Here is a 115,343-nt window from a genome sequence, read left to right on the forward strand (position 1 = left end):
GCAGCGTACGTAATTCTTGCACCGGATCCAATCCCCCTTGGTCGGCCGTGTGCCCATGTAGGCGAGCGAACGATCGCGAGCGCTCCAGCGCGCTGTTCACGGCGTCCGTCTCGACCGCGCGCTCACCGCTTCGACGGGCGCGCCGGCCGCGCCTCGACCGATGCGTCAGGGCTGCCGGGGGGCGCGGTACCTCGCCACGACGACCGTGATGTCGTCGTCGGGGCTCGGGCACCACCCCTCGACCTCGTTCAGGATCCTGTCACGAATGACCACGACGGATTCTGTCTGGACGGCCTCGATGGTGGTGCAGAGCCGATCGAGGCCGAACTGCTCATGGTGGGCGTCGCGCGCCTCGGTCACTCCATCGCTGTAGAGCACGAGGACGTCGCCGTCCTCCAGGACGAACTCGGCGTCTCGCGTCATGTCGTCGATGGCTGGCAGCGCGCCGATCCAGACCCCCGAGCTCGGGATGCACACGCAGCGGCGCGTCTTCGCGCGGCACACGAGGATGTCGTCGTGCGCCCCGGCGAACGTCACCCGCCCGCTCCGCTCGTACCGGAGCAGGAGCAGCGTCGCGTGCTCGTCCCGCATCAGGCGGCCGCGCACGTTCTCGTACAGCGCCGCGTTGATGGCCGAGATCACCCTGGCGGGGCTCGCCCTCGGGTCCCTGCGCGTCAGCGCCGAGACCATGCTCTGGATCATCAGCATCACGAGCCCCGCCGCGAGCCCGTGCCCCGCGACGTCGCCGATCCCGAGCCAGCCGCCGTCGGCGGTCGCGAGCACGTCGTAGTAGTCGCCGCCCACCTCGGCGGCCGGCTTCATGAGGGCGCAGAGCGAGAGCCCCGCGACCGACAGCCGCTCCGGGACCAGCGTCGTCTGGATGCGCGCCGCGACGACGCTCTCCTGGCGGACCCTCTCCTGCTCCAGCCGCTCGCGCGCCTCCACCTGACGGACCATCTCCCGGTGCAGCGCCGCGGCCTTGGTCGCGGAGCCGATCTGGAGGCGGAGCGCGTCGTAGATCAGCTCGTGCGCGCCGCTGCTGAACACCGCGACACCGAACTTCTCCTCGTCGCCGAACGCGACCGGGAGCGCGATCATGGTCGTGCGCTCCCGGCCTCCCAGGAACCCGTCGGGCGCGAGGCGGCGCGCCGGGAAGCTCGCCGCCGGCGGGTCCACCTCGCGGCCGTCCTCCATCAGGAAGAGCGACCTCATGACACCTCGTTGCGCCTCGGGAGCGTCGTCATACAGCGACACCGCGGCCCGCGATATCCCGAGGACCGGCAGCTCCGACGCGAGCACGCGCTTCAGGCTGGGCAGGCTCAGGCACGTCGAGAAGCTCCGCGCGCTCCAGCTGAGGTACGTCGCCGCGAGCTCCACGGTCAGCCGCCGCTCCCCCTCGACGCGCATCGACGCGCTCGAAATGACCATGCGCGACACGTGCCATAGCCGCTCGAGGGCGTCGTAGAGAGCGACGCCCCCGCCGCCCGACGGCGGCCGGCCGAGCCGCTCTCGGAGCACATCGATCATGGCCTGGAAGTGATCGAGGATGGCGCCCGCGCGCCCCGCCGCGTCGAGGAGCGCCTCGAGCGCGTACCGGAAGCGGCCCTCCCGCCCCGCGAGCTCGTCCTCCAGCGCCGACAGGAGCTCGCCAGGCCAGCCATCGAGCGAGCCAGTCGGGATGGCCACGCTCCTCCTGAGCGCGGTCTCCAGCGACTCCCGCCGCGCCGCGACCAGGGACGCCCCGTCGCGCGGCGTCGAGGCCGACGGCGCGAGCGAGGCGCTCGCCTGGACCCTGCAGCCGCACGACTCACGGCACGTGAGCTCGACGTCGAGGAGCGCCACGTCCTCCACGACCTCGCCGTCGAGCATGCGCATCATCGTGTCCATCGCCTGGGCCCCGAGCCGCTTCATGGGCTGGCGAACGGTGGTGAGCGACGGCTTGGAGAAGCGCGCGATGAAGGCGTCGTCGAAGCCGGACACGAGGATGTCCTGCGGGACGCGGAGCCCCCGCTCCGCGAGCAGCTCGATCACGCCGAGGGCCATCTTGTCGTTGGCGGCGACCACGGCGTCGACCTCTACCCCGCGGTCCAGGATGTCACGTATCGCCACGCGGCCGCTGTCGATCGTGAACGCGCCCGCCGCGAAGAGGCGCTCGTCGAGCGGGAGGCCGCGCGCCGCGAGCGCCCCCCAGTAGGCGTCTGCGCGCGCCTTGGCCTCCTCGTTGTTGGCCGGTCCGCCGACGTACGCGATGCTCCGGCGCCCGTGGACGTCGATCATGTGCCCGACCGAGAGCTCGATCCCGAGGCCGTTGTTCACGATGAGGCTCGGGAGACCGTCGATCGCCATCCCGATGCTGAAGACGGGCAGCGGCGCGTACGCCCGGAAGAACTCGCGCATCCCCTCGATGCCGATGTGATGGCAGAGGGTCGCCGACGCGACGATGATGCCGTCGACCGTCTCCGGGCCGATGAGCTGATAAACGCTGTTCTGGGCCTCCCCCCCCTCGCCGGGCAGCGCGAGCGTCTCTCCGAAGGCGATCACGAGATTGACGTCGTGGGCCTCCGCGGCGCGCTCGATGCCGAAGCGCACCTCGGACTGGTAGTCTCCCCCGACGTAGTCCATCAGGAAGGCGATCGTCCGGCGCTTCTCGCTCATCTCCCGCGGCTCTCGCGTCAGGTATCGGCGATGGAGACCAGCTCCGGAGACATGCGCTCGATGGCCGTCAGGCTCCGCCGCTGCCAGCCCAGCCTCGCGTCGGTGAGGAACTCCACCTTGCACTTCGGCCCCTGGCTCGCGATGCCGGCGATGAAGCTGATGAACGCCTTCAGGCAGCTCGAGTTCAGGAAGTAAAGGGCCCTCACGTCGAACTCGATGGCGCTCACGCGGAGGCGCGCCGCCTCGGCGTGCAGGTCCTTGAGCAGCAGACCGAGCGGCGCGACAGCCGCCATGTCGCCCGTGCCGGTGAGCTTGACGCTGAGGGTGTCCTCCCTCAGGGCCGGCTCGATCCCGAAGCTGTCCATGACGACGGGCTCAACCCTTAAGCTGCTCATCGACCCTCCACCTCCCCACCGGCGCGTGCGCGATGATCGTCAGCTCGTTGCCCTGGATCGTATAGTCCACGTCGAGCCCGCCCTCCGCGCGCACCCGCGCGAGGCCGAGCCCCGACACCCCTTCTACCATCGCCGTCTCACAGATGAGTTCGTCATAGTGCTTCACAGGATCGCTCGCCGCCTTCAGCTCGAAGAGCCGCCTCTCCACCTCGCGCAGCCGCTCCGGCGACGCCTCGTTCCGCGCGGAGATCTTCATCACGCAGGAGCTCTCGCGCTCCTCCAGCGCGAGCTCGAGGCTGACCTTGGGGCCCGAGGAATACTTGATGATGTTCTCGGCGAGCTCGTGCGCGGCCATGTAGAACCGCGAGCTCACGTTGGCGTCGTCCAGCACCATGCTGCAGAAGCTGGACACCAGCCGAAGCACGCTGTTGGCCATACGCTCGCTCGGGTGGAACGAGATACATAGAAACAGTGACCCGTTCGGACTCGGTTCGGACACTGACACGATTGGCGCAGCGTACGTGGTTCTCAACCCGGATCCAATCCCTTCTGCTGACACAGGCGATAGCGCTCATGTAGGAAAGCGGGCGGCCTCGGGCCACAGTTGCCACAGTTACAGTGTTCGAGGCGCGCTGTACCTCGCCACGACCACCGTGATGTCGTCATCGGGGCTCGGGCACCAGCCCTCGACCTCGCCGAGGATCCGGTCCCGGATCGCCTCGGCGGGCGCGCTCTGGGAGGACTCGATGGTGGAGCACAGCCGCTCGAGGCCGAACTGCTCATGGTGCGCGTTGCGCGCCTCCGTCACGCCGTCGCTGTAGAGCACGAGCACGTCCCCGTCCTCCAGGACGAACTCGGCGTCTCGCGTCATCGCGTCAATGGCGGGCAGCGCGCCGATCCAGACGCCCGAGCTCGGGATGCACACGCAGCGGCGGGTGCGCGCGCGGCACACGATGATGTCGTCGTGCGCCCCCGCGAACGTCACCCGCCCGCTCCGCTCGTACCGCAAGAGGAGCAGCGTCGCGTGCTCGTCCCGCTTCAGCCGACCGCGGACGTTCTCGTACACCGCCCCATTCACCGCAGAGAGGATGTCCCCGGGGCTGGCGCGCGGGTCGTTGCGCGTCAGGGCCGAGATCATGCTCTGGATCATCAGCATCACGAGCCCCGCCGCGAGCCCGTGCCCCGCCACGTCGCCGATCCCGAGCCAGCCGCCCTCGTCCGTCGCGAGCACGTCGTAGTAATCGCCGCCGACCTCCGCGGCCGGCTTCATGACGGCGGAGAGCTCGAGGCCCTCGACCGAGAGCTGCGCCGGCACCAGCGTCGTCTGGATGCGCGCCGCGACGACGCTCTCCTGGCGGACCTTCTCCTGCTCCAGCCGCTCGCGCAGCTCCACCTGCCGCACGACCTCCCAGTGCAGCGCCGCGGCCTTGACCGCCGAGCCGATCTGGAGGCGGAGGGCGTCATAGACCATCTCGTTCGCGCCGCTGTTGAGCACCGCGACACCGAACTTCTCCTCGTCGCCGAACGCGACGGGGAGCGCGATCATGCTCGTGCGCTCCCGGCCTCCCAGGAACCCTTCGGGCGCCAGGTGGCGCGCCGGGAAGCTCTCCGCCGGCGGCTCCAGCTCGCGCCCGTCCTCCATCAGGAAGAGCGCCCTCATGGTGGTGCGCTGCGGGTCGTGCGCTGTGTCATAGAGCGACACAGCGACCCGCGAGAACTGCATCCGCGGCAGCTCCGACGCCATCATGCGCCGCAGGATGGGCAGGCTCAGGCAGGTCGAGAAGCTCCGCGCGCTCCAGCTCAGGTAGAGCGACGCGAGCTCCACGTTGAGCCGCTGCTGCCCCTCGGCGCGCACGGACGCGCTCCCGATGACGATGCGCGAGGCGTGCCAGATCCGCTCGAGCGCCTCGTCGAGGACCGCGTCCCGGAGGGCCCCGTGGCCCCGGCGGAACTGCTCGCGCAGGAGCGTGATCATGCCCTGGAAGTGCTCGAGGATCGCGCCCTCGCGCCCCGCCGCGTCGAGGAGCGACTCGACAGCACGCAGGAAGCGGCCCTCGGTCCCCGAGAGCTCCTCCTCCAGCGCCGACAGGAGCAGGCCGGCCCAGCCGTCGAGCGATCCGGCGGGGATCGCGACGCTCTTCTCGAGCAGGCGCTCCAGATCGTCCCGCTGGCCAGCGGACGGGAGCGGCGCGCTCCACGCCTTGCTCTTGGGCGCGCCCGCGGGCTCCACCTGGTACCCGCAGCCGCAGGACTCGCGCAGCGTGAGCTCGACCGGGAACAGGTTGTACTCGGGGACCGGCTCGCCCTCGATCATGCGCACGATCATGTCCACGGCGCGCGCGCCGATGCGCTTGATGGGCTGGCGGATGGTGGACAGCGACGGCTTCGCGAAGCGCGCGATGACGGCGTCGTCGAAGCCGCACACGGGGAGGTCCCTCGGGACGCTCAGGCCGTGCGCCTTGAGCTCCTCGATGGCCCCGAGCGCCATGTTGTCGTTGGCGGCGACAACGGCGTCGAACGCGGCCCCGCGCCCGATGATCTCCCGCATCGCGGCGCGCCCGGTGTCGATCGTGAAGCTGCCGAACGCGACGAGGCGCTCGTCGAAGCGGAGCGAGCGGTCCGCGAGCGCCCGCCGGTAGGCGTCGGCGCGGACCTCCGCCTCCTCGTTGCTCGGCGGCCCGCCGATGTACGCGACGCGCTGGCACCCGTGGTCGTCGACGAGGTGTCCGACCGAGAGATCGAGCCCGAGGCCGTTGTCGACGACGAGGCTCGGGATGCCGTCGATCGCCATCCCGAGGCTGCAGATCGGCAGCGGCGCGTAGGACCGGCAGAACCGCTTCATCCCCTCGATGCCGACGTGGTGGCAGAGCGTCGTCGAGGCGACGATGATGCCGTCGACCGTCTCCGCGCCGATGAGGTGATACATGCTGTTCTGGGCCGTGCGGGCCGCCCCGGGGCAGGCGAGCGTCTCGCCGAAGGCGATGATGAGATTGACGTCGTGCGCCTCGGCGGCGCGCTCGACCCCGAAACGCACCTCGGACTGGTACTCGCCTCGTACGTAGTCCATCAGGAGGGCGATCGTCCGGCGCTTCTTCATCGTGTCCCGCCCTCCTCGCTTCAGGCGTCCGCGATGGAGACCAGCTCGGGGGACATGCGCTCGAGCGCCGTCAGGCTCCGCCGCTGCCACCCCAGCCTCGCGTCCGTGAGGAACTGCACCTTGCACTTCAGCCCCAGGCCCGCGAGCCCGCAGATGAAGCTGATGAACGCCTTCAGGCAGCTCGAGTTCAGAAAGTAAAGAGACCTTACGTCGAACTCCACGGCGCTCACGGAGAGGCGCACCACCTCCGCCTGGAGGGCCTTGCAATAGGAGCCGAGCGGCGCGGCCGCCGCCATGTCGCCCGTGCCGGTGAGCTTGACGCTGAGGGTGTCCTCCCTCAGGGTCGGCTCGATCCCGAAGCTGTCCGTGACGACGGACTCAACCCTCAAGCTGCTCATCTCCCCTCCATCTCCCAACCGGCGCGTGCGCGATGATCGTCAGCTCGTTGCCCTCGATCTTGTAGTCCACGTCGAGCCCGCCCTCCGCGCGCACCCGCGCGAGGCCGAGCCCCGACACCCCTTCTACCATCGCCGTCTCATGGATAAGCTCGTCGTAGTGCTTCACCGGATCGCTCGTCGTCTTCAGCTCGAGCAGCCGCCTCTCCACCTCGCGTAGGCGATCGGTGGAGGCCTCGTTCCGCGCGCGGATCTTCAGGATATAGGAGCTCTCGGCCTCCTCCAGCGCGAGCTCCAGGCTGACCTTGGGGCCCGTCGAATACTTGGTGATGTTCTCGGCGAGCTCGTGCGCGGCCATGTAGAACCGCGAGCTCACATTCGCGTCGTCCAGGATCATCCCGCAGAAACTGGACACGAGCCGCAGCACCGCGCTCGCCATGCGGTCGCTCGGGAAGAACGTGATGCACAGGAACAGCGATGCATTCAGGTTCGGTTCGGACGCGGGCACGATTGCCACCAGCCTACGTCGTTCCCGCAGCGGAGCCAACGCCTTCTGCTCTCGCGCGAGCGCGAGCGCGAGCGCGAGCGCGAGCGCGCGGGTGAGGGCAGACCCTACAATACCGCGCGACGGCGGGCTTTGGCTTTGACTTGCCGCGTCGACCGCGCCCTCACTGGCGCGCTCCTTCACTGGGCGCGCGGCCTCACGGCCGCGCTCCTTCACTGGCGCGCGGCCTCACGGCCGCGCTCCTTCACTGGCGCGCGGCCTCACGGCCGCGCTCCTTCACTGGCGCGCGGCCTCACGGCCGCGCTCCTTCACTGGCGCGCGGCCTCACGGCCGCGCGACGAGCCTCTTCCCCTGGGCCCTCAGGTTCGACACCGCCTCTCCCACGCGCTGGGCGAGCGGCAGGCCCCGGGGCACCACGAGGCCGGTCGCACCGCCCACGCGGCCGAAGGACCATGAGAGCACCGAGCCGTCGGCGTCCCACGGCGCGAGCCGCTCGCGGCCCTCGGACGGCATGGCGCCGACGATCTCGTGCCGCTCCAGGTCGAGCGCCGCGATCCGGTCCGCCGACGAGAGCAGCAACGTCTTGCCGTCGGGCGCGGCGGCGATGTCCTCCCACTCCGCCCCGCTCACGCCCTCGAGCACCCGCTCCGTGAGGCCGGCGCGGCGGATCACGACGACGCCCGTCGCGTCCGCGAAGGCCGCGTCCCCCGGCAGGGGGCCGTCCGCTATCGCGGTCGCGCGCGGCGTGGCGTACCCGAGGACCCGCACCTCGCCCCGCGCCTCGTCGATGCGCGCCAGCGCGCCCGAGCTGAACGCCAGCCACAGCCCGGGGCCGACGTCGCCGCGCGCGGCGCTCGGGCGCGCCTCGTAGACATAGCCGTCGGTCACCGCGATCGTGCGGGACGACAGGTCGCGCAGCGACGTCGCGACGAGGTTCCCGTCGAGCTCCTGCGTGAACAGCGTCCGACAGGCGGCGTCGACGCCTAGCACGAGCGCCGGCGCCCTCGGCACCACCTCCACCGTCGCGCCGGTCGTCGCGTCGAACAGCGTCCACACCCCCTCGTCCCGCCGGTACGCCATGAGCCGGCCGTCGTCGCAGGCGCGCAGCAGGTGGCCCCGCCGCACGGCCGTGCGGCGCCGCGAGCCCTCGTCGTACAGGCGCACCTCGCCGCCGATCTCGAAGGCGACGACGCCCCCGCGCCGCAGCGCGGCCGCGGCCGAGGCGGCCGCGCCGCGCACCTCGGGGCTCCCCTCCGGGTCGAGCCCCTCGAACCCGAGGAGGCGCTCCACGGCGGGCGCGCCCGGGCTGAACAGGACGAGGTCGCGCGTGAGCACGCGCCGGTCCGGCAGCCGCCACCCGCCGAGCAGCGCGTGCGGGCCGACGTCGCGCTCGGCGATGTCGGCCATCTCGCCGCGCGCGCGCAGCGGCCGCGGCGCGCCCTTGCCCGGGGACGCCTCGCACGGCGAGCCCTCGGGCGGCGGATCGCCCGCGGCGCGGCCGCCCTTCCGGAGGTAGTGCCAGACGCTGCCGCCGCTGCCGCACACGCCCAGATCGAGCCCGCCCGCGTCCCAGCGCGCCGACGCGGGCGCCGCATCCGTGTCGAGCTCGAAGAGCGGCGCCGCGGGCCGGTCGAGGGCGTAGATCGACGTCCTGCTCTGCTGCACGAGCGCGATCACGGGATCGCGCGGGCTGAAGCGGCCGAGCACGGCGGGCGCGCCCAGGGTGATCTCGGCGCCCGCGCCGCCGCCGGGCCCCCAGAGCAGCGCCCTGCGCCCGAGCACCGCCGCCACGTGCGCGCCGTCGGGCGAGACGCCGAGCACGTTGCCGCGGAACGGGTGCCGATCGACCGCCTCGGCGCCGCCGCCGCGCCGCATGTCCCAGCGCGCGATCCCGCCCTCGGTCGAGCAGGCGAGGACGGGCGCCGCCTCGGCCGCGTGGACGGCGCTGCTGCAGCGCACGGGCGCGACCGCGGCCAGCGCGACGGTGCCGCCCTCCCGCAGCCGGAAGACGCGGACCTCGCCGGTGACCGAGCGCGTCGCGAGCGCCGTGTCGAACGCGAACGGCACGCGCTCCACGTGCGGGGCGTCGTGCGGCCGCAGCGCGAGGACGCGCGGCGATTTGGCGCGCTCGATGCTCTCCGGGTCGGCGTCGAGCGCCACGTCGTCGATGACCTCCGGGTCGGGCGGGCGCAGGTCGGCGACGAGCAGCGAGCCCCCGGGGCCGCCGGCGATGACCCACCGATCGTCCCACGGCAGCGCCGGCCCCACCACGCCGTCCACGGTCAGGAAGCGCGCGCGCGGCAGGCCCACCGCGGCCGACGCGAGATCGAGCGGCAGCGCCGCGTCGTCCGCGCGCCGCGCGAGGGCCGCGGCGATCCACGCGGCGCGGTGGTACGGGTCCTCCGTGCGGCGCGCCTTGCCGATGAGCTCGGCGAGCTCGGCGCGCTCCTCGGCCTCGCGCGCCTTGGCCTCGGTCTGCGCCTGGCGCGCCGCGACCCACCGCTCGGCCACGAACCCCGAGGCGACGGTGAGCCCGAGCGCCAGCGCCGCGCCGATCTTCTTGGCGCGCTGGGCGCGGGCGCGCCGGAGGCTCTCCCGCACGAGCGCCTGCTCACGCCGCGGCAGCCGCGAAGCGAAGGCCGCGCGCTTGCTCACCTGCTCGAGCAGGTCGCGGCGCAGGAGGAGATCGGGGCTCTCGCCGGAGCGATCCCACACGTCGGCGGCCTCGCGGAGGCGCTCCAGCAGGATGAGCCGCTCCATGTGCAGCGCGCGGGTGGCGGCGGCGTGCGGCCAGCTCGAGACGAGCGACTCGTGGGCGAGCTCCACGGACCTGTCGCGGCGCACGAGGAGGCGCGCGCGCTCGAGGGCGCCGAGGACGCGGTCGACGTCGGCGGGCGGCGCGGCGACGGCCTCGGCGAGCTCTGCCTCGGCCCAGCGGACGCGCGACCCGTCCATCGCGCCGAGCCGGAGCAGCGCCTCGTCGGCGATCGCGCGGTCCTCCGGGGCGAGGGCGGCGAGGGCGGCGTCGGCGTGCCGCGCGAGGGCGCCGCGCACGCCGCCGAGCTCCTGCCAGGCCTCGCCGCTCAGCGCGCCGCGAAGGGCGCGGGCGCGCTCCCACCACTCCGCGAGGGCGAGCGCGATGAACGAGAGCGCCGCGCCGCCGCTCCGGAGCTCGCGCTGCGCCTCGGCCGCGACCTGGGCGAGCCCGCGCACCTCGGCGCCGGCGAGCTTCGCCGGGCCCGCGACGAGGTCCTTCACGGCGGCGGCGGCGGGCAGCCCCACGTAGCGCAGCGCGGCCCGGAGGCCCTCGCCGGCCGGGGTGGCGAGGAGGGCCGCGGTGCGGTCGTCGGCCTCGTCGAGCACGCCGATGAGCCGGAGGCCTCGCCGCGGCTCGCCGGTCGCGAGCGCGCCCACGAGGGCGGCGAGGCGCCCGCCGCCGAGGGGCGCGATCGGGTCGACGATCAGCGCGACGCCGACGGCGGACGCCATGCAGAACCTGGTGAGGGCGTCGAGGTCCGCGGCCTCGAGCTCCGGCGAGACGGCGGCGAGCGCGCGGGCGAGGGCGCCGTCCGGGTCGTCGCCCGGGGTGAGGCGCGCCTCGATCCAGTCGTCCTTCTGGTCGACGTGGCGGCGCGCGAGGTGGGGCACGAGCCCCGCGGAGGCGAGCGAGCTCTTGCCCGATCCGCGCGGCCCCTGGAGCACGACGCACGGCTCGAACTCGAGCTCGCGCCCGAGGCGCGCGGTGTCGTCGTCGCGCCCGAACAGGAGCCCCTCGTCGGTGGACGAGAGCGCCGCGAGGCCCCTGTAGGGCCGATCGGGGACGCCGTGGGGCCGCTCCCAGACCTCGTCGATCAGCTGCGTCAGCTTCCCGGGCGCGACGCGCCGGTGCGCTGGATCGACGGACAGGAGCCGCTGGAGGAGCGCGACGAGGCCGCGCGGCAGCCGCGCGGGGTCGCGCTCGAGGTCGCGCATGGTGCCGCGCAGGGTCGCGGCGCGCAGCTCGGTCCACCAGGCGGAGACGCTCGCGGGGTCGGAGCAGTCGTCCGGCTCGTCGGGCACGGCGTGCGGGAGGCGCCCTGTGGCGAGCTGCGCGATGCAGACGGCGAGCGCGTAGGCGTCGGTGGCGGCGGTCGGCTCGGCCATCTCGAGCACCTCCGGCGCCATGAAGCCCGGCGTTCCGATGACGTTGCGCGCGACGGCGGGGCTGTCCGCGCCGGCGAAGGCGCGGCGCGTGGAGGCGTAGACGTCGCGCTCGGCGAGGAAGGCCGCCGTGCCGAGGTCGCCGCCGCCGCTGTCATGGCCGCCGCCGACGGCGACGGCGGGGGCGCGGGAGACGGGGGCGCCCGCGCGCCGCGAGATGCCGAAGTCGAGGACCTTGAGGGCGCCGTCCTGGGTGAGGAACAGGTTGGCGGGCTTGAGGTCGAGGTGGACGACGCTGCGCGCGTGGATGACGTCGAGCGCGCCGGCGACGTCGCGGGCCCAGGCGACGACGCGGCGCCAGGGGATGCGGCGGCGGAAGCGGATCAGGTCGGCGAGGTTCCGGCCCTCGAGGAGCTCCATCGAGACGAACGGGGTCTTCGGCGCGCCGTGGAGGATGCCGGCGGCGTAGATGGTGACGAGCGACGGGTGGCGGAACGAGGCGAGGAGCTTGGCCTCGTCGGCCCAGTCGGCGGCGTCGGCGAAGTCGGAGACGAGGAGCTTGAGGGCGACCTCGCGGAACGGCGCGCCGTCGGGCAGGAGCTCCTCGGCGCGCCACACGTCGCCGAAGCCGCCGCGGCCGAGGCGGACGCGGAGCCGGTAGCGGCGGTCGAGCACGTCGCCGGGGGCGTGCGCGAGCCCGCCCGCGGGCATGGGCACCGGGCCCGGATCGCGGGAGGAGCTCCCCTCGTCGACGAGCGTGCGGTCCATCGCGGGACGACGGTATCACCGGCGCGGCGAGAGGTGGACGGTCCCGCTCACCGCGGTCCCCGGCGCCGCGGCGGTCCGCCCGGCGGCGCGTGGACATCGGAAGCCCGGCGCGCGACACTGCCGCACATGGGAGAAGCGGCGCCGCGACGGAAGCTCTCGCCGGCAGAGTACCTCGATCTCGAGCGCGCATCGGAGGCGAGGCACGAGTACGCCGGCGGCGAGCTCTTCGCGATGTCTGGCGGCACGTTCGAGCACAGCGCCATCGCCGCGAACATCGGCCGACTGCTCGGCAACGCGCTGGGCGAGCGCGGATGCGTGGCGCTCAACTCCGACATGCGCATCAAGATCCCCGCCGCGGATCGCTACGTGTACCCGGACGGCTCGGTCGTCTGCGGCCGCCCCGAGTTCGAGGACGAGCGGCGCGACACCCTCCTGAACCCAGTCCTCGTGATCGAGGTGCTCTCCGACTCTAGCGAGGCGTACGATCGCGGCGACAAGTTCGCGCATTACCAGACAGTGGCGTCGATCCGAGAGGTCGTCCTGGCGTCACAGAAGGCACCTCGCATCGAGGTGTTCGCGCGCCAGGCCGACGGGAGCTGGGTGCTCCGGGTCTATGGCCCCGGCGCCCGGGCTGCGCTGTCGTCGGTGGGGTGCGAGCTCGGCGTGGACGACGTGTACCGGGGCGTGCTCGCGGCCGCCAACGTCTGAATCCGCGGTTTCAGCGACACCGCATCGAACCGATCCACCAGCGCTGTAGCGGGAGTCGCCCCGAGGATGCCGCTCGAGGTCGCGAGAAGCGCTGAGCGTGCTGAGCGCCGCCAGGCTGGACATCCATGCCTTGCCGCGTATTCTGCCGGCGGGTGAGTCTCTGTCCGGCGGGGGGACGGCGGATGCTCGAGCTGATGTGTGGGGGGCGTCACGTTCCTTTGGATGCTGACGCGGAATACGGGGCCTTGCTGCCATGATCGATCTGTCAGGTCATACGCTGTTCGAGAGGGTATACGAAGGCTCCGAGACCGTGCTGTACCGCGGCCGCCGGAACGAGGACGGCGCGCCGGTCGCGGTCAAGATGCCTCGGTCCGAGTTCCCTACCGCCCGAGATCTCGCGCGGCTGCGGCGCGAGTTCGCCATCCTGCGGGACGCGGGTGAGGTGGCCGGCGTCGTCAAGGCACACGCCATCGAGAAGTGCGGCAGGGGCCTCGCGCTCATCATGGAGGACCTCGGCCCCTCCTCGCTGCACGCCGTCCTGAAGGCGCGCAGGCTCGACGTGGGCACGGCGCTCCGCACCGCCATCGCGCTCGCGGGCACCCTCGACACGCTCCACGGACTCCGGATCATTCACAAGGACATCAAGCCGCACAACATCCTGATCGACGAGAAGACGCAGAGCCCGCGGCTCGTCGACTTCGGCATCGCGGCGCGCCTCTCGAGGGAGACCCCCGAGACGGTCCCGCCGGACGCGCTCGAAGGCACCTTGTCGTATATCGCCCCTGAGCAGACTGGCCGCATGAACCGGAGCGTGGATCTGCGCGCCGATCTCTACTCGTTCGGCGTCACGCTCTACGAGATGCTGACAGGGGCCCTCCCGTTCCAGGAGGGCGATCCCACCGCGCTCATTCACAGCCACATGGCGCGCGTGCCGACGCCGCCGCACGAGCGCGCGCCGGGGGTGCCCCGCGCGCTGTCGGACGTGATCGTGAAGCTCCTGGCCAAGATGCCGGAGGACCGGTACCAGAGCGCCCGCGGGGTCAAGCTCGACCTGGAGGAGTGCCTCCGGCGGTGGGAGGCGACGGGCCGCGCCGATCCGTTCCCGCTCGGCCAGCACGACCGGCCGCTGGATCTGCGCGTTCCCCAGCGGCTCTATGGCCGGGATCACGAGGTGAACGTGCTCCTGTCCGCCTTTCAGCGGGCTCGCCGGGGCGCGGCCGGGCTGGTGCTCATCTCGGGCTACTCCGGCGTCGGCAAGACCACGCTGGTGAACGAGATCCACAAGCCCATCGCCCGTCATGGAGGGTATTTCGCGAAGGGGAAGTTCGATCCGATCAACCGGGACGTCTCGCTCGCGTCGGTGGCGCAGGCCTTCCGCGAGCTCATCCGGCAGGTGCTGACGGAGTCGGCGGCGGCCGTCGAGGAGTGGAGGCGCAAGCTGCTCGCCGCGGTCGGCGCGAACGGGCAGCTCCTCATCGAGCTGATCCCGGAGCTCGAGCTGATCCTCGGGCCTCAGCCGGCCGTGCCGGAGCTCGGGCCGACCGAGGCCCGGAACCGCTTCGATCTGCTGGTGCAGCGCTTCCTGCGGGTCTTCGCTGCGCCGACCCACCCGCTGACCCTCTTCCTCGACGATCTGCAGTGGGCCGATCCGGCCTCGCTCAGGATCCTGGAGCGCCTCCTCACGGACGTGGAGGGCAACCATCTCCTGATCATCGGCGCCTATCGGGACAACGAGGTGGACGCCGCCCACCCGCTGCACGCGACGCTGGGTGAGCTCCGCAAGTCCGGCGTGGCGATCGCCGAGCTCACGCTCAAGCCCCTCGACGTGCCCACGGTCACGCAGATCGTCGCCGACACGCTGAGCGCGCGGCCGCATGCGGTCGCGCCGCTCGCGACGCTGGTCTTCGAGAAGACCGAGGGCAACCCGTTCTTCCTGGGCCAGCTCCTCGGCGAGCTCCACGACGCGGGGGCGCTGTGGTTCGACGCGCCCTCGGAGGCCTGGGCATGGGACGTGGCGCGCGTCCGGGAGGCGGTCGCCGCGGACAACGTTGTCGACCTCATGCTCGACAGGCTGCACCGGCTCCCGCCGGCGACGCAGCGCGCGCTGAAGCTCGCCGCGTGCCTGGGCCACACGTTCGATCTCACCACGCTGGCGGCCGTCCACGAGAAATCGCCCGCCGCGACGGCCGCCGACCTGTGGGACGCGCTGCGCGGGGGCCTGATCGTGCCGCGTGACAGCGATTATCGCTTCTTCGACGAGAGCGCGGACACCGAGCCCTCGGCCCCCCAGGAGATCAAGGTATCGTACCGGTTCCTGCACGACCGGGTGCGCCACGCGGCCTACTCGCTGGTCGAGCCCTCGCGCAGGGAAGCGCTGCACCTGGCGATCGGCCGGCTGCTCTGGGCGCGGGCCGGCGAGACGCCGCCGGACGAGGACCTGATCGAGCTCGTCCGCCACCTGAACCTGGGCGCGCGGGGCATCGCCGACGAGGCCGAGCGGCTGGCCCTGGCCCGGCTCAACCAGCGGGCAGGCAGGGCGGCCAAGATCAGGACAGCCTATCAGGCGGCCGCAGACCACTTCAGCGCCGGGCTCGAGCTCCTCGGGGACGCGCGCTGGGAGCGCCACGAGGCGCTCTGCTTCACGCTCAGCCGCGAGAACGCGGAGTGCGTGTACCTGAGCGGCGCGCCCGAGCGGGCCGAGGAGCTCTTCACGTCCCTCATGCCCCAGGCGCGGTCGAACGTGGAGCGGGCGCACATCTACAGCCTCCGCGTGCTGCTCCACGTGACGCTGGGGAACCTCGCGGACGCGCTGCGCCTGGGCGGCGAGGGCACCGGCGTCCTCGGCTTCACGCTGCCGAGCAGCGAGGCGGAGCTGCAGGCGCGCGTCGGGGCCGAGCTTGCAGAGGTGGGCGCGAACCTGGCGGGCCGGCGCATAGAAGACCTGCTCGACGCGCCGGTGATGGACAACCCGGAGCAAAGGGCGCTCGTCCACCTCATCAGCGATATGATGGGGCCGGTCTTCTGCCTGAGGCCGGAGCTTTACCCGCTGTTCGTCCTCAAGCAGGTCAACATCTCCCTGCGGTACGGCCACGCGGACGTGTCCGCCCTCGCGTACACCTCGTACGGATTCCTGCTCGCGGTCTTGCAGGGGCGGCCCGCGGACGGCCACGCGTTCGGCCGCCTCGCCATCACCTTGAGCGACAAGTTCTCGAACGCCGCTCTGACCGCCAGGGTGAACTACGTCTTCGCCACGTATTCTCACCTGTTCCACGACGTGCGCGACGGGATTTCTCGCTTCCTGCAGGCGCGGCAAGGGCTGCTGGAATCGGGCGACTTCGCCCATCTCAGCAACGTATGGAACTGCGTGACCAGCAACATGTTCACCGCGGGCTATCCGCTCGAGGAGCTGCGCGAGGAGGTGGAGCGAGGCCTCGTCGTGTTACGGCGAACCGGGGACGTCAGCGGCACGGCCGTGATGACGCTCATGAGGCAGGCGATCGCGAGCCTGCAGGGGCGGACGCGGGCCCCCGACAGCCTGAGCGACGACCAGTTCGACGAGGACGAGTTCGTCGCGCGCCTCAAAGAGAGGGACTTGATCGCGGGCCTCTTCTTTTATGCGCTGCTCAAGCTGCAGCTTCCTTATCTGTACGGCGACTGCGAGAGGGCCGCGGCGAACGCCGCGGACGCCGAGGCCTACGGCGCGGGCATGCTCGGTTTGTATCAGCCGACGAAGCTGCATTTCTACGCTTGCATGGCGTTCCTCGGGCTGCCCGCCGCGGCGTCGCCCGAAGAGGCGGAGCGCCGCGCGCAGACCCTCACCCGCCACAAGGAGCGGATCGCGGGCCTCGCCGCGAGCGCCCCCATGAACTTCCAGCACCTGCTGCTGCTCATCCAGGCCGAGGAGGCGCGCGTCGCCGGCGACCAGCTCGAGGCCATGGGCCTTTACGACCGGGCGATCTCCCTGTCCCGGGAGAACGAGTTTCCTCACGACGAGGCGCTCGCGAACGAGCTGTGCGCGAAGCTGCACCTCCACGAGGGCAGGACGAAGGTGGCGCGCGCGTACATGGCGGACGCGTACCTCGGCTACCGGCACTGGGGAGCGACGGCCAAGGCGGACGCGCTCGCGCGCGATCACGCCGCGCTGCTGCCCTCTTCGAGCGACAGCGTGCCGATCTCGTCCATCCCCTCGGCGACGTCGGGCCCGGCGCACGCGGGGACCATCCTCGGCCGGACGACGGTCGGCAACCTGCGGGACGCCGCGCTGATCGTGCGCGCCGTGCAGGGCATCGCCGGCGAGACGGAGCTCGAGCGGGTGATCGAACGCCTTGTGACGCTCGTGCTCGGGAACTCCGGCGCGCAGCGGGGGGCGCTCGTCCTGGAGCGGGACGGGCGGCTCTTCGTCGAGGCGACCTTCGGGGTCGAGCCCGGGACGCTCGCGCTCGGGCCGAGCGAGCCGCTCGATGCGCGCCCCGACCTGCCGCACAAGGTGGCGCTGTTCGTCGCTCGCACCCGCGAGCCGCTGGTCCTCGACGACGCCAGCGCCGACGCCCGGTTCTCCGACGATCCCTGCGTCCTCGGGCAGGGCACGCGATCCGTCCTGTGCCTCCCGCTGCTCCACCAGGGCCGCATGAACGGCGTCCTTTACCTGGAGAACAACGCCGCGAGCAGGGCGTTCAACGCGAGCCGCGTAGAGCTGCTCGGCCTCCTGTCGTCCCAGGCCGCGATATCCATCGAGAACGCGCTGCTCCTCTCGGGCATGCGGGAGGTGAAGGAGCAGGTCCAGAACGCCAACCGGCGGCTCGAGGCCGAGGTCGCGCAGCGCACCGAGGAGCTCCAGCGCTCCAACGCGCAGCTCAGCGCGAGCAACGAGCGCCTGAAGATCGAGCTCACGCAGCGCGAGCAGGCGGAGCGGGAGCGGGCCGCGCTGCAGCGCCAGATGTTCGAGGCGCAGCAGACGAGGCTGGCGGAGCTCTCGACGCCGCTCATCCCGATCACGGACCAGATCATGGTGATGCCGCTCATCGGTACCATGGACGCCGCGCGGGCGGCCCAGGTGCTGGAGGTCGCGCTCGACGGCGCCCAGCGCAACCAGGCGCGCGTCGTGATCCTGGACATCACCGGGATGAGGCACATCGATACCCAGATCGCGCAGACGCTCGTGGGGACCGCCAATGCGCTGCGGCTGCTCGGCACCGAGGCCGTGCTCACCGGCACGCGCGCCGAGGTCGCCCAGGCGATGGTGGGCCTGGACATCGAGCTGAAGTCCATCGTCACCATGGGCACCCTTCAGAGCGGCATCGCCTATGCGCTCCGCCGCGCCGGGCAGTCGACCGGGATCGGCGCGCCGCTGTCCTCGGGGCCAGCCCGCGCGCGCCCGCTGGCGAGGTGAGGTCGGGCGGTCACGCTAAAACCGATCGTGGACGTCAGAGAGCGCCGACGGCGCTCTCGTGCACGCGCTGGCCCAGGCCTGCGGCGTACCTTCGGTCGCCTCACGCCTTGATGGCGTCGAGCTCCCCCGGCTTGCTGATGCCGGGCCCGTCGGTGACCTTGCCTGCGCCGTCGGTGGTGAACGACGGCCCGCTGCCGCCGAAGCCAACCGCGACAGCATCCGAGACGCCGAAGCGATCGACAGGAACCCACTCGGGCATCCCGGCGCCGAGCGCGTTGATCAACGTCGTGTAGAGCTTGTTCAGCGGGACGGTTCCGCCCGAAGAGCCGGTGTTGCCGCTGTTGTTCTCGCCCTCCGTGCCGCTCGAGCAGGTGGCTTCGCTGTTGCCTGCCTCGAGCTTCCCGCCCGCGACGTTCACCGAGACGCCCTGCTTGAGGTAACCGCCGGCGCTGCCGGCGATCACGATCGGCAGGTTGTTGTTGTTGTGCGCGTTGCCGTCGGCGAGCTCGGGCAGCCACATGACCGCGGAGTTGTCGAGCATGGTGCCGCCCCCCTCCTCGATGCTGTCGATGGTCTTGACCAGCTTGGCGAACCGACCCGCGTACCAGCGGTCGATCTCGTGGAGCTGCTCGATGACGCCGCTCACGCACTGGCCGCCGACGGCGGCGCTCCCGTTCCGGTGCGAGAGCCCGTGATGATCGTGGGTGTGCGCGATGCCGTCCCACTTGAACGTCACGAAGCCCGGCCACTGGAGCACGATGGATCGGTTGTTGTCACACATCATCGTGAGGGCGATGAGGCGGATCATCATCTCGCTGCCCAGGGTGTACACCTTCTCGTTGTTGGGGAAGCCGCCGCCGCGAGCGGGGTATCCCGCCTCGGTGAGGGCAGCGTCCGTGACGCCGAGGGCGGTCGCCGACTCCGCGGTGCAAGCAGAGGGGATGACGCGCTGCTCCGTCTCGCGGAGCAGGGAGAGCCAGTCGTCGATCTTCTTCCGATCGGCGCCGCTCATCTTGCGGGCCTTGTAGGCGTTCAGGTCACGGCTCACCAGATCGATGATGCTCTCGCCGCGAGCCACGCGATAATCCGCTTCGGTCGCCGGGCCGCTCACGAAGAGCCCGGTCAGGCTGCTGTACACCGTGCGCGCGTTGGTCACCGGCGCGTACGGCGTCTTCGGCGCCGAGTACGACACGATGCCCTTGACGTTCGTGAAGGCATTGCCGACGGAGAGCACGAGCGGGACCTTGTTGGTGCCCGGGTTGAAGCGCTGCGCGATCTCGTGATCGAGCGAGTGCGACAGCGCCCAGTGATCTCCGGCGGGATCGAGGGGCGCGCAGGTCAGCTTGCTGCCCATGCCCTGATCGTGGGGATCGAAATACTCCGTGCCGTCCACCTTGTTGTTGAAGCCGTTCAGCGGCATCGCGAGCCCGCGCGGGAAGAGCAGCTTCGCCGCGAAGGGCGCGAGCGGGGCGAGGGTCCGGGGCTTATCGTCCGCCTGCGTCGTCTCCAGCGACGCCGCGGTGACGCTCCCGGCCCCGTTCTCGATCCCCGTCGGGAACCACCGGTTCGTCAGGCAACCGTTGTTGGTGTAGAAGATCACCAGGCGGCGCGGCGACGGCGCCTCCTGCGCTCGCGCGGAGCGGCCGAGCGAATTCAAGAACGGGACGGCGAGCGCCGCGCCACCAATTCCACGCAGGAACAGTCTTCGGTTCACGGCTCCACCTCCGCCTGCAGGGCACGAACTCGGAACGATTGACTCTGTGTGAGGTCTGCGATGAGGTCGAGCACCGTGTAGCCGCCCTGCGTGAGCTTGGCGGTCAGCTCGTCCACGGTGCAGGAGTCCTCGTTGTTCAGCTCGCGCTGGTAGGCGAACGAGACCCACTTTCTCACGTAGCAGGTGTGCGCTGCCGGGGAGCTCGCGATGGCCTCGGAGAGCGCCACCGGGCCGTCGACCTCCACGACGTCCTCGCCGACGCCGACGTTCACCCGTGTGTCGATGGGCGCGCCCGAGAACGATTCGGTCTGCTGGTAGGCGCCGACGGCGTCGTACGCCTCGAACGCGAAGCCCGCAGGGTTGATGTACGTGTGATGGCAGAACGCGCAGGAGTCTCCCGACGTCTGCGCGTCGACCCGAGCACGGTTGGTCGTGAGGCTCGCGTCCGTGGGCAGCGGCGTGCCCTCCACCATCGGAGGCGGCGGCGGGATGTCCGCGCAGAGGACCTCCTTCTGCAAGAACGCCCCGCGCAGGATGGGCGACGTCCGGTCGTACCCCGAGTGCGACACCAGGAAGCCCAGGCGGGTGAAGAGGCCAGAGCGCTGCGTCGGGTCGAGCTCGACCGGCACGAGCTCCGCGCCGTTGAACTCCGCAGGATCCAGGTCATAGAGCGGCGCCAGGGAGGCGTTGACGAAGCCCACCGGCGTGGTGACCAGATCCTGGAACGTCCCGGCCTGATCGAAGACAACGTGCTCGATGAAGCGATCGGTCTCCTCCGACAGCAGCGGGATCATCGACGCTTTGAAGTCCGGGAAGGCGGCCGCATCACGCTGGATGTCCGACCAGCGCGTGCCGGGGCCCATGTGGAGGTAGAGCTCGTGGAAGGCCTTGACCATCCCGCGGCTCTTGGGATCCGCCAGCATTCGCTGCGCCTGCGCGAGGATCTGCTCCGGCGTCTGCAGCGCGTCTTCGTCTGCCGCGGCGAACAGCTCGTCGTCCGGCATGGTTCCCCAGATCAGGTACGAGAGGCGCGACGCCACCTCGTGGCTGTTCAGCACGAAGTACTCGCCCTCCGGCTTCTCGCTGATCTCTGCGCGCATCAGGAAGGAGGGCGAGAGCAGAAACCCTTCGATGATCAGCTGGGCGCCGTCCTCGAACGAGCCGGTCGGCGTGAGCGCCTGGCGGCGAGCGTAGAGGGCCTGGAAGAGCCCTCTCTCCTCGTCGGTGAGCGGGCGCCGGAAGGCGCGCCGTCCCAGCGTATCGATGAGCTGGTTCGCGCACGCTGCGCCGTCGCCTGCCGGTGTGCACGGGATGGTCTTGGCGCGCGCCCTGGCGTCTGCCATGACCGCCGCCGCCACCGTCGCCGCGGCGGTCTTGTACCCGTCCCACGCGCGCTGATCGACGCTCCCGACCCCGTCCGGCGCGAGCATCGACGACGGCTGGGTGTCGATGCCGACCAGATCGCGAATCGTGTTGTCGTATTGCGCCCTCGTCAGACGCGGCAGCGCCGACGTTCGCGGGACGCCCGGCACGCACACCGTCGGCTCGACGCCGGGGCCGCCCCCCGCCGAGCCGTCCCCTCCGCTGCCAGACCCGCTGCCGGACCCGTTGCCAGACCCGCTCCCAGGCCCGTCGCCAGACCCGCTCCCGGGCCCGTCGCCAGAGCCGCTGCTCGCCTCCGGGTCATCGCCGCCTATCATCGCGGTGCAACCGCCCATGGCTGCATAACTCGCCGTGAGCAGCACAGGAACGATGAACCGTCTCGCCCACGTGTCCATAGAACTCACCTCATCCGAGGGGCTCTCACATCGAGCATCGCCCAGACATCAGGATGCCTTGTCGTGGGTCGGAGATCACGAGTTTTCTCGTATTTTCGTCTTGGCGCAAGTTTGCTTTCGCCCGGCAAATCCGCTGGTTTGCAAGGCGCCGGGGCGAGGCGCGTGAGTAGAATTTCGACTTCTCTTGTGATACAGCAATTATTGCGTGAGAGTGGCATGATGTTGTGAACGCTCACATGGACATCGACCTACAGCGGACAGCGCCACGCGACCCAATGGGCTCTTCGAGACGTCGGAATGGGCATGTCGACGCGCAGAGATCAAGGCGCAGGTCGAGGAGTACGAGTCCAGACCGAAGCCCGCGGTGTCCAAGGATGACGTGACGGGGGAATTTTCGGGGAACAAGCTGACGGTCGGCGTCAACGAAGGCTCGAAGAGCGTCTCCTTCTCCGTCGATATCAACCGGCCTGCCGGGGCGCCCTCCGCTCCGATTCCGCTCCTCATCAGTCTCTATGGCCTTGCGCAGCGTGACCCTGGACGCGAGCGTGTTCAGCCAGAACGGCGTCGCGACGGCCATCTTCAACAACAACGACATGGGCGCCCAGGGCGGCGGCGGCACGCGTGGTACGGGGATCTTCTATGACCTCTACGGCGAGGACCACCCGGCCAGCTCGATGATCGCGTGGGCCTGGGGCATCAGCCGGATCATCGACGCGCTGGAGAAGACCCCGGCGGCCAACATCGATCCGAAGCGCATCGCCGTGACGGGTTGTTCGCGGGATGGAAAGGGGGCTCTCACGGCAGGAGCGTTCGACGAGCGCATCGTGCTGACGATCCCGCAGGAGTCGGGCGCCGGCGGCTCGGCGAGCTGGCGCGTCGCACAGGCGGGGAAGGACGCTGGGGAGAACGTGCAGACCCTCTCCCATGCGGCCGGTGAGCAGCCGTGGTTCCGTGAGAGCTTCGGCGCGAACTTCGGCAGCAAGGTGACGACGCTCCCGTTCGATCATCACATGGTCATGGGCCTCGTCGCTCCGCGCGCGCTGCTCGTCGTCGACAATCGAATCGATTGGCTCGGCATCGACAGCACCTTCACGGCCGGGTCGATCGCCCACGCGATCTGGGAGGGGCTCGGCGTGCCCGACAGGATGGCTTACTCACAGCTCGGCGGCCATGAGCACTGCCAGTTCCCCGCGCAGCAGAGGGCGATCCTCGAGGCGTACGTGAAGAAGTTCCTCGTCGGGGGCGACACCGACGACACCAACCTGCTCGAGAGCGACGGGGCGAAGGCCGACCTCGGCCGGTGGATGACGTGGACGCCGCCGAACCTCTAGAGCGACAAACGGCTTGAAACCACGAGAAAAGCAGGAATTTCACAGGGAGACGGGGAGGCGGGGAGCGAGAGACGGCAAGAGAAAGAAATTCATTCTTTCTTCCTCCCCGCCTCCTCGCCTCCCTGTGAAAATTCTCCGGGTTTCAACGTGATCGGTATTCTAGTGACCCCAGGGCTCACCCGTCGCGGAAGCGCAGCCTGACGGCCACCTCCGGCGCGCTGCGGACGGCGAGTTGGAACGTGGTCCGGCGCTTCCGGCGAAGTCCGCCGAGCTTCCTAGATGGTCCTGAACGCCCCCCGGCCGAGCGTGCGCCTCATCCCGGGGAGCGCCGCCGGGGCTTCCGCTTCCCTCGGGCTTGCGCCAGCTCTGCCCGCAGCGCCTGCACCTCAGCCTGCAGCTTGTCGTTCGCTTCGCGCGCCTTGCCCTCGGCCTCGCGCGCCTTGCCCTCGGCCTCGCGCGCCTTGCTCTCGGCCTCGCGCGCCTTGCTCTCGGCCTCGTCCGGCGTCGGCAGCAGATCGTGGCCTTCGCGGTCGCGCGCCAGCCGGAGCATGGGGCCGAGCGACTGGTCTTGCACGACGGTCCACCAGAGGCCCAGCGTCTCGCAAGCAAGCAGATCGGGGTCGTCGGAAGCCCGCTCCACGAGATCGCCTTCCAGGGCGTCCCAGACGCGGATCGGTCGCTCTCGATCCTCGGGATCGAAGCGCACAACCTCCGGGATGCCCGCGGCGCGGTAGCGCTCGAGCTTCTCGTCCCAGGCGGGCTCGCCCTCGTCCGAGTCGCTCACGATCTCGACCCCGAGGTCAGGCGCCCCGTGCAGCCAGATCTTCCAGGTGCGGAAGGTCCGATGAGGCATACCCAGACGCACGAAGGCGTTGGGGGCCAGGCGCTTCTTCGATGTCGTCGGGTCCCAGTAGACGAACTGGTCGGAGCCGAGGGTCGCCGTGTGCGCGAGCTCGCGCTTGAGGATGAGGTACAGCGCGGTGCGAAGCTCCAGGTGGAGGTTCGTCTCGGGCACTTCTTCGGCCTCGGGGAAGTACACCGGCTCGGGCGGGCGGCTGTAGACATGGGCTCCCATCCGGCGGCGGGGTACGGCGGCCGGACGAGGTGCAGCGGACGGGCGGGCCGTGGAGTCGACAGCTGACATGGCCTGCTCCGGACGATACCACGACCACCACCTCTGCGACATCGACAGGCCGAGGCAGCGGCTGCCAGGCGAGCCGCGCTCGTCGCGGCCCCTCAGCCGCCCGCGGCGTCCAGCATCGCCCGCAGGAGCGGCGGTGTGCGCCGCGGATCGCAGGGCGCCTTCACCGCCCGGCCCGCGACGACAGCGCTCATATGGCATGTCCCCGGCCGCGGCAGGTGATCCATCCAGTAGAGATCGAACCGGTCGTCCGGCGCGAGCCGCCGCACCATCGGCTCGAGCGGCAGCATCAGCCCCTCGCGGAAGCGGGCCAGATAGACCACGTTCGACAGGCGAACAGGGGAGTTCAGCCCGATGCGCCGCCGCGTCCCGGACGCGTACGGGCCCGTGTGATCGATGAACTCCACCGTCTGGAGATCGCCGTAGAGGTCCGGCTCCGTCTTCTCGACCGTCACCAGCGTCCACGCGCAGAGCGGCCGCTGCGCCCGCAGGAGCGCGCGCGTCATCTGCTCGAAGTCGGGCAGATCCGCGGCCGCCCGCGCCTCGGTGTAGTGGCCGTGCGCGAACTGGTTGCGCTCGGCCTGCATCAGGTTCGACAGCGTCTCGAACGTCTGGTTGTGCGACAGCTTGACGTCGAGCACCTCCCTCGCCATCGAGCCGATCGGATCGTCACGATCGCCGAACGCCCGCGCGGCCGTGCGCGCGAGCTCGCGCCACGCGCCGAGCGCCAGGCCGTCGCGCGTGCGCGTGCGGCCATGGAAGTCGAGCAACGCGCCCCACCCGGGAGGCGCCCCGCCCGCGCCCGGACCGCTCGCGCCCGCGCTCCCCCCGCCCGCGCCCGGACTGCTCGGGACGCCGCTGCGCGCCGAGGTCGGGGGCGCGCTGCCGCCGCTGAAGAAGGCCGAGACGAGCACCGTCGCGATGAAGCGCCACGTGCCCTCGAGCACGTCGAACAGCATCTTCACCCGCTCGATCGCGCTCGACGCCCCGATCGCCGCCCGCACCCGCCCCGCGATGGGATAAGGCAGGCCGCCGCTCAGCGCCGAGAGCACCCCGTGCGGATCGCCGCACTCGCGCGAGATCTCCGCCGCCCGCGCGCCCGCGTCGGCGTCGTGCAGGAGCTCCCACGACAGGGTCCGCGCGTGCTCGACCCTCCCGTCCAGGATGGGCGGCCGGCCGTGCCAGTCGCACTGCACCGCGCTCGCCATCACCGCAGGATCCGCCTTGCGGGGCACACACGCGGCGACCACGCCGGGCGCGAGCGGCGCGATCAGCGCGCCGGCGCCCGCGTGGGTCGCGACGACCGCCGCGAGCTCCTGCGCGAGCGCCCCGATGACGTGCGGCCCGACGCCGCCGAGCGCGCTCTGCTCCTCGATGCCGAACAGGACCGTCGCCCGGCGCCCGCTCCGCGACGCCTCGATCACCTCGAACGGCGCGGCGAAACGCGCGCTGGCCGCGCTGTCGCGGAGCTCCGCCACGGGGGTGGACGCGCCGTCCACACCCGCCGCGCCCCGCTCGCGCTCCGCCGCGAGCGACGCAATGGCGTGCAGGCCGAGCTCGACCTCGCGGCCGGCGACGTCGGCCTCGCCGGCGATCGTGAAATAGCCGCACGCGAACGCCCCGAGCCCCGCGGCCTCGGCGGCCTCCAGGGCCTGCCGAGCCGCGGCGGCCGCCTCCGCGGCGCCGCCCCGCACGAGCACCACCGCCGTGCCGTCCGCGTCGCCGACAGGCAGATCCGGCCACAGCCGGTGCACCGCGACCAGCGCGGCCGCCGCGCGCGAGGGCGCGCCCGCCTCGATCGGTCGCAGCAGGACGAGCGCGCCCTGGCCCTTCCGCGCGAGGAGCGACGCGCACTCCTGCTCCAGCCCGGCGCGCGCGAGCAGGCCCGTCGCCGGGTCCACCGCCCCTGCGGGGACCGACAGCGCGGCGTAGCGGCGGTCGAAGAACGTCGCGCGCATGCCGCCGACGCAGACGAAGGTGCCGTGGACGAGCGGCGATTCCTCCCCGCGCGCGAGGTGCCGCGCGCCGACCTGCACGGGCACGCTGCACTCCTCGCGGCGGCGCAGCCACCAGCGCACGCCGTCGTGGCGCAGCGAGGCCGCGAGCCGCGACGCCACGTCGGGGTACACGAGCTCGTTGCGCTCGTCGCCCACGCGCTCCACGCGGCCGAGCCGCAGCGCGCCGACCGGCTCGAGCCGGAGCTCGTGGAGGTAGCCGTCGCGCCCCTCGATCCGCAGCCGATCCGGCGCGGCCACCTCGCCGCGCCACAGCGAGAACCCGGGCGCCTGCGTGAGCCAGAGCGTGGCGCCGCCCGCCGCGACCGACCGCAGCTCGGCCCCGGGCGCGCCCTCGGGGCCGCTCGCCTCGACGGGCGCGGGCGGGACGCTCTCGCCCGCCGGAAGGTCCTCGCCGCTGTCTCGTCCGCCCGTCACGCGTCCCTGTCCATGGTGATGCCCGCGAGCCGCGTCCCCAGAGCATCCGGGGGCTCCTTGGGCGATTACCGCACCGCGCCACGGCAAATTCAACGCAAATGAGCTGGGGCGCATTCCTCGCCGGCCTCTCTGCACTGCCGCGCGCGGCGGGCGGCACGCCGCGCGCCGCGGCTTGACGCCTCCGACGCGTTTGCATTTCCTTCCTCCGCGCCGGCAGCCCGCCCCCTGGGCGCGCTCATGGCGAGACCGACAACACAGTCCGAGCGGATCCAGGCGAAGCGAGCGCGTTGCGACCGACGAGCCAGGGGGTCTTCCGCGCTCCACGCCAACAACCGGGAGAGAGCCGATGGCAGATAGACAGAGACATCACGGAATCACCTCAGCGCGCCGCGACGCCCGGCGCTCCTCGCTCGAGCTGCTGGCGAAGGTCGGTCGCTCATCGCGGGTCTCCCTCGTCGCCGCGGTGGTCGCGCTGATCACCAGCGCGCCGGGGCGCCCCGCGCTGGCCGCTGACAAGGCGCCCGAGGGGCGATGGGTCGCTGGATGGCACAGCAGCCCGACGCCCGGCGGCACGTTCAACTCGCAGGATTGTCCCTCGGACGTCGGCCTCGCCGACCAGACGGTCCGGAACATCGTCCGCGTGAGCGCCGGCGGGAGCTCGGTGCGCGTGCGCATCTCCAACGCCGGCGGCAGCGAGCCGCTCAAGGTGGGCTCGGCGTCGGTCGCGCTCTCGGCCAGTGGAGCCGCCACGGTCGCGGGGAGCTCACTGCCGCTGCGCTTCGGGGGCCAGACCTCGATCCTCATCGCCGCGGGCGGCGAGGCGGTGAGCGACCCCGTGGCGCTGAAGGTCCAGCCGCTGCAGGCGCTGGCGGTGAACGTCTACCTTCCGGGCAAGACCGGGCCGATCACGCAACACTACTTTGCGGCACAGGACAACTTCCTCGCTTCGGGCAACCAGACAGGGAACGGCGCCGACAAGCAGTTCACACGGAAGATCTCGTGCTGGATGGCGGTGTCGGGCGTCGACGTCAAGGCCTCGCCGGACGTCGTCGGCACCCTGATCACGCTCGGTGATTCGATCACGGATGGATACCTGTCGACCAAGAACGACAACCATCGCTACCCCGATTACCTCGCGCAGCGCCTCGCCAGCCGGAAGGGGCCGACCCTCGCCGTGGCGAACGCCGGGATCATCGGGAACGAGCTGCTCACCGTCCGTCCCCAGCTCCAGTTCGGGTACCCCGTCCCTGCCCGCCTCGCGCGGGACGTGCTGACCCAGCCCGGCGCCCGCGCGATCATCTTGCTCGCAGGCATCAACGACATCGGCGATCGCTCCGCCAAGGCCGCGGATCTGATCCCGGCGATCCAGCAGATCATCCAGTCTGCCCGCGCCGCCGGGCTCAAGATCTACGGCGGCACCCTGGTGCCGTTCGCCGGCTCGAACGGCACCTACAAGGGCGACTACGGCACCGCCAAGGGCGAGCAGGAGCGGCAGAAGCTGAACACCTGGATCCGCACGAGCGGCGCCTTCGACGGGGTGATCGACTTCGACAAGGCCCTGCGCGATCCGGCCGATCCGAGCCGCCTGCTCCCGGCCTACGACGCGGACAAGCTGCACCCGAACGACGCCGGGTATCAGGCGATGGCGAACGCGGTGGACCTGGACGCGATCATCAACGCCGTCGTCAAAGCGACCTCCCCGTAACCAAGGGCGGCGGCGATCCGTCGCGATCGCGTGCGCCCCGCGGAGCTCGCGGTGGCTCGTCGCTCCGCCGCCGTCCTCCGCTGGCACGCCGAACGCGGCGAATCCGCCCAAGGTGCGCGTCCCAGATCCCCCGCAGCGCTCGCATTCGAGCCCGCGCGCGCCCGTGCCTTCGCCGGGGCGAGCATCGAAGATGCGATGATTGTCTGTCGGCCCTATAAATGATAAGTGGCCTTATCATGCCCGTCCGCGCGCCGATCAAGCCGCCCGAGACGAACGAGATTGTCCTGGTCGGAGGTTATCTGGGCGTGAAAGGCCGGTCCCACGCGTCGAGGAAGGCGAGGGAATATGAGCTCTGACGACGGCGATCAAGGGGACTACAGGAAGCTCGCCAACGCGCTGCCTCAGATCATCTGGACGTGCGACGCCGAGGGACGCCTGGATTGGGTCAACGATCGATGGACGGAGCTCACCGGCCTCGGCCGCGAGGAGTCGCTCCGGGACAAGGGCGCGCTCGCCGCCGTGCACCCCGACGATCGGGCGCACGTGCAGCGGTGCTTCGCCGAGGCCCTCTCCACCTCCAGCACGTGCGAGATGGAATACCGGCTCCGCACCCGGGCGGGTGTCTATCGCTTCCACCTCGGCCGGGTGGTGCCGATTCGGGGCGACGACGGCAAGGTCACGCGATGGGTGGCCGCCGTATTCGACATGCATGATCAAAAGGAGGCCGAAGCGCTCGCGCGAGCGCGCGCAGATGAGCTCGCGGTGCTGATGGATGCCGTCCCGGCCGCGGTGCTCGTCGCCCGCGACCCAGGCTGCCAGGAGCTGCACGGCAACCGCGCCTTGCACGCGCTGCTCGGGAGCGATCCGGGGCAAAACCTGGCACGGACGGCCCTGGGCGCGGGCGGCGACGCGGTAGACGACCGCGGCTTCAAGGTGCTGGTCGACGGCGTGAACCTGCCCCCGGGGGAGCTGCCCCTCCAGCGGGCGGCGCGCGGCGACGAGGTGACGCCCCACGAGATCGTGCTCGAGTTCCCGGACGGGCGCGCGATCCACCTGTACGGCGGGGCGGTGACGCTGCGCGAGCCGAGCGGCGAGGCGCGCGGCGCCATCAGCGCGCTCGTCGACGTGACGCGGCTCAAGGAGACAGAGGCTCGGCTCCACGAGGTAGCGCGCCAGAAGGACGAGTTTCTGGCGCTCCTGTCCCACGAGCTCCGCAATCCGCTCGCCCCCATCCTCACGGCGGTCCAGCTGATGGAGCTGCGCGGCAACGTCGCGACGCCGCGCGAACGCGAGGTGATCGCGCGCCAGGCGCAGCACCTGATACGGCTCGTCGACGACCTGCTCGACGTCGCGCGGGTGGCGCGCGGCAAGGTCACGCTCTCGAAGAAGTGGCTCGAGCTGGCGAGGGTCGTGGAGCAGGCGGTCGAGGCGACGGAGCCTCTCCTGGCGCAGCGAAGGCACAAGCTCACCTTGTCGGTGCCCACCGAGGGCCTCCCGATCGAGGGCGACGAGGTCCGCCTCACCCAGGTGGTCAACAACCTGCTCACGAACGCCGCGCGCTACACCCCGCCCGGAGGCCACATCGAGGTGACCGCCCGCCGCGAGGGCGGCGATGTCGTGCTGCGCGTCCGGGACGACGGCGAGGGCATCGATTCGAGCCTGCTGCCCAACGTGTTCGAGATGTTCGTGCAAGGGGAACGTGGCTCGGACCGAGCCCTGGGCGGGCTCGGCCTCGGGCTGTCCCTCGTGCGAACGCTGACGATGATGCACGGGGGCGTCGTGAGCGCGAAGAGCGCCGGCGTCGGTCGAGGCAGCGAGTTCACGGTGCGTCTTCCAGCGGCGGCGGCCCCGCCCTCGGCGGCGCCCGAGGCTCGCCCGCCTCAATCGCGGCCGCCGCAGACGCGGCGCCGGCGCGTCCTGGTCGTGGACGACAACCGAGACGGCGCCGAGCTTATTGCGGAGATGTTGAGCAAGAGCGGCCACGAGGTGCGCATCGCTCACGACGCATCACGCGCGCTGTCGCTCGTGGACGCCTTCCGGCCCCAGATCGCCATCCTCGACATCGGCTTGCCCGTGATGGACGGCTACACGCTCGGGCGCGAGCTCCACACGCGCCTCCAGGACGCCCCGCCGATCCTGATCGCCCTCAGCGGTTACGGCCAGGACAGCGACAAGCGCAGCAGCGACGCAGCGGGCTTCCGGCTGCACCTCGTCAAGCCGATCGACGCCAGGGTGCTCGTCCCGCTGCTCGACGGGCTCCCCGACGACGCCGGGGGGCGCTGAGAGCCGCTCACGCCGGGAGCGCCGTTGCCATCGCAGCGGCGAGGCCGAGCCGCGGCGCGCCCCGGCTCAAGCCCCCTTTGCGGCAGAGAACGGATTCACGTACGTCGTGGCGCCGATCTGTGCCCAGGTGTCGTGGCGCCCGTCGAGGTACACCACCGGGACGCCCGTGAGGTCTGCGTCGTCGAGGCAGTTCAGGTTCACGGAGCAGAACTCCCCGCCGAGCTCCGGGATGTTTCCGTGCCCGAAGACACGGATACCGCAGGTCTTGCAGAACCGGGCATGGCCGGCCTCGTGCCGCGAGTAGTCGCCGAGGACCTCCTCGCCGGCGACCAGGCGGAAGGCGCTCGGCTTCACGATGATGCCCCACCACCTCGTCTTCGTGCAGATCGTGCAATTGCACTGCGTCGTCCCGGCGCTCGGGTCGAAGTCGGCCTCGAAGCGGACGGCGCGGCAAGCGCAGCTGCCCTTGTAGGTCCGGATGCCGGCGGTGGTCGTTGTGTGCTCGGAAGCGGCGTTGCTCATGGGCGGTGGCTCCAGGGATGGGGGCGGGGGCCGTAGGGCTCGTCGAGACGCGCCTTCGGGCGCCTCGCCCGCGGGATGAGAGGAAGCTAGACTGGATTGCGGACAGATTCGGTCCGCAAGAAGAGGGGCGGTATCAAGCTCCTTTTGCGGCGCGGAACGGGTCCACGTACGTCGTGGAGCCGATCGGCGCCCACGTGTTGTGGAGCCCGTCGACGTACAGCACCGGAACGCCGGTGAGGTCCGCGTCGTCGAGGCAGTTCAGGTTCACGGAGCAGTAATCGCCGCCGAGCATCGGGAGGTGCCCGTGCGCGAACACGCGGATACCGCAGGTCTTGCAGAACCGAGCATGGCCGGCCTCCGATCGCGAGTGGTCGCCGAGGACCTCCTCGCCGGCGAGCAGGCGGAAGGCGCTCGGCTTCACGATGATGCCCCACCACTTCGTCTTCGCGCAGATCGTGCAGTTGCACTGCCCCGTCCCGGCGCTCGGGTCGAGGTCGGCCTCGAAGCGGACGGCGTGGCAAGCGCAGCTGCCCTTGTAGGTCCGGAGGCCGGGGGTCGTCGTCGTGTGCTCGGAAGCGGCGATGCTCATGGGCGGTGGCTCCAGGGATCTGTGGGGCGGGGGCCGTGGGGCTCGTCGAGACGCGCCTTCGAGCGCCTCGCCCCCGGGATGAGAGGAAGCTAGACTGGATTGCGGACAGATTCGGTCCGCAAGGAGACAGGCGGCACATGGTCCAGACCTCCGCGCGGCTGCTGAAGCTCTTGTCGCTGCTGCAATCCCAGCGCTTCTGGACGGGCGGCGAGCTGGCCCGCGAGCTCGCGATCACCGAGCGCAGCGTCCGGCGCGACGTGGATCGGCTCCGGAGCCTCGGGTACCCCGTCCACGCGGCCACCGGCATCGGCGGCGGATACCAGCTCGGCGCCGGCAAGGAGCTGCCGCCGCTGCCGCTCGAGGACGACGAGGCCGTCGCCGTCGCCGTGGGGCTGCGCGCGGCGGCGACCGGGCCCGTGAGGGGGCTGGAGGAGGCGTCGGTCCGCGCGCTCGGGAAGCTCGAGCAGGTGCTCCCCAAGCGGCTCCGGCGCAAGGTGACCGCGCTGGGCGCCGTGAGCGTGCAGCTGGTCGACGGTAGCCCCACCGTCGACGCGGACGCGCTCGCCGCCATGGCGAACGCGTGCCGCGACGCCGAGGCGCTGCGCTTCGACTACAGCAGCCACAGCGGCGCCGCGAGCACGCGCGCCGTCGAGCCGTACCGGCTCGTGCACACGAGCCGCCGCTGGTACCTGCTCGCGTACGATCTCCAGCGAGACGCCTGGCGGACGTTCCGCGTCGATCGCATCCAGGGCAGGCCGAAGACCGCGGGCCGCTTCAAGCCGCGCCCGCTGCCCGCGGAGGACGTGGCCGCCTACGTGTCGAAGTCAGTCTCCACGGACGCCTACCCGATCCGCGCACGCGTGACCGTGCACGCCCCCGCGCAGGCCGTCTCGGAGCGCCTCTCGGGCGTGGCGGGGCGCATCGAGGCGCTGGCGCCGGACCGCTGCGTTGTCCACACCGGCGGCGGGAGCCTCGACGCGCTGGCGTTCCACCTCGGGTTCATGGGGTTCGAGTTCGAGGTGCACGAGCCCGAGGAGCTCATCGACCAGCTCCGCCGCCTGGCCGAGCGCCTCGGCCGGGCCGCGGGGCGGAGCGGGGCGGCGGGAGGAGGCTCAGGCGCGCGGTGAAAGGCCGGAGTCGCCGCGCCTGCGCGGCGAGAGGCATCCTGAAGAACTGGGCTCTGCCGGCGGCGAAGCCCGCACGGTGAGCAGGTCGCGACGTCAGGTCCAGTTGCAGAACTCGAGCGAATCCGGGTCCGATGCGACCTGGACTTCCACTTCAGAGCAGTCGACAGGCGCGAAGGAGTCGAACCCCTCGCCTGGTGGCGCCGTGACGCACTTGCCGCAGCCGAACCCGGCCGGGAAGCTCTCGGACCAGTCGAACCCCTGGCCGGAGCCGTCACGCCAGACGATGACGTGCCGCGAGCTCACCCCGAGGAGCGCTGTATCGAGCACGTCGGCGTCGATCTCGCCCACGGGCACCTGGGTGCCCGGCGCGAGGAGCATGACGAAGCCCATGCCGACACCGTTGCTGTTGAGCGCCTCGCGCGGCGGCGCCGACCCGAAGCCGACGGTGAACGTCGCGCCGGAGAGGCTCCCCTCGCCGAAGTTGAAGCCGTAGTCGGGGCTGGACGAGCTCACCACCCAGACGACGGCCACCACGGCGCCCTCTGGAGCCGTCTCCCCCGTGATCGGTCCGGTGACCGTGAATCCCCCCGCCCCGCCGCCCTCTCCCGTGCTGCCGCCGCCGCCCTCTCCCGTGCTGCCGCCGCCGCCCTCTCCCGTGCTGCCGCCGCCGCCCTCTCCCGTGCTGCCGCCCGGGCCTCCCTGCGTGTCATCGGAGCATGCGGGCAAGGCCAGCATCATCCCCATCAACCCCGCGAACAACCATCGTGCGCTCTTCATATCCACCATCGAGCACAGCGCGCTCGATAACGGAAGCGAACCGCACTGTTTCCAGGGCGCTAAATCCTGCTCGATCCGCCCCGTTCACTCCTGTTGAAGACCTGTTCCCTCACGCGACGCGGACGGGCTCACTCCGAGAGCGCCGCCGCGATCGTCGCGTCGAGCCCGGCGCCCCGGCCCTCGAGGAAGCGCGCATCGTCGACCGCCTCGCCCAGCGCCGCGCGCGCGGCTTCGACGCACGCCTCGAGCGCCGGCCGCTCGATGGGCGGCACCGGCGTGCCGATGGACTCGCGGAGCGCCGCGGCGCCGCCGAGCAGGCGGGCGCCGCGCTCCGCCTTCCCCGCCCGCACCGCCGCGCACGCCAGCGCCTCCAGCACGCTCGCGGAGCGCCAGAGGTCGCCGAGCTCCCGGTGCAGCCGCAGGCTCGCCCGCAGGCGCCGCTCCGCGAGGGCGAGATCGCCGCGCTCGATGGCGATGAGGCCCAGGATGTTGCTCGTCCAGGCGATCCCCTCCTTGAATTTGACCTGCCGCGACAGGCCCTCGCTCTCCTCGCAGAGGCGGACCGCCTCGCCGAGCTCCCCGCGGTAGAGCGCCGCGCAGCCGAGGTAGAGCAGCGCCGTCGCGGTCCCCTCGCGATCGCCCGCGCGACGGAGCTCCGGCAGGGCGAGGCGGCACGCGCCCTCCGCGCGCGCGGTGTCGCCCGAGAGCCACGCCGCGAAGCCCGAGTAGCCGAGCGCGCGCGCCGCCTCGAGCGTGTCGCCGCGGCGCGTGGCCAGCGCGAGGCTCTCGCCGTGCAGCGTGAGCGCGCGCGCGTAGTCGCCCTGCTCGCGGGCGACGCTCCCGAGGATCTGGATCACCGACGCGAGCCCGCCCTCGTCCCCGAGCTCGCGGTAGAGCGTCGCGCCCCGCTCGAGCAGCGCGCGCGCCTCGCGGTAGTCGCACTGGAGGAGCGCGAGCCTGCCCGCGCCCCGGAGCGCCGACGCCACGTGCTCGGGCGCGACGCCCCCGGCGCCCGCGAGCGCCCGGCCGAGCCACGCGCGGCCCTCCTGGTAGTGCCCGTGGATGTACCAGAACCGCGAGAGCGCGGCGGCGAGGCGCACCGCGGCGCCCGCGTCGGCGCCCGCGAGCGCGAGCTCCAGGGCGAGGCGGAGGTTGTCGTGCTCGAGATCGAGCGCCGCGAGCCACGCGGCCTGCTCGGTCCCGCCGAGCGCCTCGGCCGCGCGATCGGCGAGCTCCAGCGAGAGCTCGACGAAGCGCCGGTTGCACGCCTCGGCGGCGCCCTCCTCCACGAGCCGATCGAGGCCGTACTCGCGGAGGATCGTGAGCATCTGGAACCGCGGCTCCTCGCCCGCGACCTGGAGCACGAGGCTCTTGTCGATCAGCGACTCGAGGATCCCGAGCGTGTCGAGCGCCGGATCGCGGAAGGCGCACATCTGGTCCGCCATGGCCAGCGAGAAGCCGCCCGCGAACACGGCGAGCGTGCGGAAGGCCAGCTGCTCCTCCGGATCGAGGAGGCCGTAGCTCCAGTCGATGGTGGCGCGCATGGTCTGCTGGCGCTCGGGCAGATCGCGCGCACCGCCCGTGAGCAGGCGGAACGAGCCCGCGGGCGCGGAGGCGCGCCCGGCCGCCCCGCGGTCGCCGAAGCGCGAGAGCAGCGCCGCGGGGGTGAGGACCCGGAGGCGGGACGCGGCGAGCTCGATCGCGAGCGGCAGGCCGTCGAGGCGCGCGCAGATCTCCACGATCTCCGCGGCGTTGTCGGGGCCGAGCTGGAAGCCGGGCTTGATCGCGGCGGCCCGGCGGCAGAACAGGCTCACCGCCGAGCTCGCCAGCGCGGCGTCGACCGTGACGTCGCGCGGCTCCGGCACCTCCAGCGGCGGCACGACGTAGCGCCGCTCGCCCGAGAGGTTCAGCGCGGCGCGGCTCGTCACGAGGAGCGAGAGGTGCGGGCAGCTCGCGGCGAGGTGCGCGATCGCCGGCGCCGCGGCCGTCAGGTGCTCCAGGTTGTCGAGCAGGAGCAGCAGGCGGCGGTCGCGGAGGAACTGGACAACGCGCTCGAGATCCGGCCGCGCGCCGCCCTCGCCGAGGCAGAGGGCCTGCGCGATCGCCGAGGGCACCAGCGCCGCCTCGCGCAGCGACGCGAGGGGCACGAAGCAGACGCCGCCGGGGAACGCGGGGACGAGCTCCTCGGCGACCTGGAGCGCGAGCCGGGTCTTGCCGGTGCCGCCGACGCCGGTGAGCGTGAGCAGGCCGGCCTCGGGGTCGAGCAGGAGCGCGGTAATCTCGGCGCGCTCGCGGGCGCGGCCGACGAACGGCGTGCGCTGGACCGGCAGGTTGTGGCGCGGCCGCTCGGCCTCCGGCGAGCCGAACAGGCCGAGCGGCGGCGTGCTGTAGGAGCCGGGCGGCGGCGGCGAGGTGCCGAGCGGCGGCGTGCTGTAGGAGCCGTGCGGCAGCGAGGCGCCGGGCGGCAAGGTGCCGTGGGGGCCGAACGGCGGAGCGCCGTGGAGACCGGGCGGCGAGGTGCCGTGGAGGCCGGGCGGCGGCAAGAAGCGGTCCGAGTCGCGGTGCGCGCCGCCGGGGAGCGCCTGGGGCGGGGGCGGGGCCTCGACCGTGCCCGCGAGCTCGATGGTGTCGGTGCTGAGCATGTCCGCGGGCACGCCGCCCCCGGGCGACGCCGGCCCGCCGGCGCCGGGCGGCTCGGCGGCCGCCGAGGAGCCCTCGAGCGCCGCGCGCAGCGCGAGGCTCTGCTGGCGGACCGAAGGGAAACGCCCGGCCGGGTCGCGGTCGCACGACCGCAAGAACCACGCGTCGAACGCGGGCGGGAGCCACCGCCAGCGCGTCGACGGCGGGTAGAGCCGCATCACGAGGAGCGCCGCCATCAGCTCGGCCATGCTGTTGGCGGTCCAGTAGATGTCGCCGGTCAGGAGGCGGACGGCGATGAGGCCGATCGCCCACACGTCCGCCGCCGGGCCGATCTGGTCCGAGCGCCCGCGCGCCTGCTCGGGGGCCATGTAGATGGGCGTGCCGATCGCCGTGCCCGTGGCGGTGATCCCGCCCGACGCGCCGAGCGCGCCCGGATCGACCGCCTTGACCAGGCCGAGGTCGAGGATCTTCACGCGCTCCCGCCCGTCGTCGCCGATCGCGAGGAAGAGGTTCGCGGGCTTGAGATCGCGGTGGGAGAGGCCCCGCGCGTGAGCGAGCTCGAGGGTCTCGGCGACCTCGCCGAGCCAGCGCTGCACCTCGCCGGGCGAGCGCCTGCCCTCGGTGGTGACGAGCTGCTCCAGGTCGTGGCCCCGGAGCAGCTCCATCACCAGGAAGGGGGCATCGTCGAGCTCGCGGGCGAAGCCGGCGTCGAGCATGCGCACGAACCCGGGCGCGTCGAGGAGCCGCATGGCCCGGATCTCGCGCTCGAACCGGGAGGCCGCCGCCGTGCCGGCCGCGTGCGTCCGGAGCAGGACCTTCACCGCGACCTGACCCCCTCCGTCGAGGTCGTCGGCCATGTACACAACGCCCGCGCCGCCGCGGCCGATCTCGCTCAGGAGACGGTAGCGGCCACCGAGGACGAGCGGGCAATCCGGAGAGAGCATGAGGCGGCCGCGACTGGGACGAGCGCGGGAGGGGCCACGGCGCCGGCAGCTTACCACACGGGGCGCCGACGCCCTGCCATCGGCGGCTTCCGTTCTGCGTCGATGTCCCGGGGCGATGCTCACCGCGCAACGCTCCCGCGCGACGCGTCCGCGGGGCGGATCCGCGCGAGGGAGAGGGCATGTCCATGACGTCGAACGACGCGATCGCGCCGGTGGTCGGTGCCACCGGACAGGCGATGTCCACCTGCGCGCCGCGCGCCGCGCGAAGCGCTCCCTCGCATTGCGGGAAGCGGGTATGCTCGGCGCCGCGTTGGAGGGATGGCGCCGAGCACCAGCGAGAGCCCGCGCTCCGGCGCGACCCGCGGCCACGGAGCCGGCGCTCCGCGGCCCGGGACGCCGCCCCCCGCTGCTCGCCACGAGAGAGCTCCATGACCAGCACCGATGACAAGAGCGACGTGTTCCTCATCCCGATGCCCGGCAAGCGCGTGGCGCGCATCCCCGTCGCGGTCCTCGAGCGCTACCTCGACGAGGCCACGCGCGTCGTGCACGACCCCGCCGAGCCGGAGAGCGACGTGACCGCCCACGGGATGTCCGTCGACGCCGCGACGGGCGCGAGCGTCTGGCACACCGAGTGGGAGCTCGGCCCTTGCGACTACACCGACGAGAGCGGGTTCCCGCAGAGCGCCTACGCCTGGCACCGCCACCCGCTCGGGACCGAGTACACCGAGATCTACCAGAAGTGAGCGCGCCCCGGCCGGCCGTGCCCCGCTCCTGCCCGCGCGCGCCTCGCGCGCTCCTCGCGAAAGCTCGCCCGCGCCGCCCACGCCTGCCGAGCGCGCCGCTCCTCGCGGCGGCCGCCGGCGCGCTCCTCCTCGCCTCGCTCGCCCCGGCCTGCATCGAGCGCGGCTATCCCCTCGCCGGGAGCGGGCAGGTCGAGCTCCGCGCCGACGTCGCCGGGCCGCTGTTCGCCGCCGACACGCTCGACGAGGCGGGCAAGCCGGTGCTGCCCCGCCAGAGCCCGTGGTCGACCGCGGTCTCGCTCAAGCTGACCGAGGCGAACGAGCCGGCGTACGGCGGCTACGTCGAGGTCCGCGCCGTCCCGAGCGAGGCGCTCGCGCTGCACCCCGTGGAACGCGACCAGGAAGCCGGGGCCTCGTGCGCCGTGAAGGACGGCGCGTTCCGCTGCACCGCAGGAACCCAGGGCTACGCCCGCTTCACCGCCGCCTCGGAGGGCGACTGGTCCGGCGAGGCGCGGCTCGTCGTCTCGTGGGCCGACCGCACCGAGGAGCTCCCGATCACGATCCTCCCCGCGGGCTTGCCGGAGGACGCCACCAACTTCGCGCTCATCGCGGGGGGCCTCGGCGACAGCGACCGGGTGCTCGCGACCTACGTCCCCCTCATGTGCACGATCGGCCCCCTGCCGGACGATCTCGGCGCCACCTGGCGGCCGGGCGCGATCCGGGCGCGCGAGGCGCGCGTCCGCGCGTCGCCTCCCCTGAACGCGCCGGGCGTCGTGGAGCACGCGCCGGTGATCATCGAGTCGCTGCACAGCGAGGCCGCCCTCTCGCTCACCCCCGATTGCCGCGAGCGCACCTCACGCCTGCGCGTGCTGCTCGGCGCGACCGGGGAGAGCCCGCCCTTCATCCTGTGCTTCAGCGACCTCGGCGGCGAGGTGAAGATCGCCGTGAGCTCGGGACAGAAGGCGCTCGACCCGATCCCCACGCTCACCGTCGACCCCGAGCCGCGCCTGCTCCGCGTGCGCGCCCTCCGGAGCGTCGTCGCGGCGGGGACGCCCGGCGATCTCTTCGAGGTGAGCGCCTACAACGCCGAGCGCGTGCGCATCGCCGTCCCCGTCGACCTGACCGTCGGCGACGACCAGGTGATCGCGCTCGGCGAGGCGTCCGTGACCCTGCGCGGCGAGGACAGCGAGGCGACGATCATCCAGGGCGTCGCCGTCGCGCCGGGGACGACGACGCTCCGTGTGACGCCCCGCCTGCTCGCGAGCCCCGAGTGCTCCTCCGAGCCCATCACCGTCACGCCGGAGCCAAAGCCGGAAGAGGACACCGAAACGGAGACTGAGCCGGAGCCGGAGCCGGGCGCCGGAGGGGGAGGCTCGCCGTGAGCGCACGCAGATCCACCATGTTCCTGTCGGCCGTGGCGCTCGCGCTGGCGATCGCCGCGCCCGCCACCGCGCCGGCGCAGGACGATCCCGAGACGGACACCGGGGAGACCGACGACGAGGAGACGCCGGAGCCGGCCGCCATCCTGAGGCGCCCGACCGACGCGACGCCGATGGCCGTCCCCGCCGACTTCGGCGGCAGCCTGCAGGTCGTGCGCGCGCCGGCGGGCACGGCCAGCGCCGCGTCGTCGGCCGGCGGGCCGGAGATCTTCCCGGACGCGCGCCGCGTCTGGATGAGCGTCCGCGACACCGATCCGGTCCCGATCGAGGCCGCGCGCCGCGGCGGCCGCTGGCTGTGCAGCGGCGGCGGCTGCGCCGCGCAGACCGGCGATCCCGGGCAGAGCCCGATCGGCGACCAGATGCTGCGCTCGATCAAGCTCCAGACCCCGACGCTGCCCCTGCCGCTCACGGTGTGGGGGCGGCTCACCGAGGACGGCCAGCGCCTGCTCGATTTCGACCCGGTGCTGCTCGGCCGCCGCTCGTACCGGCACATCTGCGCCTACCGCCCGGTCGCCGACGCCCCGCGGTCTCCCGTGGGCGCCCCCGCCGCGCCGTCGCCGCTGTCGCCGCTGTCGCCTGATCGCGTGGACGTCTGCCGCGACGGCCGGCCCGAGCCGCCGCCGGCCGACGCGGGCGAGCTCACGCTGGGCATGCAGTGGCCGAAGCAGTCGGAGATGGCCGATTTCCACTACCTCGCCATCGTCGACAGCTGCGGCAACGCCCGGGTGCAGCCGTTCCAGCGCACGTTCACCGTGCCGGTCCTCGAGGTCGCCTCGGGCGGCTGCGGGCGCCCCGATGGCAAGGTCCTCCGCGTCTTCCCGGGCGGCGGCTGGCTCCGGGTCACCGCCTTCAACCTCCACGCGCCCGCGGCGGCCAACGTCGTCAACGCGACGTACCGGGTCACCGTCCCGCCGCTCGAGAACCTCGTCGAGTCGAACCCCGCGCGGCTCCTCTTCCCCGATCCGCTCGCCGACGACCTGAAGGTCGACTGCGGCCCCACGCCGATCGCGCCCCGCACCGACGCCGGGAGCCTCCCGCCGCCCGGGAGCGCCCGTCCGCCCGGGCCGCGGGGGGCGTCCCCTGCCCCGCCGGGGGATCGGGGACCTGCCGGCGCGAATGGACGGCTCCAGAGCGGCGCAGGCGCCGGCCGGCGGCCCTCGACGGCGGCGCAGGCCGGTCCGACGGCGCAGCCCGGCGCGGCGGAGCAGGCCCCGCCTCCGGCGCAGGCTCGGCCGCCGGCCGGGCTGCCGCCACCTCGCCGGGCGCCCGACGTGGATCCATCGCGCCCCGGACCGCAGCCGCTCGCGCACGGCGCGGTCGTCATCTCGCCGGCGCCGCTCCGGCTGGGCAACTGCCGGATCCGGCTGACGGGCCAGGCCAAGAACCGGCTCGTGGCGCCGCTCGCGCTCCATGTCTCGCTGACGCGCACCGATCAGATGCGGGGCGGCACGCCGATCGAGCTCCTCCAGAACGGCACGTGGATCGTCACGCCGAGCAGCGCGGAGTTCCCGCTCCCGCCGCTCGCGGAGGACTTCGACGGGGACGCGCGGCTCCGGCTGGCCGTCTACAGCGATCCGCTGAGCCCGCAGGGCAAGGTGGTGCTCGTCTCCGACGCGGGCCGCGTCGCGAGCTCGCTGCGCTCGAACGAGCCCGGCGAGCCGGAGCGCGCCCGGCGCCTCGTGGGATCGGTGGCGATCCACTCGGTCCCGCTGTGCGGCGAGGACAACTTCCAGACGCTCGAGGCCGCGGGGACCTGCTTCCGCGCGTACCTCACCGTCCCGGCGATGCTGGCGACGCTGCAGGTCACCCGCGCGCCGTGGGTGGAGAAGCCCCTCGTCACGCGGAGCGTGCTCAGCGCCGTCGGCGTCGCGCTCGCGATCGACCGCTACGACCCGGTGGAGCGCCGGGCCTTCCCGATCGCGGCGCAGCTCGGCGGCTTCGTGCAGACGCTCGGCGAGGGGCGGATCGGCCTCCTCGGCTACGTCGGCGTCGCGCCGACGATCCCCATCCTCGGCTCGGGCGGCAACACAACGTCGTTCGGCTTCCTGGCGGGGCTCGGGCTGGAGTACATCACCAACGAGGCCGGTCCCGACGAGGGGCTCAAGCCCGCCGCGTTCGTGTCCGCGGTCGTGCAGGTGGGCCAGGCGGCCCCGCAGGTCTCCACGAGCGGCCGGGCGAGCTTCGGCACCTACGCCGGCGACTGAGCCGCCGCGGCGCGGGGCGCGCGGCGGCCCGGTCGCCCGCTCACCGGGGGTTCAGGATCATGTCCAGCTCCTCGATCGCCTGCCGCTGGATCGCGGTATCGGGCCGCACCTCCTCGAGCAGGGCGCGCGCCTCCGGGTAACGCTTCGCGATCACGAACGCCCGGATCCAGAGCACCTTGCGCTCGGACGCGAAGAGGGTGTTCGGCATCTCGCGCTCGTAGCGCTGGAGCGCCGCGATCGCCCGGTCCGGATCGCGCGCCTGCAGCGCCTCGGTGACCGCGTCGAACAGGGCGATGTCGTGATTGCTGCCGGGCCCGTCGATCTCGATCTTGAGCTTCTCGATCGTCTCGGCGGCGACCGGCGCCGGCGCGCGCTCCCCCCGGTCGCGCGGCGGCACGCGCGCGCGCCGCTGGGCCGGGGCGCTCCGCCGCGGCGCTTCGACGGGCGCCGGGGCCGCCGGCGGCGCGGCGGGCGGCGCCGGCGGCTCGGCGGGCGGCGCCGGCGGCTCGGCGGGCCGGCGCGGCGGCATGGCGGCGACGAGCGCGGGCACGACGCGCCTCACCTCCTGCGGAGGCGGCGGCTCCGGGGCCCGGAGCGCGAACCAGGCCGCCCCCGTGGCCGCCGCCGCCGTGGCCGCGACGGGCGCGGCGACGCCCAGGGTCGGCAGCTGGACGAGCTTCGCGAGGCCCTTCAGCCACGTCGCGGCGTCGCTCAGCGCCTGGCCGACGCCCCCGGCGGCCTTCCCGGCGCTGCCCGCCTCGAGCGCCCCCACCGACTCCTGCACGCCGCGGAGGATCGAGACCCGGACGTCGTCGGGCACGCGCGGCGAGATCCGCGCCGTGGCGAGGAGCGCCGCCAGATCCAGGGGCAGCACGAGGCGAAAGCCCTCCCTCTTCCGGTCCTCGCGCCGGCGCTTCACGACGATGTCGTGGAACAGGCGGATGGCGCGCGCGCGCCACTTGTACGCGGTGGACAGCGGGATGCCGCGCTGCTGCGCGAGATCCGCCATCGGGGTGCTGTGGAGATCGTGTCCGACCAGGATCCAGTGCGCGTCGGCGTCGAGCTGCTGCATGAGCTCCAGCACGACGAGCCGCTCCTGATCCGAGATCAGCAGCTCTTCCGAGGTCTTGGCGGGGTCGACGAGGGGAGGGAGCTCCTCGTCGGGCACGAGCTCTTCGTAGCGGTGCTGGGCCCGCTGCAGGTAGTGCGAGGCCGTGTGGACCGTGATCCTGTTCAGCCAGCGCTCGGGCCGGGAGATCTCGGGGTTGTATTTGCTGAAGCTGAGGTACGCCGCGAACAGGACCTCCTGCGCGAGGTCCTTGCGATCGCGCAGCGGGACCCCCAGGCCCGTCAACCAGCGCCCTACGAGCGCGGAGGTTTGCTCACGAAAGAGAAGCTCGAAAGCGCGCTCTTTCTCGGGGGGCCCACCTTGGCCCGGACGTCGAGGTCTTGTCATACACAAGTCCAGTTCCGGGCACGGACGGGAGATTGCCGCCCGAAGCAGGCCACGCGCGACGGACGGGGGGCCGGACGGCTGCTCACGGGCGTCCGGAGGCCGGAAATGCGGCAGAATCCTCGCGACAACGGCGCGCCGGGGCGCTCCGGAGCCATCCGATTATCGAATAGCATTATGAAGTACAATTCATGCCGAGAATGAGTCGTGCTGCGCCCAGGTTGCGGCGCGAGAGGCGCCGGGACGCACCGGCTGGCCGGGGATTCCGGGTGCGCCCGCGCGCGATTCGAGGCAGGCTGCCGCCCCCGCCCCGCGGATCCAGCGCATGAAGCTCACCGACTTCTCTCTCGCAGCGATCGCGGCGACCTCGCGCCGCAACACCATCCGCGACGTCTGGGACAAGCTGAGCCCCCTGCCAGGGGGCAAGCGCCTGTTCAGCCGGCTCATCGGCGCGATGGCCCCGTACACGGGGACGATCCGCGCCGAGGTCGAGGTCCTCGAGCGCGGCCGCGCGGAGGTGTCGATGCGCGACCGGCCGGGGCTGCGCAACCACCTCCGCTCGGTGCACGCCGTCGCGCTCGTCAACCTCGCCGAGCTCGCCGGCAACACGGCGCTGTCCTACGCGCTGCCCGATGACGCCCGGTTCATCGTCGCGGGCCTCTCGATCGAGTACGTGAAGAAGGCCCGCGGGACGATCCGCGCCGTCTGCGAGTGCCCTCTCCCGGAGACCAGCGAGCGCAGGGAGTACGATATCCCGGTGAGCCTGCGCGACGCGACGGGGGCCGAGGTCGCCCGCGCCGTCCTCCGCAGCCTCGTCGGTCCGAAGAAGCAGCCCTGAGCTCGGCGCCGCGCCGCCCTACGGGGCCCCCCGGCGCTCCCGACCCCTGCATGCCGGCAACGCTCCACGCGCCGGAGCCCCCTGTACTCCAAAGCACGCTGCGCTCCGGCGAAGCCCTAAGCTCCGGAGCAGAGCCGTGCTCCAAAGCACCTTGCGGGCCGGAGCAATCCTGTGCTTTGGAGCAATCCTGTGCCCGCAAGCACACGGGGAGCTCAGCTATCGCCTGACCTCCCTTGAAGCGTCTCACCTCGTCCCACACCGAGCCAGAGCGCGGACAGGGGGACAGAGGGTTCGAGTCAACGCGCTCGACAAAGGGCTTCCAGGGTGTTTCGATTCTTCTCATGAGGAACCGGTCAACGATGGTGGCGCTCGCCGCGACGGGGATCAGCGTGATCTTCGCGGCGTGCGGGGGGGCCGATGGCTCGTCGGTCTCCGCCGGCGGAGCCGGCGGAGCGGGCGCCGGGGCCGACGCGAGCTCGGGGAATGGCCCGGGGAATGGCTCGGGGAATGGCTCGGGAACAGGCGGAGCAACGAGCACCGGATATGGCACCGACGGGCCTGGAGAGATCACCACCGGGCCCAGCAGCGGCGCCGGAGAGGGCGCCGGCGGCGAGGCGTCGTGCGCGGGGGAGACGAAGACGGCGGAGCTCGTGCCGCTCGACCTCTACATCATGCTCGACGCGTCGGGGTCGATGGATGACGAGCTCGCGACGGGCGGCACCAAATGGCGCGCGGTGACCGACGCGCTCGAGGCCTTCTTCACCGATCCTCAGTCGGAGGGGCTCGGCGTCGGGCTCCAGTACTTCCCTCTGATGAACGCCGACGTGCCCAGGAGCTGCACGACCAACGCGCAGTGCGGCGTCAGCGGGCCGTGCGCGCTCCGGGCCTGTCGCAGCTCGTTCTCCACCTCCACGGGCATCCAGATCTGCGTCGAGGACGCGGACTGCTCGGACGGCGACGAGTGCATGGACATCGGCGTGTGCTCCCAGAGCCACGAGATCTGCGATCTGATCGGCGAGCGCTGCGACGGCCGCGCGGGCACGTGCTCCCGGGTATCCCGGAGCACCTGCGCGCACCCGTACTCGTGCGTCACCGAGGACTACGCGACGCCCGCCGTGTCGATCGCGCCGCTCGACGCCGCCTGGGCCGACGAGCTCATCGGGTCGATCGACCAGACATTTCCCGACGGGGGCACGCCCACCGCCGGCGCCCTGTCCGGCGCGATCGCCCAGGCTCGGGCCCACGCCGAGGCGAACCCGACCCACAGGGTCGTCACCGTGCTCGCCACCGACGGGATGCCCACCGAGTGCAATCCCACGTCCGCCGACGGCATCGCGGAGATCGCGGCCGAGGGGCTGGGCGGCTCGCCGAGCATCTCGACCTTCGTCATCGGTGTCTTCAACGGGGACGACGTGGGCGCCCAGGCCACGATGAACCGCATCGCCGAGGGCGGCGGGACGACGTCGGCCTACTTCATCGACACGAACTCCGACGTCACGCAGGCGTTCCTCGACGCGCTCAGCGAGATCCGCGGGACGAGCCTCGCGTGCGAGTACCAGGTCCCGGCGCCGTCCGCCGGGCAGACGCTCGATTACGGGACGCTCAACGTCCAGCACACGCCGCCGGAGGGCAGCGACCCGTCGACCATCTTCTACGTGGCCAGCGAGGCGCGCTGCGACGCGACCGCCGGCGGCTGGTACTACGACGTCGACCCCACGACCGGCGGCACGCCGACCAAGATCGTGATGTGCCCCGCGACCTGCACCCACTTCCAGGCGGGCGGGCAGGTCCAGCTCCAGGTCGGCTGCAAGACCGAGATCCCCCCGATCAACTGAGCCCCTTCCCCCCACGCTCGCCCGCGCCACGCGCCCCCCGCTCGCCTCCGCGGCCGGCACAGTTGGTGGCGCGCGGCGCGCTCATGCGTCGAGCGCGGCGGGCCGCACCGCGGCGGACGGGCCGCGGGTGCGCAGCCAGAAGTACGCCGCGGACGCGGTGAACAGGGCCCCGCAGACGAACGCGGTCGCGTAGCTGAAGCCGAGGAAGAACTCGAGCCACGAGCGCTTCGCCTGGCCAAAGCTCTTGTAGAGCAGGAGCGCCACGCTCCCGAGATAGCCGAATGCGTCGGCCGCGGTGATCAGGAATCCCGCCGTCGCCACCGAGCCCACGGCCGCGATGAGCCGGTCGAAGAGGACGCAGTTGTACGGGACGTACCCCACGTAGAGCCCGAGCCCGACGCTGATCATCCAGGCGACGGGGCCGATGACGCCCGCCTGGTAGAGCGCGGTGCTCAGCCCCGCGAGCGCCGCCCCGGCGACCATGACGCCGTGGATCGCGACGAGCGCCGCGCGGTTGTTGCGGATGCCGATCATCACCGCGACCGAGAGGAGCGCGCCGATCGCCACGGGGATCTCGGCCGTCGTCAGGATGGCCGGCTGGTCGGTGTAGCCGAGGGCGTCCCAGATCTCGCGGGCGAAGTTGTCCCGGAAATCGCGGTAGGCGGTGAGGACGACGTAGCCGAGGACGAGGGTCGCGAGCCCGCCCCCGTTCGCGAGGACGAACGCGCGGCGCGCGGCGCGGTCCATCGGCGCGCGCCGGGTCCGGAGCGCCTCGTCGTCCACCGAGGGCGGCGGGATCTGCGCGAGCATCCACACCGAGACGAGCAGCGGCGGGAAGAAGAGGGCCCCCGTCACCGCCGGCATCCACACCTCCGGGACCCCCCAGCCGAGCGTGATTTTGCCGACGGTCTTCACGAAGCCGCTCGCGACGATGAAGCTGGCGCAGAGGCCGGCGCCGAGCAGATCGCTCACGCGGCGCCCCTCGAGGAAGCCGAAGACGAGCCCCCAGACCATGCCGAGGGGCAGGCCGTTCAGCACCAGGAAGACGGCGGCGTACGGGGCCGGCGTGAGCCCGAACAGGACGAGCGCGACCTCGCTCACCCCGATGCACGCGAGGATGGCGAGCGCGCGCCGCTCGGGCGGCATCTCGGAGACGATCTTGATGCCAAGGAACTTGGAGGCGCAGTACCCGAGCACCTGGGCGATGATGTAGAGGCTCTTCAGATCGAGCGCGGGGAGCAGCGGCAGCGCGACCATCCCCTTGTAGGAGCCGACCGCGAACGGCTTGCGGAAGGCGTACATGCAGAAGTAGGTCGCGAACGCGGCGATCACGGCGAAGGCCGTGAACACCGGCGCAGGGGCTCGCTCGAGCCATTTCGTCACGCTTCGCTGGGCCGGCATGGGAGCTCCGAGGAAGGCGCGAGGGTAATCGCGGCCGCGCTGCGCGCGCATGGATTTTCGGCGAGGAGCGGGCCGGCCTCCCGCCCGCACACGAACACGCGAACCGCGGATCTCGCCGCGGCCTGCCGAGCGTCCGGCCGGTATACCGCGATCGTCACATTTCTCGCCTTCCGCCTTGCTCTTTCTTCTCCCGCCTCGCGTCGTGGCTCGCCCCTCGTCGCTCCGCTTCTTCGATCTCGCCCTTTGTCTCTCGCGCCTTCCGTGGAGCGCCCGCGAGCGTGCGGCGTTCGAGGAAGCTCATCGGCGATCGATGAGGCGGGCTCATCGGCTGGACTGTAAGGCGGCCTCATCCGCATAGCCATGGTCGAGCTCGGATGCCCGAGAATCAACATCTCGGTGAGAAACGCCGCCGCGTGACACGGGAAATCGTGTGACATCGTCCGTCGACTCCCGAGCCACGCTCAGGGGAGGCCCTAATTCATGATGTCGTGGCTGTGGCACAACGTCTCTGTGAGACGCTTTGGTCGCTCCGGCATGGGGCGCATCGCACCTCGCAGCGGGCCTGACAGGGCGAAATCTCCCTGAAAACGGAGCGAAATACCGCCCTCGCCGTCCTGGAACACCCCTTGCGATGTCGGATCGCGCCGGGGCGTCGGGGCCCTGGATCTTCAGCCCACGCGGCGCCGGACAGGCACGCACGACAGGCGGCCCGATACGGCTGTCCTCCCGCACGCTCGTGCGTGGCCCGGATGGGGCCCGAACGTGGATCGAGCGTCGGCTGGATCACCGGGGAGGAGCGGCCCAGTTTCGCTGCCGTGTCGCTCTCCTCGCAAGAAAGGCGGAGAGTCATGCCGAATCGTCAGGGATGGATCGACGAGGAACATAACGATGGGCCGGGGCGCGACGACGAGCGATTTGGGCCAACCCAGGGTCAGCGAGGCGATGAGCGATATCGTGGCGAGCGCGGAGCGAGCGGGGATGCTAGTTACGGGCATCGTGGCAATTACGAGCAAGTCCTCCAGCGGGACGATCGGCGCCCTTCCCGCGGAGGTCACGATGATTTCCGCGGCCGCGCCGATCAGCGAGAGTCTGTCGGACGCGGCCACGAGGGCGAGCGCGGCGGCGAGGGCGACCCGCGCTGGCGCGGCCACGGCGAACGCGGCTACGAGGGCCGACAGGATCGCGCCTGGGGGCAGCGCGAGGACGCCCAGCGTGAGGCCTGGGGCGGCCAGCGTGATGACTTCCAGCGAGGAGGTCGAGACGATTTTGGCGCCAGGCGCGGCTTCGGCGGCAGCCAGGGCGGCTTCGGCGGCGGCCAGGGCAGCTTCGGTGGCGGCCAGGGCGGTCACGGCGGCCAAGGTCACTTCGGCGGCGGCCAGGGCGGCTACGGCGGCCAAGGCGGCTTCGGCGGCGGCCAAGGCGGTTACGGCGGCGGCCAGGGCGGAGTCGGCGGCGGTCAGGGCGGCTTCGGTGGCGGCCAGGGCGGCTTCGGTGGACAGGGCCACTTCGGCGGCTACGGCGGAGAGGGATTCGGCCGCGGCCAGGGTGGATTCGCCGGTGGCCAGGGCGTCTATGGCGATGAGGGCGGACAGAGCCGCTTCGGCGGCCAGGGCCATCTCGGCGGACAGGGTGGCTTCGGTGGCAGCCAGGGCGGTCATGGCGCCGGTCAGGGCCACTTCGGCGGACAGGGTGGCTTCGGTGGCAGCCAGGGCGGTCATGGCGCCGGGCAGGGCCACTTCGCTGGCCAGGGTGGATTCGGCGGCCAGGTTGGCCAGGGCGGCTTCGGCGGACAGGGCCACTTCGGCGGCGGCCAGGGCAGTGAGGGCGGCCTCGGAGGCCAGGGTGGATTCGGTGGCCAGGGTGGATCTGGTGGCGGCCAGGGCGGCTTCGGTCGCCAGGGAGGCCTGGGCGGAGTCCAGCACGAAGGATACGGAGCCCGCGGCGGCCTCCGGCAGTGGGCCGACGACGAGCGCGGCTGGAACGAGCGGCCAGGACAGCAACGCGGGTACGAAGGCCACGAGTCGTCCTTCGGCGGCGATCAAGGCCCTTCCCCTCAGCCTCACGGCGGACAGGGATCCGGCGGACAGGCCCCAGGCGGCCGAAGCTTCCTCCAGACCGTTCGACAGGGCGGCGGGCTCAGCGGCTCGCGTGGTCGCCCGCCCAAGGGGTACAAGCGCTCGGACGAGCGGATCCGCGAGGATATCTGCGACCAGATCTCCGATCAGCCGGACCTCGACGCGAGCGACGTCGAGGTGAAGGTGCAGAGCGGCGAGGTCATCCTCTCCGGGACCGTCCGCGAGCGTCGCTTCAAGCACCAGCTGGAGGCGCTCGCCGAGCGGATCTCGGGCGTGGTCGACGTGCGGAACGAGATCCGGCTCCACCGCGAGCAGCAGCAGGGCGAGGCGAGGACGAGCGCGGGCTTGTCGTCGAGCGAGCGCGCCGCCGCGAGCACGAGCGGCGTCACGGCGGGCTCCGCGACCTCCATCGGCGCGACGTCACCCCCGGAGACGAAGAACAACGAGTCGCGCCGGAACGCCTCCTGAGATCCGGCGCGAATGGCCCAGGTGGGCGGGCCGCCGCGCGGATTTCCCAGCGTGAAACGATGAGAGCGCGCCAAAATGAGCCGCTTGCTGCCGTGTCGATGACACATCGGGCGGCGTGCCTGGCGGCGTCGGGTCGTGTCACGGCGGCGGCGGCTCCGGCGGCGGTTCCACCTCCTCGGGCGCTGGCGGCGACGGTGCTGGCTCGCCGCCCGCCATTCCGCGCCAGGAGCGCGTCCTCCACGCCCTGAATCTTCGCGCCACCGCGCGCAACAGAAGGCGGCGGAGGCCATCGGGACATGAGATCGATCGGAAGGCTCGGGAGCGCCGCTGCCTGCGGGTTCGTGACACTGTGCGCGAGCGTCGCGTCGGCGGCCACCGCGCCGTCCTGGGAGAGCGTGCCGCCGATGATCACCCCGCGGGGCGAGCATACGGCCACGGTGCTCCAGGACGGCAGGGTGCTCGTCGCGGGGGGATACCCGGAGCTGGACGAGCCGCCCTACACGACGAGAGAGGCGATGAGCCTCCGGGCCGTCGAGATCTACGACCCGGCGACCAGGACGTGGTCGCCCGCAGCGCCGCTCCTCCAGGCCCGCAGCGGACACGCGGCCATCCTTCTGCCGGACGGCCATGTCCTCGTGGCCGGCGGCAGGATGAGGAACGCAGCGGCGCTGGGAACGTTCCTGCCTTCGGCCGAGATCTACGACCCGATGAGCGACACCTGGACGCCCGCAGGACCGCTGTCGATACCCCACCCCGCGCCCTCGATGATGCTCGCCGGCGGCAGGCCGGTGCTCGTCGGCCTGGGCTGGGACTTTGCGGATCACAACATGGATGGCGCGGCCGAGCTGCGCTATTACATGAATTCGGCCATCTACGACCCGGAGTCGCGCGGCTGGGCGGAATTGCCGTTCTGCAAATCCGTGGACCGGTACATAGGGTATGGGCCCAGTCCCGTGAGCGCAACGCTGCTCCAGGACGGCCGGGTCATGGTGACAGGAGCCGGCTGCAGCCTCTATGATCTGGAGACCCGGATCTGGACCTGGGAGAACGGGGCCGTGAGGCCGACGACCGAGCACGAGGCCCCCAGCGCGACGACGCTCCCGGGTGGCGGGGTCCTGGTCCTGGGAGGCATCTACGCCGGTTCGGCCCCGGCTGATCCTGCCTTCTCGCAGGTCTATTTCCCGCAGGACGATCGATGGGCGCCGACCTCCGGGTCGTATGCTCCGGCCTCGACGCCGTGCCCTGCGGGCGGCTGGGGCATCAAGGGAATGCGCACATCGCTGCTCCCGAGCGGAAAGGTGCTGCTCACGGGAGGTGTGGAGCCCTGTTTGGCGCAGGGGACGAGAGACCCCATCTTTCCCTTCTACGCGATCCGGGCGATCTTCGACGAGGCGACCCTCTCCTGGTCGAGCCTCGACCTGGAGCCGCCCGAAACCATGGCGCGCGCCCGCCATTCCTCCACGCGGCTCAACGACGGCAGCGTGCTGATCGCCGGCGGCTACATCGATGCGTCGACCGCGACGGCATCGGCCGTGCTCTTCCGCGAGCGCTCGCAGCTCGGCGCGGCCTGCGAGACCGACAGCGACTGCGGGAGCGGCTCCTGCGCGGACTCGGTCTGCTGCGACGCTGCCTGCGCCGGGCCCTGCGACGCCTGCGCGGCGGCCTCGGGAGCGTCGCAGGATGGCGTCTGCACCCCGCTCACGGGCGTCGCCTGCGACGACACGGACGCGTGCGTCGTCGGGGGTCTTTGCGAGGCGGGCGCGTGCGTCGACGGCGCGGCCGCGCTGGACGGGACCCCGTGCAGCGACGGCGACGTGTGCTCCGCGGCGAGCGCTTGCGTGGGCGGGGCCTGCGTGGGGTCGAGCCTCGCGGTGTGCCTGCCCGTCGATGACTGTCATGAAGCGCCGGTGTGCGACCCCGCGGCGGGGTGCGCGGCGCCCGCGTCCGCGAAGCCGGACGGTGCGCCCTGCGACTTCGCCGGTTCCGAAGAGGGTTGGGAGGTGACGGGGCGAATGGGCGTCCTCCTCAACCAGCCTGGGGCCACGCTGCTCCAGGATGGAACGCTGCTCATGATCGGGTTCGGCGAGACAGGCAATCCGCCGCAGCCGGGCAATGTCTGGCTCCGTTACGACCCGAGCACGGGCTCGTGGCAGCCGCCGGCGAAGCTGGACGGGCTGAAGCTGCCGTCGAGGCTCGTATCGCTTCCTGACGGGACGGCCCTGGGGCTCCCCGATCGCCCGCTCCGGCGCCCCTCGCCGACGATGCGATTCGACCCTGAGACGGGCGTGTGGACGCCGGCCGCGGCCAGCACCGGACCGCGCCTTATCACCCGCGCGACGGTCACGCCGCTCGCGGACGGCCGGGTGCTCGTCGCCGGCGGCGACAACAACGTCGACGCGGGCGCAGAAAAGGTCGAGATCTACGATTCCGTGACGGACACGTGGACCCTGGCGGCGCCCATGAACGTCCCGCGGAGCCTCGCCACGGCGACGTTGCTGCAGGACGGCAGGGTCCTCGTCACGGGCGGAGACGAGGACTCCCCGAGGGTGAGCGCGGAGATCTACGACGCGGCGACCGACACGTGGACGCGCGTCGCCTCGATGAACTGGAGCCGCCAACAGCACGCGGCGACGCTGCTTCTGGACGGCCGGGTGCTCGTCGTCGGGGGACGAGGAGGGAGCAGCAGAAGCAACCTGGAGATGGCCGAGATCTACGATCCGGCGAGCGACACGTGGACCTCGACGGGAGCGACGGTCGAGCCACGGTACTCCCCCACCAGCGCGGCGCTCCTCCCCGACGGCAGGGTCCTGGTGACGGGCCTCCCGTCCTCATCCAGAGCCACTGACGGCGCCTTCACGGCCGAGCTCTACGACCCAGCGAGCGACACCTGGACGCTCGCGCCGGCGCTGGACGTGAGGGCTCAGAGCGCCGTGATGGAGCGGCTCCACGACGGCCGTATCCTGATCGCCGGCGGCGGTACGACCTATCAACGTCTCGACAATGCGTGGCTCTATGTCACAGCGCGGCCGGCGTCGCCCGGGATGTGCCAGAGCGGCGCCTGCGTGCCGGGCGAAGGCGGGAGCGGGAGCGCGGGCGCGGGGGGCGGCAGCGACGGCGCCGGCGGCAGCACCACGGGCGAAGGCGGCGGGGCCGTGAGCGGCAGCGGCGGTGCAGGCGGCACGGCCGCCGGCGGCCACGGCGGAGGCGGCGACGGCAGCGGCGGCGACACCAGCAGTGGTATCGGTTGCAGCGCCGGCGTCGGTGGCGATCCAGGCGTCGGCGCCAGCAGCGGGGTCGGTGGTCATCCGGACGGCAGCGGCGGCGATGGCAGCAGCGGTGTGGGTGGCAATCCAGGCGCCGGCGGCGGCGACGGTGGCAGTGGCGCCGGTGGCAATCCAGGCGCCGGCGGCGGCGACGGTGGCAATGGCACCGGTGGCAATCCCGGCGGCGGAACCAGCGGCGGTGGCGCTGGCGGCGAAGGGGGCGCTGGCGGCGAAGGGGGCGCCGGCGGCACGGCCGCAGGCGGCCAAGGCGGTGACACCAGCCATCAAGGAGGCGCCACATCCACAACGACCAGCGCGGGCGGCGATGACTCCACGACCACCGGCGCCGGCGCGACGGGCACGCAGAGCAGCGGCGGAGGTGAGCTCCCGAGCGCAGCAGGGGGCTGCGCCTTCCGCACGGCGACTGGCCCTCAGGAGACACCGGCCTGGCTGCTCGCCCTCGGGGCGCTCGCCGCCACGCGGCTGCACCGGCGCCTCATAAGGCCCCGCCGCACCGCCTGAGCTCTCGAGAGCATGTGCGCACATCGCACCGTGGCTCGTCCCCACGCCCACGGATCATTTCGTCCTCGCAAGAGCCAGGCGCTATGGCGATGGCCGACCTTGGGCATGCGCCCGCAGCGCCGCGAGCCTCGCGTCCGCCCCCTCGCGTCCGGTTGACTCGACTCGGTGACTCATCGACCATGTCGTCCATGGTCCCCTTCGTTGCCTTCATTCCGCTGTCGAACTGGCTGCGGGGCTTCGATCGCTACGGGATGCGTTACTCGAAGGCGTTGATCCGTGAATCGACCTTCCCCGACGCTTTCTACATGCTGAAGGAAGACGAGCCCTTTGCGCCCGGGCTCGAGAAGGCGCGGAGGCTCGTGACGAGGCTCGGGCGGCCGAAGGATCGCGTCGTGGCGCTGCGGGCGCGGCTCCCCGTCGGGCCCGACGCGATGCGCCCGAACGACGTGACGGGCACGGGCATCGGCTGGCGCTGGCCGTCGAGCGACATCCCCTTGAGCGGCGTGGCGTGGGTCGATGCGCATGGCGCCCTCGTCCCCACCCGCCACGAGGAGATCACCGCGGAGGCCTTTCGCCTGGAAGACGCCGGCCTCGTCGACTGGGCGAAATGCCGGCCGCGGAGCATCTCGGTGCTGCCCGTCGCGAATGCTTGCCAGGCGCGTTGCGCATTCTGCTTCTCGAAGGCGAGCGTCTCGGATCTCGCGCGCCAGCAGAGCGCCACGCTGGAGCGCTACCTCGACTGGGCGAAGCGCGCGAAGGAGCGCGGCGCCGAGCGCGCCGTCATCACCGGCGGCGGCGAGCCGACGTTGCTCGATCCCGAACGGCTCCGCGCGCTCGTTCGTGGCCTGTCCGAGCTCTTCCCGAAGACCCTCCTCATCACGAACGGCGCGCGCCTCGACCTCGCGCAGGTCGAACGGCTCCGGGACGCAGGGCTCACCACCCTCGCGGTGAGCCGGCACGGCGTGACGCGCGAAGACGACGCGCGCATCCTGGGGATCGAGGTCGACTCCGGCGCGCTGGGGAGCGCGCCGGACCTCCGCACGCGGGCCATCTGCGTGCTCCAGCGCGGCGGCGTCGACGACGCCGCGAAGGTGCGTGCTTACCTCGAACGGAGCGCCGGAGAGGGGTTTCAGGAGGTGTGCTTCAAGGAGCTCTACATCTCGAGCCTCTCGGAGAACCCGTGGGCGCCGAGCGCGGCCAACCGGTATTGCGAGGCAAACCAGGTCTCTCTCTCTCTCGTGCTCCACACGCTCGCGGAGCTCGGCTTCGAGCGATGCGCGGAGCTCCCCTGGGGGAGCCCGGTCTTCGAAGGAACCCTAAGAGGCCGCGTGCTCCGCGTGGCCGCCTACACCGAGCCATCGGTCGGCTGGGAACGGACCCATGGCCTCGTCCGCTCGTGGAACGTGATGGCCGATGGGTCGTGCCTCGCCTCCCTGGAAGATCCGAGCTCCACGTTATGAAACACGAAGCGTTCCTCGCGCGCCGCGCCGAGCTCAGGGCCACGCGCCCTTCGCTCGTCGATCTCTCGGAGCTCAACGTTTACCGGAGCCTCGCGCGTCTCTTCCCGGCCATCGCGCCCTCGACCCACCCGGAGGCGCCGTATCGCTGTCACCTCGCGGAGCGGTTCCTCGCGCACCTCGAGCTACCGCAGGCGCTCAAGCCGCGCACGCAGGTCAGCCACGGTATCCGTCGCTCGCTCCGCGCGCTGTTCGAGCTCCTCGCGAAGCGGGAAGCGCGCGTCGGCGTCCCCGCCGACGTCTACCCCGTTTACCAGCAGCTCGCGGCCGAGGCGGGAGCGACCGTCGTCCCGTGGAATGCGCGCCTCGGGTTACCTGTCCTCGACGGGCTCGACGCGGTGTTGATCTGCGAGCCCCTGAAGCCGTGGGGCTCGCACCTGTCGCCGCTCGAAGCGGCCCAGCTCCGGCGCTGGGCGCGCGCGGACGAGCGGCGGATGCTGATCCTCGATTCGGCCTATTCGACGCCGCCGACGGAGCAGGCACGGGCGCTGCTCGACGACGAGAGCGCGATCCTCCTCGCCTCGCTGTCGAAGGGCTGGCTCATCCCGGATCACGCGGGGCTCTGCGTCGTGCCCGAGCGCCTTCAGAAGGAGGCGCGGGACGCGTTCGCGAAGCTGCCGAAGGACGAGCCGCGGATCCGCATCGCCTACGCGGCGCTCACCGAACATGCCTCGCGCCCGCGGGAGGTCGGCGCGATCCTGGGCGAGCGCGCGCACCAGCTCGACGCGCTGACGAGCGCGAGGCCCGATCTGAGAGCTTCCCGGTGCAACGGCTACTTCGCGATCTCGGCGAGGTCGTTCGGGGAACTGCTCGAGCTTGGGATCCTCGGCGTGCCGGCGCCGGTCTTCGGTGGGCCCGAGGACTTCAGCGTGCTCTCGAGCCTCGAAAGCCAGGGAGCCCGTTGAGCCACGGCGCTCGGTGCATGGGTACGTGTTGAGTTGGCGTCACCTCTCCATGAGGGCCGGATCGCATCTTGGTTGCGCGATCCCGGTAGCCCCCCTGTAGGGAGGCTCGCGACAGGGGCCTGTCCATGCCTGTCAAGTCTTTTCGGCCGCGCGCCGGGCGACCGAATTTGGCCCCCTCCATCCCCTCCTTGTGATCCAATCTCAGACGCCGGTCGCGGGCGCCGCGTCCTGCCCGCGTCTGTCTATGGCCGAGGTGCTCGCCGCTTCGCTCGCGTTCCCTGCCGTGATCTTCACGGTCGCGCTCGCGCTCGCGCTCATCTACTGGCTGTTCGTGCTCCTGGGCGCGGTCGATCTCGACCTGCTCGGCGGCGCCCACGGCCACGCTGCCCCCGACCTCGGCGGGCTCGAAGGCGCCGCCAAGGGCGCGCTCGAGGGTGCCGCCAAGGGCGCGCTCGAAGGCGCCGCCAAGGGCTCGCTCGAAGGCGCCGCCAAGGGCTCGCTCGAGGGCGCTGCGACGGGCACGGCGGACGGGGCCGACGGCGCGCATGACGCCGGCTCGCTCCTCGCCGCGCTCCAGCTCCACCGCGTGCCGGCGACCGTGTCGCTCACGCTGATCGCGGCGTTCGGCTGGTTCACGAGCGCCCTGTCGACGGTGCTCGTCGAGCCGCTCTGGCTCGGCTGGGGGCTGCCTGGCTGGACGCTCGGCGTCGCGGTGCTCGCCGGCTCGCTCGCCGCGGCCGTGCTCTCGACCTCGCTCGCGGTGCGGCCGCTCGGCCCGCTGTTCGTGACCCGGCACGGCCAGTCGAAGAAGGATCTCGTGGGCCGCGTGTGCGTCATCTCCACCGGGCGCGTCGACGAGCGCTTCGGCCAGGCGACGATCGACGAGGGCGGGGCGAGCCACATCCTCGACGTCCGGTGCGACACGGAAGGCGCGCTCCGCCGGGGCGACCGCGCGCTGCTCGTGAGCTGGGACCCGGACCGAGAGATCTTCAGCGTCGAGCCGCTCGACGCCCTCCTCGGCCCTCCCCCTCCCCTGGCCGACCGGGGTGCGTCCCGCGTGGAAGCACGCCCGGCCGGCGTCGAGGAGGACGACGCGCCCGCGGCGCGCGCAGCGGACGAGCGGCAGCGCCGCGGCTGAACGCCGGCGCGGGCGCCGCCGCTGAACGCCGCTGTCGGGCGGGCGGTTTCGTGTACGCTCTTCCCCTAGGGGGCGTCATTCAGCCCCCGACCCGGCTCTGAGCGGGCCTGGCCGTCCGACCCTCACCGACGTGAACGCGGGGGCCGGCGGCCTCCCCTCCACCGAAACGCGAAGGAGCTCCGCGTGCCCCCTGTGACCGTCCCCTTAATCATCGTCCTCGTCGGCGTCCTCGCCTTCGTCGCCCTCGGGATGCTGGTGATGTACGCCAAGTTCTACCGCCAGGTGGATCAGGGCAAAGCGCTGATCATCAACACGAGAGGTCAAGACCCCATCGTCACCTTCACCGGGACGCTGGTGCTGCCGATCATCCACCGCGCCGAGTACATGGATATCTCGGTCAAGACGATCGAGATCGACCGGCGCGGCAAGGAAGGCCTCATCTGCAAGGACAACATCCGCGCGGACATCAAGGTCACCTTCTTCGTGCAGGTGAACAAGACGCAGGACGACGTGCGCACGGTCGCGCGGACCATCGGCTGCGTCCGCGCGTCGAACCCGGAGACGCTCGAGCAGCTCTTCGCCGCGAAGTTCTCCGAGGCGCTCAAGACGGTCGGCAAGCGCCTGAACTTCGAGGACCTCTACAAGGAGCGGCAGAAGTTCAAGGACGACATCATCGACGTCATCGGCAAGGACCTGAGCGGGTTCGTGCTGGCCGACGCGGCGATCGACTACCTGGAGCAGACGCCCATCGAGCTGCTCGACAAGGACAACATCATGGATGCCGAGGGCATCCGGAAGATCACCGAGCTCACGGTCGCGCAGAACGTGCTGACGAACGAGCTCCGCCAGAAGGAGCGGATGGAGATCGGCAGCCAGAACCTGAACTCCGACGAGGCCATCTTCCGCTTCGACCAGCGCCGGGCCGAGGCCGAGGCGAAGAAGGCCAAGGAGATCGCGGTGGCGCAGGCGCGCGAGCAGAACGAGGCCGCGCGCATCGTGAGCGACGAGCGCAAGAAGACGGTGCTCCTCCAGGAGAAGAACGACGAGGAGGCCTTCGTCGCCCGCGAGGCGAAGGAGCGCGGCGTCTCGGTCGCCCAGAAGAACAAGGAGCGGGAGGTCGCGGTCGAGACCGAGCGCGTGGAGAAGGCGCGTCAGCTCGAGATCGTGAGCCGCGAGCGCGACGTGACGCTCCAGCAGATCGCGCGCGAGAAGGAGCTCGAGCTCCAGAAGAAGGACATCGCCGACGTGGTCCGGGCGCGGATCGCGGTCGACAAGACGGTTGCCGAGGAGGAGGAGCGCATCAAGGACGTGCGCGCGGTGGCCGAGGCGACGCGCCTCAAGGACGTCACGCGCATCAACGCGGAGGCCGAGGCGCAGGAGCAGCTCGTCAAGCAGCTCAAGGGCGCGGAGGCGAGCGAGGAGGCGGCGAAGTTCCGGGCGCGAGAGAAGCTCATCACGGCCGACGCCGAGCTCGAGGTGAGCGACAAGGCCGCGCGCGCGAAGATCCGCCTCGCCGAGGGCCTGCAGGCCGAGTCCGCGGCCGAGGGGCTGGCGCGCATCCGGGTGAAGGAGGCCGACGCGCAGGCGATCGAGAAGCAGGGGTTCGCCGAGGCGCGCGTGGCGCTCGAGAAGATGAACGCCGCCGCCGCCGGCGAGGAGAAGCAGGGCCTCGCGCGGGTGATGGTCAAGGAGGCCGAGGCGATGGCGATCGAGAAGCAGGGGCGCGCCGAGGCGACGGTCGCCAAGGAGCGGCTCCTCGCCGAGGCGGCGGGCATCGAGCAGAAGGGGCTCGCGGCCGCGCGGACGCGCGAGGCCGAGGCGCTCGCCCTCGAGAAGACGGGCCTCGCCGAGGCGACCGCGATCAAGCAGCGGCTCCTGGCCGAGGCGGCCGGCACGGCGGAGAAGGCGGCGGCGATGAAGGCGCTCGACGGCGTCGGGCGCGAGCACGAGGAGTTCCGCCTCCGGCTCGAGAAGGAGCGGGCGGTGGAGCTCGAGTCGCTGCGCATCCGGGCCGAGATCGCCAAGGCGCAGGCCGAGATCCTGCACGGGGCGTTCGAGCACGCGAAGATCAACATCGTCGGCGGCGACGGGGCGTTCTTCGATCGCTTCGTCAAGGCGGTGACCCTGGGCCAGTCGGTCGACGGGCTTGTCGACCAGAGCGCGACGGTGCGCGCCCTGGCCGGCGACTACCTGAACGGCAACGCGAGCGTCACGGAGGACCTGAAGCAGCTCGTCGCGCCCGGGGGAAAGCCCTCGGACGGCACGCTGTCGGGGCTCCTGACGTCGCTCTTGCCGACCGCCGACGCCGACGGGAAGAAGAAGATCGAGGCGCTCGCCCAGAAGGCGCGTGAGCTCGGTATCGACGAGCTCGTGAAGCTGCGCACCCCGCGCGCCTGAGCGTCGCGGGTGGGAGAGCGGTGATCGGCAGTCGTCGATCGCTACCGACCTCCCACACCCATCAAGACACGGATCTTTACTGCTTCCTCGTCACGTGGATCACGGCGGCGAGGCACATCTCGTCGAGGGTGCTCTCGCCGAGGTGCACGTCCACCGGGGCGGGGAGGTGCTCCTCCTTGAGCGCCTTCGCGAGGAATGGATTGCTGTTCGAGTTGTCGTACGTGCAGCGCATCGTCAGCAGGTCGCCGCCGCGGAGGCGCGGGAGCTGCTCGATGGGAGCGTCGTAGTAGAACCCGCGCTGCCACGAGAAATCCCACCTCGGCGTCTGCACAAGGCACTGCTCCGCAGGCGCGTCGGCGGCGCCCTCCTCGCGCTCGAGGGTGACCTTCATGTCCGTGCCGACGTAGTGCATGTGCGTGCCGGCGCCATAGAGGTACATCTCCGAGAGAGATACCGCAGCGGGCAGCCTGAACTGCATGGTCTCGACATGATCCTTCTCTCCGGCGGGGATCAGGAACTCCACGCCATCCGCGTCGTTCGGCCCGGGGAGGAGGCCGCGCCCCTCCGCGAAGGGAGACTCGAAGTTGCCGATCAGCGCGATGCCCATGAGCCACTCCGGCTCGCCCTGGGTGAAGCGCAGCTGGAGGCGCGTCGCGTCGGGCTCGGCGGTCGTCCCGGCCGGGTGATAGTGGACCTGCATCACCAGCCGCGCCCCCGCCGGGAGCTCAGCGCCGATGTTCGGCTCGAGCTCGATGGGGACGCCCCCCGGCGCCCACGCGGCGACGAGCTCGCCCGAGAACCCGGGGCCGCCAAAGCAGTCGTATCCGCCGTGCTCATCCACGAGCGCGTCGGTCGCGCCATCCCTGTCGATGAACACGAGCGCGTGGTGCACGACCTTGCTGTTGCCCGGCATGAGGTGAACGCCGTTGATGTACCGCGTCTCCGTGAGCCCAGGATCCATCACGAAACACCGGAACTGGTCGGCATCGCCGCTCGCGACGAACGGCTCCTGCGGCGCGACCTCCAGCTCGACGCCCGGCAGCCCCCGCGCCTCGGCCACGAACGGGGGCGGCGCGTCCGCCGGATCCCCCTCGGGAGCGCCCGAGGCGGCCCACGCCTCGAGGACCGCTATCTCCTCCTCCGTCAACCGGAGATCGTCCTTCCAGCCGTGAGGAGGCTGGCACTCGTCCGTCTCCATCGCCCCCCACGGCGGCATCGTGCGCTCCCGCGCCGAGCGCGCGAGCAGGCTGGCCACGCTGTGCGCGGAGTCGTACGCCGTCAGGCTGAACGGGGCGATGTTGCCGGCAGAATGGCAGCTCATGCAGTGCTTCTGCAGCAGCGGCTCGACGTCTCGATGGAACGTCGGAGACGCCGCCGTGGAGCCCGGCGCTTCCCCGCCGGAGCACCCGAGGAGAAACCCCGGAACGAGCGCGAGCAACGTGAGCGCGCCAGATGTCGAATTTCGCATGGTCCCCCTCTTCGATAGCCCGCGTGTTACGTGTTCTGCGCCGTCGAGAGGGCAGCGCGACGGCCCCAGGCGAGCCGCCGCGCTCCCGTCGCCGTCAGGGCGCGCGCTGGATCAGTGGATCTCGTTGTGGCACGTGGCGCTGCAGTCGTCGCCGCTCGCGGTGTTGCCGTCGTCGCACTCCTCGAACGCCGTCTGCCGCACGCCGTCGCCGCAGTGCGGGCCGAACACGCAGCCCTGAGCGCACTCGCCGTAGCCGCCGTCGTTCTCGCCGTCGTCGCACTGCTCGGGCGGCGCCTGGGTCACGCCGTCGCCGCAGCGCGGGCCGTACACGCAGCCCGGAGCGCACTCGCCGTAGCCGCCGTCGTTCTGTCCGTCGTCGCACTCCTCGCCGAGCTCCCGCTGCACGCTCCCGTCGCCGCAGACGGCGCCGATCCGGCAACCGAGGCAGCCCATGCTGCCGTCGTTCACGCCGTCGTCGCACTCCTCGCCCCACGCGTCCTGGGTGACCCCGTCGCCGCACTTCGCCGCGTCGCCGCACTCCGGCGTGCACCCGCCGTAGCGGCCGTCGTTCACCCCGTCGTCGCACGTCTCGTTGGGCTCCTGGACGACCGCGTCGCCGCACCGCGGCCCGATGACGCACTCCGGCGTGCACCCGCCGTAGCGGCCGTCGTTCACGCCGTCGTCGCACTCCTCGCCGAACTGGCTGTCGATCTCCTCGTCCCCGCAGCGGGGAGCCGCCACGCAGCCCGGCGCGCAAGCCTCGGAGCCATAGCCGCCCAGGTTGGTGCCGTCGTCGCAGATCTCGTACGGCGAGGTCGTCACCCCGTCGCCGCAGTAGAGCCCCAGCGTGCAGCTCGTCGAGCATTTCCCGTACCCCGCGCCGTTCTCGTCCTCGTCGTCGCACTGCTCGTCGGGCGTGACGATGCCGTCGCCGCACACGGGCTCGCACACGGACGAGGCCGCGTTGAAGCCGCCGAGCGTCAGCTTGTAGCTCGACGCCGTGGTGTGGCGCTCCGCCTGGAACACGACGACCTCGTAGACGCGCCCCTCCGTGAGGCTGAGGTCATCCATGCGCACCGTCCCGCGATCGTCCTCGACGCCTGCGACCTCGCCGGTCCCCATCGGGGTGTGGATGCCGCCGAGGTCGATGCGGAGCCGGTTGTTGATGAACACCCAGACGTCGTCGTCCCCGTAGAAATCGAGCCGCTCCCCGCCGTGGTACTCGAACCAGGTGCGGACCTCGCTCGTGAAGTAGAAGTTGTGGTTGCCCGCCACGGCCCAGTCGTTGAACGGATCGCGGGCCTCGCGGTTCGTCTCGCGGTTCGCCGCCGGCACCGACGGGTCCTGCCAGCCCTTGCCGTCGAGCGGGAAGAACAGGTGATCCTCGAAGAGGAACACGTCCGACGTCCCGACCCGCTGGAGCGGGAGCCAGTCCACGACCGTCTTCGAGAGGGACGAGTCGTTGTACCAGCGATTGAAATCGGTGGCGTTCGTGAGGAAGGCATTCGGCCGCGCCGCGGCGAACTGGGGCTTGCCGTCGGCGCCGAGCGCGCTCTGCACGATGCCCGTGACGATGGCGTCCGGGGGGTTGGTCCCGGGCTCGAAATTCGGCTGACCTGCCTTGAAATCGCGGTACACGATCGGCACGCGGAGCTCGTCGCCCAGGGTCGAATCGTTCCTGCAGCTGTACCCCGGCTCGACCATGCACCCGATCGAGCAGCCGTCGCCGCTCCTCGTGTTGCCGTCGTCGCACGCCTCGTCGCCGAGGCGCAGCCCGTCGCCGCAGGCCGACGAGCACCCGCTGTCGCCGCAATCCGGCTCGACCTGGCAGAACGGCGTGCAGCCGTCGCCGAGGTTGGCATTGCCGTCGTCACACGGCTCCGAGCCCTCCCTCTTCCCGTCGTTGCAGACGGTATCGCGGCAGATGTAGCCGCCGGTCGCCGGCTGGCACACGAGGCCAGGCTCCCACTTGCAGGTGGCGTCGCACCCGTCGCCATTCGTCGTATCGCCGTCGTCGCAGTCCTCGCCCCCGACGACGCGCCCGTCGCCGCAGACCGCCGTGCAGCGGCTCCCCGCGCGCGCGCAGTCGAACCCGGCCTCGAGGCCGCAGGTCGACGAGCAGCCGTCGCCCGAGAGCGTGTTGCGGTCGTCGCACGCCTCGCCCACGCCGATCTGGCCGTCGCCGCACACGACCGTGAACGTGCAGTGCACGCCGTCCGGGCACTTCCAGCCGGCCTCCACCAGGCAGCTCGGCGAGCAGCCGTCTCCCGGCTCGGTGTTGCCGTCGTCGCACCGCTCGGTCGGCCGCAGGCGGCCGTCGCCGCAGCGCTCGACCGGCTTGCAAGGCTGCCCCGGGACAGGGCACGTGACGCTGCCGGGGTCCTCCAGCGCGCAGACCTCGGAGCACCCGTCTCCGGACACCGCGTTCCCGTCGTCGCAGCTCTCCCCGCCCGAGACGCGCGCGTCGCCGCACGAGTGGAGCCGGTAACACGGCTCTCCCGGCGTCCGGCAGACCCAGTCGCCCGGCTCCCTCTGGCAGCGATCGTCGCAGCCGTCGCCCGAGGCGGTGTTGCCGTCCTCGCAGCTCTCGCCGGGCTCCACCGCCCCGTTGCCGCACGCGATCGTCGTGTGACAGAGCTCCCCGGGCTCGCAGACGCAGTACGGCTCCACCTTGCAGGCGCCGGAGCAGCAGTCCCCGGGGAGGCTGTTCCCGTCGTCGCACGCCTCGCTCGCCTGGTTGACCTCGCCGTCGCCGCACGCCGGCTCGACCGCGTCGCACTCCGGCGGAGGATCCGGCGATTCGCAGGGATCGCCCCCGGCGCCCCCGCTCCCGCCCGATCCGACCGTCATGAACCCGCCGAAGCCCCCGCTGCTGTCCTCGCCGCCGGTGCCAGAAGCCCCGCCGCCGCCCGCACCGCCCACGCCGCTGCCCGTACCGCCCTCGCCGCCGCCACCACCCTCATCGCCGCCGCAGGCGACGAGCGGACCGGCGAGCACGACGAGGAGCACGGAAGTAAGTCTTTTTCCCAAGCCCATCGACGCCACCATCCCAACTTGCTTCAGAAGGTCGTCACGCTGTCCAAGCCACGCCGCGAGGCGCCTCGATGAGGCGCGCCGCTGGAGGCGGAGTGAGCGCACGTCGCACAGGCGCACGCTCGCATCGACATGTGGGTCGCCCTCGTTCCCGCCCATCGCAACGCAGCCACCCGCGTGGAGCAAGCGGATTTCACGGTATAGCGGGTTCCCGACGCGCCGCCCGTCGGGGTGCGACGGAATCCGCGGCAGCGTGGCGGCGCGGCGCGCGAACGATGGCAGCGGCGCTCGGGCTTGACTTCCCTGGAAGACGTCCCGGCGCCGCCTCGCGCACCTCCATGCCGCCGCGCCGCCGCGCGGCGGTCGCCATCTCGCCCCCCGGACGCGGCGAACGGCTGTAACCTGGCCGCGGGCAGGCCGAGGCCCGCGCGGATTCGACGCGGGGGCGGGCCTCTCGGCTGACCACACGGAGCATGCATGGTGTCGACAGGGGCCTTGGACGGCGCGGCCCGAGCGGCGGGGGCGTCCCCGCCGCAGGCGGCGGAGCCGCTGGATGGGGGCAATTACGAGGTCATCCGGCGGCGGCTCGTCGAGCGCGCCGAGGAGCTCGCCCGCCGCGCCGAGGCGCTCAACGCGCGGCGAAAACAGGTGTTCGGCGGCACGGACCTCGCGCTCCTCGAGAACGCCCGCGTCAGGACCGAGAACAACTGCGTACCGCGCGACATCGTGAGCATCCGGGGCAAGCTGCTCGTCGGCTACCTCGTGTTCATGGGGCTGAAGGAGGTCAACGTCGGCGACGTCTTCAGCCTCCACCGCTTCGCGAAGGACGGCGGCGCGTTCGACCTGACCCACGTGCCGCTCGACGAGGGCGAGGCGTTCCTCGGCGACCCCAGCTTCGTCAAGGAGTTCAAGGACCTCCACCGCTACGTCAAGGAGCCCAGGCTGCTCCAGCTGCGGCGCAGCGGCGAGACGCGGCTGCTCGCCATCTTCCAGGTCGGCGCGACCGAGCGCGACACCAAGGTGTTCCGGTGGAGCATCGACGCGACCGGGCGCATCCGGTACCTCGACGCGCGCGGCGACGAGGACAACGTCCGGCCGCGCGCCCACGACTTCGCCTGGACCCAGGCCACCCGCGACGACCACGTGCAGGGCAAGCACCCGCACGTCGCGATCCTCGGCGAGATCTTCGTCGAGACGGTCGGCGGCGATCTCACGGTCAAGGTCGAGAACAACACGACAACGGGGCTCGGCATCTACCGAGAGCCGGTCGACGACGCGGGCCAGGCGCTCGACGACGCCGACATCCAGTACGCCCGGCTCGGGCCGCTCATCCTGCTCAAGATCAAGCCGTTCCGGGAGCCCGCGTACCGCTACCTCGTCTACAACGGCCGCACCCGGAAGGTCACGCGCATCGACGCGATCGGCCTCGCCTGCCTGAGCCTCCCCGAGGACCAGGGCATCGTCTTCCCGAACGGCTACTACCTCATCACCGGGGAGACGAAGCGCTTCGAGGGCAGCACCGAGAGCCTCGTCTTCGAGCGGGTCATCCGCTCTCCGAACGGGGAAGACGTGCTCTACGTGTTCCACCAGGTCGTGGAGGGGCGGTACGTGCTCTTCCCGTACAACCTGATCCGCAAGGAGATCGCGACGCCGATCCAGTGCCACGGGTACAGCCTCTTCGACGACGGCAAGATGGTGATCTTCCGGGCGTCGAGCGACGAGGCGACCCGCGTCCACCCGATGCAGATCTGGCAGACGCCGTTCATGACCGCGGAGTTCGCGGCGTCGGCGCCGACGGACGGCTCGTACCTCGCGAAGGTGGGCAACGCCGACCTCGTCCGGGGGATCTCCGACGCGCTCAGCATGCGGCGCGCGGCGCTGGACGGGTCGCCGACCCGGCAGACGTACGAGGATCTCATCAGGACCGCCGAGCGGATGGCCGACGCCTACTACTGGCTCGGCCACGCCGAGGCGGGCGATCTCCTGTCCGTCGTGAACGAGCTCCGGGGCGTCTCCGAGAGCATCGTCGACGAGTTCGAGAAGGTCGAGGGCATCAAGGCGCGCGCCGCGGCCGCGCTCGCCGAGGCCGAGGCGGCGCAGCGGCAGCTGCTCTCCGGGGTGCGGCCCGAGGACGCGGCGAGCGTCGACGCGTTCCTGAAGGCCCTGACCGCCCTGCGGCGGCAGCGGGGGCACCTCATCACGCTCCGCGAGCTCAAGTACATGGACCTCGGCCGCGTCGACGCGCTCGAGGCCGAGATCGTCGCGCGCGCCGACGAGGTGAGCCAGGCGTGCGTGACGTTCCTGCTGGGCGAGCAGGCGTTCCGCCCGCTGGCCGACCGGCTCGCGGGCCTCATCGCGAAGATCGAGGCCGTCGCGAAATCGCCCGAGCTCGCGCCGTTCGCCGCGGATCTCGACGCCGTGAACGAGGGGCTCTCCGTCCTCGCCGAGATCGTGGCGAGCCTCAAGGTCGACGACCCCACGGCGCGGACCCGGATCCTGGAGGGGATCAGCGAGGTCTACGCGCAGCTGAACCGCGCGCGCGCGACGCTGAGCGCCCGCGGCAAGGACCTGCGGGGCGCCGAGGGGCGCGCCGAGTTCGGCGCGCAGTTCAAGGTGTTCGGCCAGAGCGTCTCGAGCGCGATCGCGGTGTGCGACACGCCCGAGCGCTGCGACGCCGAGCTGTCGAAGCTGCTCGTCCAGCTCGAGGAGCTCGAGGGGAAGTTCGGCGAGTTCGACGAGTTTTTGGGCGAGCTCGCGGCCAAGCGCGAGGAGGTGAACGACGCGATCGCGGCGCGCAGACAGGCGCTGCTCGACGAGCGGCAGCGGCGCGTCTCGAACCTCGTCGCCGCGGCGGACCGGATCGTCCAGGGGGTGGCGCGGCGGGCGCGCACCTTCGCGGGCGTGGACGAGCTCAACACGTACTTCGCGTCCGACGCCATGGTCGCGAAGCTCCGCGATCTCGCGGCCGATCTCCACGCGCTCGGCGACAGCGTGAAGGGGGACGAGGTCGAGGCGCGGCTCAAGTCGGCGCGGCAGGACGCGCTCCGGGCGCTGCGCGACCGCGAGGACCTGTTCGAGGGCGGCGGCGACGTCATCAAGCTGGGCCGCCACCGCTTCAACGTGAGCACGCAGGCCCTGGAGCTCACGCTGGTCCCGCGCGGCGACGGGCTCGCGCTGCACCTCACAGGGACCGACTTTTTCGAGCCGATCGAGGACCCGGCGCTCGAGAGCGCGCGCGATCTCTGGGGCCAGGAGCTCGCGAGCGAGACCCCCGAGGTCTACAGGGGCGAGCTCCTCGCGGGCTCGATGCTCGCGGACGCGGAGGCGGGGCGGGGCGGGCTCTCGATCGAGCGGCTGCGCGAGGCGTCGCTCGGCCCGGGCGGGCTGCTCGGCGCGGTGCGCGCGTACGCGGAGGGCCGGCACGACGAGGGCTACGAGCGCGGCGTCCACGACTCGGACGCGGCGCTGATCCTGGAGAAGCTGCTCGCGCTGCGGTCCACGGCGGGGCTCCTGCGCTTCGGCAGCGCGCCGCGGGCCCTCGCCTGCCTGACCTGGGCGGGGCTCGACGCGCGCGCCCGGGACCTCGCGCACCGGCGGTCGCGGAGCCTCGGCCGGCTTGCGGCGCAGCTCGGCGAGAGCGAGGCGCGGGCGGCGCTCGCGGCCGAGCTCGCGCAGGGCGTGGCCGCGGCGGCGGCGGCGCACAGGCTCGAGGCGAGCGCGGCGGACGTGCGCGTGGCGGCGCGGTACCTCGTGGAGGAGCTGGCGGCGGAGCGCCCCCGGTTCGTGACGAGCGACGCGGCGCTCGCGCTGCGCGACGCGCTGCTCGCGCGCCTCGACCTCGAGGGAGGCCGCGCGGCGTTCGAGGAGGACCTGCGGCAGCTCGAGAAGCACCCGGCCGAGCGGCTGGAGCTCGCGCTCGCGTGGCTGCGCGGGTTTGCCGCCAAGACCCCCGCGCTAGGTCACCTCGCGCTGGAAGCAGCGGTCGTCGTCGTGACGGAGCGGCACATCGAGCGGGAGCCGAGCGGGGCCGTCACCGAGGCCCGCGTCGAGGGGCTGCTCGGGCAGCACCCGCGCATCAAGGAGCGTGCGATCGCGCTCCGGCTCGACGAATTCCTGAGCAGGATCGAAGACTTCCTGCACGGGAGGGCGCCGCGCTACCGCGCCTACAGGAAGGTGCGGAGCGAGATCGCGGAGCGGGAGCGGAAGCGGCTGCGCCTCGAGGAGTTCGCGCCGCGGGTGCTCACGTCGTTCGTGCGCAACCGGCTCATCGACGAGGTGTACCTCCACCTCGTCGGCGCGAACCTGGCGAAGCAGCTCGGCGCCGCGGGCGACGTGAAGCGCACCGACCTGATGGGCATGCTGCTGCTCATCTCGCCGCCGGGCTACGGCAAGACGACGCTGATGGAGTACGTCGCGAGCAAGCTCGGCCTCGTGTTCATGAAGGTGAACGGGCCGTCGCTCGGCCACGAGGTGACGTCGCTCGACCCGGCCGAGGCCCCGAACGCGACGGCGCGCCAGGAGGTCGAGAAGATCAACCTGGCGTTCGAGATGGGCAACAACGTGATGCTGTACCTGGACGACATCCAGCACACGAACACGGAGCTGCTCCAGAAGTTCATCTCGCTCTGCGACGGGCAGCGCCGGATCGAGGGCGTGTGGCGGGGCCGGACGAGGACGTACGACCTGCGCGGCAAGAAGTTCTGCGTTGTGATGGCGGGCAACCCGTACACGGAGTCGGGCGCGCGGTTCCAGATCCCCGACATGCTGTCGAACCGGGCCGACACGTACAACCTCGGCGACGTCCTCGACGGCAAGGAGGCGCTGTTCGCGCTGAGCTACCTGGAGAACGCGCTCACGTCGAACCCGACGCTCGCGCCGCTCTCCGGGCGCGCGCCGGGCGACACGCACAAGCTCATCCGGATGGCGCAGGGCGAGGCCATCGCCGCGACGGAGCTCGAGCACGCCTACTCCGCCGCGGAGGTCTCGGAGATGGTCGCCGTGTTCGAGCGGCTCTTCCGGGTGCAGAAGGTGCTCCTGTCCGTGAACCTCGAGTACATCCGGAGCGCGTCGCAGGACGACGCCTTCCGGACGGAGCCGCCGTTCAAGCTGCAGGGCAGCTACCGGAACATGAACAAGCTGGCCGAGAAGGTCGTGGCGGCGCACACGCACGAGGAGGTCGACCGGCTCATCGACGATCACTACGTGAGCGAGTCGCAGACGCTGACGACGGGCGCCGAGCAGAACCTCCTCAAGCTCGCCGAGCTGCGCGGCCGGATGACGCCGGAGCAGGCGGCGCGGTGGGACGACATCAAGAAGGGCTTCGTGCGGATCAAGCGCATGGGCGGCAAGGAGGACGACCCGGTCGTGCGCGTGACCGGCACGCTGTCGATGCTGGGTGAGCAGCTGGAGGGCATCCGCGGGGCGATCGGGAAGGCGGCCGCGGTGGCGCAGGCGGGGGACGCGCGGGCGCGCGAGATGAAGCAGTGGCTCGCGCCCGAGATGGAGCGGCTCTCCGCGGCGCTCAAGGGGGTGGCGCAGCCGCGGGTCGACGTGAAGGTCGAGACGGACCGGTCGGTGTCGGAGTTCGTGGGGCACCACCTGTCGCTGGTGGAGCGGATCGTGGCGCCGCTCGCGAAGGCGACGACGCAGAGCGCGTTCGGCATCCGGGCGATCGAGGCGCAGGTCTCGGAGCTCGCGCAGGGGCTCCGGTCGCTCGAGGAGAAGGTCCGCGCGGCGGCGCGCCCGCAGAGCCAGCCGCCGCCGCCGCGCTTCGAGGCGCGGGTCGGGGCGGCGTCGCCGGCGAACTTCTACCGGACGGCGCCCGCGGCCGACGTCGTCGACAACGGCGGCATCTTCGTGCCGACCTTCCGGCCGCCGCCGGCGCGCGGGACGACGGTGGCGCTCAAGATCCCTTTCGCGGAGGGCGGCGAGATCGACGCGGTGGGGGTGGTCGAATGGACGCGCGAGGCAGCGGAGGAGGGCCCGCCTGGGTTCGGGGCGCGCTTCGTGCGGCTCTCGGGCGAGCAGCGGGAGCTCGTCGAGGGGTTCGTGCGGCAGCGGGAGCCGATGCTGCTCGGCATGTGAGCGCGCTCGCAGAGCGGGCGCTCACGTGCTCGCCTGGTGACGCCGACGCGACCCTGCGCTCGCGCTCGCGCGCGCGCAGGGCAGAGCAGGGCGCGGTGCTCCAGCGCGGAGGTATGCGGCCCGAGCACAGCATCCGAGCTGAGCCGATGCTGCCCGATGCGCGTCAAACGAGCGAGCGGCCGCGCGCACCCCTCTATCGCGCGCCCCTCTATGAGGAGTGGAGCGGCCTCCCTCGTGCGTGATATCACCGTCATGACGCGGTTCGTCGGCGATGGCCTGGATCCGAAGCCCGCGCTCCGGCGCCGGGCACTCAGGAGCTTCAGCGCATGAAGATGATGACCCTCGGACCCTTTGACGGGAACGCGTGGCTGCTCGGCCGGAAGATCGAGCGGACGGTCGCGGAGTGGAAGGAGCCTGCGCGGCTCGCGATCGTGGCCATGCCGAGCGGGACGAAGCACGAGGAGTACCTCGCCGCGGTCGAGGACGCGACGGGCGTTCCGGTGGTCGGAGCCACCACCGGCGGGGTGTCGTTCACGGAGCGCGGCTTCAGCAGGAGCGGGGTGACGTGCGCCTTCCTCGGGGGAGCGAACGTCGAGGTGGCGTGCACCGCGGCGCGCGAGCTGCGCTCGGATCACGGCAAGAGCATCAGGGCGGCGCTGAGCGACATGGACGAGGCCGTCTCGAGCGGCAGCGGGCGGAGCGGGGCGACGAGCTCGATCCTGGTTCTGGCGGACGCGTTCGCGTGCGACGGCGACGATCTGGTGGCCGCGCTCCGCCAGGGCGTGCCGCCGCACACGCGCGTGTTCGGTGGCACGGCGGGCGACGGGTGGACGTTCGAGGGGGCGCGGGTGTTCCTCGGCCGCAAGGTGCTGACGGACGCGGCGGTCCTGGTGCGCCTGACGCACCGGCAGCGGGTGAACATCGACGTGGTGCACGGGTTCCGCGCCGCCGAGGGCGGGCGGGATTTCACGATCACGGACATCGAGCGGAACGTGCTCAGGACGCTGGACGGGCAGCCGGCGGCGCGGGTGTACGAGGAGGAGCTCTCGCGGCTCGGCTTCCGTTCGAGCGGCGAGGGGCTCCTCCAGACGATGGCGAAGCACGCGCTCGGGGCGAAGACGCCGTTCGGCGAGGCGCTGAAGATCAGGTCGCCGATCGCGATCCGCGGGGACGGCGCGGTGGTGCTGACCGGCGGGCTGGCGCGCGGGCAGGTGGTGCGCGTCGTGAACGCGGCGACCGACACGGTGCTCCAGGCGGCGAAGAGCCTGTCGACGAAGGTGCTGGGGCCGCTGCCCGGGGTGGCCGGTTCGCTGGTGTTCGACTGCGCGGCGCGGTTCCGGATGCTGGGCGAGCGGTACCGGGAGGAAGTGCGGGCGTTCCTCTCGCCGAACACGGCGTCGAACCCGATGTTCGGGATGGCGTGTTACGGGCAGATCGCGAAGTTCGGGGGGAGCGTCGAGGGGTTCTACAACACGAGCGCGGTCATGGTGGCGTGGGGGGAGTCGGACCAGGCGACGGCTGGCGGGTGAGCTTTGCTGGGCTGACGAAGAGGCGGGACGGCTCGTTGCGCGTGTGGGGGCTTTGCTGAGCTGACCGGCCCGAGGAGAGGCAGCTCGGCGCGCGGTGGATGGCACGAGCCTTGCGCCTGCACCGCCTGCGCCGGCTCCGACATCGAATCAGCGTGCGCCCGCACCGTCCTCTGGCACGAGCGCGCAGGCGCAGCGCTCGCCGCACCGGCGCTCGACCCGATAGCCGAAGGACGACCCCATAGGCATTAACCAAGCTCGTTCGGTCACCGAAGCCCACCTCACCATCGGTCACCAACGTAAACGTGGACGTTTACGTGGTCGTGGTCGTTCACGACCCACCGTTGACGACCACGACCACGTAAACGTCCACGTAAACGTCCACGTAAACGTCCACGTAAACGTTCACGGAAACGTTCACGTCGACATGCGATCGGCATCGCCTACGACGCCGCCCCTATCGAAGTTACCCCCCATCCTACCGAGCGGAGCGTCGGGTCCTCGTCGTGCATGAGCCCGGCGCACGTCGATCACTGAGCATACGACAGTGACACGGAGGAGTGACTTCATGCGATGCAATCCGTTGGCGAAGACTCATCGATTCCGGTGCGCCGCTGTGCTCGCCGCGGCATTGTGCGCGACCGCGTGCCAGCGGGCACGAATGTACGAGGAGCCTGAAGGACCGACGCCGGTCGTCGGGTGCGACGTGTTCGCCAGCGCGAGCGCTGCGTCTGGGGGCGCCGGGACGCGCGACGCTCCCTACGCGCGCCTGCAAGAGGCGATCGACAACGCGAAAGGCGGGACGGTTTGCGCATGCGCCGGCCATCCTTTCGCCGAGGCCGTGACGCTTCCCGCGGGGATCGAGGTGCGCGGGGACTTCACGTGCAATGGAGAGTGGAAGCAGAGCCCGGATGCGAAGAGCACGATCGCGGGGCCGGAGGGACAGGTCGCGCTGACCCTGACGGGCGACGCGGACGGGGCGAAGGTGCATGGATTCGTGATCTCCGCGGCGAGCGCGACGGAGCCTGGCGGGTCGTCCATCGCGGTTGTCGTGGCGGACATCGCGGCCGAGCTGCGCCACCTCGAGGTGCGGGCCGGCGACGGCATGCCCGGCGCCGACGGTGAGCCGGAGGCGACCGCGGCAGACGCTGGCGGAGACGCTCCGGCAGAGGGCGCGCACGCACCGACGAATGCCTGCGCAGTTCCCGCGCGCGGTGGTGAGTCCGGACGGATGACGTGCGGTGACGTGGTCACCGATGGTGGCGCGGGCGGGACCGGGGAGACGTCGCCCCTTGCCGTGAGTCTGCCCTCCACGCCCGCGGAACCCGGTGAGGGCGGCAAGCCGCTCGCGAGCACGCCCCCGGACGGGTATGGAGGCACGGTCGACGCCTCGGGAACCCGCCAAGCAGGCATCGCCGGTGCCACTGGCGCCATCGGGACGCCTGGCGCCGGCGGCCAGGACGGGAGGCTGACCCTCGCCGGCATCACGGACGGGGACGGCGCCCCAGGCCAGCCCGGCAAGCCGGGCCAGGGAGGCGGAGGGGGCGCTGGCGCACGCGTGCTGGGCGTCGTTTGTACCTTCATCGACGGACGTCCGGCAGACGGCGCTGCCCCGGGCGGTGGAGGTGGAGGCGCAGGGGGATGCGGCGGCAAGGGCGGCGCAGGCGGGAGAGCCGGCGGGTCCAGCCTTGGAATCGTGAGCATCGGGACGAAGCTGGCTCTGGCCGATGTGACCGTCACGGTGGGTCATGGCGGCAAAGGAGGAATCGGCGCCGCAGGACAGAGCGGCGGAGAAGGGGGGCGAGGTGCGCCTGGCGGCACGACCCGGAACGACGCGAATGCGCCCGACAACGGGGCTGGGGGGAAGGGCGGGCGCGGCGGCGATGGCGGCCCCGGAGGCGGCGGGCGCGGCGGACATGCGATCGGCATCGCCTACGACGCCGCCCCTGCCGCCGTGCGGTCGTTGAAGGAGTTCATCCCTGGAGAGCCGGGTGAAGGCGGTCTGGGAGGACTCGAGTCTTCATCCAGCGCAGGCCACGCCGGCGTCAGCGCCGCCTGCTGGAGCTTCAAAACAGGGACGCGCTGCGCGCCGTGAGCCGCGGCCGCCGCCACGCAGCACACATCGAGGAAGACCTATTTGAAGATGGGCAACGGCCGCGCGGGGTCGCCTCAGAATCCGAGCGATCGGATCGCCTTGCGGATCGTGTCCGCGCTGGCCCGGACGCCGGCCTCCTCCTCGGGGCTCATCGGTATGGGCAGCTGTGACTCGACGCCGGACCGGTTCACGATGCACGGCACGCTCAGGCAGACATCGTCGATCCCGCGATAGCCGCTCAGCAGGCTGCTGACGGGCAGCACGCGGCTCTCGTCGCGGAGCAGGGCTTCCAGGATCTTGGCGGTCGCGAGGCCGATAGCGTAGTTCGTCGCGCCCTTGCCGGAGATCACCTGGGCGGCGGCGTTCTTCACGTTGGAGAAGATCTCCGCCCGGTCGCTCGCGCCGAGCGCGCCGTGGCCGGGCACGGACCACGCGTCGAGCGGGATGTTCGCCACGTTCGCGCTGCTCCACAGCGGCACCTCGCTGTCCCCGTGCTCTCCCGCGATGTACGCGTGGACGTTCTGCACGGCCACGTCGAGCCGCCTTGCGATGAGGAACCTGAACCGGCTGCTGTCGAGCACCGTGCCGCTGCCGATCACGCGGGCGGGCGGGAGGCCTGTCAGCTTGAGCGTGATGTACGTGATCACGTCGACCGGGTTGGTGACGAGCAGGTAGAGCGCGTCCGGCGCGACGGCCTGGAGCCTCGGCAGGAGCTCGCGGCATATCGCGACGTTCGCGGTTGCGAGGTCCATCCTGCTCTGTCCGGGCTTCTGCTTCGCACCGGCGGTGATCACGACAACGTCCGCCCCGCGGCAGACCTCGACGTCATCGCTGCCGTCGAGCGTGGCCACCGGGACGAACTGCAGCCCATGGTTGAGGTCGAGCACCTCGGCGTCGACCTTGGCCCGGTTCGTGTCGAACAGGGCGATCTGCTTCGCCACGCCGCGGAGCAGGCTCGCATAGGCGATCGTCGCGCCGACGCTGCCAGCACCCACGATCGCGACCTTGCTGGAAGAGATGGTCTGGTGATCAGGCATACCGCCGGGTACCGCGGCGGGACGGCTGCACCAAGGCAAATCGGGCCGCTGAGCCCGCGCGGGCTCGGCGGTGATCGCCCGCCGGCGCCACGACCTGAGCCCGCGCAGGCTCAGCCGTGACCGTCCGGCGACGGGGCGGCCGGCGCCACGACGATCGCCGGCACGACCGCCGGCGCCGCCCTCGGGTCGGCGGCGGGCACTGCGGCGCCGGCGGGCCCTGCGGCGCCGTCGGCGGGCCCTGGGGCGCCCGCTGGGGGCCGTATCTCGATGGCGAGGGCCGGCTGCGCCGCGGCGGGGCTGAGCGCCACGCCCTCGTCGCGGCACGCGCGGAAGAACGCCTTCATGACCTCGGACTCCAGCAGATCGTGGCGCTCGAAGTCGGCGATCCAGAACTTGATGACGTAGCGCTGGAAGAGCGGCGTGACGGCGGCGAGCCAGAGCCTGGGCGCGGGCTCGCGCAGCACCTCGGCCACCTCGCTGCAGGCGCGCTGGGCGGCGCGCTCCACGGCCTCGGGCGGAGCGGCGAGCGCGACGAGCATCTCGACGTTGCGCGCGCAGTTCCGGTCCGGCGCGCAGAAGTTCTGGACGCGCGCCTTGGCGATGATCGAGTTCGGCAGGATCACCACGTCTCCGGAGAACGTCCGGAGGCGCGTGGAGCGCCACCCCACGTAGATCACCTGCCCCTCGACCCCGTCGACGAGGATCCAGTCCCCGACGCCGAACGAGCGCTCGGAGTGCAGGGCGAGCCCGGCGAACAGGTTGCCCAGGGTGTCCTGCAGCGCCAGGCCGAGGACCACCGTGATGACGGTCGAGGTCGCGAGCAGCGGCACGAGGTCGACCCCGGTGACCGCGCCGACGATCGAGAGGCCGGCGACCAGGTAGAGGATCGTGAGCAGGAGGTGCCGCACCAGCGCCGGGAGCAGCACCTTCCGGCGCTCGGCGAGCCAGTAGTCGATGATCAGGGTCTCGGCGATCTCGATGGCGAGGTACGCGGCGAGGGTGAGCTCCAGGAGGAGCACGGCCTTGTGGAGCGTGGGCAGCTCTCCCCCGCGGAGGGAGATGAACGCGTGCAGCGCGAGCAGCGCGACGAGCATGCGCGCCGGCAGCCGCATGCGACGGACCAGGAGGTCGTCCAGCGACGTCTGCGTGGCGCCCGCGAGGCGCGAGAGCGAGGCGAAGACCAGGCGGTAGACGACGAAGCCGAGCGCGAGGACGGAGGCCGAGATCGCCAGCGCGACGGGCAGCGAGGCGGGAGAGCGGATGAGGTCGGCCCAGAGCGCGGGGAGCCGGTCGAGGTTCACGCGGCCGAGTCTGCCACAACTCTGCCACGGCCCGAGCGCGGGGATCCGTCGCCGAGCCGCGCCCGGGGGCGTAGACTCCCTCCATGGACGACATTCGCGATATAAGCGACGACGAGGCCCGGGTCGCGGAGCTGGTGCGCTCGGCGCGGCGGGTCGCCGTGCTCGGCATCAAGACCGAGGCGCAGTCGGATCAGCCAGCGTTCTACGTGGCCAGCTATCTCCAGGGCGCGGGTGTGGAGGTGATCCCGGTCCCTGTCTACTACCCTGACGTGAAGACCATCCTCGGCCAGCAGGTCTATCGCCGGGTGGCCGACGTCCCGGGCCCCATCGACATCGTCGATGTCTTCCGGCGGGGCCAGGACGTCGCCGGGCACCTCGACGACCTGCTCGCCGCCCGGCCGCGCGCCGTCTGGCTGCAGAGCGGCATCCGGAACGACCAGGTGGCCGAGCGGCTGGTCGAGGCGGGCATCCTGGTCGTGCAGGACCGCTGCCTGATGGTGGAGCACCGCCGCCACGCAGGGCGGGGCTGAGGCGTCGGACGGCGGGCTCGCCGTGGGGCGACTACACCGCTCGGTGCTGCGTCCCCTTGCCGAACGTGATCGCCAAGAAATCCCCCGGCTCGTGGACGATCATCCGGTGCCACACCCCTTGCGGCACCGTGCACGCCGTCCCTGCGCGCAGCGCGACGACCCGCTCGCCGCCCTCGTCCTGCAGCACCACGTCGATCGCGCCCGAGAGGAGGTACAGGATCTCGTCCCCGGCCGGGTGCATCTCCCACCGGGGCGTGTCCTCGGCCATGTGAAACCGCGTCACGAGCCAGCCATCCACGCGCTTGACCCGCCGGATCTCGGCGCCCGCCGGCTCGTCGGACATGAGCTCTTGCCAGAACGTCGGCTTCACATCGATCTGCAGCGCATCCCCCGCGTCCGCGAGGTGCAGGTAGGTGCTGCGGAGATCGAACCCAGGCTGTCTCGGCTCGGCCATCTTTCCCTCCCCCGTCTCGACTGAGGGCGTCCATGCCAGCAGGGCTCCCCTACCGCGTCAATCCGCTCTTCCCGCCGTGGCCTCCCGGCCGGCACGACCGGTGCGTCCCAGGCGCCCCGACGGAGCCCGCCGGGATCTACTGAACAAACGCTCCCATCCTGACCGGGACGCGCTAGACTGCGCTCGCTGCGCTCGCTGCGCTCGCAGCGCTCGCCTCTTCGCCCGGAGCACTCCGCACCATGCCGCGCCCCGTGAACAACCCTCCGAACCCATGGTCGTCGACGCAGGTCGAGTACCTCGAAGAGGCGCCCCCGGCGACGCTGCAGATCTTTGAGGAGCAGGCCCGCTCCATCGTGACCGCGAACGACAGCCCCGATCTTCCATTCCGGTACAGCGTCAATCCTTACCGGGGCTGCCTCCACGCGTGCGCCTACTGCTATGCCCGGCCGTCGCACCAGTACCTCGGGTGGGGCGCCGGGACGGATTTCGACCGCAAGATCGTGGTCAAGTCGAATGCGCCCGAGCTGCTCGAGAAGGAGCTCAACAAGCGGAGCTGGCAAGGAGACACGATCGTGTTCTCGGGCAATGTCGATTGCTACCAGCCGCTCGAGGCGAGCTACGAGCTCACTCGCCGCTGCCTCGAGGTGTGCCTCGCGTTCAGGAACCCGGTCGGGCTCATCACGAAGGGCGCGCTCGTGCGGCGCGACGCCGCGTTGCTCGGCGAGCTTTCGCGCCGGGCCCGCGCTCGGGTCCACTTCAGCATCCCGTTCGCCGACGACGCGGTGGCGCGCAAGATGGAGCCGTATGCGAGCCGCTCGTCGCTGCGCTTCGAGGCGATGCGGGCGCTCTCCGACGCGGGGGTGCCGACGGGGATCTCGCTGTCGCCGATGATCCCCGGCCTGAACGACAGCGATGTCCCGGAGCTCCTGGAGCGCGCCCGGGCCGCCGGCGCGGAGAGCGCGTTCATGATGCCGCTACGCCTGCCGCGCGAGGTGCTCCCGGTCTTCGACGAGCGCCTCGAGGAGGCCTTCCCGGACCGCGCCGCCAAGGTCCGCCGCGGCATCCAGGAGATGCGCGGCGGCAAGATGAACGAGGCCGCCTTCGGGGCGCGCTTCCAGGGCGCGGGCCCGCGCTGGGCGGCGATCCAGCGGCTCTTCGAGGTCCACTGCCAGCGGCTCGGGCTCAACGTGGCGCGCGGCAGCGGCGAGTACATCGAGCGAGAGGGCGAGTCGACGTTCAGGCGGCCGAGCCGGCAGGGGACGTTGTTCGACCTCTGAGCGTAGCCTGCGGGCTCGTCGTGATCGTGCACGACGAGCAGCGCGGTGCTTGCCGACGGATTCGCTGCTGAGCGCTGTCGCCGGCGCCTTGATGTTTCGTGACGTGGCCACCACCCGAGAAGGAAAACTCCTACCGAGTGATCGCGGCGCCAGATGCATGACATGGCGCTCGCGGCTGCCCTGCGCCGTTCACGATCCGGGCGGACGGAGCTGCTTGCGGACCTTCTTGATGAAGGTCTGGGTGCACTTTCCGTGAGTGCCCTCATGCTCCATGATCTCGAGCGTGAGCTTGGTCTTCGTCCCGCTGGAGAGATGTGCAGCCGCGTTCACCTCCCTGGCGAGCTGGATGCCTTCCAGCGACGCAGGTCCCTCCGGCTTCTCGACGGCCGCCTGCTTGTTCGGCTGCCGGAAGTGGGAAGGCTTCGTCTTGGTGACGTCGCGGAAGCCGGTGTCGTCCGAGCGCCGGCCGGTGCCGTGGCAGCCCGGACAGGTGGCGGTGGTGCCGGAGAACGAGTTGGCGATGCGGCCGTCGCCGCCGCAGATGCCGCAGGATTCACCAGCCATGAGCCTGGCCCTCGGGTCGGGGCAGGTGCTTCGGGTCCTTCATGCCCGAGAGCATACAGCCGATCGTGGCTCGTGGAAGCTTCGCCTGGGGCGGCCCTCCATTTTGTGCGTCGCGGCTGTCCTCCGCGTCGCGCGGCGTGAGCGTGATCCGCGTCGTTTGGCTCGCCCCCGCGCAGGGGCGAGCCAAACGACGCGAACCCATCCGGGTGGGCTGGCTCGTCCACGCGGAACATGGGTCGCACCCATCTGCCGGTGGACAAGGCGCGGTGGTGCTCAAAATTGAGCAACGTGCCCCGATCGACGTGGAGCAACGGGCAGACCGAGGATCAGGTGACGAAGCTGAATGACCACTTTGCCCAAAGGTCCCACCAACAGCATCCTGACGAACGTGCAGGGGATCCTCGACCCGATCAAGCCGGGTCTGGAGCTGGTGGCGCAGGACCTCAGGCAGACGATCTCGCTGCAGACGATCATCCACCTCGTGTTCGGGGTCACTGCGCCTGCGGAAGTGGCGCGCCTCGAGAAGCTGCTCGAGGATCTGCGCAAGAGCTTCTCCCTCGGCCTGACCGTCACCCTCATGATTCCGTGGCTGCGCCGGGAGTTCCGGGGCTTCGGCCCGTGGGGCTGCTCTTCGCGGGGCACACCACGACCGCGGGCGCGCTCACCTGGGTGCTCTATTTTCTCGGAAACGCGCCAGCCGTGTTGCGCCGGCTGCAGGACGAGCTGACGGCGCTGGGCGCGGATCCGGACCCCGAGGCGCTGGCCAAGGCGCCGTATCTGGAAGCCGTAATCAACGAGACGCTGCGCCTGCGCCCGCCCAGCCCGGGGGTGGGGGCGCAAGCTGAATGCGCCGATGAAGATCGCGGGCTGCGAGTTGCCGGCCGGAGGAGGCGTGTTCGCGCAAATCATCTGGGCCCACCACGATCCCGCGGTATTTCCGGAGTCGGCGGTGTTTCGTCCCGAGGCTTCTCCGCCGCGCAGTGGGGCCGCCTCCGCGCGGCCACGCCGCTCACCCTCTCCGAGGCCGACCTCACCGCCTTGACATCCTCGAGTGGGTTCGTCTCTTCTAACCCTGAGCGCGTCCGATCCCGACTGTCGGGTCACGCGAGATCCCCTGAAAGGGCGCTGGAGCTCGGGCCATCGAGTCAGGCGTACAACACATCATGAAGCGCACAACCGAGAAGCCGAGCAAACCACGCGCGAAGGCGCAGAAGGGGTCGCCCGAAAGGCGCGAGCCTCGGAAGGCCCCCGGGGCGCCCGCCACGCCCGCCGGCGCGCAGGAGAGCCCGGCCGTCGTCGCGTTCCTGCGCGAGCTGGATCATCCGCGGAAAGAGGCGATCGTGGCCCTCCGGCAGATCATCCTCGGCGTCAGCCCGGCGATCCGCGAGGAGATCAAGTGGAACGCGCCGAGCTTCCGGACAACCGAGCATTTCGCCACGTTCAACTTGCGCGCACAGGACCGCGTCCGGCTCATCCTTCACCTCGGAGCCAAGGTGAAGGACACAGCGGCGAAGGGGCTCGAGCTCGCGGACCCGACTGGCTTGCTGGAGTGGCTTGCCAAGGATCGCTGCCTCGTGACGTTCACCGACGGAGAGGACGTCCAGGCGAAGCGGGCGGCGCTGGAGTCCGTGCTGCGCGCGTGGCTCCGATGGATCTAACCCCTGCGCTAATAGCGGGCGAGCGGGCCGAGCGTGCCTGTCCTCAGCGGCGCAGCGCGCGAGCACCCTGGATGACCGGCGAGCGGCCTCGGCCGCCGCTACTGACCCAGCAGCGGTGCGAAAACCTGGGTGGGTCGTGACAGATCGTCGATAATGCTGCTTGCGTTTGACGATCTGTCCACCATAACGCGGCACGAACCGCGTGCAGTACCTCGAATCACATGAATCTACACGGCGCAATGATTGCTATCACCGCACCGTGACACGTGCTCGCCGGCTCGCGCTCGGCCTCGGACTGGTCATGGTCATCGCGGTGATCGCGTGGATGGCGCGGCGCTCGGGTATCGTGCGCACCCCCACCCCGAAGCGGCCCAGCCCGCCGGCGGTCCGATCTGGCGCCTCCGCGCCCGAACCCCCCTCTCCTCGCGCGCCCCAGCGCCGCGCCAGCTCCCTCCCGAGCCGGTCGGCGCCCGACAGGCCTCCCACCGAGCCGACATCGCTGCAGGCGTCGGCGCGCGGTCCGGAAGACCAAGCCGCCCAGGAGCCGCCGCCTCCCCGCCTCGATGAGGAGCCGCGGGACGACGCCCCCACGAAGCCAGTCGCCGCGCCGCGCCCCGCGCGCCGGCGGGAGTCGTCCGCCTTCCGGCGGAGGTTACAGCCCGGGCTGTGCACGGACCCCAGCGAGGCAGCCGGCGCGCAAGAGACGTTGATCTCCCACTTTCGCCACGAGACGTGGGGAGGTGCCGGGCGCCTGTACGTCGACCCCAGGCTGCCGGACGACGCACACCTGCCCCTCCTCGATCACCTCGAGCACGCGGAACGGGAGGTGTTCTACCAGCTGGAGCTCAAAGCCGAGCGCCCCGACGTCTTCGCGTACCTTGATACGGACCTGCTCACGGCTGCTGCCTGCACCAACCGCGGCGTGGTCGCCTTTTACGACGGCGCGCTGCACGTGGTCACGACGCGCGCGGACACTCGGACCAGCGTCGTGCACGAGTACACGCATCACGTGCTGATGAGCCACGGCATGCTGGGGCCGGCCTGGGCGCAAGAGGGCATTGCCATGGTTATCGCGCAAGAGGCATGGTGGCTCGCCCCGGCCAGGCTCGAGCAGGTGAGGGACGCTCCGCTGCCCCTGCAGCTGATGGAGCAGGCCGTCCCCTACACGCTCCGCACGGACGATGCCCTGATGTTCTATGTGCAAGCGGCCAGCATGGTCCGCTGCTTCGTTCGCGGCGACAGCACCAGGTTGCGGCGGCTCATGGATGCGATGGGCACAGGTGAAGAAGCGGCGCTCGGCGGCTCATCCGACGAGCTCGCGCAGCTCCTCGATCCCTCCACCTGGGAGTCCTGCATCGACTATCTGACGCAGGACATGGCCCCGCTGCGCTGATCCCTCGTCGTCCTGGCATTGCACAGCCGTCTGAGGGCTACCAGTCGCTTCCGGCTTCGAACTGGGGGACGCAGGCGCGGGCGAAGGTGCCGGGGTCGCCGGCGCGGCAGGGGTCGGCGCGGCGGAAGCCGGTGAAGGTGATGTCGGCGGTGGCGATGTCGTGGGCGTCGCCGCTCGCGGAGTCGAAGCAGTAGAGATCGCCGTCGCGGCTGAGGTAAGCGCCGGCGACGAGGGTTTCGGTGGTGTTCTGCTGGGCGAGCTTGGCGATGAGGACGCTCCAGCCGACGTGCAGGTAGAGCGTGTCGCCGACTCGAGAGCGACCGCCGGTCACCTCGACCACGGACTCGCCTTCGAGCGTGCCGGTGATGGCGTAACTGCCCTGACGGCAATCGTGGCAGTAGCGGAGCTCGCCCGGTACGACCTCGCCGCTGCAGGTGAGCGCGCCCAAACTGCCAAGCTCGACGGCGGCATAACTTCCGTTTCGCACGGCACGCGCCTCGCCGGCTGCGCAGAGCAGCCGACCCCGGCTCGCGATGAGGGCATTGCTCAGCGGGCGCACCTCCCTATCTTCGAAGGGCTCGCTGCCGGAGCCCTTCAACCAGATTCCGGTGAGGAAGTCGATGGGACCGCGCAGGGCTTCGCCGCGAAACGTCTGCCACGAGGTGGGCCAGAGCAGCCGGTCCTTCTGCCAATTCTCGGTGCCATCGTCGGCTCCCGACACCTCCAGCAGCGGAGCGTCGCAGACCGGGAGCACAGCATCCGCCGGCGCGAGCACGACTTGCCGGCCGCCCGCCTCTCCCCCTTCCCCGCCCAGGCCCGCTACGCCGCCCGCGCTCCCCACCTGCTGGTGCGCCCCATGCTGGCTGTTGCCACACCCCCAGAGCAATGCCGCCCCGAACCACACCAGTTTCAAGGATGCCATGCCGACCCGGCCTAGCAAAGGGCGTGCTCGTCCTGCGCAGCCGCAGAAATGCCGCCGGCCGCAGCCCGCAGTGAACGCGCCGTCACAACGTGACGCACCGCCGGCACACCACTCGGCAAGTGGTAGGCCCACGGCCGGAACCGTGGTCGGCGCGGCATCGGGAGCTCGAAATTCGTGAACCATGGGCTCCATGCCATTCGCTTGCGACCGACGATGCCGTCAGGGTCCTGGAGAGGATCGCCCGCGCAAAGCCATTCCGACCTGCCAAGAATTTCCCGTTAACGACCAGCAGTCGACATAACCCACAAAGGACGATCCCCTGAGCCGCCCATAAAACCCAGCAGATCGAACGGGCTCACTCGACTGTGCAATATTACACCACGCTGACGCTCGCGCGGAGGATCTCGAACATCAGCCGTTGTGACGTGGCGCGCTCGAGTGCTATCGTTGCTTGGTGCCGGCGACCGGTTGGCGAGAGTTCAAGGCCGAGGGTAAGAGGACGATGAACCGTCGGTCTTACGCGACTGTCGTCGCGATGGCATGGCTTGCCGCGTGCAGCAGCGGGTCGAGCGAGTCGCCTCTGCCAGCGCCGTCGGGCGGAGCAGGCGGTACGTCGGCGACCGGGGCCTCGTCCGCGGCAGGAGGATCGAGCGGGAGCGCAGCACAAGCAGGCGGCGCGGGAGGGAGCGGCGGCGCTGCGGCTGTCGCGGGCTCGACCGGCGTGGCCGGCAGCCCGAACGCTGGCGGAGCCGCCGGCAGCGCCGGCGCCGGCGGGGCGGGCCCGGGGGCGGGCGGTGCCGAGGCGTGCCCGGCGGGCTCGACGCAGCTGTCGCCGTGGCCTGGCAAGGCCGAGGTACACACGCTCGACAGCGAGGACGCGTTCGAGAGCGATCTGAGCGGGCTGACCTACGAGGCGCCCGGCGTGCTGTGGGCGACCGACAACCTCTCCGCCAGGCTGTTTCGGTTGCTGAAGAGCGGAGCGAGCTACGCGCCGGACACGTCGAATGACTGGGCCTCCGGCAAACGGCTACGTTACCCGAACGGCAGGGGCGCGCCCGACGCGGAGGGAGTGACGCTCGCCGCGACGAGCGCCGCGGGCGTCTACGTCTGCGCCGAGCGCGACACGGACGATCCGTCCGTGAGCCGGCTGTCGGTATTGCGCTACGACGTGACGGCCGCCGGAGCGACGCTGACCGCGACTCACGAGTGGAACCTCACCGCCCTCTTGCCCGAGGTCGACGCGAACGCGGGCCTGGAAGCGGTCACGTGGGCGGCTGACGGCTTGCTCACGGCGCACCACTTCTTCGACGAGAGCAAGGCCCGAGCTTACCTCCCGAGCGACTACGGCGAGCACGGCGCCGGGCTGTTTCTGGTGGGCGTGGAAGAGACCGGCAAGGTGTACGCTCTCGCGCTGAATCACGAGAGCGGCGCGGCCACCGTGGTGGCCAGCATCTCGACGCCGCTCGAGGGTGTGATGGGGCTCGAGCTCGACCGCGACACCGGGAGCTTGTGGGCTCACTGCGATGACACGTGCGACAACCAATCCGCCGTGTTCGGTATCGACGACGCGCTCGGACGCTTCGTGCTGGAGCGGCGTTTCAGGCCCCCCAGCGGGCTGCCGGACTCCAACAACGAAGGTATCGCGCTCGCGCCGGACGCGGAGTGCAGCGGCGGCGTCAAGCCGTTCTTCTGGACCGACGACGCCGACGACGACGGCTTTTCCCTGCGCGAAGGCTCGCTCGCTTGCGGTTGCCTGTAGCGATTGAAGGCCGTGGGGAAGCGCGGCAGCGCCTCGGGCGCCAGAACGAACGCCCCCTGAGCCGCTGTCGAGCTCATCGCTCATGACGACGAGCTCAGGAGTCACCGGGGCGCGCGTGCCGCTGCTCTCCCTGAGCTGGGCAAGGCCGAACGACGCCTCGCGCGACGCCGACGACCTCCTGTGCCCCGACTGGGCCCGACAGGAGCGCACACGATGCCCCGGCCGGTTGCGCCGCCATCACGCCGCGCCGCTGCGGCGGTGCCGCGCCGGCCCCGGACAACCAGCGCCGCGGCCTCATGGCCCTCAACAAGCCGCGAGCCGCGCCGGAGCCCCGCCCGCGGATTGGGCCTTGCGACCTGCGCACGGAATGCTGTACCACGGAGACCGCAGTGCGTTTTCGTGGGGGGTCGCACCGGCGCGGCCCGCTCCTGGTCTATCCTGGACACGCGACGATGCCGCGCGCCCGCTGACGAGCCTTCATGACCTCACCTGCCCAGGATCGCGCCACGACCCGCCCGGCATCCCGCCGCAAGCTGCTCCTGAACCCGCGATTCCAGCTCAAATACACCGGGCTCCTGGTCTCGGTGGTGCTCGCCGTCATGGTGGCGCTCGGACTCGTCATCTGGCAGACCGCGAGCGTCGCGAACGAACAGGCGCGTTACGCGGCGACCCAGGCGGAGCTCGCGCTCAAAGAGGCGGCGAACAGCGCCAAGATCCTCAAGATGAGCACCGCCGCCCTGGGCGGCGACGGCGCCGACCTCGGCAGCACCCTCGACGAGGAGCTCGAGAAGACGAACCGCGAGTACGAGCGCAACCTGGCAGAGGTCGCCAGGCGGCGCGCCGACGTCGAGGCGCTGCAAGGTCGCCTCCTCGGCATCCTCGTCGGCGGCGGCGCGTTCCTGCTCGCCGTCCTCGGCGTGCTCGGGGTCTTCATCACCCAGCGCATCGTGGGGCCGGTCCACCAGCTGAAGCGCCTCTGCCGCCAGGTCGGCACGACGCGGCTCACCATCGGAGAGGGGCTGCGAAAGGGCGATGAGCTCGGGGACCTGTTCGACACGTTCGTGCAGATGACCTACTCGCTCAAGGCGCTCCAGACAGGCAGGCTCGCGACGCTCGACGCGACCATCGAGCGGGCCGAGGCCGAGTCGGCCTCGGCCGAGGTGCTCGCGCGGCTGCGCGCGCTCCGGGCGCAGCTCTGCCTCGGCCTCAGCGAATCCGAGACGGTGCGGCGCCGCGGCCCGAAAGGTGGTGAGTCATGAGGCGAATCGCCGGGGCGGTGGAGACATGAAGCCTCCCGAGCTGGTCCAGCAGGCGGCCGGATTGCTCCGCGCCCGCTTCGATCTCAACGAGTACAACCCGACCCCGATCGTCGACCTCGGCGCGCTCGTGGCGAACGCCGACGGCACCGTCGACGCCGAGGAGATCGACGCCCTGCGCCAGCTCATCGAGCCGATGCTCGGCGCCCAGCTCAACGCCGAGCTCGTCCGCTACCTCATCGAGGCGAGCCTGAAGGTGATCGCCGCGGCGGGCGTCGAGCCGCGGGTGCGCCTGCTCGCGGAGATCCTCATGGACTGCGACGCGGTGGAGGAGGGCATCATCATCGCGCTGGCGGTCGCCCACGCGAGCGAGGGGATCTCCGACGCGGAGCGCGCGGTCATCGATTCGCTCGCCCGCGCGGCCGAGCTCCCCGGGCGCCGGCTCGATCAGCTGAACGAGCAGGTCCGGGCGGCGTTCGCGACCTGACGGCGGCCTCCACCGGCGGCGCGGGCTCTCCGCCGGCGGGCGAAGACGTGCGCCGCCGGGCGTGACCTCCGCCGGCCGTGCGCGGCGTCAGCCCTCTTCCTTGGTCGCGAGCAGCCGCGAGAGGCGATCGCCCTCGATGCGGACGGCGATGACCTTCTCCCGGTCGAAGACCACCGCGCCCGGGGCCGCGCCGCGCGGCTTGCGCACGTAGCGGCGCTGGACGTAGCTCACCTCGCACACCGCCTCGCCGCGCGCGTCGCTGAAGTGCGCCGCCAGGGTCGCGGCGTCCACAAGCACGTCCGCGGGGCAGCTCGCCCCCTTCGCGAGCGGCACGACGACGTGCGAGCCCGTGACGCCCTTCGCATGAAGCCAGAGGTCGTGCGGCCGCGCGTGCTTCGTCGTGAGCGCGTCGTTGTCCTCGGCGCTTCGGCCGACGAGGATCGCCGCGCCGGACGCGCTGCGGTAGGCGTGGAACGGCCGCCGCGGCGCGGGCCGCCCGGCCCGGAGGGCGCGGGCGCCGGACGTCCCGGGCTCGCCGGCGAGCTCCGCGCGCGAGACGCCGAGGGAGCGGGCGCGCTGCGCGAGCGGCTCGAGCGACTCGGGCCGCGCCTCCGCCGCGGCGACGTCCGCCTCGAGCGCGGCGATCGCCGAGAGGGCGCGCTCGGTCTCGGCGAGGCGCGCGCGCATCACCGCCTCGCCGCGCTGGTAGCGCCGCGCCTTGGCGAAGAAGGCCTCGGCTTGCGCCTTGGCGGGGCGCGACGGGTCGAGCGCGACCTCGATCTTGCCGCCGGTCTCCCAGTCGTCGAGGAGCGCCTTCGCGGCGCCCCGCGGCACACGGGCGCCCTGCGCGAGCAGGAGCTGCCCCGTCTTCTGCAGGCGCGCGACGCTGCCCAGCCGCCCGAGATCGCCGCGCACCGCCTCGGCCCTGCGCTCGAGCGCCGCGCGCCGCGCCTTCACGGCGCGCGCGAGCGCCGCCTTCTCCTGCCCGGCGGCGGCGTCGTCGCTCGCCTCGACGAGCGCCGCGCCGGCGGCCAGCGGATCCGCCGGGTAAGCGACCGCCGCCTGCGGGGCGCCCCCCTGAGGCGGCCAGCGGAGGATCAGGTGGCCGGCGGCGTCGAGCAGCCGCGCCTCTCCGCGGCGTCCCGGCACGAGCTCCAGCCGCGCCCCCGGGGACGACCCCAACCTGGGTGGGCGCGCCGCCGCCCCCAACCCGGGTTCGGCCAACCCCAACCTCGGTGCTGCCGCCCCCAACCCGGGTTCGGGAACTGCCGCCGGCCTCAACCCGGGTTCGGGAACTGCCGCCGGCCCCAACCCGGCTTCGGGCGCGGCCAACCCCAACCTGGGTGCGCCCCATGCACCCCCTCGGTCATTTTCCACCATGACTGCATCATCATCCCCTGCGACGATCACGATGCCGTCGCCCCGCACCTCGATCGCCAGCACGCGGCGGCCGACCAGGTGCGCCCTCATGGCGGCGACGAGCGGGTGCGACGTGCCGGCACGGAGCCGGGGCAGCCTCGGCAGGATCCCTACCCCTGAAACGCGCGGCCCGATGCCGGCGCCGAGCGCGCGCCGCGTCCCGTCGTAGACGGCGAGCGCGACGAGCCCCGTCGCCGGGTTCGCGTGCGCCGCGTCGATCCGCGCCCCCACGCAGCGCGCGAGCGCCTCGGCGAGCGCCCCACCCTGCGCCGCGCCCCCCGTGTGGTCCTCCATGGCGAACCCCGCTCGTGCCCCTCAGCGCAACGCTTCGAAGTACGGCCCGCAGCAACGACGCCCGAGCTCGCACGTCCTGCCGCGGTCCTCGCACGAGGCCACCTCTTCACCGTTGACGAAGCAGGAGCAGAGCGTCCTGCCCGAGCTCTGGGTGCGGCACTCGGCCGCGACGACCACGCCCCGGCACGCGCCCTTGCAACTGCAGGCCCCGCCGGGATCGCCTGCGCACTCGATCCGCGGGCAGCCGCCGCCGTTCGCGCACCTGTCGTACTCGTCCAGGGACCGCTGGCACCGGGGCCCGACGAGATCGCAGTCGGACCTGCCGTTCGTCAGGCAGTCGAAGTACGGGATGAGCAGATCGTTGCACTGGGGCGCCTGGGCCAGGTCGTAGTCACACATCGTCCCGCAGCCGCCCGGCGCCAACACCCCGCACGCCTCCTCGTAGCGCTCGCAGAAGCGCACGCACGCCGACCAGGCATCGCCGCCGCCCGCCCCGGTGGAGGCGCTCGCGGTCCCCGACGTGGCCATCCAGGTCGCGCTGGAGCTGACCGCGCTGGAGCTGACCGCGCTGGAGCCGTTCCCGCCGGTGCCACCCACGCCGGCGCCGACCGCGCTGGAGCCGCCCCCGCCGACGGTCACCCCGGTGGAACCGCCCACGCCGGAGCCGCCCACGCTGGTGCCGCCGACGCCGACGCTGACCGCGCTTACGGCGACTGCACCCGTGCTGATCGCGCTGGAGCTCGTCACCCCGGCGCCTCCTGATCCGTCGGGCATCCCATCGACGACGACGTTGCCACCGCACGCGCTCCCCCACGCCAGGGCGGCGAGCGCAGCGATGCGCATCCTGAGCATCGTCATTCCCATGGGCCGCAAGAGTAGCCCAGGAGCGCGCCCGGGCGCGAGCGCCGCGTCGATCCGCGCCCCCACGCAGCGCGCGCTCGTCTCGGCGAGCGCTCGCCCTGCGCCGCGCTCCCTGGCTGGCCCTCCGCGGCGAACGCCGCGGGCGTCCCTCAGCGAAACCCGTCGAAGATCGGCTCGCAACAGCCGTGGGCGAGGTCGCACGCCGGGCCGACATCCTGGCACGTGGCCACCTCCTCGCCGTTGACGAAGCAGGAGCAGAGGATCCCGTTGCGCATGTCGGGGCGGCACTCGACCGCGAACGCCGCGTTCGGGCACGAGCCCTTGCACGAGCAGGCCCGGTTGCGATCGGCGAAGCACTCGAGCGGCGTGCAGCCGCCGCTGGCCACGCACGCGTCGTACTCGGCCAGGAACGGCCGGCACCGTTCCAGGGCGAAGTCGCAGTCGATGCTGCCGTTCGTCGCGCAGTCGAAGAACCGCGCGAGCGGCTCGTTGCACTGGGGCGCCTCGTTCACATACCCCTTACAGAACCCCTCGCACTGCCCCGGCTCCACCTGCTCGCAGGCATCCGTATAGGTCTCGCAGAACTTCATGCACGACGACCAGGCATCGCCGCCGCCCGCCGCGGTGGAGGCGCTCGCGGTCCCCGACGTGGCCATCCAGGTCGCGCTGCTGCTGACCGCGGTGAAGCCGCCCACGCCGACGGTCACCGAGGTGGAGCCGCCCACGCCCGTGCTGATCGCGCTGGAGCCGAACGCGCCCGTGCTGATCGCGCCGGAGCTCGTCGCCCCGGCGCCTCCTGACCCGTCCGGCATCCCGTCGACCACCACGTTGCCACCGCAAGCGCTTCCCCACGCCAGGGCGGCGAGCGCAGCGGCGCGCATCCTGAGCAGCGCCATTCGCATAGACCGCGAGAGTACCCCAGGTGGGCGCCCGAGCGCGAGCGCGGCACGGGCGCGACGGGCGCGAATCCAGGCGAGCCGCCGCGCGGCCTCTCGTCCGCCGCGCGGCTTTGCGATAGAGACCCCCCGCGTGCTCCTCGACCTCCTGCTCGCCCCGCTGCTCGCCCAGGCCGACGCGCCGCCCCGGCCCGGACCTGCGGCGTCCTGCCCGCCCGACATGGTGCTCGTCGAGGGCACCCACGCCGAGAACGTGCAGCGGATCTGCACGAGCTACCGTGGCGGCCACTGCTTCGACTTCTTCCCCGGCCTGTTCGCCGCCGAGCCGCGCTTCACGCCGGTGCGCACGTGCATGGACCGCCACGAGTGGCCGAACCGGGCCGGCGCGCTGCCGGTCGTGATGCTCCGCTTCATCGAGGCCGAGCGGGAGTGCGCCGCCGTCGGCAAGCGCCTCTGCACCGAGTTCGAGTGGGAGCTCGCTTGCGAGGGGCCGTCCGCGCTCCCCTTCCCCTACGGTTACGCGCACGATCCGGCCGCCTGCAACGTCAGCAAGCCGTACCGTGGGATCAGCGAGCGGCGGCTCGCGTCCGACGACCCGGCGGTGCGGGCCGCCGAGACGCAGCGGCTCTGGCAGGGGGAGCCGTCGGGCTCGTACCCAGGGTGCGTGAGCCCGTACGGCGTGGTCGACCTGGTCGGCAACGTCGAAGAGTGGGTGTCGACCTCGCGCCCCGAGTGGCCACACCGCTCGTCGCTGAAGGGCGGCTACTGGTCCAAGCCGTGGGCGGGGTGCCGGGGGACCAACGACTCGCATGGACCGATGTTCCGGTTCTACGAGATCGGGTTTCGCTGCTGCAAGGATCCGCGGCCAGGGCCGTAGCCCAGGGTCCCCCGAGGGCGAATCGGCGAGAGGATCGGTTGCCCGAGCGCACAGAGCGGAGAATACCCCCACCGCCGAGCAACTCACCTCATCGCAGCTCCCGGTTTGCCCGTGATCGGCGTGCGCCGGCGGGCGCGGTCGCATCGACGATCTTGACGAGGTAACGCTCAGCGGGCGGGGGCGCCCGCGCAGATCCAGTCGTTGATCGTCTTGATATCGGCCTCGGGCAGCGGCCCGCCGGGCGGCATCCTGCTCTCGTCAGGGTCGCACAGGCTGACATCCTTCAGCTTGTTCATGAGATAGCTGCTGCTCGGCTTGAACGGCACGACGAGCGCCTGCTCGCGGGAGCAGGACGCGCTGTCCTGCTCGACGAGCTTGCCGACGGCCGCGCTCGCGCGGAGGTCGAGCCCGCCGGTCGGCGCGCCGGCGCTGCCGTGGCAGTACTGGCTCGCGCAGCTCCTCGTCAGGATGGGCTCCACGTCGGCGAACGCCGCGGTGTCCGCGCCGCAGGCTGGATCACTCGGAGGCGCGCCGCCGCCCTCTCCCCCCGTGCCGGCCGCGCCGCCGCCGCCGCCCTCTCCCCCCGCGCCGGCCGGCGCACCACCGCCGCCCTCTCCCCCGGTGCCAGCCGGCGCACCGCCGCCGCCCTCTCCCCCCGCGCCGGCCGCACTGCCGCCCTCGCCAGCGCCGCCGCCGCCCTGGCTGGAGCCGCCGCTGCTGGTCGTGCTGGAGGCGGCACCTCCGCCGGTGCCCGTGGAATCGTCATCGGAGCAAGCCGCCGCCGAGAGCCCGAGAGCCAGGCAAAGGACCAATCGAAGCGAATCGTTGTGATAAAGCAAGGTACCTCTTCATGATGGTGTGGTCACGCGGCGCTCGCCGCGCGAGCGATTCACGAAGAGACTAGAAAGCATGTTAACGCACGCGCCGCAATCGCGTGGTGGTGGACGAGGTGGTCGCCAAATTCCAACCGTGGCAGCGGGGCTGGCGCCTTGAGCGTCTGCCTGCCGACGGGAGTCGACGCGTGTCGATCAGAAACCGACATCGCGCGCGCGTCCGGCTTCTCCACCGAAAGCGCGCGGCGCTAGAGTACCGCGATGCGACAAACCTATTGGACCGGCCTGGCGGCGTGCGCCGCCCTGAGCACGGCGCTCGGCTGCAACGCGATCTGGGGGATCCCCGACGGAGAAGCCAGCGGAGATCCCGCGGCAGGCGGCGCGGGGAGCTCGGGCAGCTCAGGGGGCGCAGGGGCCACCGCGAGCGCAGGCTCGGGGGCCGGCGGGGGCGGGGGCGGCGCGGCCGGCGGGCCCTCCGCGGAGTGCCCGTTTGAGCCGTTCACAGGGCGCGCGCCCGGCGCGTGCCAGGCCGCCGACGGCGACAACGATTACCTCTCCGATCCGGAGAACTGCTGTGTGCCCGGCAGGAGCTGCCTCGGCGGCGCCTGCGAGGAAGGCAAGTGTCTGCCGGTCGTCCTCGCCACGGCCGACGATGAGGAGCACGAAGCGATCGGCCTCGTTGTGGATGGGGACGGCGACGATGGGCGCGTGCTCTGGGCGAGCGGCTATGGGAGCACGATCTTCGCGACCGACAAGGCCGCTTCCGGCTCGACCGAGCCGCTGGTGGTGCTCGACTCGCTCGCGACCCTGCTCGCGCGCTCGGAGAGCTCGCTGCTCATCACCGACGAGACCGAGCCGGACGTGTACCGGATGCCGCTCACGGGGAACGTCACCGTCTCGACGGTCGCCAGCGCCCAGGGAGCGGCGGGCTACCGGCGGCCCGTGGCCGGCGGCGGCTGGGTCTACTGGATCACCGGCGTGATCGAGGACCCGGAGCAGGATCCCGACGCGCGCGATGTCCCGAAGCGCATCTGGGCGGCGCGGGCCGACGCGACCGATCAGACAGGCCTCTCCGTCTTCGACCGGGACACGTACGTCGGAGGCCTCGCGCTCGACGCCACCCATCTCTACTGGACCGAGCTTGAGCCCGGCGGGACACACAGCACCGTTCGGCGGATGCCGCTCGGGGAGCCCGGCCAGACCGAGATCGTCGCGTCGATCCCCATCCACGACGGCGATCTCCCCGGAGACATCGCGGTCGGCGAGCGGATCTTCTGGATCAGCGGCTACGCCATCTACGCCGCGAACAAGGACGGTACCGACGCAGGGGCGCTCGTGGCGACGGACTTCCCCACGCGCCTGCTGGCAGACTCCACCTTTGTTTATTGGTACAGCCGCGAGGGGCAGCTCCAGCGGGTGCGCACCTCGGGCGGCGCGCCGGAGCCGCTCGCCGACAGCGCGGACATCCGAGATCTCGCCCAGGACTGCGGCGCGCTCTACTGGACGACCTGGGCCACCGACGAGCGGCCAGCGTCGGTGATCAAGCTGGCCAAGTGAGCCGCGCGCCGATCGCGCTCCCGGCGAAGTGCCACGATGGTCTTGCCACGATGTGACGAGATATCCCTGGCCCGCTCCGCCCCCCGTCGGCGGTCACTGCGCCACGACGCCGAGCTGCTGGAACAGCGTCAGGTTGTCCTCGATGTGCCAGTTGTCGGTGATGCGACCGTCCTGCACGCGCAGGATGTCCGTGGCGATGAAGTCCACGGCCTGCCCGGCGCCCTTCCTGTCGCCGAAGGCGCCGGTGAAGTGGCCTCGAAAGCGCAGGTGCGCCACCACGCGATCGCCGGCGACGATCAGCTGCTCCACCTCGCAGCTCAGGTCCGGCACCGCGGCGCGGAAGCTCTTCGACGCGAACGCCGGGCCCTCGGGGCCCTGCGGGCGCCCCTCGGGCAAGGTGCGGTCGGTGAACGTCGGCGCGATCGCCGCGTCGAGGTAGCGCGGTTCGCCGGTGCCCCAGAACGCGTAAAAGCGGCGCGCCGCGAGGATCGCCGCGTCCGCCTGCGCCCTGGGCAGGCTCGCGTCGACGACCATCGACCGCGGCGCGGGCAGATCCTCCGCGCCGGCGCCCTGCACGTAGCAGGCGCTCGCGGCGGCGAAGAGCGAGAGGGAGAGGGCGCTCATCAACAAGGGCTTTCTCATGACGTGTCTCCTTCGAACGGCGATCTCGGGCAGCCGGTCAGCGCGCACGCGCCGACCGGAGGCGCCGCCGGCACGGCGGGGCGCAGCGTCGAGCGCGGCGGGCCCTGGGCCCCGCACCGGCGCGGCGACACGGACACCTTGAGCCTTTCCTCCACGAAGGAGAACGAGCGCACTGGCCGAACCAGCTTTTCGAAAAAGTTGAAGATGTCCGCCGGCGCGCCTACCCTCCCGGGGTTCGTCGAGGGCGCGCGCGATGGTCGAGCTCGAGGACATGCAGCTGTTCGTGTGCGCGGTCGCGAGCGGCAGCCTGTCGGCGGCGGGGCGCGAGCTCGGGTTCTCGCCGGCGGTGGCGAGCAAGCGCATGACGCGGCTGGAGGCGGCGCTCGGCGTGCGCCTCCTCCAGCGCAGCTCGCGGCGGCTCACGCTGACCAGCGAGGGCGCGACCTACCACGAGCGCTGCATGTCCATCCTCGCCGACGTGAGCGAGGCCGAGCTCGCGGTGACCGCCGGAAAGGCCGAGGCGCGCGGCGTCCTGCGCGTGTCGGCGCCCGTGGATCTCGGCCGCCAGTGGGTGGGGCCGGCCGCGGCCGACTTCGCGGCGGCGCACCCGCGGCTCAGCGTGCGCGTCAGCCTGTCGGATCGCGTGGTGGACCTGTTCGAGGCCGGCGTCGACGTGGCCGTGCGCATCGGCGCGCTGGCCGACTCCCGCCTCGTCTCGCGCCGGCTGGCCCGGAGCCGGCGCGTGGTCTGCGGCGCGCCGGCCTACCTGTCGCGGCGCGGGCGGCCGCGCACGATCGCAGACCTGGCCGGCCACGAGTGCATCGTGCTGCAGCGCCCGGGCATGCGCGCCCTCGCGTGGACCTTCCGCACCGAGCAAGGGCTCCACACCGTCCGACCCTCAGGGCGGCTCGTGGCCGACAGCGGCGACCTGGTGCGCGACTGGGCCGTCGCCGGCCATGGCCTCGCCTTCAAGTCGATCTGGGACGTCGCCGCCGAGATCGACGCCGGGCGCCTCGTCCCGCTGCTCACCGACCTGCCCGCGCCGGGCTCGGCCGTGAACGTCATCTACCCCAGCCGGCGCTTCCTGCCCGCGAGGGCGCGGCTGTTCGTCGACTTCCTCCAGCAGCGCTTCGCCGCGCACGAGGCCGCGGTGCTGGCCGCCTCGACGTCGCAATCGGAGCCGCGGTCATCGCCTTCACCGCCGCCATCGGCGCGTGGCAAGCAACGCGCCTGAGGAGCACCCCCGCGGCGGGCAAGGAGGGGCCGCTGCCGGCCGCTGCCGAGACGCGCGGCGTGCTTCAGGCGTCGGCCTGCGGGCCAGCGCCGATCGCCGACAGGAACTGCTCTCTCTCCTCGTCCGTCGGGCGCCGGCCGGAGAGGTAGCGCCGCTGGTGCGCGCGGGCCGCCGCCAGCGACGCCTGATTCAGGACGATGATCGGCACCTTGGGCGCATACAGGCTCGTCACCTCGATCAGCGTCGTGCCGCCCGAGCCCGGCGAGAAGCGGTAAGTCCCGAGCCCCCGCGTCCACAGCACGTTCTCCTCGAACGCGTCGACGACGATGACGAAGACCTCGGGCGAGACGCGCTCCGCGGAGAAGCGCAACGTCTGCGTGAAGTGCCCGACGCCCGGGAGAGGCACGCTCATCCGGACGACGAAGCGCGGCTCACGGTACGATCCCGACTGCATCTCGCACCCGGTCCCGGGGAAGAGCTCCCGCGCGCAGCCCTGCTGATCCCACCACATGGCGGCGGCGTCGAACGGGTCGATGTTCCCGATATCGATGACGAACCGGACGCCGCGCATGCCCCGCGCCTCGTCGTGGACGCTCTCGGCGTGCGCGATCTCCGTGTCTTCCTGCTGCCACATGGTCGTCTCCTCGCCCCGGCGAGCGAGCATAAGTGAAGCACCGTTGCGCATCAAGGAAGCGGCCCTCCGCGCTGGATCCGCGCCGCCGCCACCCCGCGACGAGGCCTCCGGCGCGGCGCGCGGCGCCTGTCGCGCGCCGCGCGCCGCCGCCCGCCGGGCCGGCTCATGACGGCGCGACTCCGGCGAATCCTTACGACGCGTTCCGCCTTGGAGCGTGGACGGCCCGCGGAGCGCGTTGCTACCCTCCGGCGCCATGGACTACCGCAATCTCGGACGCACCGGCCTGAAGGTCAGCCCCCTCTGCCTCGGCACGATGAACTTCGGCCCGGAGACCAGCGAGCCCGACAGCTTCGCCATCATGGACCGAGCGCTCGGACACGGGATCAACTTCTTCGACACGGCCAACGTCTACGGACGGAAGCGCGGAGAGGGGATCACCGAGCAGATCGTCGGGCGCTGGCTCGCCCAGGGCGACGGGCGCCGGGACCGCATCGTGCTCGCCACGAAGGTCTACGGCCTCATGGGCGAAGGGCCGAACGACAGGAGGCTCTCGGCCTATCACATCCGGCGCGCCTGCGAGGCGAGCCTGCGCCGCCTGCAGACAGACCATATCGACCTCTACCAGATGCACCACATCGACCGCGAGACGCCCTGGGACGAGATCTGGCAGGCGATGGAGCAGCTCGTCCGCGAGGGGAAGGTCCTCTATGTCGGCAGCAGCAACTTCGCTGGATGGCAGATCGCCCAGGCGAACGGCCTCGCCGCGCAGCGGCACTTCCTCGGCCTCGTCTCGGAGCAGAGCCTGTACAACCTCAACGCGCGCACCGTCGAGCTGGAGGTCCTGCCCGCGTGCCGCGCGCTCGGCCTCGCCGTCCTGCCCTGGAGCCCGCTCGCCGGCGGGCTGCTCGGCGGCGCCCTCCAGAAGGCGCGCGAGGGCCGGCGCTCCTCCGCAGACGCGCAGGCGCGCATCGACAAGAACCGCGCCAAGCTGGAGGCATACGAGGCGTTCTGCGCCGAGATCGGAGAGCGGCCCGCCGACGTGGCCGTGGCCTGGCTGCTCCGGAACCCCGTCGTGACGTCGCCCATCCTCGGCCCGCGCACCGCCGAGCAGCTCGACGGGAGCCTGCGCGCCCTCGAGATCACGCTGACGCCGGAGCACCTCGGGCGGCTCGACGCGATGTTCCCCGGCCCCGGCGGCGAGGCGCCGGAGGCCTACGCGTGGTGACTGCGACCGCGACCGCCTCCTGACCAATCCCCCGGGCCCCCTCGCTCACGGCGGCGTGCGGGGGTTGATTTCGATTCCATGGCGGCCAGCGGATGGCCTACCTTCGAGGCTCGGAGAAGCGCCCGGCGGCGCCCGGGAACGAGGGAGTGGCCATGGGCCGATGGCGGTATGAACGAGGGCTGGAGGACATCGGCAATGGCTGCTTTGCCTATCTCCAGCCGGCCGGAACCTGGGGCCTCAGCAACGCGGGGCTCGTCACCTCGGACGGCGAGGCCCTGCTCGTCGACACGCTCTTCGACCTGAGGCGCACGCGCGAGATGCTCGACGCCATGCGCGCGGCGGCCCCCGCCGCGGCGCGGATAGGCACCGTCGTGAACACCCACGCGAACGGCGACCATTGCTACGGCAACGCGCTCGTCGAGGGCGCGACGATCATCGCCACGCGCGCCGGCGCCGCCGAGATGGACGAGGTCCCCGCGCCGATGCTGGCCATGCTGATGCGACAGGCGCGCAGCGGCGCCGCGGGCGCGCTGGGCGAGTACCTCGTCCACTGCTTCGGCGCCTTCGACTTCGACGGGATCGCCCCCACGCCGCCGACCCGGGTGTTCGACGGGGAGCTGACCGTCGCGGTCGGGGGCAAGGAGGTCCGCCTCATCGAGGTGGGCCCCTCGCACACGAAGGGCGATCTGCTCGTCCACGTGCCGGCGGACCGGGTGATCTACACGGGAGACGTCCTCTTCATCGACGCGACGCCGATCATGTGGGCAGGGCCCGTCGGCAACTGGCTCAAGGCCTGCGACATCCTCCTCGCGGCCGACGTCGACGTCATCGTGCCTGGACACGGCCCCATCACGGATCGCGCGGGTGTGCGCGCCGTCCGCGACTACCTCGTGTACATCCGCGACGAGGCCCGGCGCCGCTACGACGCCGGCATGCCCGCGGCGGACGCCGCCCGCGACATCGCGCTCGCCGACTACGCGAGCTGGAGCGACGCCGAGCGCATCGTGGTCAACGTGCACACGCTCTACCGCGAGTTCAGCGGCGGGAAGCTCCCCTCGCCGGGCCCGGTCGAGCTCTTCGGCCTCATGGCCGAGCTCGCGCGTCGGCCACGTTGAGCGAGCCAGAAGAAGATGACGATCCTCATGAGTCTGTCGTCGCGAGCAGCGAAGTTAAGCTAAGCGAAGATCACGCCCGTCTTCGTCCCTGGCAGCAGGCGATCCTCGGCGCCTCGGCCGCGCACAGAGGGGCGCCGCCCGCCGTCATGGACACAGAGTTTCCCCTGAGGACGGCTCCGGGTCAAGCGACGTCCCGGCGCGCACGGACAGCCAATGTCCTTGCCATCCTGCCGGCGTTCGGCGCGCCGCCTGCTGTATTTCGCATGGCGTCGCGTCGCGCTCCTGCCGGAGCGCGGCGAAGCGCCTGGAGGCGCGCGAGCACGGTGGCCACCCTCACCAGGCGACGGCGGAGCTCCTCCGACGTGTCCGGTTGCGCGGCCACGGTCGGCAGGCGCGGGAACCAGCAGGCTTGCCCTTGCGGACGCCATGTTCCTATGATGCCTTCTCCCCCGAAGCGTCTGGACTTCATTCTCCCCCACCATGAGCTATGCACACGGCACCCCGCCCGAAGGCGCGGCAGCGGATTGGACGATTCCCCAGCGTTGGGAGCGCTACAGCGCGGCCGAGCACGCGCTGTGGGACCGGCTGTTCGATCGGCAGGCCAAGCTACTCCCGGCCCGCGCCGCGCCCGAGTTCCTGGCCGGGCTCGATGTGTTGCGTCTAGGCGACGGCGGAATCCCGAACTTCGACGCGCTCTCCGATCGCCTGATGAATGCGACCGGCTGGCAGGTGGTGGCGGTGCCGGGCCTGATTCCCGACGATGTGTTCTTCGAACATCTGGCGAACCGCCGCTTCGTCGCCGGCAACTTCATCCGCACGCCCGAGCAGCTCGACTATCTGCAGGAGCCGGACGTCTTCCACGACGTGTTCGGCCACGTCCCCCTGCTGGCGAACCCCGCCTTCGCCGATTACATGCAGGCCTATGGCCAGGGCGGCCAGCGGGCGAACGGGCTCGGCGCGATCCAGCGGCTGGCGCGCCTTTACTGGTACACGGTCGAGTTCGGGCTGATGCAGAGCGCAGAGGGCCTGCGCATCTATGGCGCAGGGATCGTCTCCTCGCACGGCGAATCGATCTTTGCGCTCGACGATCCCTCGCCCAATCGGGTCGGCTTCGATCTGCTGCGGCTGATGCGCACCCGCTATCGAATCGACGATTACCAGCAGAGCTATTTCTTGATCGACAGCTTCGAGGATCTTCTCCGCCAGACGCTCGAGACCGACTTCGCGCCCCTCTACGAACAGGCCGCCCAGCTGACGGACATCGCGCCGGCCGACGTGCTGCCGGAGGATCGGATCTACACACGCGGCACGCAGGCCTATGCGCTCGCGAAGGGGGTGGCGGGATAAGGCATCCCCTTACTCGACGCTCGCCCTGGGCCTGGACGTGTGTCCCATGTCGGGCTTCGACAACCAGATCCTCGACGAGGCCTTCTTCAAAGGCAGCAGCTGGCGCTCGAACTTCATCTGCACCCTCGGGTACGGCGACGCCACGAACCTCCACCCGCGGGGGCCACGCTTGACATTCGAGGAGGCCTGCCGCCTCGTCTGAACCCATCATGGAGGGCGCTTCCGCGCCCCCGCTCGCCGAGCGGTCCGGCGCCCTCGACCGGGCTCACATCGAGTAGGCGCCGCCCTGCCCCGCTGCAGCGGGGGCCTCGGCGGGGGGCTCCCCCTCGCGGAGCTCTTCCACCGCCTTCGCGTGCTCGGAGAGCGCCGGCAGCGCCTGCGGGTCGTAGTCGGGCGCGACCCAGAAGACCTCTGGCGCGGGCCTGTACTCGCTCGAATAGCTGCGCTCCGAGGCCCTGCCGTCCTTGTAACGGACGGTGACAAAGGACCTCACGTCGTATCCGCACGAGCCCTTCTGGTGGCGCTTCACCTTGCCCTCGGCGAGCTCGGACTTCACGTAGATGCGCCGGATGAAATCGTCGGTGTGCTCGGCCGAGACGTGGTGTTGCACCTCCGCCACGGGGTCTCCGCCCAGGATCTCGACGCGGAGCACCGTCGGCTCGGGGAGATACGCGTGGATCATGATCGGGAACGGGAGCGTGTTCTTGATCTTCAGGTCCGACTCCGGGTAAGTCACCATCGCGTCAAGCCCCATGGGGATGTAGGCGCTCGGGCGGGAGTGGCTCTGGCGATCCGGCGTGTCGAGCGCGCCGAAGAGCGACGCGGCGTAGAGCGTGCTCGAGACCTGACACGTCCCCCCGCCGTAGCCGGGGACGGTCTCGTCCCCCAGGATCTCCGGGGCGATCGTGAACCCGTTCTTGGCCGTCCGCGGGCCGACATGGGCGTTGAACGAGAAGGTGTCGCCCGGGGCCAGGATGGTGCCGTCGATCTTGGACGCCGCGTTCCTGATGTTGCGGGCGCGCCCCGCCTCCTTGCCGAGCTGCTTGAACTTCGTCTCGTAGGCCGCGACGACCCTGGTGACGTCGACGCTCACCAGGTCGGCGACGACGACCTGCGGCGAGATCTGCCGGACGGCGAGCTCGATGAGCTCCTCGTCGCCGTGCTCCCCGGCCCGCAGCGCCGCGATGGACGCCTCGACATCGAGCGCCCGGCCGGCCTGCTCCGGGATCTTGCGCCGGTTCGCGAGGTCGAGCCGCGCGTCCACGGGCGCCCGGTAGATCTGCGGAGCGAGCCGCTCGAGGAACGCCCGCGCCCGCGGCTCATCGACGGCCCAGGCGAGCGGCACGTCGATCTCGCCGCGCCGCGCCCCTCGGGCCTCGCGGAGCCGCCGCGCCCAGGGCCCCTCGTGGCCGACGCGCTGCACCGCCGCGAGCGTCTCGTCGACGTCGACCTCGACGCCCGCCTCACCGAGCGTGGCGGTGAGCTCCACGTCGTCGTGGCGCAGGCGGACCACGCGCTCGCGAAGCGCGTCACGCCGCGCCGCGAGCCAGGCCGCCGGCGCGGCGCCGTCCGGCAGGAAGCGCTCGCCGACCGAGAGGCCGCGGACCACCGGAGAGGCCGGCAACACATGGCGCACCCCCACGGCGGCGCCCACGCCGGCCGACCCGCCGAGCGCCAAGACCAGAACGAGGGCCCTCGTATCCACGGCAGCTGGCCATGGTAGCCGGATCGCGAACGATCTGGAAGATCGTCAGACCGTTGAGAAAAGAAAAAACCGTCAAAACGCCAGGGGCGCCGAGGCGGCCTCAGCCGCCGCCGACGAAATGGACGATCTCGACCACGTCCCCCTCGGCGAGCTCGGCGGCCGTGTGCTCGGCGCGCGGCACCACCTCGCCGTTGCGCTCCACCGCCACCGGCCCCTCGGTCAGCCCGAGCAGCTCGACGAGCCTCCGCACCGTGAGCGCCGCCGGTACGTCGCGCGCTTCCCCGTTCACCGTGATGTTCATGGCTTCCTCACCTCTCGCATCACCAAGCGCGCCGCGACCTCCGGCGGCTCGACGGCCTCCCCGGCGAGCGCCGCCCGGAAGCGCCGCGCGTTCTCCACGTAGCCCGCGGCGCCCAGCCTCCCGAGCTCGGCCTGGTCCGGCCGCACCTCGCCCACCACCCGGGCCGGGTTGCCGCGCACCATCGAGCGCGGCGGGATCACCCGCCCCGGCGGCACCACCGCGCCCGCCGCGATCACCGAGCACTCGCCGATCTCGACGTTGTCGAGCACGATGCTGCCCATCCCGATCAGGCACCCGTCCCCGACGAGGCAGCCGTGCAGGATCGCGCTGTGCCCGATGGTCACGTCGGCGCCGACGATCGTCTGCGAGACGCCGCCCGTCAGGTGCAGGCACGCGAGATCCTGCACGTTGGTCCGCGGGCCGACGCGGATCGCGCCGATGTCCCCGCGCAGCACCGCGCCGAACCACACGCTCGCCTCGTCGCCGAGCTCGACGTCGCCGATCACCGTCGCGTTCGGCGCGAGGAACACGTCGCGCCCGAGCCGCGGGGACACCCCGCCGAGGTCCAGGACGAGCGCCACGTCAGCCGCCCTCGGCGGCGACCACCGGCAGCGAGCGCCGGGCGGGCCGCGGCTCCAGGCCGCCCCGCTGCCGCGGCCGGGCCGCGGCGCGCGCCGCCTCGGTGAGCTCGGCCTGCAGCGAGTGCTTGTTCGCCCGCGTGATCGAGACCTCGACGACCTCGCCGAGCAGATCGAGCTCCCCGGCGCCGTCGATGTGCGCGATCTCGTGCCGCCCCGTCCGGCCGGACCAGAGCGCGCCGCCGGCTCCGCCGTGACCGCGCTCCTTGTCGCGCCCCTCGACGAGCACCTCCTGCGTCGTCCCCACGAGGTCCGACAGGTGGGCGCCGAGCAGCGCCTCGCTCGCCTCGAACAGGCGCGCGAGCCGCTCGCCCTTCACGCCCTCGGGCACGTCGTCCGGCAGCTTCAGCGCGGGCGTGTGCGGCCGGCGCGAGTACTTGAAGCCGAACAGCCCCTTGAACCCGACCTCGCGCACGAGCGACAGCGTCGCCGCGAAGTCGTCCTCCGTCTCGCCCGGGAAGCCGACGATGATGTCGGTCGAGAGCGTCAGCCCCGGGACCGCCTCGACGAGCGCCCGCGTCCGCGCGACGTACTCGGCGCGCGTGTAGCGGCGGATCATCCGCCGGAGGACCCGATCGCTGCCCGACTGCACCGGCATGTGCACGTGGCGCGGCAGCACGGGGAGCTCGGCGTGGGCGAGGACGAGCGAGGGCGTCAGGTGCCGCGGGTGCGGGCTCGTGTAGCGCAGGCGCGCGAGGCCGGGGACGTCGGCCGCGACGCGCCGGAGCAGCGCCGCGAACTCGCTCTCGTCCGGGTCGTCCGCGCTCGCGCCCGGGGCCCGCGGCAGCGCGCCGAGCGGGTCGCGGTAGCTGTTCACCGTCTGGCCGAGCAGCGTGACCTCGCGCGTCCCCGCCGCCACGAGCGCCGCGATCTCGGCGACGATCTCGTCGCTCGGCCGGTACCGCTCCGGCCCGCGGGTGTGGGGGACGATGCAGAACGAGCAGCGCTCGTCGCAGCCCTTCATGACGGTCACGAACGCCGTCGGCGCGGCGCGCGGCGAGGAGGAGGACGAGGGCGACGGCGGCGACGCGACGAGGAACCGGGGCGCGTCGAGGTCGAACACCGTGCGCGCGATCGGCAGCCCGCCGATCGCGAGGTCGCCGAGCAGGCCGGGCAGCTCCGGGATGTTGTCGGGCCCCACCACGACGTCGATCGCGCGCATCTGCTTGAGGAGGCGCTCCCCCTCCTGCTGCGCCACGCAGCCCGCCACGACGAGCACCCGGTCGGCGCGCTCCCGCTTCCAGCGCGCGAGCCGACCCACCTCGCTCCGCAGCTTCTGCTCGGCCTTCTCGCGCACGCTGCACGTGTTGAGCACCAGCACGTCCGCCTCCTCGGCGCTGCCGGCCTCCGTGTAGCCGGCGCAGCGGAGCACGTCGTGCATCCGCTCGGAGTCGTGCACGTTCATCTGGCAGCCGAACGTCGTGATGGAATACCGGGGCATCGAAGCGATGAACGCTCTAACAGAAGGGGCCCGAGGCCGCCACCTCGCGCGCCAGGAGCCCCGCCGTCGACGCCGTCGACGGCGCGCGAGCGCTCCCGCTCCCCCCATCGTCAACCCCGCGCAGGCGCCCCGCGCCCGCGCCGAGCGACGCGCGCGGGGCCGCTCCAGCGTCGGCGCGACAACAGCCGGCGCCACGTGCCGCCAAAAGGACACTGACGCGGCGCAGTACCATGTTAACAATCGGATCGGGAGGAGACCGATGGCGAAACTGGAGAACCTGGTAGACCTGCTCGATCGCGCGCTGAAGCTTCATGGCCACCGGCCGCTGTTCGGGACAAAGACCGATGGCCGCTGGGACTGGATCACGTATGCGGAGTTCGGGCAGCTCGTCGCCAGGTTCCGCGGCGGGCTGGCGTCGCTCGGCATCCAGCGGGGGGATCGGGTGGCCCTCATCTCCAACAACCGCGTCGAGTGGGCGGTCTCGGCGTACGCCTGCTTCAGCATGGGAGTCGCCGTCGTGCCGATGTACGAGGCGCAGCTCCCGAGCGAGTGGGCGTTCATCATCAACGATTGCGAGGCCGTGGCCGCGATCGTCGCGACGCCGCAGATCTACGGCAAATGCAAGGGTCTCGCCGAGAAGGCGCCCTCGCTGAAGCACGTTGTCTGTCTGTTCGACCCCGACGGGGCGAGAGACGGCGTCCCCGGGGCGAAGACCAGCTCGTACAAGGAGCTCCTCGCCGCGGGCGAGGGGAGCCCGGCCCCGGTCATCCAGCCGACGTCGAAGGACACGGCGTGCCTCATCTACACGTCGGGCACGACCGGCAACCCCAAGGGGGTGATCCTGTCGCACGGCAACATCGCCTCCAACGTCTGCGCGGTGCTGGATCTCATCCCCTTCGGCGGCGGCGATCGGAGCCTGTCGTTCCTCCCGTGGGCCCACTCGTTCGGCCACACCGGCGAGCTCCACGTGATGATCACGGTGGGCGCGTCGATGGCGCTGAGCGAGTCGGTCGACAAGATCGTCGCGAACCTCGCCGAGGTGCACCCGACCGTGCTGATGAGCGTCCCGCGGATCTTCAACCGCATCTACGAGGGCGTGCAGAAGCAGATGGCGGAGAAGCCCGCCGTCATCCAGGCCCTGTTCCGCGCCGGGATGCGCGCCGCGACGAAGAAGCAGAAGGGCGAGCCCCTCGGCCTCGTCGAGCGGCTCGCGCTCGCCGTGGCGGACCGCGTCATCTTCTCGAAGATACGCGCCAAGTTCGGCGGCAAGCTGAAGTACGCCATCAGCGGCGGGGCGGCGCTCGCCTATCAGGTGGCCGAGTTCGTCGACGCGCTCGGCATCACCGTCTTCGAGGGCTACGGCCTCACGGAGACATCGCCCGTCGCCACCGTGAACTACCCCGGAGCCCGCCGCCTCGGCAGCGTGGGCAAGGCGATCCCGGGCGTGAAGATCGTCATCGACAGGTCGGAGACGCACGACCCGAAGCAGGGAGAGATCGTCGTCTACGGCCCGAACGTCATGGTGGGCTATTACAAGCGCGACGAGGAGAACAAGGCCGTCTTCACGGAGGACGGCGGCTTCCGCACAGGCGATCTGGGCTACCTCGACGACGACGGCTACCTCTTCGTCACGGGCCGCATCAAGGAGCAGTACAAGCTGGAGAACGGCAAGTACGTCGCGCCGGCCCCGCTCGAGGAGAAGATCAAGCTCTCTCCGCTGATCAACGGCGCGATGATCTACGGCGACAACCGCCCCTTCAACGTGGCGGTGATCGCGCCCGAGATGACGGCGCTCACGGAATGGGCGCGGGCCGAGGGGCTCTCGTTCGAGTCGACGGAGGCGATGCTGAAGCACCCGCGGGTGGTCGCGCACGTCCAGGCGGAGGTCGACAGGTACGCGTCTGATTTCAAGTCCTTCGAGAAGATCAAGCAGATCGCCCTCGCGGCCGAGGATTTCACGGCGGAGAACGGGATGCTCACGCCGACCCTGAAGCTGAAGCGGCGCGTGGCGCTCCAGAAGTACGGCCCCGCGCTCGAGGCGCTCTACGGCGGCGCGGGCGGCGCGGAGAAGACCGCTGCGCGCGACGCCGCGCAGCCCGGCTGAACCTGCCGCGCCTCCCTGCCGGCGGTCCCTCGCCGCTCCCCCGCCGCCACCTGCCCTCCCCCCGTCCACGCCCTCTCCCCTCCCGGCGCGCGTTCGCGTACCCTGGGCGCGCCGGCGCGCGACGCGCGACGTGCGACGTCGACCGACGAACGGGAGCGGCATGACGACAACAGGCACCCAGAGGCGAAGGCTGTATCCCGAGATCGAGCCGTACCGCGCCGGGAGGCTGCGCGTCTCCGATCTTCACGAGATCTATTTCGAGGAGTCGGGCAATCCGCGCGGCAAGCCGGTGGTCTTCGTGCACGGCGGCCCCGGGGGCGGCACGGAGCCGAAGCAGCGGCGCTTCTTCGACCCGGCCGCCTACCGGATCGTGCTCTTCGACCAGCGGGGCTGCGGCAGGAGCACGCCGTACGCGTGCCTGGAGGACAACACCACCTGGCACCTCGTCGAGGACATGGAGAAGCTCCGCGAGCACCTCGGGATCGAGCGCTGGCAGGTGTTCGGCGGCTCGTGGGGGAGCACGCTGTCGCTGGCCTACGCCGAGCGGCACCCGGAGCGCGTGACGGAGCTCGTGCTGCGCGGCATCTTCCTCCTGCGGAAGCAGGAGCTCGACTGGTTCTATCAGCGGGGCGCGAGCGCCATCTTCCCCGACGCGTGGGAGGAGTACCTCGCGTTCATCCCCGAGCCCGAGCGGGGCGACCTGCTCTCGGCGTACCACCGGCGCCTCACGAGCCCGGACCCCGGGTTGCAGCAGCGGGCGGCGCGCGCGTGGAGCGTCTGGGAGGGGCGGACGAGCTGCCTGTTCACGAACCATGAGCTCGTCGCGAAGACGTCAGGTGATGAGTTCGCCCTCGCGTTCGCCCGGATCGAGTGCCACTATTTCATGAACAAGGGGTTCTTCACGACGGAGACGCAGCTGCTCGACGACGTGCACCGGATCCGCCATATCCCGACCGTCATCGTGCAGGGCCGCTACGATGTGGTCTGTCCGCCGGAGAGCGCGTGGGCGCTCCACCGCGCGTTCCCCGAGTCCGATCTGCGCATCGTGGCGGACGCAGGGCACTCGGCGATGGAGCCGGGCATCCTGCACGAGCTGGTCGAGGCGACCGACCGGTTCCGCTGACCGGCGGTCAACGAACGCGGCCGGCGCGGCCGAGCTCGGTGGATACGCCCGGTACACCAAACACCGTATTTCGCGGTCAACCACCTCCCGAGCGCCGCTCGCCCCGTCTCGCTATCCATCAATTCAGGCCGCGCGCAGGCTGTCGAGCCTGCTGGAGCCCGCCTCTCGGGGTGCGATCCGGCCGAATTACGCCGGCCTCGGCCCTCCGGCCGCTTGCGCCGCGTGGGGTCGGTCTTTAACGTAAACCAAGGGAAGGGTTGATTCCCCCGTGGAGGCTTATGGCAAAGAAGGCAGCACGGAAGACGTGGATCCTGGTCTCCGACGCAAGCCGTGCCCAGCTCTATCGTGAAGAGCCTGCTGGCAAGGGCTTTACCCTGCTCGAGTCCTACAACCATGACGAGAGCCGGGCGCGCGTGCGGGATCTGATGGCCGACGCGCACGGCCGCAAGCCGAACGGCACCTCCGGCGGGAACAGCAGCCCTGTCGGCGGCCCGGGGGGTCAGTACCTCGGCCGTCCCGGCGCCGCCCCCGACACCGATCCCAAGGAGGTCGAGAAGCAGAAGTTCGCCCAGGAGCTCGCGGAGATGCTGGAGAAGGGGCTGAACGAGCACGCCTACGAGACGCTGGTGCTCATCGCGCCGCCGCACTTTCTCGGCCTGCTCCGCGGCGCGGTGAGCAAGCAGGTCAGTAACCACATCGAGACGAGCGTGGACAAGGACCTGAGCTGGCTGGACGGCCCCCGGCTCACCGAGCGGCTGCGCGAGCTGCGGGCCGGATAACGCCGCTCCCGGCTGCCTCGAACGTGTAGGCGACGCCGAGCCCGACGACGTTCGCCCGGGCGCTGTAGGCGCCGCCGTTGATGGTGTTCGGGTCCTCCGGCGGATTGGCCCGCACCGGGCTCACCTGCGGGAGCCGCGCTTCCCTCGGATCGACCCTCACGTCCGCGGCGAAGGCGTGCGCGTAGCTCGCGTCGAGGCGCCACCGGCCGAGGTGGACGCCGAGGCCGGCCGCCGTCGTCAGCTTCGTCGCGTCGATCGTCAGGACCGACAGGTACGCGGGCGGGACGGCGCTCTGCTCGAGGCTCACGCCGGCGCGCAGATCCCACCGCGCGCCCGCGAGATCGAAGGAATACTCGCCCCCGAGCCTCGCCGAGAGCGAGCTCTGGAAGCGCCGCGGGAACGAGACGGCTGGCACGCGGAACTCCTCCGGGAAGCCGGCGACGTTCCGGAGCACCACGCCGTCGGGCTCGACGAGGATGTCGTCGTGCATGCTCCAGCCCTCGACGCCCAGCCCGAGCTCCACGCGCAGATCGTCCACGACCCGCGCCTCCACCCCGGCGCGGAGGATCCACGGCAGATCGAACGCGACGTCGGCGTCCTCGCCCTCCTGGACGGCGCGCTCGAAGACGGGCGCCGCCGGGAGCCGCGCCCTGAATTTGGCGGGCGCGCGCACCCAGATGGGCAGCTGGAAGGCCAGGCCGACGCGCCAGCGCGGCGTCGGGACGAAGAGCGCCCCGAGCTGGCCCGTGGGCGCCACGATGGGCGCGACGCTGAGCTCGGAATGGATGTCCCACTCCGGATCTTCGGGCGCGCAGAACATCCGCTCCGGGAGGCACCCGGAGACCACCATCCGGCTGTTGAACGCGCCGACAAGCGCGCCGAGCCCGGCGCCGAAGCGCCATTCGGGCGACGGCGCGTACGCCGCCCCGACCCCCACGAGGGCGAGCGCGGAGCCCTCGAGCGTGAGCAGCGCGTAGCGCTGGGGCGCCGGCATGCCGTTCACCTGTTCCGGATAGCTGGAGAGGGCCGCGTACGGCGCCCACATCCCGCCCCAGACGACCCACCGCGGATCGACCTTGAACGACGCCGCCAGCGTGGGGATCGGCAGCACCGGCGCGCTGCCGGTCACCGGATCCATCGTCTGCACGAAGCTCGCGCCCGTCGGCTCGCCGGTGTTCGGGTCGACCTGGCGTACGATCGCCTGGCGCGTGTGTCGGCTGCGCCACTCGAAGAGCCCGACGTCGAACAGGACCTGGGTGCCGGCCTCGTAGACGCCCGCGGGGTTGTAGGCGATCGCCCCGAGATCGTCGCCGCCGGCGATGTACGCCCCGCCGCGGGACGACGGGCGGACGCCGCGGTCGGTGAAGTACAGCCCGGCGGCGCCGGCGTCGCCCGCGGGCAGGAGGAGCGCCCCCGCGGCGGACGCCACGGAGAGCACGGCGCGGATCGTGGGCGTTTGCACGTGGATCACTCGTGCGGCCGGTTCTTGACGATGGCGTAGATCTGCTCGAGCCCGCGGGTCTCGTCCGTCAGGAAGTCCCTGGCCGAGACAAATAGCTGCCGGTAGTCCTCCGCCGTCAGCGGCGCGCCGCTCCCGGCCTCGATGCGGTTCACGTCCGCGAACGCGTCGAGGAACACGTCGAGCGGCGCTCGGCCGTCCGCCATCGGGGTCACGAGCGCCGGGAGCACGTGCTCCATCGCGCGATACCTGTCGTAGCGATCGTCGTTGAGCGCCTTCAGCGCCTTGAGCCCCGCGTCGGCCGCGCCCGGCCCGCCGGCGGCCCCCGCCGGGGTCAGCGCGGTCGACGCGGCCTTCAGGATCCGGCGCAAGGCGTCGTCGTCGGCGAGGAGCTGGAGGCCGTCGGCGAGCGTCGTCGGCAGCAGCTGGAACGGGGCGCCGGCCGCGTCCGCGTCGAGCAGGTAGGTGAGGAACCGCTCGATCTCCCGCCGCGCCGGCTCGTGGGCGCGGACTGCCTCCATGACGTCGACGGCGGCGGCGAACAGCGGGTGGCTCAGGAGGTCGCTCACCGTGGCGCCGAGCTCCTTCTGCGCCCAGGCGCACCGCCCCGTCGTCTCGCGATCGGGGCAGCGGGCGTTCAGCTGCTCGCGGAGGACGCGCAGGACGAGGGCGCCCATCCTCGGGAGCGCGCGGTTCTTGAACCGGGCCTCGGGCCCCGACCCCTCGACCGCGAGCAGCGCATCGACGAGCTCGTCCACGCCGCGCTTCCACTGGCCCTCTCGCTCGGCGGCGTCGGGCGCATCGCGCTGCGCGAAGCGCGCGTCGACGTCGTTCAGGGCGCCGGCGAGGAGGGTGAACACGGTGAGCTGGTCCTGGACCCGGCCATCCGCCCACGTGGCCTTCTTCTTCCCCCAGCGGTCGACCATGCCCACGCCGGCCGCGTAGCGGGCGCTGAAGAGGATGCGCGCGAGCTTCTCGATGACCTGGGCCTTCGTCAGCGGCCGATCTGCCGCGGGGCCGCGCCGCACGGTCACGGACGTGTCGCGCGCCATCCGGGCGAACGCCACCGACGACGCCAGGACGTCCTCGGCCCGGAGCGCGTCGGCCAGGAGCGGCTCGAAGCTGTTGACCCCTGCCTCCGAGCAGTACGCGGTGTTGGTCTCGGGCGAGCCGGCCTTGATGCACTCCGGCCCGTGCTCCTTGCCCGGCCAGTGGCGGTACGCCGTGCTGAAGAGATCGGTCAGGATCGCCTCGCCGGTGGTGCCGTTGTCGACGCCGGCGAACGCCTTCACGATGGGGCCCAGGTACGCGGCGAGCCCGAGCTGCTCCAGGAGGTAGGTCGTCCCCGGGTGGCGCACCCGGATCAGGTTCTCCGGGGAGCTGCACTCGTTCACGCCGAGCGCGTTCCTGGGGCAATGGATCGTGCCGGCCGGCTCGAGCGTCCCCGAGATGAACAGGTTCGTCGCCAGGTTCGCGCCGGCCCGGAAGGGATCCAGGTCCGGCATCCCCGGGAACCTGTCCGAGTCCGCCCCGAAGTAGATGAGCCGGCTGAGCGCGGCCGGCGTGGGGTGGCTCGTCAGGCCGCCGATGCCGCTGGAGTCCACGAGCACCGAGTCGGTCACGAGCAGCGCCAGGGCCGAGGGCTTCACCTCGAGCTCGGCCCGCTTCGGATCCCCGTCGGGGAGGAGCGAGTCGAGGTAGAAGGCCGCCAGGTCGTCGATCTGGAACAGCTCGCACTCGGCGAACTCGACGAAAGGCACCGTGACCTCGAAGGCGCTCACCACGGCGCCCTCCTTGTTGCACTGCCTGACGCCGGCGGTGTCGTGCATGAGCTGCATCAGCCGCTCCATGCCCGAGCGGTTGTCGCCGCCCCTCGGCTTCTTCGGGTCGATCGGCGTCTTCGGGGCCGCCGTCGACGGCGCCCCGACCGTGAGGTTGATGGCCGGGCCGTTCAGGTCCGCCGGGTTGTACGCGTACTGGTCGCGGGTCGTGAGCATCGCCGCGAGCGCGTCGCCCGCGTGCCGCGCGCCGCCGTGCGGGGTGAGGAGCGCGCCGCCCGCGATCGCCTCGAGCAAGCGCGCCACGAGCCCCGGCTGCTCCACGGACCCGCCGAGCACCGCCGCGAGTTCGTCCCAGAGCGGCGCCCTGTCGTCGATCCGCGCGGGCGCCTCCTTGCCCTGGGCGGCCAGCCGGTCGTGCTCGCGGGCGACGTCCCGGATGCGCAGCGCCGCGGCGGTCATGCGCGCGAGCTCCGCCTCGCGGTTCTCGAGCAGATCGATGAGCGTGAGCAGGAGGACGTCCGAGTCCTTGTCGGCGAGCACCTGGCCGACCGCGTGCGCGAGGTCGGCGAGCGGCGAGTCCTCGCCGCGGAAGCGGCGGTACGACAGGCAGCCGTCGCACCGCTCGTCCGCCGGCACGACCCTGCCGCGGCGGACGTCGTAGCGGGCCTCCTCGCGGTCGCCGAGGAGCAGGTACGCGCCGGAGAGCGCGTACATGAGCCCTTCGTGCTCGGTCTTCCACGGCTCCGGATCGCCCTTGCCCGCGTACCGGGTCCCGTCGACGAGCGGCACGATCGACCGCAGCGCCGCGCCGAGGACGGTGCGTGAGGTGTCGACGTAGGCGTAGAGCTCCGGCGAGAGGCCCCCGAACGGGTCCCGCGGCGGCTCGGTGACGCCGGGGATGGCGAACGGCGGTTCGATCGCGAGCGGCGCGCCGGTCCGGTCCACGAACCTGCCGGACGCGTCGACGTCGGCGAGGCCGTCGCCGTCCGCGTCGGCGAACGGCGCGGGGACCCCCTCGCCCTGGGGGAGGACCCACCCGCGCCCATCGCGGCGGGCGATGAAGATCGACGGCGGCGCGGCGAGCTCGGGGTGCTCCGCGAGCAGCGCCGCCTGCGCGAGCTCCAGGGTCGTGCGTGGGCGGCTCGGCTGCGCGGTGGCGGCGTCGACCGCGAGCGGCGCCCGCTCCGGCAGCGGCAGCGCGGCCAGCTCCTGCTCGCCGGCCGCGAGCAGCGCCTGGAGCGCGGGCGCCCCCGGGCCGCCGGGGCCGAGCACGTCGAGCGCCGCCACGGTCATCGGGCGCAGCCCGGGGTACGCGAGCGCCGCGCCCACCATGCCGAGCCCCACCTCCGCCGAGCGATAGCCCTGGCGCCCCCAGATGCTCGCGAGCGCACAGACGGGCGTCTCCTGCCCCTCTGCCCGGTCGCAGGCGATCGGCGCCCGCTCCCGCTGCCGCTTCTGGTCGCCCTCCTCCGGCCTCGCGCTCTCCTCGCCGCCGTGGATGAGCGCGTCGAGGAGCCGGGCGATCCCCCGGGTCGACGCGGGCAGGACCGCCGGCCCCGCCGCGTCGAACGGGTTCGTCTCGTAGAGCGGCGCGAGGGTCTGCGAGAGGCTCAGGACGGCATCGTGCAGCCGGATCTTGCCGCCCCCCTCGCCGGGCGCGACGTTGTCGATCTCGATGTCCGGCACCGCGGCGTTGACGGCGTCCACGAGGGCGTTGCGCCACCGCGCCATGGCCTCCACCTTGGCCACGCCCAGCCTGCGGGCCTGCTCCGCCCGCTCGCCCGAGACCGGCGGGAGCAGCGAAACGTCGACCTCGTCCTCGTACCGGCCCTCGCGGTCGTAGTGACAGACGCGCTGGTACGAGGCGCCCGCGTGGTCCTCGTGGAGGCTCGACGCGCCCACGCGGTCGCAGAGCATTCCGAAGACGTCGTCGCCCAGCCCGCCGCCCTCCGTGACCTGGGGAGGCGCCTTCCGCGTCGTGTCGAGCGGCTCGTGACACGAAGCGATCGCCCCGCCGGCCGCGATGAGCGCGACGAGCCGGAGTACGACAGCGGCCGAGGAACCCAGCGCGCGCCTGCGCATGACGACAACCTCCCCCAGTTGCCCCCAGGGTAGACGATTCCACCCCAGGTGCGTAGGGGCTTGGCGCCCCTGCGGGTGTCAGGTGGGCAGTGCCGGAGCGCGCGTTCTCCAGTTCTCCAGCGTCACTGCGCTGCGACGAGGACGGCGGCGGGCTCGTGGGTATACGCTGCGGAGCGATGGCGACCCAACCCACCCCGCTCACCGCTGTCGTTCTCGCTGCTGGACAAGGGACTCGGATGAAGAGCGCCCGACCGAAGGTGCTCCACGAGCTCTGCGGCCGGCCGATGCTCCATTACGTCGTCGACGCGGCGCTGGCCGCCGGCGCCTCGGACGTCGTGGTCGTCGTCGGCCACGGCCGCGAAGAGGTCTCTGCGGCCCTGGACAAGGCGTTCGGCGCCCAGGGGAAGAAGGTCCGCACCGCGCTCCAGGCCCAGCAGCGCGGCACGGGCGACGCGGTGCGCTGCGCCATGCCGCACATCGACGCGACCTCCGAGGCGGTCCTGATCCTGTGCGGCGACACGCCGCTGCTCGATCCGGAGCAGCTCACGCAGCTCCGCGGGGCGCTCGACCGCGCGGGCGACGCGCCGATCGCGATGCTCACCGCGGAGGTCTCCGATCCGACGGGGTACGGCAGGATCCTTCGCGACGCCTCGGGCCGCGTGACCGGCATCCGCGAGCACAAGGACGCGACGGCCGAGGAGCGCGCGATCACCGAGGTGAACCCCGGCGTCTACCTCGCCCGCAGCGGGTTCCTCGGGCGCGCGCTGGCCGGGCTGACGACGGACAACGCGCAGGGCGAGCTCTACCTGACCGACATCGTCGCGCAGGCGGCGAAGGCCGGCGGCGCCGCGGCGGTCGTGGCCAGGGACGTCGGCTCGCTCGTGGGCATCAACGACCGCGCGCAGCTCGCCGCCGCCGAGGAGGTGCTCTACGGCCGCATCGCCGACCGGCTGCGCAAGAGCGGCGTCACGATCCGTACGAGCGCCCGCATCGACGCGGGCGTGCTCGTCGAGCCGGACGCCGTGATCGAGCACACCGTGGTCCTGCGGGGCCGGACGCGCGTCGGCGCGGGGGCGCGGATCGACGTGGGCTCGGTGCTCACGGACGTTGTCGTCGAGGCGGGCGCCTCGGTGAAGCCGTACACGGTCGCCTCGCAGTCGTCGATCGGCGCCGGCGCGCAGATCGGGCCGTTCTCGCACCTCCGCCCGGAGAGCCAGATCGAGGCCGACGCGCACATCGGCAACTTCGTCGAGACCAAGAAGACCGTGGTCCGGAAGGGCGCGAAGGCGAACCACCTCGCCTACCTCGGCGACGGCGACATCGGCGAGGGCGCGAACGTCGGCGCCGGGACGATCTTCTGCAACTACGACGGCTTCCGGAAGCACCGGACCGAGATCGGCGCCGGCGCCTTCATCGGCAGCGACTCGCAGATCGTCGCCCCGGTGAAGATCGGCGCGGGCGCCTACGTGGCGACGGGCACGACCGTGACCCGCGACGTGCCGGAAGAGGCGCTGGCGATCGGCCGGGTGAAGCAGGAGAACAAGGAGGGCTACGCGACGCGGCTCAAGGCGCGGCTGAAGGACGCGGCGAAGAAGTAGCGGGCGCCGTGCTGTTCACGCACGGTGAGGGGCAGTAGCGAGGCGACCGGCCGACCCGTCGGGATCACACCTCCCAGCGCCGGAGCCACGCCGCGAGCGCATCGGCGATCCGGCCCGAGCTCCCGGCCGCGGCTGTAGCTCGGCCTCCGACAACGACCGCGCAGGTCATTTTCGCGCGACGCCGAAGGCCCCCGTGCTCGTCCGGCCGCAACCTGGGTCGGCTCGAATCCTGGGAGGGCACGGATCTCGCTTGTGCCTGCGTATGTGATTCAGTTCACATTTGCAGGACAGGAGTCCCATGCCGACGTATGAGTTCAAGTGCAACGACTGCGGCGCCGAGTTCGAGGTGGTCGCGTCGCTCTCCGAGTTCGAGCGCCTGAAGCGGGAGCGCACGGCCCAGTGCACGGCCTGCGGCCGCTCGAACGTCGAGCCGGAGATCGTGGCGTTCCAGGTGCAAACGGCGCGAAAGAGCGCCTAGGCAGAAGGACGAAGCGGCGTGTCGAGCGAGAACTACCACGAGCTGCCGGAGCTCCTGTCGGAGGCGACCAAGGAACGGCACCGCGCGATCGTCTCGTTGATCGAGGAGCTCGAGGCGATCGACTGGTACCAGCAGCGCGCCGAGGCGTGCTCGGACTCGGAGCTCCGTGCCGTGCTGCTCCACCACCTCGAGGAGGAGGTGGAGCACGCGATGATGAACCTCGAGTGGCTCCGGCGGAATGATCGCGTCTTCCAGGAGAAGATCGACATCTACCTCAACAGCCAGGGGCCGATCACCGAGGTGGAAGCGACCGAGGAGGCGGCGAAGCTCGGCGCCTCGGCGAGGACCGGCGCCATGGCGCCGAGCGGCGCGCTCGGCATCGGGAGCCTGAAGGGGGCATGATCATGGATCTTCTCAAGCGCGAGCTCGCTCCCATCCTCCCCGCCGCGTGGGACCTCATCGATCACGAGGCGACGCGCGTGCTCAAGCTGCACCTCGCCGGCCGCAAGGTCGTCGATTTTCGCGGTCCGTTCGGCTGGGAGGTCGCCGCCGTCAACACGGGCCGCCTGCGCGCGATCGAGCGGAAGGAGGCGTCCTCGGTGAGCGCGGGCGTCCGCCTCGTGCGGCCGCTCGTCGAGTTCCGCGCGCCCATCCGCCTCGAGCTCGCCGAGCTGGACGCCGTCGGGCGAGGCGCGCAGGAGCCCAACATCGAGGACGTCGTGCGCGCCGCCGAGCACGCCGCGCGCTTCGAGGACGACGCCATCTTCAACGGGCTCGCGGCCGCCGGGATCGAAGGGATCCTGGAGGTCGCGCCGCACAAGCCCGTGGGGATCCCGGCGCCGGAGG

78 protein-coding genes and 2 pseudogenes (1 of these 80 cut by a window edge) are annotated in these 115,343 nt (G+C 71.8%); 43 read left to right on the forward strand and 37 right to left on the reverse strand.

Going from position 1 to position 115,343, the window contains the following annotated elements; all coding sequences use genetic code 11:
* Positions 1-165: 165 nt before the first annotated feature.
* The 7 genes from WMF46_RS27935 to WMF46_RS27965 all read right to left on the reverse strand — a co-directional run bounded on the left by WMF46_RS27935 (position 166) and on the right by WMF46_RS27965 (position 11,955).
* Positions 166-2,655 (reverse strand): SpoIIE family protein phosphatase, encoded by a 2,490-nt coding sequence (locus WMF46_RS27935; protein ID WP_437979986.1) that lies wholly within the window; start codon positions 2,653-2,655, stop codon positions 166-168.
* Between the two features lie 17 nt (positions 2,656-2,672).
* The gene (locus WMF46_RS27940; protein ID WP_437979987.1) at positions 2,673-3,050 is read right to left on the reverse strand and encodes a hypothetical protein; all 378 of its coding nucleotides are present in this window, start codon (positions 3,048-3,050) and stop codon (positions 2,673-2,675) included.
* Positions 3,031-3,486, reverse strand: a complete 456-nt coding sequence (locus tag WMF46_RS27945) for a hypothetical protein (RefSeq protein WP_437293108.1) — start codon at positions 3,484-3,486, stop codon at positions 3,031-3,033. Before WMF46_RS27945 ends, WMF46_RS27940 begins: the two co-directional genes overlap by 20 nt.
* A 177-nt stretch (positions 3,487-3,663) precedes the next feature.
* A complete protein-coding gene (locus tag WMF46_RS27950; protein WP_437979988.1) occupies positions 3,664-6,147 on the reverse strand; it encodes a SpoIIE family protein phosphatase in 2,484 nt (827 codons plus the stop codon).
* Between the two features lie 20 nt (positions 6,148-6,167).
* Entirely contained in the window at positions 6,168-6,545 is a 378-nt protein-coding gene (locus WMF46_RS27955) for a hypothetical protein (protein ID WP_012237836.1), read from the reverse strand.
* Positions 6,526-7,059, reverse strand: a complete 534-nt coding sequence (locus tag WMF46_RS27960) for a hypothetical protein (protein WP_437979989.1) — start codon at positions 7,057-7,059, stop codon at positions 6,526-6,528. Before WMF46_RS27960 ends, WMF46_RS27955 begins: the two co-directional genes overlap by 20 nt.
* A gap of 312 nt (positions 7,060-7,371) precedes the next feature.
* Positions 7,372-11,955, reverse strand: a complete 4,584-nt coding sequence (locus WMF46_RS27965; RefSeq protein ID WP_437979990.1) for an nSTAND1 domain-containing NTPase — start codon at positions 11,953-11,955, stop codon at positions 7,372-7,374.
* 126 nt (positions 11,956-12,081) lie between these two features.
* Here WMF46_RS27965 and WMF46_RS27970 point away from each other — a divergent pair, with 126 nt between their 5' ends.
* Entirely contained in the window at positions 12,082-12,663 is a 582-nt protein-coding gene (locus tag WMF46_RS27970; RefSeq protein ID WP_437979991.1) for a Uma2 family endonuclease, read from the forward strand.
* A gap of 253 nt (positions 12,664-12,916) precedes the next feature.
* Complete coding sequence (locus WMF46_RS27975) at positions 12,917-18,052, forward strand: AAA family ATPase (protein WP_437979992.1); 5,136 nt, start codon at positions 12,917-12,919, stop codon at positions 18,050-18,052.
* A gap of 100 nt (positions 18,053-18,152) precedes the next feature.
* Here WMF46_RS27975 and WMF46_RS27980 read toward each other — a convergent pair whose 3' ends face one another.
* Together WMF46_RS27980 and WMF46_RS27985 are read right to left on the reverse strand one after the other, a co-directional pair.
* Positions 18,153-19,766, reverse strand: a complete 1,614-nt coding sequence (locus tag WMF46_RS27980; protein ID WP_437979993.1) for a DUF1552 domain-containing protein — start codon at positions 19,764-19,766, stop codon at positions 18,153-18,155.
* Positions 19,763-21,544: a DUF1592 domain-containing protein gene (locus WMF46_RS27985; RefSeq protein WP_437979994.1), complete on the reverse strand. Its 1,782-nt coding sequence runs from the start codon at positions 21,542-21,544 to the stop codon at positions 19,763-19,765. Before WMF46_RS27985 ends, WMF46_RS27980 begins: the two co-directional genes overlap by 4 nt.
* Before the next feature lie 512 nt (positions 21,545-22,056).
* Here WMF46_RS27985 and WMF46_RS27990 point away from each other — a divergent pair.
* Positions 22,057-22,875, forward strand: coding sequence for a glucuronyl esterase domain-containing protein (locus WMF46_RS27990; protein WP_437979995.1), 819 nt, complete (start codon positions 22,057-22,059; stop codon positions 22,873-22,875).
* A gap of 313 nt (positions 22,876-23,188) precedes the next feature.
* Here WMF46_RS27990 and WMF46_RS27995 read toward each other — a convergent pair whose 3' ends face one another.
* Together WMF46_RS27995 and WMF46_RS28000 are read right to left on the reverse strand one after the other, a co-directional pair.
* On the reverse strand, positions 23,189-24,019 hold the full coding sequence (locus tag WMF46_RS27995; protein ID WP_437979996.1) for a Uma2 family endonuclease: 831 nt from the start codon (positions 24,017-24,019) through the stop codon (positions 23,189-23,191).
* Between the two features lie 92 nt (positions 24,020-24,111).
* Positions 24,112-26,448: a hypothetical protein gene (locus WMF46_RS28000; protein ID WP_437979997.1), complete on the reverse strand. Its 2,337-nt coding sequence runs from the start codon at positions 26,446-26,448 to the stop codon at positions 24,112-24,114.
* Between the two features lie 346 nt (positions 26,449-26,794).
* On the opposite strand from WMF46_RS28000, the gene WMF46_RS28005 reads away from it, so the two are divergent.
* On the forward strand, positions 26,795-28,153 hold the full coding sequence (locus tag WMF46_RS28005; protein ID WP_437979998.1) for an SGNH/GDSL hydrolase family protein: 1,359 nt from the start codon (positions 26,795-26,797) through the stop codon (positions 28,151-28,153).
* A gap of 345 nt (positions 28,154-28,498) precedes the next feature.
* Positions 28,499-30,436: a PAS domain-containing hybrid sensor histidine kinase/response regulator gene (locus WMF46_RS28010; RefSeq protein WP_437979999.1), complete on the forward strand. Its 1,938-nt coding sequence runs from the start codon at positions 28,499-28,501 to the stop codon at positions 30,434-30,436.
* Between the two features lie 66 nt (positions 30,437-30,502).
* On the opposite strand, the gene WMF46_RS28015 is transcribed toward WMF46_RS28010, so the two are convergent.
* Complete coding sequence (locus WMF46_RS28015) at positions 30,503-30,958, reverse strand: GFA family protein (protein WP_437980000.1); 456 nt, start codon at positions 30,956-30,958, stop codon at positions 30,503-30,505.
* A 133-nt stretch (positions 30,959-31,091) separates the two neighbouring features.
* Positions 31,092-31,547, reverse strand: coding sequence for a GFA family protein (locus tag WMF46_RS28020; RefSeq protein ID WP_437980001.1), 456 nt, complete (start codon positions 31,545-31,547; stop codon positions 31,092-31,094).
* A 137-nt stretch (positions 31,548-31,684) separates the two neighbouring features.
* Between WMF46_RS28020 and WMF46_RS28025 the strand changes: the two genes are divergently transcribed.
* On the forward strand, positions 31,685-32,674 hold the full coding sequence (locus tag WMF46_RS28025) for a helix-turn-helix transcriptional regulator (protein ID WP_437980002.1): 990 nt from the start codon (positions 31,685-31,687) through the stop codon (positions 32,672-32,674).
* A 93-nt stretch (positions 32,675-32,767) separates the two neighbouring features.
* Here the strand turns inward: WMF46_RS28025 and WMF46_RS28030 are convergent, their stop codons facing one another.
* Positions 32,768-33,451: a hypothetical protein gene (locus WMF46_RS28030; protein ID WP_437980003.1), complete on the reverse strand. Its 684-nt coding sequence runs from the start codon at positions 33,449-33,451 to the stop codon at positions 32,768-32,770.
* 128 nt (positions 33,452-33,579) lie between these two features.
* Positions 33,580-37,035, reverse strand: coding sequence for a protein kinase domain-containing protein (locus WMF46_RS28035; RefSeq protein WP_437980004.1), 3,456 nt, complete (start codon positions 37,033-37,035; stop codon positions 33,580-33,582).
* A gap of 428 nt (positions 37,036-37,463) precedes the next feature.
* Between WMF46_RS28035 and WMF46_RS28040 the strand changes: the two genes are divergently transcribed.
* Genes WMF46_RS28040 through WMF46_RS28050 form a run of 3 tightly spaced genes read left to right on the forward strand, consistent with a single transcriptional unit; the run spans position 37,464 to position 41,418 of the window.
* The gene (locus WMF46_RS28040; RefSeq protein ID WP_437902602.1) at positions 37,464-37,778 is read left to right on the forward strand and encodes a hypothetical protein; all 315 of its coding nucleotides are present in this window, start codon (positions 37,464-37,466) and stop codon (positions 37,776-37,778) included.
* Positions 37,775-39,157, forward strand: a complete 1,383-nt coding sequence (locus WMF46_RS28045) for a hypothetical protein (protein ID WP_437980005.1) — start codon at positions 37,775-37,777, stop codon at positions 39,155-39,157. The genes WMF46_RS28040 and WMF46_RS28045 overlap by 4 nt, the downstream gene beginning before the upstream one ends.
* Positions 39,154-41,418 carry a hypothetical protein gene (locus WMF46_RS28050; RefSeq protein ID WP_437980006.1) on the forward strand — a complete coding sequence of 755 codons (2,265 nt, stop codon included), beginning with the start codon at positions 39,154-39,156 and terminating at the stop codon, positions 41,416-41,418. Before WMF46_RS28045 ends, WMF46_RS28050 begins: the two co-directional genes overlap by 4 nt.
* Positions 41,419-41,458: 40 nt before the next feature.
* Here WMF46_RS28050 and WMF46_RS28055 read toward each other — a convergent pair whose 3' ends face one another.
* Positions 41,459-42,772, reverse strand: a complete 1,314-nt coding sequence (locus WMF46_RS28055) for a sigma-70 family RNA polymerase sigma factor (protein ID WP_437980007.1) — start codon at positions 42,770-42,772, stop codon at positions 41,459-41,461.
* Between the two features lie 424 nt (positions 42,773-43,196).
* Between WMF46_RS28055 and WMF46_RS28060 the strand changes: the two genes are divergently transcribed.
* A complete protein-coding gene (locus WMF46_RS28060; RefSeq protein ID WP_437980008.1) occupies positions 43,197-43,709 on the forward strand; it encodes a hotdog fold domain-containing protein in 513 nt (170 codons plus the stop codon).
* Positions 43,710-44,050: 341 nt separating this feature from the next.
* A complete protein-coding gene (locus WMF46_RS28065) occupies positions 44,051-45,544 on the forward strand; it encodes a hypothetical protein (protein ID WP_437980009.1) in 1,494 nt (497 codons plus the stop codon).
* Between the two features lie 81 nt (positions 45,545-45,625).
* Here WMF46_RS28065 and WMF46_RS28070 read toward each other — a convergent pair whose 3' ends face one another.
* On the reverse strand, positions 45,626-46,945 hold the full coding sequence (locus WMF46_RS28070; RefSeq protein ID WP_437980010.1) for a DUF5690 family protein: 1,320 nt from the start codon (positions 46,943-46,945) through the stop codon (positions 45,626-45,628).
* 668 nt (positions 46,946-47,613) lie between these two features.
* A complete protein-coding gene (locus WMF46_RS28075) occupies positions 47,614-48,987 on the reverse strand; it encodes a hypothetical protein (RefSeq protein WP_437988035.1) in 1,374 nt (457 codons plus the stop codon).
* Positions 48,988-49,134: 147 nt separating this feature from the next.
* On the opposite strand from WMF46_RS28075, the gene WMF46_RS28080 reads away from it, so the two are divergent.
* The 6 genes from WMF46_RS28080 (at position 49,135) to WMF46_RS28105 (ending at position 59,230) form a co-directional block, all read left to right on the forward strand.
* Entirely contained in the window at positions 49,135-49,488 is a 354-nt protein-coding gene (locus tag WMF46_RS28080) for a BON domain-containing protein (protein WP_437987944.1), read from the forward strand.
* Positions 49,489-49,784: 296 nt separating this feature from the next.
* Positions 49,785-53,273 (forward strand): Kelch repeat-containing protein, encoded by a 3,489-nt coding sequence (locus WMF46_RS28085; RefSeq protein ID WP_437980011.1) that lies wholly within the window; start codon positions 49,785-49,787, stop codon positions 53,271-53,273.
* A 188-nt stretch (positions 53,274-53,461) separates the two neighbouring features.
* The gene (locus WMF46_RS28090; RefSeq protein ID WP_437980012.1) at positions 53,462-54,733 is read left to right on the forward strand and encodes a radical SAM protein; all 1,272 of its coding nucleotides are present in this window, start codon (positions 53,462-53,464) and stop codon (positions 54,731-54,733) included.
* On the forward strand, positions 54,730-55,695 hold the full coding sequence (locus tag WMF46_RS28095) for a hypothetical protein (RefSeq protein ID WP_437980013.1): 966 nt from the start codon (positions 54,730-54,732) through the stop codon (positions 55,693-55,695). Before WMF46_RS28090 ends, WMF46_RS28095 begins: the two co-directional genes overlap by 4 nt.
* A gap of 190 nt (positions 55,696-55,885) precedes the next feature.
* A complete protein-coding gene (locus WMF46_RS28100; protein ID WP_437980014.1) occupies positions 55,886-56,833 on the forward strand; it encodes a glycine zipper family protein in 948 nt (315 codons plus the stop codon).
* 183 nt (positions 56,834-57,016) lie between these two features.
* Entirely contained in the window at positions 57,017-59,230 is a 2,214-nt protein-coding gene (locus tag WMF46_RS28105) for a hypothetical protein (RefSeq protein WP_437980015.1), read from the forward strand.
* Positions 59,231-59,306: 76 nt separating this feature from the next.
* Here the strand turns inward: WMF46_RS28105 and WMF46_RS28110 are convergent, their stop codons facing one another.
* On the reverse strand, positions 59,307-60,698 hold the full coding sequence (locus WMF46_RS28110) for a hypothetical protein (protein ID WP_437980016.1): 1,392 nt from the start codon (positions 60,696-60,698) through the stop codon (positions 59,307-59,309).
* A 111-nt stretch (positions 60,699-60,809) separates the two neighbouring features.
* A complete protein-coding gene (locus tag WMF46_RS28115; protein WP_437980017.1) occupies positions 60,810-63,746 on the reverse strand; it encodes a DUF4215 domain-containing protein in 2,937 nt (978 codons plus the stop codon).
* Positions 63,747-64,208: 462 nt separating this feature from the next.
* Between WMF46_RS28115 and WMF46_RS28120 the strand changes: the two genes are divergently transcribed.
* The 3 genes from WMF46_RS28120 (at position 64,209) to WMF46_RS28130 (ending at position 73,436) form a co-directional block, all read left to right on the forward strand.
* Entirely contained in the window at positions 64,209-69,815 is a 5,607-nt protein-coding gene (locus WMF46_RS28120; protein ID WP_437980018.1) for a DNA repair ATPase, read from the forward strand.
* Between the two features lie 326 nt (positions 69,816-70,141).
* Entirely contained in the window at positions 70,142-71,344 is a 1,203-nt protein-coding gene (locus WMF46_RS28125) for an FIST signal transduction protein (RefSeq protein ID WP_437980019.1), read from the forward strand.
* A 658-nt stretch (positions 71,345-72,002) separates the two neighbouring features.
* Positions 72,003-73,436, forward strand: coding sequence for a hypothetical protein (locus WMF46_RS28130; RefSeq protein ID WP_437980020.1), 1,434 nt, complete (start codon positions 72,003-72,005; stop codon positions 73,434-73,436).
* A 74-nt stretch (positions 73,437-73,510) separates the two neighbouring features.
* Here WMF46_RS28130 and WMF46_RS28135 read toward each other — a convergent pair whose 3' ends face one another.
* The gene (locus WMF46_RS28135; protein ID WP_437980021.1) at positions 73,511-74,473 is read right to left on the reverse strand and encodes an L-lactate dehydrogenase; all 963 of its coding nucleotides are present in this window, start codon (positions 74,471-74,473) and stop codon (positions 73,511-73,513) included.
* A 110-nt stretch (positions 74,474-74,583) separates the two neighbouring features.
* Positions 74,584-75,774: a mechanosensitive ion channel family protein gene (locus WMF46_RS28140; protein ID WP_437980022.1), complete on the reverse strand. Its 1,191-nt coding sequence runs from the start codon at positions 75,772-75,774 to the stop codon at positions 74,584-74,586.
* A gap of 83 nt (positions 75,775-75,857) precedes the next feature.
* On the opposite strand from WMF46_RS28140, the gene WMF46_RS28145 reads away from it, so the two are divergent.
* Positions 75,858-76,304: a CoA-binding protein gene (locus WMF46_RS28145; protein ID WP_437911676.1), complete on the forward strand. Its 447-nt coding sequence runs from the start codon at positions 75,858-75,860 to the stop codon at positions 76,302-76,304.
* 31 nt (positions 76,305-76,335) lie between these two features.
* Here the strand turns inward: WMF46_RS28145 and WMF46_RS28150 are convergent, their stop codons facing one another.
* Positions 76,336-76,758: a cupin domain-containing protein gene (locus WMF46_RS28150; protein WP_437541959.1), complete on the reverse strand. Its 423-nt coding sequence runs from the start codon at positions 76,756-76,758 to the stop codon at positions 76,336-76,338.
* Positions 76,759-76,997: 239 nt separating this feature from the next.
* On the opposite strand from WMF46_RS28150, the gene WMF46_RS28155 reads away from it, so the two are divergent.
* Positions 76,998-78,035: a PA0069 family radical SAM protein gene (locus WMF46_RS28155; RefSeq protein WP_437980023.1), complete on the forward strand. Its 1,038-nt coding sequence runs from the start codon at positions 76,998-77,000 to the stop codon at positions 78,033-78,035.
* Between the two features lie 189 nt (positions 78,036-78,224).
* Here WMF46_RS28155 and WMF46_RS28160 read toward each other — a convergent pair whose 3' ends face one another.
* Positions 78,225-78,599 carry a molecular chaperone DnaJ gene (locus WMF46_RS28160; protein WP_437980024.1) on the reverse strand — a complete coding sequence of 125 codons (375 nt, stop codon included), beginning with the start codon at positions 78,597-78,599 and terminating at the stop codon, positions 78,225-78,227.
* A 231-nt stretch (positions 78,600-78,830) separates the two neighbouring features.
* On the opposite strand from WMF46_RS28160, the pseudogene WMF46_RS28165 reads away from it, so the two are divergent.
* The 4 genes and pseudogenes from WMF46_RS28165 to WMF46_RS28180 all read left to right on the forward strand — a co-directional run.
* Positions 78,831-79,370: pseudogene (locus tag WMF46_RS28165) on the forward strand (cytochrome P450); the annotation flags it as partial.
* Between the two features lie 70 nt (positions 79,371-79,440).
* A complete protein-coding gene (locus WMF46_RS28170) occupies positions 79,441-79,641 on the forward strand; it encodes a hypothetical protein (protein ID WP_437987945.1) in 201 nt (66 codons plus the stop codon).
* 121 nt (positions 79,642-79,762) lie between these two features.
* Positions 79,763-80,257 carry a DUF1801 domain-containing protein gene (locus tag WMF46_RS28175; RefSeq protein ID WP_437980025.1) on the forward strand — a complete coding sequence of 165 codons (495 nt, stop codon included), beginning with the start codon at positions 79,763-79,765 and terminating at the stop codon, positions 80,255-80,257.
* Positions 80,258-80,516: 259 nt separating this feature from the next.
* Complete coding sequence (locus WMF46_RS28180) at positions 80,517-81,650, forward strand: translation initiation factor IF-2 (protein ID WP_437980026.1); 1,134 nt, start codon at positions 80,517-80,519, stop codon at positions 81,648-81,650.
* Between the two features lie 37 nt (positions 81,651-81,687).
* Here WMF46_RS28180 and WMF46_RS28185 read toward each other — a convergent pair whose 3' ends face one another.
* Positions 81,688-82,563: a hypothetical protein gene (locus WMF46_RS28185; protein WP_437980027.1), complete on the reverse strand. Its 876-nt coding sequence runs from the start codon at positions 82,561-82,563 to the stop codon at positions 81,688-81,690.
* Positions 82,564-83,074: 511 nt separating this feature from the next.
* Between WMF46_RS28185 and WMF46_RS28190 the strand changes: the two genes are divergently transcribed.
* From WMF46_RS28190 to WMF46_RS28200, 3 genes are all read left to right on the forward strand, one after another.
* Entirely contained in the window at positions 83,075-84,331 is a 1,257-nt protein-coding gene (locus WMF46_RS28190; RefSeq protein WP_437980028.1) for a lamin tail domain-containing protein, read from the forward strand.
* A gap of 479 nt (positions 84,332-84,810) precedes the next feature.
* Positions 84,811-85,590, forward strand: a complete 780-nt coding sequence (locus WMF46_RS28195; protein WP_437902632.1) for a sensor histidine kinase — start codon at positions 84,811-84,813, stop codon at positions 85,588-85,590.
* Between the two features lie 25 nt (positions 85,591-85,615).
* Positions 85,616-86,074 (forward strand): tellurite resistance TerB family protein, encoded by a 459-nt coding sequence (locus WMF46_RS28200; protein ID WP_437980029.1) that lies wholly within the window; start codon positions 85,616-85,618, stop codon positions 86,072-86,074.
* Positions 86,075-86,161: 87 nt separating this feature from the next.
* Here the strand turns inward: WMF46_RS28200 and WMF46_RS28205 are convergent, their stop codons facing one another.
* The 3 genes from WMF46_RS28205 to WMF46_RS28215 form a co-directional block, all read right to left on the reverse strand.
* A complete protein-coding gene (locus tag WMF46_RS28205; protein ID WP_437980030.1) occupies positions 86,162-87,787 on the reverse strand; it encodes an NFACT RNA binding domain-containing protein in 1,626 nt (541 codons plus the stop codon).
* Between the two features lie 21 nt (positions 87,788-87,808).
* Positions 87,809-88,630 carry a hypothetical protein gene (locus WMF46_RS28210; protein WP_437980031.1) on the reverse strand — a complete coding sequence of 274 codons (822 nt, stop codon included), beginning with the start codon at positions 88,628-88,630 and terminating at the stop codon, positions 87,809-87,811.
* A gap of 167 nt (positions 88,631-88,797) precedes the next feature.
* Positions 88,798-89,544 (reverse strand): hypothetical protein, encoded by a 747-nt coding sequence (locus WMF46_RS28215; RefSeq protein ID WP_437980032.1) that lies wholly within the window; start codon positions 89,542-89,544, stop codon positions 88,798-88,800.
* A 133-nt stretch (positions 89,545-89,677) separates the two neighbouring features.
* Here WMF46_RS28215 and WMF46_RS28220 point away from each other — a divergent pair, with 133 nt between their 5' ends.
* Positions 89,678-90,421 carry a formylglycine-generating enzyme family protein gene (locus WMF46_RS28220; RefSeq protein ID WP_437980033.1) on the forward strand — a complete coding sequence of 248 codons (744 nt, stop codon included), beginning with the start codon at positions 89,678-89,680 and terminating at the stop codon, positions 90,419-90,421.
* Positions 90,422-90,588: 167 nt separating this feature from the next.
* Here the strand turns inward: WMF46_RS28220 and WMF46_RS28225 are convergent, their stop codons facing one another.
* Positions 90,589-91,233: a hypothetical protein gene (locus tag WMF46_RS28225; RefSeq protein ID WP_437980034.1), complete on the reverse strand. Its 645-nt coding sequence runs from the start codon at positions 91,231-91,233 to the stop codon at positions 90,589-90,591.
* Between the two features lie 282 nt (positions 91,234-91,515).
* Here WMF46_RS28225 and WMF46_RS28230 point away from each other — a divergent pair, with 282 nt between their 5' ends.
* On the forward strand, positions 91,516-92,811 hold the full coding sequence (locus tag WMF46_RS28230; protein WP_437980035.1) for a hypothetical protein: 1,296 nt from the start codon (positions 91,516-91,518) through the stop codon (positions 92,809-92,811).
* Between the two features lie 93 nt (positions 92,812-92,904).
* Here WMF46_RS28230 and WMF46_RS28235 read toward each other — a convergent pair whose 3' ends face one another.
* Entirely contained in the window at positions 92,905-93,453 is a 549-nt protein-coding gene (locus tag WMF46_RS28235) for an ester cyclase (protein ID WP_437980036.1), read from the reverse strand.
* 253 nt (positions 93,454-93,706) lie between these two features.
* Here WMF46_RS28235 and WMF46_RS28240 point away from each other — a divergent pair, with 253 nt between their 5' ends.
* The gene (locus WMF46_RS28240; protein ID WP_437980037.1) at positions 93,707-94,687 is read left to right on the forward strand and encodes a LysR family transcriptional regulator; all 981 of its coding nucleotides are present in this window, start codon (positions 93,707-93,709) and stop codon (positions 94,685-94,687) included.
* Positions 94,688-94,751: 64 nt separating this feature from the next.
* Here WMF46_RS28240 and WMF46_RS28245 read toward each other — a convergent pair whose 3' ends face one another.
* Positions 94,752-95,321 (reverse strand): hypothetical protein, encoded by a 570-nt coding sequence (locus WMF46_RS28245; RefSeq protein ID WP_437980038.1) that lies wholly within the window; start codon positions 95,319-95,321, stop codon positions 94,752-94,754.
* Positions 95,322-95,574: 253 nt separating this feature from the next.
* Between WMF46_RS28245 and WMF46_RS28250 the strand changes: the two genes are divergently transcribed.
* The 4 genes and pseudogenes from WMF46_RS28250 to WMF46_RS28265 all read left to right on the forward strand — a co-directional run.
* Complete coding sequence (locus tag WMF46_RS28250; RefSeq protein WP_437980039.1) at positions 95,575-96,546, forward strand: aldo/keto reductase; 972 nt, start codon at positions 95,575-95,577, stop codon at positions 96,544-96,546.
* Between the two features lie 152 nt (positions 96,547-96,698).
* Positions 96,699-97,661, forward strand: coding sequence for an MBL fold metallo-hydrolase (locus tag WMF46_RS28255; RefSeq protein ID WP_437987946.1), 963 nt, complete (start codon positions 96,699-96,701; stop codon positions 97,659-97,661).
* 480 nt (positions 97,662-98,141) lie between these two features.
* Positions 98,142-99,008 (forward strand): phenylalanine 4-monooxygenase, encoded by an 867-nt coding sequence (phhA, locus tag WMF46_RS28260; protein WP_437980040.1) that lies wholly within the window; start codon positions 98,142-98,144, stop codon positions 99,006-99,008.
* Between the two features lie 22 nt (positions 99,009-99,030).
* Positions 99,031-99,210: pseudogene (locus WMF46_RS28265) on the forward strand (malonic semialdehyde reductase); the annotation flags it as partial.
* Between the two features lie 63 nt (positions 99,211-99,273).
* Here WMF46_RS28265 and WMF46_RS28270 read toward each other — a convergent pair.
* The 4 genes from WMF46_RS28270 to miaB form a co-directional block, all read right to left on the reverse strand.
* Positions 99,274-100,713 (reverse strand): VanW family protein, encoded by a 1,440-nt coding sequence (locus WMF46_RS28270; RefSeq protein WP_437980041.1) that lies wholly within the window; start codon positions 100,711-100,713, stop codon positions 99,274-99,276.
* A gap of 100 nt (positions 100,714-100,813) precedes the next feature.
* Positions 100,814-101,014: a sulfur carrier protein ThiS gene (thiS, locus tag WMF46_RS28275; protein WP_437293204.1), complete on the reverse strand. Its 201-nt coding sequence runs from the start codon at positions 101,012-101,014 to the stop codon at positions 100,814-100,816.
* The gene (locus WMF46_RS28280; RefSeq protein ID WP_437980042.1) at positions 101,011-101,595 is read right to left on the reverse strand and encodes a gamma carbonic anhydrase family protein; all 585 of its coding nucleotides are present in this window, start codon (positions 101,593-101,595) and stop codon (positions 101,011-101,013) included. Before WMF46_RS28280 ends, thiS begins: the two co-directional genes overlap by 4 nt.
* A gap of 1 nt (position 101,596) precedes the next feature.
* Positions 101,597-103,093, reverse strand: a complete 1,497-nt coding sequence (gene miaB / locus WMF46_RS28285; protein ID WP_437980043.1) for a tRNA (N6-isopentenyl adenosine(37)-C2)-methylthiotransferase MiaB — start codon at positions 103,091-103,093, stop codon at positions 101,597-101,599.
* A gap of 259 nt (positions 103,094-103,352) precedes the next feature.
* Here miaB and WMF46_RS28290 point away from each other — a divergent pair, with 259 nt between their 5' ends.
* The 3 genes from WMF46_RS28290 (at position 103,353) to WMF46_RS28300 (ending at position 107,099) form a co-directional block, all read left to right on the forward strand.
* Positions 103,353-105,197, forward strand: a complete 1,845-nt coding sequence (locus WMF46_RS28290; protein ID WP_437980044.1) for an AMP-dependent synthetase/ligase — start codon at positions 103,353-103,355, stop codon at positions 105,195-105,197.
* 160 nt (positions 105,198-105,357) lie between these two features.
* A complete protein-coding gene (gene pip, locus WMF46_RS28295; RefSeq protein WP_437980045.1) occupies positions 105,358-106,320 on the forward strand; it encodes a prolyl aminopeptidase in 963 nt (320 codons plus the stop codon).
* A 278-nt stretch (positions 106,321-106,598) separates the two neighbouring features.
* Complete coding sequence (locus WMF46_RS28300; RefSeq protein WP_437980046.1) at positions 106,599-107,099, forward strand: host attachment protein; 501 nt, start codon at positions 106,599-106,601, stop codon at positions 107,097-107,099.
* Here the strand turns inward: WMF46_RS28300 and WMF46_RS28305 are convergent.
* Both WMF46_RS28305 and WMF46_RS28310 read right to left on the reverse strand, forming a co-directional pair.
* Positions 107,065-108,561, reverse strand: a complete 1,497-nt coding sequence (locus WMF46_RS28305) for an OmpP1/FadL family transporter (protein ID WP_437980047.1) — start codon at positions 108,559-108,561, stop codon at positions 107,065-107,067. The genes WMF46_RS28300 and WMF46_RS28305 overlap by 35 nt on opposite strands.
* A gap of 5 nt (positions 108,562-108,566) precedes the next feature.
* The gene (locus WMF46_RS28310; RefSeq protein ID WP_437980048.1) at positions 108,567-112,421 is read right to left on the reverse strand and encodes a hypothetical protein; all 3,855 of its coding nucleotides are present in this window, start codon (positions 112,419-112,421) and stop codon (positions 108,567-108,569) included.
* A gap of 176 nt (positions 112,422-112,597) precedes the next feature.
* On the opposite strand from WMF46_RS28310, the gene glmU reads away from it, so the two are divergent.
* The 4 genes from glmU to WMF46_RS28330 all read left to right on the forward strand — a co-directional run.
* A complete protein-coding gene (gene glmU, locus WMF46_RS28315; RefSeq protein WP_437980049.1) occupies positions 112,598-114,019 on the forward strand; it encodes a bifunctional UDP-N-acetylglucosamine diphosphorylase/glucosamine-1-phosphate N-acetyltransferase GlmU in 1,422 nt (473 codons plus the stop codon).
* A gap of 298 nt (positions 114,020-114,317) precedes the next feature.
* Positions 114,318-114,497, forward strand: coding sequence for an FmdB family zinc ribbon protein (locus tag WMF46_RS28320; protein ID WP_437791338.1), 180 nt, complete (start codon positions 114,318-114,320; stop codon positions 114,495-114,497).
* An 18-nt stretch (positions 114,498-114,515) separates the two neighbouring features.
* A complete protein-coding gene (locus tag WMF46_RS28325; RefSeq protein ID WP_437980050.1) occupies positions 114,516-114,899 on the forward strand; it encodes an encapsulin-associated ferritin-like protein in 384 nt (127 codons plus the stop codon).
* A 2-nt stretch (positions 114,900-114,901) separates the two neighbouring features.
* A protein-coding gene (locus WMF46_RS28330) for a family 1 encapsulin nanocompartment shell protein (protein ID WP_437980051.1) crosses the window boundary here: on the forward strand, positions 114,902-115,343 show its 5' portion. Its footprint extends 362 nt past the window's final position; 442 of the gene's 804 nt are visible here — the first part of the coding sequence; the start codon lies at positions 114,902-114,904; its stop codon lies beyond the right edge, outside the window.

This window comes from Sorangium sp. So ce117, assembly GCF_051524395.1.
Taxonomy (GTDB): domain Bacteria; phylum Myxococcota_A; class Polyangia; order Polyangiales; family Polyangiaceae; genus Sorangium; species Sorangium cellulosum_B.

Bases quoted from the DNA above. Each gene is read 5' to 3' on its own strand.
- WMF46_RS28120 (WP_437980018.1), top strand. From the start codon at position 64,209: ATGGTGTCGACAGGGGCCTTGGACGGCGCGGCCCGAGCGGCGGGGGCG.
- WMF46_RS28060 (WP_437980008.1), top strand. From the start codon at position 43,197: ATGAAGCTCACCGACTTCTCTCTCGCAGCGATCGCGGCGACCTCGCGC.
- WMF46_RS28250 (WP_437980039.1), top strand. From the start codon at position 95,575: ATGGACTACCGCAATCTCGGACGCACCGGCCTGAAGGTCAGCCCCCTC.
- WMF46_RS28070 (WP_437980010.1), bottom strand. From the start codon at position 46,945: ATGCCGGCCCAGCGAAGCGTGACGAAATGGCTCGAGCGAGCCCCTGCG.
- WMF46_RS28110 (WP_437980016.1), bottom strand. From the start codon at position 60,698: ATGCGAAATTCGACATCTGGCGCGCTCACGTTGCTCGCGCTCGTTCCG.
- WMF46_RS28115 (WP_437980017.1), bottom strand. From the start codon at position 63,746: ATGGTGGCGTCGATGGGCTTGGGAAAAAGACTTACTTCCGTGCTCCTC.
- WMF46_RS28255 (WP_437987946.1), top strand. From the start codon at position 96,699: ATGGGCCGATGGCGGTATGAACGAGGGCTGGAGGACATCGGCAATGGC.
- WMF46_RS28040 (WP_437902602.1), top strand. From the start codon at position 37,464: ATGACCAGCACCGATGACAAGAGCGACGTGTTCCTCATCCCGATGCCC.
- WMF46_RS28200 (WP_437980029.1), top strand. From the start codon at position 85,616: ATGAAGCCTCCCGAGCTGGTCCAGCAGGCGGCCGGATTGCTCCGCGCC.
- WMF46_RS28125 (WP_437980019.1), top strand. From the start codon at position 70,142: ATGAAGATGATGACCCTCGGACCCTTTGACGGGAACGCGTGGCTGCTC.
- WMF46_RS28160 (WP_437980024.1), bottom strand. From the start codon at position 78,599: ATGGCTGGTGAATCCTGCGGCATCTGCGGCGGCGACGGCCGCATCGCC.
- WMF46_RS27990 (WP_437979995.1), top strand. From the start codon at position 22,057: ATGGCCTTGCGCAGCGTGACCCTGGACGCGAGCGTGTTCAGCCAGAAC.
- WMF46_RS28015 (WP_437980000.1), bottom strand. From the start codon at position 30,958: ATGAGCAACGCCGCTTCCGAGCACACAACGACCACCGCCGGCATCCGG.
- WMF46_RS28095 (WP_437980013.1), top strand. From the start codon at position 54,730: ATGAAACACGAAGCGTTCCTCGCGCGCCGCGCCGAGCTCAGGGCCACG.
- WMF46_RS28030 (WP_437980003.1), bottom strand. From the start codon at position 33,451: ATGAAGAGCGCACGATGGTTGTTCGCGGGGTTGATGGGGATGATGCTG.
- WMF46_RS28065 (WP_437980009.1), top strand. From the start codon at position 44,051: ATGAGGAACCGGTCAACGATGGTGGCGCTCGCCGCGACGGGGATCAGC.
- thiS (WP_437293204.1), bottom strand. From the start codon at position 101,014: ATGAACATCACGGTGAACGGGGAAGCGCGCGACGTACCGGCGGCGCTC.
- WMF46_RS27985 (WP_437979994.1), bottom strand. From the start codon at position 21,544: ATGGACACGTGGGCGAGACGGTTCATCGTTCCTGTGCTGCTCACGGCG.
- WMF46_RS28235 (WP_437980036.1), bottom strand. From the start codon at position 93,453: ATGAGAAAGCCCTTGTTGATGAGCGCCCTCTCCCTCTCGCTCTTCGCC.
- WMF46_RS27975 (WP_437979992.1), top strand. From the start codon at position 12,917: ATGATCGATCTGTCAGGTCATACGCTGTTCGAGAGGGTATACGAAGGC.
- WMF46_RS28035 (WP_437980004.1), bottom strand. From the start codon at position 37,035: ATGCTCTCTCCGGATTGCCCGCTCGTCCTCGGTGGCCGCTACCGTCTC.
- WMF46_RS28195 (WP_437902632.1), top strand. From the start codon at position 84,811: ATGACCTCACCTGCCCAGGATCGCGCCACGACCCGCCCGGCATCCCGC.
- WMF46_RS27945 (WP_437293108.1), bottom strand. From the start codon at position 3,486: ATGGCCAACAGCGTGCTTCGGCTGGTGTCCAGCTTCTGCAGCATGGTG.
- WMF46_RS28310 (WP_437980048.1), bottom strand. From the start codon at position 112,421: ATGCGCAGGCGCGCGCTGGGTTCCTCGGCCGCTGTCGTACTCCGGCTC.
- WMF46_RS28245 (WP_437980038.1), bottom strand. From the start codon at position 95,321: ATGTGGCAGCAGGAAGACACGGAGATCGCGCACGCCGAGAGCGTCCAC.
- WMF46_RS27940 (WP_437979987.1), bottom strand. From the start codon at position 3,050: ATGAGCAGCTTAAGGGTTGAGCCCGTCGTCATGGACAGCTTCGGGATC.
- WMF46_RS27965 (WP_437979990.1), bottom strand. From the start codon at position 11,955: ATGGACCGCACGCTCGTCGACGAGGGGAGCTCCTCCCGCGATCCGGGC.
- WMF46_RS28205 (WP_437980030.1), bottom strand. From the start codon at position 87,787: ATGGAGGACCACACGGGGGGCGCGGCGCAGGGTGGGGCGCTCGCCGAG.
- WMF46_RS28010 (WP_437979999.1), top strand. From the start codon at position 28,499: ATGAGCTCTGACGACGGCGATCAAGGGGACTACAGGAAGCTCGCCAAC.
- WMF46_RS28005 (WP_437979998.1), top strand. From the start codon at position 26,795: ATGGCAGATAGACAGAGACATCACGGAATCACCTCAGCGCGCCGCGAC.
- WMF46_RS28300 (WP_437980046.1), top strand. From the start codon at position 106,599: ATGGCAAAGAAGGCAGCACGGAAGACGTGGATCCTGGTCTCCGACGCA.
- WMF46_RS28290 (WP_437980044.1), top strand. From the start codon at position 103,353: ATGGCGAAACTGGAGAACCTGGTAGACCTGCTCGATCGCGCGCTGAAG.
- WMF46_RS28150 (WP_437541959.1), bottom strand. From the start codon at position 76,758: ATGGCCGAGCCGAGACAGCCTGGGTTCGATCTCCGCAGCACCTACCTG.
- WMF46_RS27995 (WP_437979996.1), bottom strand. From the start codon at position 24,019: ATGTCAGCTGTCGACTCCACGGCCCGCCCGTCCGCTGCACCTCGTCCG.
- WMF46_RS28230 (WP_437980035.1), top strand. From the start codon at position 91,516: ATGCGACAAACCTATTGGACCGGCCTGGCGGCGTGCGCCGCCCTGAGC.
- pip (WP_437980045.1), top strand. From the start codon at position 105,358: ATGACGACAACAGGCACCCAGAGGCGAAGGCTGTATCCCGAGATCGAG.
- WMF46_RS28085 (WP_437980011.1), top strand. From the start codon at position 49,785: ATGAGATCGATCGGAAGGCTCGGGAGCGCCGCTGCCTGCGGGTTCGTG.
- WMF46_RS28240 (WP_437980037.1), top strand. From the start codon at position 93,707: ATGGTCGAGCTCGAGGACATGCAGCTGTTCGTGTGCGCGGTCGCGAGC.
- WMF46_RS28020 (WP_437980001.1), bottom strand. From the start codon at position 31,547: ATGAGCATCGCCGCTTCCGAGCACACGACGACGACCCCCGGCCTCCGG.
- WMF46_RS28175 (WP_437980025.1), top strand. From the start codon at position 79,763: ATGAAGCGCACAACCGAGAAGCCGAGCAAACCACGCGCGAAGGCGCAG.
- WMF46_RS28190 (WP_437980028.1), top strand. From the start codon at position 83,075: ATGAACCGTCGGTCTTACGCGACTGTCGTCGCGATGGCATGGCTTGCC.
- WMF46_RS28090 (WP_437980012.1), top strand. From the start codon at position 53,462: ATGGTCCCCTTCGTTGCCTTCATTCCGCTGTCGAACTGGCTGCGGGGC.
- WMF46_RS27950 (WP_437979988.1), bottom strand. From the start codon at position 6,147: ATGAAGAAGCGCCGGACGATCGCCCTCCTGATGGACTACGTACGAGGC.
- WMF46_RS28145 (WP_437911676.1), top strand. From the start codon at position 75,858: ATGGACGACATTCGCGATATAAGCGACGACGAGGCCCGGGTCGCGGAG.
- WMF46_RS28320 (WP_437791338.1), top strand. From the start codon at position 114,318: ATGCCGACGTATGAGTTCAAGTGCAACGACTGCGGCGCCGAGTTCGAG.
- WMF46_RS27955 (WP_012237836.1), bottom strand. From the start codon at position 6,545: ATGAGCAGCTTGAGGGTTGAGTCCGTCGTCACGGACAGCTTCGGGATC.
- WMF46_RS27970 (WP_437979991.1), top strand. From the start codon at position 12,082: ATGGGAGAAGCGGCGCCGCGACGGAAGCTCTCGCCGGCAGAGTACCTC.
- WMF46_RS28210 (WP_437980031.1), bottom strand. From the start codon at position 88,630: ATGCGCATCGCTGCGCTCGCCGCCCTGGCGTGGGGGAGCGCGTGCGGT.
- WMF46_RS28215 (WP_437980032.1), bottom strand. From the start codon at position 89,544: ATGGCGCTGCTCAGGATGCGCGCCGCTGCGCTCGCCGCCCTGGCGTGG.
- WMF46_RS28135 (WP_437980021.1), bottom strand. From the start codon at position 74,473: ATGCCTGATCACCAGACCATCTCTTCCAGCAAGGTCGCGATCGTGGGT.
- WMF46_RS28155 (WP_437980023.1), top strand. From the start codon at position 76,998: ATGCCGCGCCCCGTGAACAACCCTCCGAACCCATGGTCGTCGACGCAG.
- phhA (WP_437980040.1), top strand. From the start codon at position 98,142: ATGAGCTATGCACACGGCACCCCGCCCGAAGGCGCGGCAGCGGATTGG.
- WMF46_RS28025 (WP_437980002.1), top strand. From the start codon at position 31,685: ATGGTCCAGACCTCCGCGCGGCTGCTGAAGCTCTTGTCGCTGCTGCAA.
- WMF46_RS28130 (WP_437980020.1), top strand. From the start codon at position 72,003: ATGTACGAGGAGCCTGAAGGACCGACGCCGGTCGTCGGGTGCGACGTG.
- WMF46_RS27935 (WP_437979986.1), bottom strand. From the start codon at position 2,655: ATGAGCGAGAAGCGCCGGACGATCGCCTTCCTGATGGACTACGTCGGG.
- miaB (WP_437980043.1), bottom strand. From the start codon at position 103,093: ATGCCCCGGTATTCCATCACGACGTTCGGCTGCCAGATGAACGTGCAC.
- glmU (WP_437980049.1), top strand. From the start codon at position 112,598: ATGGCGACCCAACCCACCCCGCTCACCGCTGTCGTTCTCGCTGCTGGA.